Origin of the sequence: Marivirga atlantica (genome assembly GCF_016734805.1) — a bacterium.
Taxonomy (GTDB): Bacteria; Bacteroidota; Bacteroidia; order Cytophagales; family Cyclobacteriaceae; genus Marivirga; species Marivirga atlantica.
In genome coordinates, this window is record NZ_JAERQG010000005.1 from 1 (window position 1) to 115343 (window position 115343).

The following is a 115343-nucleotide window of genomic DNA, read 5'->3' on the forward strand; positions in this document are numbered from 1 at the left end:
GGGCACCTTTCAGCAAGGGCATATAAGCCCATTGAATACCATCAATGATTTTATCACTTACTCTTTCCAACCAGCGTTCAAATCGGCCAAACCGGTTCTTTTTGTTTTGGATGGGCTTCATGAATAATGCTGACATCATTGGAACATAAGTCAGGCAAAGGAAGATAGCACCAATCATCGCGAACCCAAAGGTGTAGGCCATAGGCTGGAACATTTTACCTTCTACACCTGTAAGGAATAGAATCGGGGCAAATACAATAAGAATGATAATCTGTCCAAAAAATGCTGAACTCATCATCGTACTGCCGGCATCATAAGCCACCTCATCCATCACGCCCTGGTTGAACTTAATTTTTCCTGATCGGATGCGCTTCTGTATTTCGTACACTGTGCCTTCAATAATGATTACCGCACCATCTATAATAATTCCAAAGTCAATAGCCCCTAAGCTCATAAGGTTGGCCCAGACACCAAATTGCTTCATCAGAATGAAGGCAAAAAGAAGGGAAAGCGGAATAGTTGTGGCGGTGATAATACCACCGCGGATGCTACCCAATAGTATTACCAAGGCAAATATCACAATGAGGGCACCCTCTAGAAGGTTCGTTTTCACTGTACTGGTAGTTCTTTCGATCAGGGAACTACGGTCAAGAAATGGTTTTATTTCCAAGCCTTCTGGCAAAGACTTCTGCACTTTTTCCATTCGTTCCTGTACATTCTGAATGACAGAATTAGGATTGGCACCCTTGAGCATAAGCACCATACCCCCAACGGCTTCTTTACCATCCTGCGTAAAGGCTCCATAGCGTACTTGATTTCCGAAATGCACTGTCTCTGCCACATCACCAATCGTGACAGGAATGTTGTTTTCATTCCGTACCACTATATCCCGGATGTCGTCAAGCGAACGCACAAGACCTTCTCCACGAATGAAATTGGCCATGTTGTTCTTCTCTATATATGCACCTCCTGTATTTACATTATTGCGCTGAAGGGCTTCAAAAACTTCTGAGATGGATACATTCAGTGCGTTAAGTTTTTCAGGATTGATAGCTATTTCATATTGCTTTATTTTACCCCCGAAGGCATTGACATCTACCACACCATCTACCAGTGTCATCTGGCGTTTTACAATCCAGTCTTGAATGGTCCGCAGTTCTGTAGGGGTATAAACAGTATCATACCCAGGCTTTGGTTTTATGGTATATTGGTATATTTCTCCCAGACCTGTTGTAATGGGGCCCATAGAAGGGCTGCCGAACTTTTCAGGGATTTTGTCACGTACTTCGTTGAGTTTTTCCTGTACCAGTTGCCGGGGTTTGTATATCCCCATTTCGTCTTCAAATACGATAGTAACTACGGATAACCCAAAACGGGATACTGAACGGATTTCTGTAACGCCCGGCAGATTCCCCATGGCTAATTCCACCGGATAGGTGACGAACTGTTCTATATCTTCTGTGGCCAGATTTTGAGACACAGTCATCACCTGGACTTGGTTATTGGTAATGTCGGGTACAGAGCCCAGATTGACCGTGTACATGGAGTATATACCCACTCCAATGAGTGCCAGCGTAAGCAGGCCCACGATGAATTTATTCTTTATTGAAAAAGAAATGATTTTATTGATCATACGACTTTAAATTATTTGACATGGAAAATGAAAAAGTGAAGGAGCCTTACGATCATGGCTACCAATAGAATTGCGCTAATAAGCACAATGAAAAACCACTTCAGCACCAGTTTAAGCGTGATTTTCTTCCTTCTTCTTTTCCTTTTTTTCGTTTTGTTTTTATTCAATTTTTTCAACTTTCTGAATAAGATTGAACACAATGAGTTTTTGCCTTTGAGTACTAAAGGCTCATTAAAAGAAAATGCCTGACAGGGTAAGTAAAATGCTTACTGAGTCCTGATAAAAAGGACTTATCAACGGTGCATACTTATCCTGTAAGGCAAGAAGAATTATGATTTGGGGGGCTTGAGAAATCCAGAGATTTCAATGCTGTTGAAATCCTGAAAATAAGCAGTATAAATGGTAGGTAATTTTTCGGGATGGGTAAAGGCTATTCCCGAAGTAGATAAAAAATGCACGTGGCAGCAATGGCAAACGCAAAGCGGTGAGCAACCATCCCACCCCTGATTGTGGTCATGGTCATGATTATTATCCGCAGCGTTGACTACTGTAATACTTTCCTCGCTATCCTTAAGGGGAACGGTATCCACACAGGCCATTCCGGCAAGGATTATTAAGTAAAAGCTCAATATGTAGCACGCGATTTTCATTTTTGCAAATATACGTAATTACACAATGCAAAGGTATTGCAAAGTTAGATTGGACTACCAGGAAAAGTAGGACTTCTGAAACCCAATGGATATCCAGAAATCCTTACACTACACTGCCTCAGCATTAAAACCCGCTTTCTGTACCGTTTTCTTTACTTCTTCTTCAGTCAGATCAGAAGTTTCTACAGTAAGTATGCGGTCATCACTTTCAAGGTTGACATCCCATTTTTTTATGTTCTTTTCCTCGTTCAAGAAGGGAGTCACTTTTGAAAGGCATCCGCTACAATTGATATTGGTTTTGAATTTTAAAGTGTTCATTATTTAGTCTATTTAAAGTTTATAATTTGATTCTTAAATTTTAGCTGCTTTCAACCGCAGACTATTGGCTACTACCGATACCGAACTGAAGGCCATCGCCATGCCCGCAATCATCGGATCAAGTAAAAAGCCGTTTACCGGGTATAAAAGCCCGGCTGCTATCGGGATACCGATAATGTTGTAAATGAATGCCCAAAAGAGGTTCTGACGAATACCCAATACGGTTTTCTTAGATAGCTTAAGTGCTTTGGGTATGGACTGCAGGTCTGAAGTTATCAACGTCATCTTCGCCACATCCATTGCTATGTCAGAACCTTTGCCCATCGCAATACTCACATCGGCTTGTGCCAGAGCGTGTGAGTCGTTGATGCCATCTCCAACCATCGCCACAATTTTTCCTTTGACTTGTAGCCCTTTTACAAAATCTGCTTTGTCGGAAGGCAATACTTCTGCTTTAAACTCCTTAAGGCCTACCTGTTCGGCAACTGCATGGGCTGTTTGCTGATTATCACCGGTGAGCATGTACACGTTAATGTTTCTTTCCTGAAGGGTTTCAATAGCTTTTTTAGATGTTTCCTTAATCTTATCGGCAATTGCCAGCACAGCTAAAGCCTGATCTTGATTGGCAAAAAAGATGACTGTTTTAGCTTCCTCCCGAAGTGTTTTGGCTTTTTTGTCAAGTTGATTACTCACACTGATATTATGTTCGGCAAGCAATCTTTGGTTACCGATATAGAAGCTCGTGCCATTTTTATACTTTGCTTCAACCCCCCGCCCCGTAATGCTGTTAAACTGTGAAATGGTTGCAGATTTAATGCCTTCCTCTTTTAGCTTTTGAACCACCGCTTCTGCCAAAGGATGTTCCGATTGCGACTCCATGGCCAGTACCATGGGCTTGAGCTTTTCGGATTGCTCCTCATCTTCCCAAAAGATATCCGTAACGACCGGCTTCCCTTCGGTGATGGTGCCCGTTTTGTCTAAAACAACAGCATTTACCTGATATCCTAATTCCAGGCTTTCAGCGTCTTTGATCAGAATATTGTTTTCAGCGCCCTTTCCGACACCAACCATAATAGCCGTTGGGGTAGCTAGCCCCAAAGCACAGGGGCAGGCGATCACCAATACAGCTACCGAGGTAAGCAATGCATGCGTGAAGGCATCATCTCCACCTACCAACATCCAGGTAATAAAAGTCACGATGGAAATAACCATTACTATCGGCACGAATATTCCGGCTATCTTATCCACCAGCTTTTGAACCGGGGCTTTACTCCCCTGGGCTTCTTGCACCATTTTGATTATTTGGGCAAGTAAGGTATCCCCGGCTACTTTCTCAGCCGTAAAGCGAAAGCTACCTTTCTGGTTGACCGTCCCTGCAAACACTTTTTCACCTTTGCTTTTCTCCACCGGTATGGGTTCTCCTGTAATCATGCTTTCATCCACAAAAGAATTTCCCTCGGCCACTTCACCATCTACAGGTATCTTCTCCCCCGGACGAACCAAAATGGTATAACCCACCTCAACCGAGGCAATGGGCATTTCCACTTCCTCTCCATCCACAATCACTCTCAATGTTTTGGGCTGTAAACCCATTAGTTTTTTGATGGCAGAAGAGGTATTGGATTTCGCTTTTTCCTCCAATACTTTTCCCAGTGAGATGAAAGTGATGATTACGGTAGCCGCTTCATAATACACATGTGGATGTATGCCCCTATTGTGCCAAAACTCAGGAAATAAGGTATTGAACAAGCTGAAAATGAATGCAATCCCCGTACTCAGGGCCACCAACGTATCCATGTTGGCCTTCCCGTGCCTGGCTTGTTTATAGGCATTAATGAAAAAACTTCTGCCAAACCAGAATAAAACCGGAATGGTAAATGCCAGAGAAATCCATCTGCCCGGCACCCAGTCCATGTAGAACATGCCCTGAATGAATACCGGTAGCGTTAAGATAGCAGACCAAATGGTTCGTCTTTTTACTTCCTGATAATGCTTTTCCTGAAGCTCCTGCTGCGCTTCTGATGGGTTTTCAGCGTCAATAATCAAATCATAACCAACTGACTGTAGCGCCTTACGCAAATCCTCTGAGGTGAGTGAATCGTTATATTCTACTAATACCGAACTATTAGCGAAATTGACACTTGCCTTGGCCACACCTTCAGTATGGGTAAGGATGGACTCCACGCTGGAGGCACATGAGGCGCAAGTCATCCCCGTTACAGGAAAGGATTTTTTTAGTGTCTTGTCCATCTTTTGAGATGGTCTTCTTTTTGGTTCAATAATATCTATGGCTTCCATATATCATTTTTAATCTATATGTTCTGAGATGAACAATACAAAATTCGGAAGTGCAGAAGGAATAAGTACTATAGGATTTGCTTAAGGTTTTACAAAATTGTCAGTATGCCGAAGCATCTGGATTTGAATATTGAATAATTATATGTTATCCAATGTGTTTCTTTTTCTATCAACAGTACTTTTAAACTGAGAAGGTGTCATACCAGTGACTTTTTTAAATTGACTACTTAAATGTGCCGCACTGCTGTATCCTAACTGAAAGGCTATTTGGCTCAGTGTAAGTTCATCATAGATCAGCAATTCCTTAATGCGCTCAATTTTCTGGCGGATGATATATTGCTCAAGGGTGATGCTTTCTACCGAAGAAAAAAGCATGCCGAGATATTTATAGTCATAGTTGAGTTGGTCAGCGATCAAATCAGCCCATTTCACATCTAAAACATCCTGTGAATGATGAATCTTTTGAACAATCAAATTTTTCATCTGCTCTATCAGACGGCTTTTGCGATCATCTATAAGAGAAAATCCCACGGCTTCCAGTGCTTGATTTAACCTGCTTTTACCCTCATCCCCTAATCCTTCTTTGAGTTCAATCTTACCCAGCTCCACATTTTGAAAGGGTATCTCTAATTCTTCCATGAGTTGCTTAACCGCTGTTATACAGCGCGGGCAAACCATATTTTTAATATGAAATATTTGATTCATGTTATTAAAAACTTCAATTGCTTATTATTTGAATTTTAGTCTCAATAATTGCGCATTAGCCGCACATACAATCGTACTCAGGCTCATAAGTCCTGCACCTACAGCCGGATTGATCATGATACCTTGATAAAACAAAACACCGGCTGCTAATGGAATAGCCACCACGTTATAGCCAGTCGCCCAAATAAGATTCTGAACCATCTTCTTGTAGGTTGCTCTTCCGAATAAGATCAGGTTAGCAATATCAGATGGGCTGCTCTCGGTAAGAATGATGTCAGCAGTTTCTGCAGCTACATCTGTACCTGAGCCTACGGCAATGCCGATATCTGCTTTTGCCAATGCTGGAGCATCATTTACACCGTCTCCCGTCATGGCAACAAACTCATCCTCACTTTGAAGTTTCTCGATCAATTCTGACTTCTCATGAGGCAACACCTGGCTGTAGTAACCATCGAGCTTTAATTCGTCAGCTACTGCCTTGGCTGTTTGTTCATTATCTCCAGTGGCCATCAATACTTTGATGCCTTTTTCTTTCAGCGTTTCAATTGCGGATTTGCTCTCCTTTCTGATTTGATCTGCTAATGCAATGAAACCTATCAATTGACTTTCTTTAAGAATGAATACGACTGTCTCTGCTTTGTTTGAATTGGCTTCCTCAGGTAAGTCTATTTCTTCTTCTTCCAGATATCCGGGACTCACTATTTGATAAGTTGAGCCGTCAATTTTTGCACTCACCCCTTTGCCTTTGGTGGAGCCAAAATCAGAAATAGAAGGAAATTTGAGTTCACGCGATTTAGCCTCTTTTACAATCCCTTTGGCAATTGGATGTTCAGAACTTTGCTCAATGGCAGCCGCTTTGGAAAGCAAATCACCTTCCGGTTCATCCTCCAATGAGACAACTCTGTTCACTCCGAAATTTCCCTCTGTTAGTGTTCCTGTTTTATCAAAAACGATGACTGATATTTTTCGGCTGTTTTCAAAAGCGGTTCTATTTCTGATAAGTAAGCCATTCTTGGCAGATAGAGCAGTAGAAATCGCTACTACCAACGGGACGGCTAATCCTAATGCGTGAGGACAAGTAATAATCATCACCGTAACCATACGTTCAAGTGCAAAGTCCATGCCCTGCGAGCTAAAGAAAGCCCAGGCAATGAAGGTGACTACTCCAACTCCAATGGCGATGTAAGCTAACCATCCTGCAGCTGTGTTGGCGAGGTTTTGCGTTTTGGACTTGGTTTGTTGTGCTTCTTCTACCAGCTTAATAACCTTCTGTAAGTAACTATCCTCACCGGAAGATTTCACTTCCACTTTTATGGTACCATCACCGTTAATTGCACCACCAATAACTTCATCACCTTTTGATTTTTCAACAGGCTTGCTTTCTCCCGTTAAGGCACTTTCGTTTAAATCACTGCTCCCTTCAACAATTTTTCCGTCAGCTGGTACTTTTTCTCCAGATTTGATAAGGATGATATCACCCTTCTTGAGTTCACTGATTTTGACATCATGAATATTATCACCATCTACTTTATGTGCCTCTGATGGCATCAGCTCTGCAAGCTTCTCTAGTGCTTTAGAGGCTCCCATGATAGAACGCATCTCTAGCCAATGCCCTAAGAGCATAATGTCAATCAGAGTGACCAACTCCCAATAAAATACTTTACCCTCCAGACCGAAAACAACTGCGGTGCTGTAAGCCCATGCGACTGTAATTGCAATGGCAATCAATGTCATCATACCCGGACCACCTTCAGAGAGTTCCTTTTTTAGACCTTTAAGAAATGGCCAGCCTCCATAGATAAATATGAAGGTAGCCAACCCAGCAGCTACATTGCCCATTCCAGGAAAGCTGAATGAAAAGCCCAGGAATCCCTGGATCATTTCAGAAAAAGCCAGCACAGGAATAGATAGCACAGTATTGATATAAAACCGCTTCTTAAAATCCTCGATCATCTGGGCATGGTGGTCGTGGTGACCGCTTGAGTGATCAGCATGATCTTGATGATGTTCTTTGTGTTCGTGATGTTCCATTTATAGTAAGTAGATTAATGCTCCAATAACCAATATCAGCACAAATAAGTATACAACGACTCTCTTGAAAGAAATACCGCCACCTCCGTGATCATGATCATGGCCTCCATCGGTTTCCATCTTCTTTGTCCTGAAATTGAAGTATAGCATGAGTGCAGTAAATGCAGCGAATACGATGTTAAAATAGAAAGTGTAATCAATCTTGAATTGCGTCACTTCTTTTACTTTCCGGCTGCCCTCGGGTAATACGCCTAATAGATCAAAGCTATAATTGAGGATCAATGCCGTAATGACGATGCTTACATACATCACACCGGCAATGTAAAGGGCTATGCGGGTGCCATAATATTTTCTATTCATATTGACCAATGGTGGCACCATCAGGTCGGAATAAATAAAGCCCATTAATCCGGCAAACAAAATTCCATTTTCATTGAGCACCGTAGCAAGGGGTATATTTCCCATGGACCCTATGAACGTAGCTGCCGCCACAAATGGAGCGACCAATGCGTTTTCTAAACGAATAACAAATTCCGGCAATTGCCCTTGCATTCCGTTTAAAAAGATCGCCTCCCAGAAAGACTGAGGGACTAATACGGAAACGAATCCTGCTATGGTAAAGCCTATAAGAATATCCTCCCATGCCATTTTCCATTCCATCACAAATTTCTTCCCGACTAAAAACCAGCCTTCTTTAGACTTAATTCTTTTTCTCCAATCAAAATCCTCTTCCTCGGTAGAATCTTCCTCCACTTTCTCCCTGGCAGCTTTAATCCATTTTTTAGGATAAGTAAGCTTGATAATAAGTCCACTAATAGTTATCAAAATCAAACCACCTATTACTTCAGCTACTATAAATTGCCAACCCAGGAATATAAAAATCAAAATTCCTAATTCTATGACCAGATTAGTGGAAGCAAACATAAACGCCACTGTACTTATGAAGTGTGCCCCTTTCTGAAATAGTGCCCTTGCCGCTGACAAAGCAGCAAAAGAGCAGGATGAGGAAATAGAACCGAAGAATGTGGATAATGAAACGCTCTTCACACTACTTTCGCCCATATACCTGCTGAGTTTCTTTTTGGGAACAAATGCTTGAATTATCCCACTGACCAAATAACCGAGCACAAAGGCCCAGCCTGATTTCCAGAAAAACCCCAAGGCGGTTTTAGAGGATTCTCCCCATAGATCTAATATATCATTCATATTTGCAATGATTTAATTGTTTTTTTGAGGTTATACAAAATAGCCTTTAGCTAGGCAGTTTTTCTCTTCGTGGTAAACCAGTTGTAATAATTTAAGCAGCTCAAAACCTTTCATTACGAGTATTTTTCTAGGTTTCCTCATATTTTCATAGGGTTAAATACATAGTATAATAAAAATTGTTTTGCAATAAAAATTTTCATGTTATCCTTCATTTTTATAGCGCTTGTAAAACTGAAATCCTTTGTAGATTTTAAAACACCCTGCCGCAATTAGAATTAGCGCAACAATATGATATATAAGCATTTCAATTTCACCCAAATACAGCAGTACTTCAATTAAACCAGCTAAAAAATACCACATCACGGCATAGCCGAATGCTCCTTTTATTTTGTTCAGTTTTGCTTGTTTTTCGTGCTTCATAATTGTGTCTACAAAATAATAAAATTGCTACCCATTTCTTATTTTCTTTCTGCTTATGGCAAATATGATCAACGGTAAAACAGAAAATTGCAAGACCGGTGAAACACCTACTTCAATGAGAGGGAGCATTGGCATCGCATCGGCATATGACCAGTCTCCTCGCCATGTATGCCACAACTCCGCCAAAATAGCACCTAGAAAACCAACAAGGATTAATAGTAAAGCTCTGGTTAATTTTAAACGGCTAATCCAATAAACGTTTCTATATATAAGGCCAAATAAGAAGAGCAGTACGAGCACCATGAGCATATCTGCTATGGAGGCCAATGCACAAAAAGAAACATGCTCAAAATCGTATTGAAAATTCTTATATAAAGGTCCCTGCGCTACCTCCCAAACAAAATTTAGTATAAAGGCTACAATAGCTGTGTAAACGATGAAATACCGATATTTACCCTTATCTGCTACCTTCCTAAAAAAATGGATATATAACGTAATAATCACCAATAGGGTAATAACCGGCACAACGAAAATACCAAAGCTTAGATCATCCATTGCTTATACGATTTTAAAATTCCGCATCATGCCCATATCCTCATGCTCAAGGTTGTGGCAGTGGTATACAAACAAGCCCTTAAAGTCTTTGAACTGCATGATGATTTTGGCTTTCATCCCGGGCATCAGTAAAACGGTATCGTGCCAGCCTTCATCTACAAAACCATCTTTTATAGCATCCCATAATTCGGGATCCACATTAGCGACATCTCTTTCTATAATATTGAACTGTACCTGGTGAATATGGATCGGATGAGGCATCTGCATCATATTGCCCATCATTCCCTGGTTGTTCATCATATCATTTTCACCGCCCATCATGCCGCCATCGCCCATCATTCCGTGACCATCCATCATGCCTCCACCATTATCATCATTACCCATCATACCTCCGCCATTGATCAGTTCCCAAACTTCGGTGCTTCCGAGCTTTACGGTCTCTTCATCAGCTACTTCGGTGGTTTCCCAGGTACGTCCGTTGATCGTCCACTCCATGTGTCCCATAGCGAAGGTAAATTGTCGCGGGGCGTTTAGATTTCTAGCTGTTGAGGGATCAATGTAATCCGGCTTGGCTAATTGCCGTTGTAAGGTATGATCATTAGACCCTGAACTCTTGGCAAGTACGGTAAACACAGGATATTCATTACCCTGTGGCAGATCGCTTTCAGCACCTTGCATCATACCTCCATCACCCATCATGCCACCAGACATTATCTCCAGTGGGAAGGACGCGTTTTTCATGGTCAATTCGGTGCCTTCAGGTTTGTCGGTTAGATCCAGCCAAACATCCACTCTTTTTGCCGGGCCGAGCATGAGATAGGGTAATTCTTTGGGGGTACTTAGCAAGCTTCCGTCAATGCCAAAAACAGTCACTGGGCTACCGTCTTCCCAGGCCAGTTTGTAGATCCGTGAGTTTGAGCCGTTCAGTAACCTCAACCTGTATTTGCAGCCCGCTTTCAGGTTTAACCTTTGTTCAGGACTGCCATTGATCAATATCCGGTTTCCTAAAAAACCTGTCATGCGGTCCATCTGGCCATTGTTCAAATAAACGAGTTGATTGTTTTCATCAAAAGTGCGATCCTGAATTACGACCGGCAGATCATACTCCCCTTGCGGTAAGTTAAGTTGTTGTTCTTCCTCATCGGTAACCAGTAAAAGGCCTGCCAGTCCATTATACACCTGCGGTCCGGTGCGGCCATGCGGATGGGGATGGAACCAATAGGTACCAGCCCGGTTCATTACTTCATATTCGTAGATGTAGGTTTCTCCGCTATTAATTACGTCCTGTGGGTGACCATCGTACCGTTCCGGCACATGCATACCATGCCAGTGAACAATACTCTCTTCCGGCAAGTCATTTTGGAAGCGAATACGGACCTTCTGTCCTTTACTTACTTTGATGACCGGCCCCAGATAAGTCCCTTCTAGGGTTTGAAGCGCCTCCTTGTTGCCCTTAATTAATTTCCCCTCATACGCCCACACCTTTGTTTTTGAACCGGATAAAATGGATAAGTCACGCTGTACCGCTTTCAGTTCCAAATCAATATCGGGCTGAAAATCCTTGCCGAGTTCAGGCTTTGCTGTAGTGGAAGATTGACTGTCGCAGGAAGAAAAGAAAGGCCATATCATGGTTACCGCAGCACTTGCTCCAGCCTTTGCCAAAAATTTTCTTCTGTTTATTCTGAAAGGTTCTTTCATATCTCTTTAGGTTTAAATTATTTCCGTATCTGCTTTACCAACCAGACAATTAAAAGTACTAATACTACCAGCAACAGCCCCCAAAAGAGCCACATCCAGACACCACCGTGCATACCAAAATTTGTTCCGTGATCCATCATAATTTTTCATGTTATTTCGTTTTGTGTGAGGTTCCAACCGTCACTTTTCAATAAGTTGTGAAGTTGCTCTTTGCGCAATTCGCCTGAGTTCACTCCTTCAGTTTCGTTATCTCTTTGAACCCTGGGAATAAAAGCCTCACTCATTGTGTTCAAATAGCTATCAATAGCCTGAATGAGTGGTTTTAATTTATGTGGCCGATGAGCATGGTTATTTTGAATTAAGACAATCACTTCATTTAACTCCCATAAGCCAAAAGAAAAGGAAGCTTTTTTATCCATACTGAAAAAGTAATGCACCACAGGATATGCCAAATGATTCTGATTATGGCGGTTGATCATACTTCTAAGATCCGCTTCATTTTCATATAAGCAGTTCATTCTATCTTCGTCTTCATCAAGCACTGTCATATCGGTAATAAAAAGGGCGAGTGATCTCTTATGAATAACGGCTGACGACACAGAGATAAGATAGGTCATGGCAGTAGTAATGAAGATAAACCCTGAAAATGAAAAAATGGCTATTACTATTTGCCAGCGAGAAGATCCCGGTACAAAATCACCATTTCCCATAGTAGAAAGTATATAACCGCTGTAGTAAAATTTATCTGACATATCAGCGGCAGTTCCAGTAGAAGCTGTAACAACAGAGAGCTCATCGGACAGTATCAATAGATAAAACCCTAACCATAAGCCCCCAATCCACCAAATAATAAGTGATAGTATAATGGACACTCCGGAATATTTAAGAACTCTTCTTGTTTTTAACGCATAATTCATTTTTAAAAATACCGTTGAAATCAAGGCAGATAATCTGGAGGAAATCGAACCTGCTCCATTGATGGATATGACCGTAAAGAAAAAGTCATATCCTATCGTAAATAGCAATAAAACAGAAACTAGAAATAACGGCCAGTGCATTTATCTATTAATTTAAGACTTAGAAGGATAGCTCAGTTACTTATCGGTTTATCTTTTTGTATTGTGTAATTCCAATATAAAATTTATACACAGCCGCTATACCTGCTGGTACAGCCACGATATGGTAAAATATACCTTCAAAACCCTTGGCGTAAGATATGCCTTCGATCAACGCCACCACAAAAAGCCACATAATACCATATCCGATCTCCCCCTGGACTTTATTTTTTTTCGCATTTAATTCGTAATTCATTTCTATTGTCTTAATGGTGTTAAAATTCTTTAAGGATCACTATTCATCTTCCCCTGATTCACGTCTTGTTTTCAAAAACCAATGTTCAGCAATGAAGATGAGCGCCATCAATACCACCGATACAATCACCACTAACACATCACTTGTTCCTTTCACCCAGAGAAACGCTCCCAACACTATTACATCAAGAATGATAGCGGTGATTACGATACCGGCTTTGGCTTTTACTTCCTTGCGCAGATGTCTGAGCACACCCCAATGTATACCAATATCCATCACCAGGTAAAATATAGCTCCCAGGGAAGCTATTCTGCTGAGGTCGAAGAATACCGTTAAGATGATGGCAATAACTACTGTATAAACCAGCATGTGCTTTTGAATGCCCCCAGGCATACCAAAATGGCTGTGCGGTATCAGTTTCATGTCTGTAAGCATGGCAGTCATCCGGGAAACGGCAAAGATGCTGGCGATAATCCCAGATACTGTTGCTATTATGGCAATACCTACCGTAAACCATAACCCATATTTACCGAAAGCAGGGCGTGAAGCTTCGGCCAGGGCATAATCTTTTGCCTCTATGATTTTAGGTATTGACAAGTTCACTGACACTGCTAATGATACCAGCAGGTAAATTACCAGGCAAATAGCTAACGAGATAATAATTGCCCGACCTACATTTTTATGCGGATTGGTGATCTCGCCTCCGCTGTTAGTTATTGTCGTGAACCCCTTGAAGGCCAGAATGGATAGTGCAAAAGCACCTAAATAGCTGGCGATGGAATAGTTTTCAGCTTGTGGCTGAGGTAGAGCTTGTTCAAGTGAGAAGCCTGTGGCCCACAGTCCTCCAATTGCAAAAATGGTGATGCCTCCAATCTTAATAATCGCCAAGATCAGCGAAGACTTGCCTATAAAATTATTCCCGGAGATGTTGACAAGAAAGGCTATGATAAGCAAAACTACCCCAAGCAAAGGAACAAGGTAGCTGTTATCAGCCACGTCAAACAACTGTAAGGTATAGGTGCCGAATGTCCTGGCTACCAGGCTTTCGTTGATGATCATGGAAAAAGCCATGAGCAGTGAGGCAGCAGCAGTCATGGTTCCCTTGCCGTAAGCTTTCTTCAGGATCATGGCTATGCCTCCAGCTGAAGGATATTTATTCGAGACTTTAATATAGGAATAGGCGCTGAAACCCGATATGACGGCTCCTACTAAAAATGCTACCGGGAACAAGGCTCCTGATAGTTCTGCTACCTGGCCTAGCAGGGCAAATATTCCGGCACCTATCATAACGCCTGTACCTAATGCTACCGCACCAGTTAGGCTAAGGCTGTTTTCTTTATATTGTGTCATTGTAAAATTTAAACTCTTTTAATGAAGATTATTTTTCTTGAAGGTTTCCTTGTACAGGCAACCCCAAGGTTATCCAGTCATGCATACCTCCTCGGTAGTATAATAATCTGTCAGCCGGATAGCCCGCGTCTAAAAGATTTTTAATAGCTGTTTGCGATTGTGGACATTGCGGGCCGTTACAAAAAAATATGCTGGGATGATCTTTATCTAATTCATCTATTCTTTCCGCCACCTCATCATAAGGAATATTCTTTGAACCGGGGATGCTAATACTATCGGTAGTGTCCGGTTTTCTTGCATCAATAATTGGCAATTTCATTTTTTGATGGTAGTGTACTTTTAGTTCGCCTACGGTAATTACGCCATCTGAGACCTGCATAGGCTGGATGCTCCCCACGTGGTATCGACCTCCACTGTACCGGATTCAGATTTTACTTTGTAAGGGATCATGTGATTATTTTCCTGTTTAGCGATTCTTATTTCTGATATATCCATATTCAATTATTCATTTGTTTATTTTCCAATTTCAGCTTTTCTTTCCTCAAACTCTTCTTTATCTATGTCCCCTTTGGCATAGCGGTTTTTAAGGATTTCCATCGCTGAATTATTAGTATTACTGTCCCCAGTCCCGTTAGTTCTTTTGTTAAAGGTGTTGCCTCTTCCCAATGCGACAATTAAAACCACAATTAGTATCGCCCCGATAATCCATCCATACATCATAATTTGAGTGGTTTTAAGTCTAGATAATTATTTCTCAAAATCTTTCAACTACTGATTTAAGCTTTGATCGGATTTCTTCTGCTATTTTGACTAAGTCTTTATTCCCTACGGCCTGCATGGAAGCCATCGGATCCACTGCCGCTATTTCTATTATGCCATCATCCAATTGCTGAACAATAACATTGCAGGGTAGCATGGCACCAATTTTATCTTCGGCTAATAGCGCCTTGTGTGCAAAAGGAGGATTGCATGCACCTAAAATCTTGTAAGGACGAAAATCTTCGTCCAGTTTTTTCTTCAGCGTTTCCTTTACATCAATTTCAGTAAGGATACCAAACCCTTCTTCTTTAAGTGCTTCCGTAACTTTTTCGATAGCTGCCTCGAAGCTTATGTTCTTCAATGCTTTTTCGTGATAGTATTTCATAGTCTTTCTTTTTTTGTTGACTTATATCTTAATAAGATATAAGATAAAATGCTGTAACAATTGTTACATACCTATTTAGGTACTCCCTTAGAAAAACGATTAAGTAAGTCAGCCTGCTATTCAGTCAGGTTTCGTGTTTCTTCTTCAAGTGAACCCTCGAACTTAGGTAAAGGCCGATTTTCTTTTTCCTCTTCTGTCTCCACTACACCATTTTCTTTGATGTCGTTGATCAGCCATTGCATTTCCATAATTTCCCTGCGTTGAGCTTTAATAATTTCGTCAGCGAGTTTCCTCACCCTTACATCTTTTATTTGAGCACGCTCACTTGTCAGAATAGCAATTGAATGATGTGGAATCATGCCTTCCATGTAGTCAACACCCGTGACGGTTACCTGACTTCTCACCAATCCTATACCACCGGTAATCAATACGATACCCAAGCCGATGATTGCTATGTTTGCCCCTCGCTTTTTATACATATTCAGCATATACAGAAGCATTATGATGATCATGGAACCGGCCATGATCAGTGTCATAAAAAACCTGGTTTCGCTAAACCAGAAATGATCAATGATTTGATAAGAATGGGTGTACATTAGAAAGAACATGGCCACCATTGATGTGGCTATCATTGCGAAAAATTTAAGGTAATTGCTATCGTTTTTTTGTTTGTTTTCCATCTTTTTGGTTTTATAGTTTAATTGTTATAACCTTAATTTTTTAATCAAAATCTTATCGAGAGTCCTCCACCAGCACCGAAGCGATTGTCAAAACTACCCATTAGAGAAAAGTTTTTAGATAGGAGAAACTCCGCACCTGCGTTCCACACAATTTCCTGAGTATAGCCCACATTGCTCTCAAGATCATTTACCCAACCGGCATCTAGCTGATATTCATAATAGCCAAAAACAATAAATCTTGGGAAAAGCATTACAGATCGACCTATACCTACTCTTGGTCTCAATTCGTTATCAATTCGCAAGTCCACATTAAACATATAAGGGGTGAACAATCGAATACCGGCCACTGCCGTGGTTTTTATATCATTCAGACTATTTCGTGTGGTATTTTCAACATTTACACCCCCAAAGACACGCACATAATCGTAAAGATAATATTCATAAGAAAATTCAGTTTCTACATTTTCATTCCAGCCATATTCCAGCGAAAAATTGAACTGGTTTCGGATGTTGGATGAAACCACATTTAGTGCGCCAGTGTGGGAGGCAATATCAGCCATTCCCCAGGTATAAAACTGATTGGTTTCATGCACAAGTTTGGACACGGGATATGGCTCCATTCGTGGATCTCTTGGCGTATCATAGCTTACTACACGTGCCATACCACCCATCATATGATAAAGGATATGACAGTGGAAGAACCAGTCACCGTATTCATTTCCATAAAACTCAATCGTTACCTTTTGCATCGGTGGCACATTCACGGTATGCTTTAATGGTGAATAATCTCCATTCTCATTGATTACCCTGAAAAAATGACCATGTAAGTGCATTGGGTGGTGCATCATGGTAAGGTTATTGAAAGTAATCCTTGTTACTTCTCCTTCATTGATCTTAATCTTATCGGTTTCAGAAAGTGGTATGCCATTCATACTCCAGATATAGCGGCTCATATTACCTGTCAGATTTAAGAGAATTTCTTTTACGGGAACATCCTCCGAGTAGGTTGTATTTTCTGTAGACTTGAGGTAATCATAGTTATATTCAGAAAACATATTCATTCCGCCCATTTCTGCAGATTCCATATTGGTTGATGGTGGTGAGGTTTGCATCATTTTATCATCACCCATTCCGCTCATTTTAGTTTCTTCAGGATCGTCCTTTTTCATATCCATCCCCTGATGCATTGATATGTCACTTTTCGTGTTGTCCATGTTCATGCCGCTCATTCCATCCTTCATCTGCATTCCCCAGTTTCGCATCATTTTTTCAGGGTCAACTTTTTTTGGACGGAATTTCAGGGCTGGGGCTCCCATACGCATATCCATTTTGGACATTTGCTTCATCATTGCAATTTTATCTGGCCGGGGCACCGCAGGTGCTGGTAGCATTTCACCTTGCCCCAGAAATGCGGATGCGGTACCGGATCCATCTTGCGCAGTGATTTTAAATTCCATTTTGCCTTCTTCTGGAATAGTCACAATGAAATCATACGTTTCGGCTATGGCGATGAAGGTCTTGTTGTGGGCAACAGGCTCCACATTAAGACCATCGGCAGAAACAATAGTGGGATTTCCACCACCAAAGGTCATCCAAAACTGCGTTGAAGCTGCGCCATTGATAATCCGTAACCTTACTTTTTCACCTGGTTTGAAGTCAGGGTATTCTTGCTTTTGCTCGCCATTCACCAAAAAAGCCGGGTAATAAATATCTGCTATGTCGGCACTTTCCATTCTCTGCCTCCAAAAATTAAGCTGTGCACCCAGTGCTCCACGAGCGATTACCTGGTTCAGTGGCGTGGCCGTTCCTTTTCGCCAGTTATACCACTCCGTTCCTCTTTTTAGAAAACGAAGAACGCTCATTGGATTTTCATTTGTCCAGTCTGAAAGCACCATCACCAACTCTTTATCATATTCAAGGGGCTCTTCCTTTGGTTGAATGACAATAGAGCCGTAAACCCCACTTTGTTCCTGAAGCATGGTATGCGAATGGTACCAGTATGTACCGGATTGCTTTAAAGGGAATTCATATTTTTGGGTATGGCCCGGCTCGATGGGTGGAGTGGTCAAGTAGGGTACCCCATCATAAAAATTAGGTAAAAGCAGTCCATGCCAATGAACTGAGGTTTCCACGTCCATTTCGTTTTTTACGTAGATGACCGCATACTCTCCTTCAGTGAACCGGAGGGTGGGCCCTGGGATGCTGCCATTAACAGTCATTCCTTTAACATCTTTGCCGGCTTTATTAACCATCTCTTGTCTTAGAGTGAGATTGTAGACGGTGGTGTCCTTTTGAGCCAGCACAGTGAGGTTTCCAAGTAATAGTATAAGTGCGATAATAGGTATACTGATTTGCATAATTATTCTTATTTTTTAATCGTATTGATTACTGCTTTAGATCTACCATAGATTAACAGTTAATTTACCAAGCTCAAATGTCTTTTGGTTATAATTCTTCACTTTAGATTTATGATATTTTGACTTTCAGAAATTATTTAGGGATTTTAAGGTATTTAACTCGATTCAGCAAGGGAAACACTAAATATCTTACCTATAATAAGGTAATCGACTTAATCAATTGACGGACTATTTGTAAGGATTTTTAAACTGAGAAAGTTTGAAAAGTGGATCAGTTTCACGCAACAAAATGACACTCTAGCTAAAAATGATGATCTTTTTCATTTCCTTACAAAAATAATTTTCATTGCGTTGTACAATAAAATAGGCTCCATATATAGTCTAATGAAGATGTATAAAATGATTTCTTTTTTATATAAAATCCTGTCATAGATCATCGAGAAATCCCCTATCAATCCGTATTCTTTTTTTATAATCGGATATGGACAATCCGGTAATTCGTCTGAATTGATTTGATAAATAGTGTACACTGCTGTAGCCTAACTGAAGTGCTATTTCACTCACATTAAGCTGATCATAATCGAGCAATTCCTTCACCTTTTCAACACGCAAGAGTATGTAGTATTTTTCCAGTGTATGGCCTGTTTGTTTGGAAAAGATTTTGCTTATGTAATTGTAGTTCTTGCCTATTTTTGAAGAAATGAAATCCGAAAGTTTTTTGGCCTCTTTCCCTTCCTGTTCTATATGTTTCAAATATGCCAACACGGCCGTTTTTACTTCTTCAGCCAGTATACTGTCTGCTTCAAATATCAATTCAAAGCCAAATTCTTTCAGTTTATCATCTACTATTGGAAGGGTGATCCCTTTGGGTAAAACAACCTGGGCATAGCCTAGTTTCACATCCTTTATATCCACACTCAGCGCTTTGAGTTCATTTTCAACAACCAGTATACATCTGGGGCAAACCATATTTTTTATATGTAGCGTAGTGGTCATTTTGCTGAGGCTTTAGGTTTATTACTAGGAATTTTTTTGATCTTTCGCACGGTAGGCGAAGAAATGTAAAAAGCACTAATTCTGGAAGAACGGCTAATAATTTGGTAGGAATGGTTATACGTCAGAAAGAACATCGCTACCATTGCCGTAGCAATCATTGCGGAAAATTTAATGTAGTTGTTTTTATGTTTCTGTTCGTACTGCATCCTTCTTAAATTTTAAAATTTGAAAGGTTTGTCAAAATTTTATTGAGAGCCCACCTCCGGCACCAAAGCGATTGTCATAACTATCCATTAGAGAAAAGTTTTTGGATAGAAGAAACTCCGCACCTGCATTCCGCTCGATCTCCGCTTATCAATAGTGTAAATAATAGAAATACGATTTTATCATTTTTCATAATATTTGATTTTATCACTAATTATTTCACTGCTCTTGATGAACTATGGGTTTTGATAATTTTCCATTCATCATCCATCTTTTTCAAAATTGATGTGGCCGTTGCTTTACGCTCCACCTTGCGGCCATCTTCCGTCAAAACAATGTTATAGATATAGGACTCAGTCGTGAATGCATACGGCATATTCACAGCTACTTCTATTTTATATTCGCTAAAAGTGAATGACTCAAAATGACCAAGTTCGGGCCCAATGTGATTGGCGATATAGTCTCGGTAGGTTCCTTCTATTTTTCCTTGTTCCAGGACCTCCGAATCCTCGGTGAACAATCCGTAGGAATCTGTCACATTCAGGCTTTCCAGGGTTTCTTTGTAAGTCTTCATTACTTTTTTAACTGCCTGCACTTCTGTAGCTAAATCAATTACTTCTTCCTGTTTCATCTCAGTTTTCTGATTTTCATCCGAGGTGGGCGAATTACAAGAGGAAGCCAGTATTAACGCTGTGAGTAGATATAAAAAATTCTTCATGGTGTTGCTTCTTTAAGTTATTAGGGATTTAGTGTTTCCAAATATTTAATTAATTGTTCCTTTTCATCATTGGTCAGTTCTGCCTCCGGATGCATCCAGAGGTATTCTTTTAGGGGCATTTCACCATCGCTGATTTGTGAAATCATTGAGCGAATTTTTTCACGCTGCATGCGCCCGGAATATTCCTGAAAGGTGGAGAAGTTAAGTTCGTCCTTGCCCTCATCAATGTGCTGCTGCAGCAACCATGCAAATGGCCGAACCCTGCCGTACCACGGATAGTTAGTATTGTTGCTATGGCAATCATAGCAAGAGGCTTTTATCATCTGCTGAATGTTAAAAGGTGCCTCAACCGTTTGTAAAAAGTCCGTTTTAGATACTTCATCGCTCTGATTTTTAGGCACAGGAATAAACTGTATTCCTATGCCCAAAATCAAAATAATTATTGCTGCCTTTTTCATGACCGCTCTTACAAGCTAATGACTTCCTGTACTTTGCCACACTTCATCATCTTATCACCGAATAGTGGATTTTTAATTTCCTCACTGGCACTTAGCCACATACCGCCTTTGTTATCGTTGTACATTGGGCAATACTGGTGGTATAGGGTTCTATCTGTACCGATAATAGCAGTCAGGTCTTTTATATCCTTGCTTAAGGCCTCAAAATGCTCTCTTTGATGTCCAATTTCGCTCTCCGAGATATGCTCACCATGGTTTTTAGCTACTTCCACAATCTCCTGCAGCTCAGTTTGCTTATCGGCATCAAATTGAGATATATCTAAACTTGCCAGAGCTGTAGCCAGTGTACCTCCTGATTTGGCAGCTTCCTCTTGATTGTCATTCACAAGGCCGTTTTTCACTGCCAGATAAGCGTCAATAATCGGTGTAATAGCTTTTTCACCTTCTTGATCACTGGCAGCCGTATTCTCTGCTTTGGCTGTCGTTTCATTCGTGGTTTCAGCTGCTCTTTTTTCTGTTTTTGAGTTGTTGCATGAGATAATTGTCAATGCTAATCCGATTGTTAATAGAGTCGTTTTCATTTTTCTGATTGTTTAGTGTCCAAGGACAAAACGCAAACTTTTATTTTTTCAAAAATTTACGTCACGTCTTAAGATCTTATTTATTATTATTTAATAGTTACTTGATTGTTTCTTTTACACTTCCACACTTCAGCATTTTGTCCCCGAAGTATGGGTTTTTGATTTCTTTCTGATTTGAAAGCCAGTAGGCTCCTGTATTGTTATTTGCCATGGGGCAATACTCAAGGTATACTTCTCCCATTGAGAGTTCACCATCTTTCACTAAAGTGGTCATTTCATTACTCAACGAAGCGAAGGCTTTTCGCTGGTCATCCAAAGCAGTAGCCGAAACCACTTTTGTTACCTCTGCTTTAGCTGCCTGACCCTTGTCTACTTCGCCTAAAGACGCTTCCAGTTTAATTGCAGCCTTTTTGGCCTCATCAGTCTGTGATGCTACCAGGGCTTCTTTCAGATGGATGTAATGACCGTAGGCTGTGCCAAGATTTTTGTCTTTGAACGTAGGCTCCATTTTCTGACCCATTTCCTTTTTGTCGCCTTGACTACCGTGATCGTGCTGAGCAAATGCTCCAAAGCTTACTAAAGCCAGGGCCATTGCTAAAATTGTTTTTGTTCTCATTTTATTGTTATTTAAAGTTAAACATTTGAATAAGGGCTATCCCAGTCACCAGGAGAATTACTACACCCCAGATGATACGTCCAGCCCATTTTTTTTAATTTTGAAGGGGCTTTTTCATCCCCTGTTTTGCAACATTCTTTCATACGATGATACCTATAAAGCCTTTTTCTTAATTCTCTTTTTATTGGTCATAAAGAATAGAGTAAAGCCAGAGAGTACGGTTAGCAAACCAAAAACAGAAAATATTCTCAACAGCCAATTATTGAAGTCATCTCTGCCTTCGTAGTCCATGGTATGGCTCATCCATAAAAAATCAAACCATCTCCAGGCGCGATGCCTTACTCTTTGAAAACTTCCGTCTCTTTGAGACACATAGGCAGTCAGGTTTTCAGGGCTGTCAAACTCTATCTCCCATACAGGCAAAGGCCTGCCCCTATACTCGTGGTGTGACCCCACTTCGGTAAGCATCTCACTCGATTTGATCTCATATTGTTTAATAACGTGCTTTCTTGCTATCGACTCTGCCTCCTTCTTTGTGACACCATTCTTCTTCAAGCCAGTTTGACTGTGAATAAGCAGTGAGTCATTTATAAAGAAGTATGACTGCTCACCTATGAACCTCAAGGAGATATCATTGATCTGAACGGTGCTATCCAGTATGGGTAGTATGCCGATAGCTGCGGTATGATTTCGATGTTCTTCAATAAAATGATCACCGTGGATCTCATCTATATCGGTCCAACTAAAGTAAAGGCCGCTAATAGTCCAAAAAAGAAATTGCACTCCAATGATTACGCCTAACCACCGGTGCGTTTTTCTTACATAATATTGATTGTTCTTTCTCATTGAGCGTTATTAACTTCAAAAGAGATTTGCCTGTCAGCCCAACTTAAGGATATTCTGGCTGTGTTTTCTTCTAATACTTCCAGGTTATAGGTTAAAGTCTCAACGGGTTCTTCCAGCTGTTGGGAAATAGTGGCAAATCGTAAAATGTCTTTTTGCTGGTTATAATCATCAGCCAAATGCATGTCCCAGACTTCATTTAATATGATCGTCCATTTCTCTTGTCCCGGTATAGTATAAAACCCATATTTGCCTGCCGGAATAAGCTTTTCATTAATAATTACATCTTCCTGAAAAGTAATGTTAGTTGCCTTGTGTGCACCCGCTACCCATACTTCATCATAAGCCACCAGCCCTCCAAATATCTGACGGTTTCTTACGCTCGGAGCACTATATTCAATGTGAATGTGGTTATCGCCTATATTTACCATAGCCGTTTGCTTAGGGCTTTTAGGTTTATTTTTATTGTCTTGCGATACATCTTCAGTATGATCGGAATGATTATTTTCATTAGAATTACGGTCTGATGTACCACAGCTCCAGAAAATTGTTACAAGTGTTATTAATATGAATTGTTTCATTTGAATATAGGGTTATAGATTATTTTAATATGTTTTCAACCTCTCCGCAAGTGAGCATAGATTCCCCGAAGTAGGGATTGCGGATTTCCTCTTCGGCACTCAACCAATTTGCTCCCTTATTATCATCTGCCATAGGGCAAAACTGAACGTAAAGTGTCTGATCCAACGGGTTAAAGGCTTTGGTCAGTGCAATCATACCTTCAGATACCTGCTGAAATGTAGTGCGGAGTTCGGCTATCGTTTTAAGGTGCTGAACATGTTGCAGTGCATTTTTAAGATCGCTACTATAGCTCATCCATGCATTATGTGACTCACCGGTAAAAGCAGACATATTCACCTTATCAAGTTTTGTTTTGAGATCGAAAGCGGTATTTTGAGCCTGATCAAATTCATCGGCCGTTAAGGCATCCTTAAATTTGAGGTATTCAGTATAAAGGGGCTGCAATGCCTCTTTCGCCTTCTGACTAATTGCGACTGGATTGGTCTCCTTTTCCTTAACCTGACCGGAGGAAGCGGGCATCTCCCTACCCCCATGGTTATGCCCTGTCATGGCCGGGCCGCCTTCAGGGCTCATCATGCTTGGTTTACCTGCGAGTTGTGCAGCGGCATCAATACTAAAGGTGCCATTCACGGCTATTTCTTCACCTTCTTCCAGTCCACTCTCCACGATAAAGCTGTCACCTAAACCCGGCCCAAGCATCACATCACGCATCATGAAACTTACTCCACTACCAGTAGTATTTTTCACATAAACTACCGAACGCTTGCCTGTCCACATCACGGCTGTTTTCGGAACTACAACGTTATTTGACTTTTTCGGCAATGTAGCTTCTACCGTACCGGAGACAAACATTTCGGGTTTTAGCTGATTATCTTTATTGGGCACTTCTACCCGGGCTTTGGCTACCCTGGTTTTTGGATCAATAACCGGGTCTAAAAAACTAATCTTGCTTTCAAACGTTTTTCCCGGCAGTGATTGAACTGTGAACTGCACCTGGTCTCCTTTACTTATCCAGGGCATATCCGACTCATACACATCAAACAATACCCATACACGAGACAAATTGGCAATCTCATAGATGGGTTCGCCCCGTTTTACATAATCGCCAACGTTTACATTTTTGCTTAACACATAGCCTGAAATGTCTGCCGTGATTGGAAATTCATCGGAAGGGGTGCCACTTTCTAATATTTTATCTATCTGGCTGTCTGAAAGCTTCCAGTTTTTGAGTTTGGCCCGGGCTGATTTAAACAATTGTGGCTGTGTCTCTTTTATTTTTTGCGCTTCAAACAATTCCTCCTGGGCGGTAACTAATTCAGGGGAATAGATATAGGCTATTACCTGGCCCCTGCGTACATATTCACCTGTGAAATTCACGTTAAGCCGTTCAATCCTGCCGGGAATATGGCTGGATTGAGAGGAAACTAGCCGTTCATCTTCCTGCACCTTCCCGTTCAACCTAACTGTCTTCACCGGATCCATAGTACCCACAGTGGCTGTTCTAATATCAGCCAGTTGCATTGCCGTTGGAGACATACTAACAGCCATCGGGTCTAGCTCCTCACCATCATCATTATCCAATGGGATCAAATCCATACCACAAATAGGGCAGTCTCCGGGTTCACCCTGACGGATCTGAGGATGCATGGAGCACGTCCACACCGTTTCACCCGCCATTTCTGTAGTGTACTGGTGCTCATCATCCATTTTGGTTTCGGACGAACCGCCAAAAATCAACCAACCCAGCAATAAACCTATTGCCAGTGTTGACAGTGCTATGATTATTATTTTTTTATTCGCGTTCATCTTAATATGTTTTTGCGGTTAAGTAATTGAGTTTGGCCAGGGCAATTTGATATTGCGTTTCTGCGGTTGCCTTCATCTTTTCATATTTTAGCAACTGTTGCTGCATACGCAGTACCTCTTCAAATTCATTTCCTGAATTACCGTAAGCCGTAAATAATAGATTTAAAGCCTGATTGGTTTCCTGAATTTGTTGATCATATAGCTTGAGCAATTCCTGCTGTTGTTGAATTTCAAACCAGGCCATTTCGTAGCTTGACGTAAGGGTATTGGCAAAATCTTCTTTTTGGAGTGCATAGCTTTCCTGCATGAGCTGTGCTTCTTTAACAGCGGCTTTGTATTTACTCCTGAAAATGGGGATACTGACAGAAACCATAGGCATCAAAGCATTTTTGCCATTATCTTGAGGGGCAGCCATATCGGAGGCCAAGTCTGTGCGGTCTCCAACCAACACATAGTCCAGGCCCAAGCCAAACTTTGGAAGTCCTTGTTTGTAAGCTACCTCCTCACTTACCTCACTGGAGGCTATTTTTAAGTCCAGTTCTTCCAATACCGGGTTTTTCGCCAGCAAAGAGTCCTTTCTGAAATTATCAGGCAAGGCTTGAACAACGAGAGAATCCTCTACGATTACCAATGCGTTTTCCTCTCTGTTGAGCAGTTTATTAAACCGGGTCAGCAGAGGCGCTTCCTTATCGTTCAGAATGGAAAGGTTGGTTGTGGCATCCTTCAACATAATATCTACGCGCAAGACGTCCACCATAGTACCCGCTCCATTTTCAAACTTCTTATTGGCAATGGTTTTATAAGATTCCAGTATTTCAATATTCTCGCGCTCAATCTCTTTCCATTGATTAAGTTCATAAAGCGGATAATAGGCCGCTGCCACCTGGTAGTATAACCTATTCCGAGCGTCTAAGAAGGCTTGATATTTTGCCTCTGCCATTAAAGCTGCGGCATTTCCCTGTGCCCGTAGCGTCCCAAACCAGGGAAACATCTGGGTCAGGGAAAACCTTGCCTTTTGTGGCCCTACCCTCGTTTCCACCGGTGAAATGAAATAACCAAAAGAGAAATTAGGGTCCGGTAAAGTATTTACCTGCTCCACTTTCTGTATGGCCGCTTCAAATTCCCGATATTTCGCCTGTAATCCCGGATTGTTTTCTGCTGCTATTTTAAAATAGTCATCCAGAGTCTGCGCCTGACTCAGGCTAGTTCCGAGAAAAACGAGTATTACAATATTTATAATGATCTTCATAATAGTGTCTTTTTAAGTTTTCTTTCCTCTCTCATAGCATATAAAACCGGTACTATAAAGTAGGTGACTGCAGCGAAGAGCATACCTCCAAAGGCTGGAATTGCCATAGGGATCATAATGTCTGCCCCACGACCCGTTGAGGTAAGAATCGGTAGCAAGGCAATGATAGTGGTGGCAGAGGTCATTACGGCAGGTTTTATTCTTCGTTGACCAGCTTCCACTGTCGCTGCTCTTATTCCTTTCAGATTGTCTGTTTTATTACGATTAAAACTTTGGTCTAAATAAGTAGCCATTAATACTCCATCATCCGTGGCTATACCAAACAAGGCAATAAACCCGACCCACACAGCCACACTTAGATTAATCGTTTGTATTTGGAAAAGATCTCGGAAATTAGTACCGAAAAGGGAGAAGTCAGCAAACCAGGTTTGTCCATACAACCATAGCATGATAAAACCTCCACTAAAGGCCATGGCAATACCAGTAAATACCATCAATGAAGTGGCTACTGATTTAAACTGGAAGTAGAGTATCAAAAAGACAATCCCCAGAACCAATGGAACGATAATAGCAAGCCTTTTTTCAGCCCTTACCTGATTCTCATAACTGCCGGAGAACTTGTAGCTGATACCGGCAGGAACAATTAAATCCCCAGCATCTATCCTGGCCTCGATAGCCGCCTGTGCGTCATTGACCACTCCCACTTCTGAGTATCCGTCCCTTTTGTCAAATAATACATAACCTACCAAAAAAGTCTCCTCACTTTTGATCGCCTGTGGGCCACGTATATACTCAAAGTCCACCACCTGGCTGATCGGTATCTGTGCACCCGTTGGGGTGGGCAATAATATTTTGCCCAATGCTTCGGGATCGTCCCTAAGTTCACGAGGGTAACGTACCCTCACCGGAAAACGCTCCCGACCTTCTACGGTAGAAGTAATTTTCATTCCTCCAATGGCTGTTTCAATGGTCTGCTGTACATCTTCCACATTGAGCCCGTAGCGTGAAATTTCATCACGGTTGATATTCAAATGAAGATAGGGCTTACCCACAATCCTGTCGGCAAACACGGCTTCCGCTTTTACCGAAGGCACTACTTTCAATACTTCCTCAAGCTGCAGTCCGAAGTTTTCTATCGTTTTTAGGTCTGGACCGTACACTTTAATCCCCATAGGGGCACGCATACCTGTTTGGAGCATGACCAAGCGGGTTTCAATAGGCTGCAGCTTTGGCGCTGAAGTAACTCCAGGGATTTTAGTGACCTTTACAATTTCATTCCAAATATCATCCGGAGATTCAATTTGCGGCCGCCAGTTGCGGAAATAATTCCCGTTATCATCAGGGATGAGCTCCTCCAAAACAACACCTCGGTTAATGGCTTCTTCGTTAGAAAGGCTATCTCCGCTGTGAAGTATGAAGCGATCTTCCTTGTCAACCTTAAACCTTACCCGGTGCCCTTTTTCATTGAGCATGTACTCCGTTTTATAGTTGATGATATTTTCGTACATGGAAATAGGTGCCGGATCAAGGGCAGATTCTACCCGTCCAAGTTTGCCTACCGTTAATTCTACTTCCGGAATGTTGGTCAGAAGCATATCCAACTGACCAACTACTTTACGGTTGAACTCAATACCGGAATGAGGCATGGAGGTGGGCATGAGCAGGAAACTTCCTTCGTCCAGAGAAGGCATAAATTCTTTTCCTACACCCGGGAAGGTATGGGTCAGGCCTGACCAAACTGTAGTTGTCCGGATATCCCAGCCGAGATTGTCCAATGCTTTAGGAATAAACCCGAAAATGGTATTAAACCCTAACCAAACATTTACGCCAAGCAAAATCAGGAAAGTAGGTATCAATAAAAAGGTTACTTTATTGTCCAGGCACCATTTTAATATAGATTTGTAGTAATATTCTAAAAGCGTAAATGAGCCAAGGATAAAACCTACCAATAAGGTCACGAAAATAAAGTTGAGTAACAGAGACTTTGAGGCTCCCAGTGGTAGCCAATATTTAGCTAAAAGCCAGGTTACTCCAATAAGTACAATGATCAGCTCGGCATAATTGAAGAGAAATAATACAGGCCTGGAAAAGCCTTCCTTTTTAGTGTCAAAAATATTCTTCACAATTCCAATTGCACCAAACAGTACCAGCAAAACACCACCCCATATTTGACCAATAAAGAGCCCTACAATTCCAAATAGTACTAATGCATAGCCGCCATATTTCTTAAGAAATTTATTATTGATTTTGAACCCAAAGAACCAATGTGCCAAGGTAGGCATGATCAATAGACTCACTAACAGCGCAGCTACCAGGGCAAAGGTCTTTGTGAATGCCAAAGGTCCAAAGAGCTTTCCTTCAGCTGCTTGCATGGTAAATACCGGAATGAAGCTGACAATGGTGGTGGAAACAGCGGTGAGAATAGCAGTACCCACTTCCGAAGCTCCATTGTAAATGGTATCTATCAGTTTTTGACCAGGAGGAGCCTCATCTATATGTTTAATAATGTTTTCGGAAAGTATTACTCCCAAATCCACCATTGTACCAATGGCAATGGCAATACCGGAAAGTGCAACTATATTGGCATCTACACCAAAATAGCGCATGGCGATAAACACCATCAATACTGCAATGGGCAGGATACTTGAAATGAGAAATGAAGCCCTGAGATTATACACCATCACGATCACTACCAAAATGGTAATGAGCACTTGAAGCGAAATGGCTTCTTCCAGGGTTCCCAATGTTTCATAAATAAGCTCGGAGCGGTCATAAAACGGAACGATGGTTAACTGGCTTTCCCTTCCATCTGCCAACGTTTTTTTCGGCAGTCCCGGGGCTATTTCTTTGATCTTATCCTTGACGTTGTTAATGACCTGCAAGGGATTGGCACCATAGCGGGCCACCACTACGCCACCTACCACTTCAGCACCGTCTTTATCCAGCAGACCTCTACGGGTGGATGGCCCCAAGGTGACTACACCAATGTCTTTAATACGGACGGGAACATTTTCCTGAACGGCCACCACGGCCTTTTCAATGTCTTCTACTTTTTTGATGTATCCCAAACCACGCACCAGGTATTCTGCCTGGTTGATCTCGATGGTTTTAGCCCCTACGTCTTTGTTTGATTTCTGTACCGCCTGCATTACTTTATGCAAAGGGATATCATAGGCTTTAAGGGCATCGGGGTTAACATCAATCTGATACTCCTGTACAAAACCACCAATGGAAGCGACCTCTGAAACGCCTTCTGTTGCGTTTAATCCATATTTGACGTAGAAGTCTTGTACAGTACGGATTTCGTGGAGATCCCATCCTCCGGTAGGGTTTCCATCCTTATCTCTACCCTCAATGGTATACCAGTACACCTGACCCAAAGCGGTTGCATCCGGCCCCAGTGCGGGCTGAACTCCTTCCGGTAATAAGCCGGAAGGCAAGGAACTTAGCTTCTCAAGGATACGGGAACGTGACCAGTAAAACTCAATATCTTCACTGAAAATGATGAAGATACTGGAGAAGCCAAATATGGACGAGCTCCGAATAGATTTTACACCCGGAATACCTAATAAATAGGTTGTCAGCGGATAGGAAATTTGGTCTTCTATGTCTTGTGGTGATCGGCCCTGCCACTGGGTGAAGACGATCTGTTGGTTTTCCCCGATATCAGGGATAGCATCTACGGGTACAGGATCGGAAGGCAACGCACCTATCTGCCAGCCGAAAGGGGCGGTCACAATGCCCCATGCAATGAAGCCAATTAAGATGAGAACGGTAACTAACTTGTTTTCAAGAAAGTATTTAATGATTTTATTAAGCATAATATGAGTTTGTATGGAACTATGAAGTACAGCTCGGATTGAACCCTCCGGTAAAGAGGAATTCAGGTCATGAGTGTAATTATCTCATGACTAATCATATTATGCAGTTTAAATAAGGAATGACTGAAACAGCACTGGAAAGTCCTGCCTCAGTTTGGGAGGGGAATAGCTTAAGTAATGTATGTCTGCGTCAACAGCAAAAGGATCTATACTCAAATAGGTATAAGCAAATGCAACAAGAAAATCCAGTTGGATGGACTTTAGCACAATTTTAGTTGTAGTGGCATCATCAGACTCTATAGATGCATATTGATTTTCGCAACAGCCTTTTTTTTGAAATTGATGTCCGGTATGGTTGTTTTCATTGATACAGCCCATTTCCATTTGGTCCATGCCACAATCCAAATCAGTTTGACCGAAAGTAATTGCCATTTTGGCTACATGCTCACCGCAAAGGTGTGTAGCCATAGTTACTCCACTGCTACTGGCTAGCATTATGAATAGGAGAAATATGGAAATGACTTTTTTCATTTGATACTGCTTAACGCAATTCTCTTTTAAATAGTTTAAAAATAACTCTTTTACGTTAGTGGAGCAAATATACAATCAATTAATTAACCTACTGTTATAGAATTTTCTGAAAAAGTTATAAAATTTTAGATGCCATTAATCATAATCCAAGATAGTTCAAAACAAACATAGAAAGTACAAGCAGCGTAGTAATCCACAAAAAAACCTTGCTCGGCATATTTTTATTTCTTCCATTTTTACAATTCTCACAGCTTTGAGTTTTCCTTTTCGGAGGGTAGGTCTTATAGAATGTAAAACCCAGTGACAAGAAAGCAACTGCATACAAATAAGGCCGTAGAGGATGTAGCCATGAAAACCACGAGAATGCGCCAGATACACCTGCCATGGTAGTGAGTATGGCAGGTCCCCAGCAACAAAAGAATGGGGCAATGGCAGTAACCAGACTTAGACTTAACAAAGTATTTTTCTTCATATAATCCGTTAAGATTTTAAGACTTCAATAATCCTGATACCCCATTGACTACTTAACCGATCATCCTCTTCGTCTTTTACCAATCCTTTTAACTGGATATTGCCGGGATTAAGCTTAGATAGTATGTCACTAGGAGTATCATCGCTGACAATGAATGTTTCTCCATTGACCTTAATTCTCCACTCATTGCCCTCACTAAGCAGTTCTCCTTTTAACGTAATTTCAGCATTTCTGGCTGAAAATCCATTATTCTTCACTTCTTCCTGGATTTTTTGCAAGGTCAGTTCATTGGTGGCAGCAAGCGTAAGATAGGCTTTGCCATCATTGAGGCTTACTCTTACACTTTCCAGTCCATCCATTTTCTTGAGTCCACGCTCCAGGCCATAGGCACAAGGGGCACAGTCCATCCCAAATACTTCCTGATCTACTTTGATCAACTGAGCCATTGCACCGCTCATACTAAAAATTATCAAAAATGCTATTATTCCTAATCTTTTCATTTTCTTCTGTTTTTTTAAATTTTATAACCAATAACTAATGTTCATTGAAAGCCTGTATTTCTCTTTTGGGCCTTGTACCACATCCTGATAGACCGGAAATAATGCACCAAAGGATATGCCCCAGGCTCCATAAAGCCCCAGGAATGAAGGGCCGAGCATAACTTTTTTCCCTCTTTGATCAACGAGGGTAAGCTGACCTTCACTGGTATTAGTTCCGGGAAACTCCGCCAGCGATTCTACAAATACCCTCCAGTCTGGCTTTGGATAGTCTCCCATAAATATATTTGGCCGATAACCGACTACAAGACTTGCGTAAAGCAGGTCGCCTAATTGATCATTGCCTTCCTCAAAATAATATTGATAACCACCGCCTACCCAGGCATACCAGGTACGTGAAGCATAACCGGTAGAGATTGCTCCATGAATAGAGTTGCTTACATTAATACCTCCCCTGGATTCTTCGGTAGGTGTCGAAACACTTAAAATAGCCGTGGATTCAAAGCGTTTGCCAACACCAAATGCATTGGAAAAGAAACGGTACCATACCGATGCTTCTATATCTCCATTTGCCGGCATGTTGTTGTTACCTCTTGTTCTGGGTGCTTCAGACAATCTGTTGACCATGGTGGGTGTCGTGATATTAATTTGCAGATCTTCCGTCACGCCATACGACCAGATGTACCTAAGCATAAAGGATTGATCATCTTCGGTAGCCAGGCTCATAGCTGCTGCATTAAAGTCAAATCCTCCTTTTGCCAATGTGGGGGTTTGTAAGCCATAAAGGGGTCCGTGTCCCTGAGCGCTGACCTTAGAAATGGCTGTAACAGTTAGTAATATTAAAAAGACTGTACTTTTCATCGTATTATTTTAAAGTCCTAAAAATTGTTGAATTGGTAGTAGCAGGTAAGCTGAGAATAGTCCGAGAAGGTATAAACCAAAGGATATCCATAGAATAATTTTACTCCAGCGGGCGGCTGTATCGCATGGTGTCTCATTGCCATATTCGTCTATTTCACAGGCCTGATCTATTTTGCGGCCATAAAACAGCCAAAAGTTAAACCCGATCAAAATACCTGCTGCCAGAAAAGTCCATTCCTTATACTTGCTCAGCCAGATCAATGCCGGAAAGTCCGAAACCATTCCGGCCACTACTGCGCCCATCCCTACTGCCACGAGTAGTGACGGAAGGGCACAGCACAGCAAGGTAAATACTGAGGTAAACAAGGACGCTATGCTGACGAAATCCTGCTTTAGTGATTTTAAGACTTCCATAAGATTATGCCGCCATTTTAGCGCAACTTTCTGCGCAGGCCGCACATTTTTCCGCACACTGCTTGCACACCTCACTGTCAAATTTTCCGCACTCTTCTGCACAGGCTTTGCATAGGTCAGCGCAAATGGCACAAACCCTGCTCGCGTAATCGGACTGGGAAGCCAGCATCTGTGTACATGCCGTACACAGCGCGATACAGTCCAGGCAAAGCTGGTGGCACTTTTTCATGTCGGACTCGCCTAAGTGCTGATCCAGACAGATGCGTGCTGCAGTTATACAGGCGTTACAATTGTCAATACATTGCTGTAAGTCATTATTTAAAGGTTTCTTCGTAATTGTGGTTTATATTAATTCCCCCCACTAGCACGGCAGCAAGGGAAAATAAATAAAGTAAGCCGTGCCTTGCTTACTTTTATCCTTGTCCTATGCCCGCTTTGATCAGCTCTTCTTTAGAAATCCCCTGATTTTCACAGCAGGATAAAAGCGAGCCATTCACCGCGATGGCAGGTACTTTTTTGATCCCATATTCTTCCAGCTTGCTCAGACAAGTCTTGTCCTCACACTGCTTCACCAAATCATAAATGGTGATCTCGCATTGCTCACAAGCCAGACCTTTCACCATTTGAACTACCGGGTCGCAAACAGGGCAGTTTGCTGTAAATATTTCTACTTGTCTTTTCATCTTTTCCTCCTTTTAAAATGTTCAGTTTTATATGTTTCAGGCTCTCACCAGATAAGAACAATTCAAAGGTAAGTTCAGGGAGGGGGTGGTAGCCAAGGATAAACAGCTAGAAAAGTTGATTTATTTTTTTGGTTATAAAAAAAGTAAGGATTGGTAGCAAAACAATGGCTAGAAATGGGGAAAGACCAATATTTAAAAAAGGGACTAACGGCATTTGATCTGAATACTGCCACCAATCCATGATCAATGCTATTTTTTCAGCCATGACCGATACCACGGCACTTATGACCAGGGTTGTAGCAACTTTGGTTGCTGTAAAATGATATATCCAGCTTGTATTTCTGAAAATGACGGCTACTAAAAAATATACCAGAAAAATGAGCATCACGTCTCCAAGAGCACAGAGCAGAAAATATATCTGCTCCATCCATTCAGCCTAATTCGAGTACAATGAAAAGTGCAGGTTCTCCCAGAAAATACTCAGCAGGAAGCCAATAGAAGCCATCGGTAAATAGACAGCCTTACTCATTTTGCCTACTACTACCCATACGCTGTTTCAATTCAGCAATCTCCTTCATTATAGTGGTGAGATTATCTAGTTGAAGATTTGGAAACTGCTGCCGGATAAACTCTATACGGTCTTCATTGCCACAATTGCCGGGGCAGGCTTCAACGGTTTCCGAAACCTTAATGGCGAGAGCTTTCCGGTAGGCTTCATCCAATAATAAATAATGAGCCTTATCAAGTCCTTTTTGCGCAGCTTTGAACTGTAACAAAATTTTTTCCGGATCTTTTCCCTCATCCAGCATTTTTATCAAACCATCCATTTGGCCTTTGATGCTTTGAAGCCGTGTTTTTATATCCTTTGTCAGGTCTTTGGGTATCATAATACTTCGTGTTTTGCTAAATATACGTTTCCAACTAGAGAGGTCAACAACATATTTTGTGGTTTTTTAATTTAGATTAAACCATTGACCCAATATCCGATCCCATCGATGGATAGGCATAAACCATGTTCCTAATGTCTGCAACTTTTAGTTTTGCCCTAATAGCCATTGCAAAAAGATTAATCATTTCTTCTGCATGGGGCCCGATGATGTGTGCTCCTAAAATGTGACCTTCTTTGTCGGAAATTACTTTATACGCGTAAGTTGATTCATTGATCCGTTTGGCATTGTACCAGTTTGATGCAGAGCCATCCTTTACTTGATATTCTAAGCCTGTTTCTTTTGCCTGCTTTTCTGTCATCCCAACAGATGCCAAAGTTGGTAAGGTGAATACCGCGCTCGGCATTTCTGTGTAGTCGGGTGTTTTCGAATTGCCACGAATAATATTGGCTGCCACAGCATGCCCTTCCATAACAGCAACGGGTGTGAGGTTTAGTCCATGGCTGTCCGCTGCATCTCCCGCAGCGTATACTGATGGATTGGTTTTGCTTTGAAGGAATTCATTTACCTGTATTCCTTTTCTGTTGTAAGAAATATTGGCCTTTTCAAGGTTCATGCCATCCAATTCAGGCACTCTGCCGGCAGCATTAACTACTAAGTCCGTTCGAATAGTTTTTTCACCATTTTTTGATGCTGCCTTTAAAGTAAGCCCGTTATCCGTTTTTTCAACTGCAACCACATCCGACTCAAGGTGAAGCTCGATACCCAATTCTTCAGTAGCTTTGACCAAGTACTTCACGATATCAAACTCAAAGTTTTCTAAAGGCATTTTGCCCCTGTGGAATATGGTCACTTTACTTCCCGCTCTGGCAGCTAGATGTGCAAATTCCATAGCAATGTAACCACCTCCTATAAAAGTGATTTCCTTAGGAAGCTCTTCCAGGTTTAGAAAATCTGTGCTATCAATGGGTAACTCACCACCTGGTATGTCAAGGATTACAGGCCGTGCACCTGTTGCAATTACGATTTTATCTGCTTCCAATAGATTGTCTCCAATGCGGAGGGTGTTTTCCGATTCAAAGCTGGCTGCTCCGTGATACATGTCTACACCTGCTTTTTCATAACCTTTCTCCACACCTTTCGGCATTTTGGCAACAAAGTCGTTTTTGTAAGCCATCAAGTCTTGCCAGTTAATAGAGATATCTCCTTCAATGCCGATACCTTTCATTTTATTGGCCCTGTCAATGATCTCGGCAGCTCCAACCAATATTTTCTTAGGATCACAACCACGCAATGCACACGTACCACCGTAAGGTCTGGAGTCTGTTACAGCCGTCTTCAATCCTTTTTTAGCACATTTATTGGCAATGGTCATTCCCGCCATGCCTGATCCGATTACTATTACATTATATTTCTTCATCAGCAGCAATTGTTTTTACCACCTTCCTGAATGGGAGGACATGCCACAGTTCCATACGAGCAATACACACAGCAATCCCCGTCTTTTGCCTTTAAGATTTGTTTGCAGCTTTCACACTCATAGAAATACTGACACGCATCCGTAGGCATGGTTTCTTCTTTTTGATGCCCGCAATTCGGACAGGTAATAGTCGATTGTAATAAGAATTCTTTTTCCATTATTGATCATTTTGTTGATTTCAGTAGTTCAGCTTTATAGCTGGTCTTTTTTTCAATGGCTGCAATAAGCTGCTCAGGCTGGGTCTTTTTAGGATCATAGTCAATCACTGCAATATCACCGGGATATTCCACCGAATTGTCGACAATCCCTTTTGTTTCTTTCAAGACTTTATACAGATGACTGGCACAGCCGGCACAGGTAAGCCCCGTTACTTTGAGTTTAACTGTCTCACTTTTCTGAGTGGTTTCCTCTGTTTTTTGAGATTCAGCAGTTTGTGCTATTCCATTTCCTGCAAGCAGGAAGACGAATGTTAGACTTAGAATACTTAAAATTATAGGTTTCATTATTTTATTGATTTGAAGTTTTATTTTGTATAATTTTCTTTTCAGTGACTTTATAGCCTGTGGCTTCCTCAACATTGGTTGCCAATTGATCTACAGATACTTTTGTTTGATCAAACTTGACCGTTGCAATACCACTTTTGTAGGAGGATGAAGCTTCGAGAACGCCTTCACTATTATTAAGCGCAGCATTCACGCTATGCTCACATCCGGTGCAGGTCATGCCTTTGATATTCAGTTCTGCATTCAGAATATCACTTTCTTTCACCACGATAACTTTATCCCCTTTGCTGTTGTCAGGGAAAAAAATGCCGGAATAGGATGGGAAAGCAAGCATCAATACCGCAAAGACGGTAACGATTCCCAGAAACTTCTTAGACTGCCAAAATGAGGGACGCTCATCCTCGTCACAGGCACAGTCGATTTCTTCCTGGGTCCTGGGTCTTCCATGCCTGCCGGCAGGCAGGAATTTTTGATACCAGGCAAACCCCAATACCAAAACGGTAAGGCCTATTAAATAAGGTCTAAAAGGCTCCATCCATGAAAAGGTTGCCGCAATGCCTCCAATCCCTGCCAGCGTGGCGAAAACAGGTGTGATACAACAAAGAGATGCAGTAATGGCCACCAACAAACCGGTACCAACACTTTTGGGGGTTGTATTTGCTTGATTTGAATTGCTCATGATACTGGTTCTTTTTTATTGTTATCAAATAAGCTTTTTAAGACGGGTTTAATCACCTGTATATTATCTTCTACCAAAGAATAGAACACTGTTTGTCCCACCTTCTCACTGGTTACAAGGCCTCCTTCTCTCAATTTCTTCAGATGTTGTGAAATGGCAGGCACGGTCATTTCCAAAATGTCACTCAGGTCGCAGGGACAAAGTTTGGTTTCTTTGCTAAGTAGGTAGAGAATTTTTAAGCGGACTTCATTGCCCGACAGGCTCAATGCCTTAGCCACGATAGCTATTGATGGTGCTACTTTGTTAATTTCTTCTTTGCACTGTTGGATCTGCTTAACATCTGCAAAAACCCGGATACACGATTTACTCATACTTCTTTTTATTTAAGCAATTACTTAAACAACAAAGGTAAGAAAAAAAATGTTTAAGCAAATGCTTAAATAATCGGTTATAAAAAAATAGATTTAATGGACCCTCATATGTCCGTTCAACGCTTTTACAGAAAGAAATCCCTTCCCACATTCTCTACACTCAAAATCTTGTTTACTCTGGCCGTTTGCTTGATGGTGTACAGGCTTGTAAACAGCTTTTTTCCTTATAAAATGCTTGTTTTCTGCCATTTTCCCGACAAATAGCTCCGCGTAGCTGTAGCCGGTAAACGCTAATACCCCGGCCAGGAATACTTTTGTGAAAGCAGCTATCAGTGATGGATCAAGAAATGAGAATGGATTGTAATACAGCAAGTTCATGATAAATACGAAAATGGCATAAAGTGCTGGCTTGCGTCTGATCACATGGATTGTAAAAACCAGAATGGTCAGGTCAAAGCTGATGGCATAGAAAAGTGCGTAAACGTTTTTCCACAGCCTATTGCCGTCAAAGGGAGATACATTGTAAAACAATTGATGGGAATGCATAATCATAGGGATAGTTCCGGCAATTACTACGATGAAAATGAATTTGCGTGAATAGAGAAAAGCCTCAAATCGCTCAAATACATCTGTTTTTCTGTTTTCTTCCATTATTTTCAAGGTTTCTCACATCACATCAACAGTCGGTCCAGTAATGCTATTTTTCTCTAAACTCTTGCACCTTTTTTAAATTTTGCCAGCTCATTGCCATTGGGTTTGTTCTCATAAATGATTGAGGTTTCCCATTGGCCTTTAAAGGTTTCCATCAGCATTTTTTCTAGCCTTCGGATGCCAAGACCCTGGTTAGGCAAGGCTCTTTTGTGCGTCTTGTCCAGGGAATAGAAGGTTCGGACATTGCCATCGTAAAACCAGACAATGCATTTAGACAAAGCCTCCCGTTGCATTTGTTCACTGAGCATAAGCTTCTTGTTTAGGTTTAAGGCTTTGCAGATGTAAACAGCGTTGTAAACACTGCTGATAGGCTTGATTCAGGGATTCATCCCGGTATCCGGCCAGCCTTTTCTGCTGAATCCGGAAGAGCTGTAAACGGGTCTTTTCCCGGAAGCGACCCTTATTCTGTTCATGCTGTTGCCATTCACTCTTTACCTGTTGAAGCAGCAACTGGTTCCTTATTTCAATTTTGAGGGTTTCCTGCTTCACATACCATTGCCAGGTCTTTTTGAAGCCGTTCCGCTCGTTGTTGGGATGGAAGTAGATATGGGGTTTAGGAATCCAGTGGCCCGGACTTCTGGTTAGCCACCTGGCCACCATATTGACCCGGTTGAAAGCTGTATCCTGGTACTTGAGCCAGTCTTTTTCAGTTGCATTCGATTGAAGCTTGCCGTAAACCGACTCCCAAATCAGGTTAAGGATTTCCCTTACTTCAGGCTCGGAAAGAATCAAGTCGGGATACAGCACTTTTCGGGCATAATCCCAGAACTGCCGGATGAGTGAAAGTAAGAAAATGCGCCCCGCCCCTGCAACTCGTTCCTGTTTTTCGGCTTTATAATACCTTTCAGGAGCTTTTAATTGCTGTTTTGAGGAAGGGTTAGCATTTTCCTCCGTGTTCTTGTCTTGTTCATGTCCTGTTCCTGTGGCTTTGCCACTCTCGTGACCGTAGGGAACTCCGCTTTTTTGAGTTCCTGATTTATCCACCTTGCTATTATTATTTAATCGTTCTTGATGTTCATGAACTAAAGGGTGAAAATTTTTCGCTTTTTCATAAAAAATAGAGGTTACATCCCCGATTTTCAGCACATTATCCCCAAGTGGGGTGGATAACTTTGCCATACCCAAAACCTCAGGATTGAGCCAGATTTCCACGCCTCCTTTGCCTCTATGTTCTTCTTGTGTTATGAAACCGGATTGTTTCAGGCGTTCTTTATGATTGATAATCGTGCGTTTGGTGCAGCCTTTGCATTTGGCCAGGCTCTCATTATAGGTGTTGAAGCCAGGAAGGTTTTCAAGATCAAGATTATCCAACTGAGCTGCTTTGTTAAGTTGTTTGAGATAGAGCCGGGTGATCAGCTCGGCTGTAGCCCGATGGTTGGCATTGAGCTTTTGGGTAAGTTTTATTTGCCGGTTGTTATACCGGTCAATGAATGACTTGGTATTCTGGAAAACCTCTCCAAAACTGAAATGTGCATTTTGACTATTTTGCTCTTCCATACGCTGACATTTTAAAAGTTTGGAGTTCTTTTAAAGAAAAAATGATTTCCTGGGTGAAATGGATTTTCTCTGAAACTTCTTCGTCCAGTAATGAGGTGTTCTTCTCGCCAAATTCTTTCAGTAGAAAATTGTAAACCAGTTTACACCGGTCATGCTCTTTCTGTATAAAATCAATCTGTTCTTGTAATGAAGCCATGTTTACATTGTTTACAGGATGTTTAAGGATCAATAGCTTGGTACATTCCTGTCAAGGTATTCCAGAATGCTTTTCTTGGAGTAGCGGATAATCCTGCCATGCTTTGTAAAGCGTATTGCTTCAATGTCCCTCAGCTCCTGTAACTTGGTTTTGCTGCGGATGCCCAACAGCTTTTTAGCCTCTTCGGTGGAAAGCCAATCATTGGCCGGGTCGGCATTAGCCAGGGCTTCTTCTTTCGCTTCCCTAATGGCTTGCTTGACCAGATTGATCAGGTCTTTATGCATTTTCTGATAAGCCTCTTTTTCAAATACGATTATTTCCATCACTTTTCAGTTAAATATTTCTCAATTACAGAGAGTAGCTCTCTCCGTGAAAAGTATCGATGGCCATCCTGGACAAAACCAAAGAGCTTTGAATGATCTACCAGCTTCGGCAAACATTTGATCACATTTTCGGCTAACACCCATCGTGGGGTAAGTTGAGTATCTTGTGGATTTTGACCTATGTGATTTCTTACAGCCATCAGTTGCTTTTCTGACTGTAAAGAGACGGTTTATTTCAATGCGAAAACAGTCCTTCACTGGTCTGAGGTACCCCTGGCGGCCAGATAAATAATCTGTTAATCAGTTAGTTACTTCAATGGATTAATACAAAGTTTTTTCTTGAAACTTCAAAGATGAGGTGCTATATTCGTTTTAAGCTTATAAAGACCGATTTGTACCATGAAAAAGTCACCCCCTGGGGACCCCCTAATTTTGTATATTCCGGTATATGAGCTACCAATAATTGAGGAATTATCAGCTTTTATGCGGCAAATGGAGTTTAAAAACCTCAAGGAGCTCCTAGAATTCAGTGGTCCGGATCTTTTAAAAACAAAAGGGTTTGGGTACAGGTGTTTACAGAGTTTACTAAGTCTGCTGGATGATCATGGGTGTATTGAGCTACTTAGTGAAAGGGATAAGTTTTAATAGTTCTTTCCTGCTCCTTCAATATGTGCCAGCATCTTTTTCATCATTCGACCTACAGATCGCTTGGTCCCAGTATCGATCTTATAATATTTCCCCTTTAGGCTACCGACAGATATATTCTCCTGTTGATCCGTTCTGTAATGCCGGCAAACAAAATCCAATAATTCCTGGCGGTTACCATCCACCAGACCAGTTTCAAAAAATGCCCTGACAAATAAAGAAAGCTGAGGCACCGACATCTTTAAACAGTGTTTTATCATTTGTAGATCGAATACCCGAAAATGTAGTAGCATACTTTAATTTTCTTTTCTGGAAATTTATTTCTTCCTGCAGCCAGATCGACATTTGGTCTTTTAGAGGAAGTAAATTCGGGTTATAGCTGAGGTGGGTTTTTACAGGTAATTGGTTGCAGAGTTTATGATAGTAATACAGCAGTTCCAATTTATCTTTTGGGGTTTCTCTTTCTTTTAATTCTTTGTGAATTTGGATGGTGAGGTAATTGAAGAATTTCAAAGCATTAAAGTTAAGCCTCCAGAGGATCAAGAAAACCTCTTTTCCATTCAATGGTACTTGCTGTTGCGAATATCTGTGAAAAGTCAGTAAGTAATGCTCGTGGTAAAAGTGGCTTTGATAAGTAAAAGTTAGGGGTTCTAAGATACTCAAGCGATCGAAGGGAATAGTAACTATCCCGTATAATTCGGGATCCAATTGCGCTCTTTCCACTTGGTCGAGCACTTCGCCAAGCTTTTCAGCATGCTTTATGGCCAACAATAACCTACTTTGATACGGAACAGGTAGATTTGTATCCAAATAATGGCCAAAGGATTTTTCAATGTAAACTAATATATCCTCGAGGGAGTGATAAGTGAGCTTAAAAATATCGGTAGTTGTATGATCCTCAGAAATCTGAAATAGTGAATTCCATTCTTTTTTTGGGATATAGTCATTGAGGATGGACTTCATATACCCGATCATAAGGGTCTGGTTTTTTCTGATATATAACCGGATTTGCTCTTCATCTTTAAGTTTGAATATTTTTTCATTCAGCTGCTTTGTAATGACTGCATAAGCATCAAAAAGTGTTTCCTGATAATAATAGAATTTAATTTTTTGACCCGATAAAGCTTGATAATCATCTTTTATCAGTAACTCTATTATGCTGTATTGACCTTCCAAAATTAATATCTGATTTATCACCTTTTGATTATCTATTTTAAGTTCTTTAGTCAAAAAATCAAGTATATCAGGAAAGTTTGCATCATCCGTATGCTCCACTGAAGATGATTCAATATTACTAAATCGGGACTCTTTCCATTCATGAATGATATAACCTTTGATTGTACTGCTCAACTTTATTTTAAGTTGATATTTGGCTTCTGGAAATTTCTCCTTTAAATAATCAACATATAGTTGTGTATTCGAAGGACGGATTAGCGGTGAAAGGTCTTCATTCAGAATCCGGTAAAAAACAGAGATATTTTCCATAGACTACAAATGTTAAGTTGAATAACATACTAGAAAGAGCTTTTGGTGACTTAGAAAGCAATAATTTAATGGTTTATTTATAATACTTTTACGGATAGGATTGGTAAACAGCGATTTTTTGACATATATCAAAAAAATCAAAGGATTCTTATTTCTGAACGAACCCTACTAAGCGTTTCACCAGAAATACTAAGATAGGAAGAGACATGGTTGAGAGGAATTCTTTGGATGATCCTTGGCTCACTTTGAAGGAGCATGATGTAACGTTGCTTGGCTGTAAGTGTCTGTAGAGCTGTTAGTCTATCAAGCATCTGACGACTAAAATCTTCCATTATCAATCTTCCCAAGCGCTCCCATTGTTGATATTTTGCATATAGACTGTTAAGCTCATCATACTTCAAACTCAAAACAGTGCAATTTTCAATAGCCTGAATGTATTCAACAGATGGAGTTTGAGTTGTAAAGCTACGCAAGGAGGTTACGAAAGAGTTCTCAAAAGAAAACCAATGAGTCACTGCCTTTTCATTCTTCACATGATAAAAACGACAGCAACCTTTAATCAAGAAATGCGCCTCTTTTGTTACTTCACCTTCTACAGCCAGAAAACTACCTTTACGAAAATTTCTCTTGACAAATTTTCTTTCAATCTCAAGAGCAGCATCTTCGTCTAATTTTACAAAACTGTTAAGATAGCCCTGAAGTTGCTCATACATAATTTTAGTTTTATACCAATTTGGATTAAGATAAGATATAAATCGTAATATTTTTGAGCGGTACAGTTGAAAATCGAAGTGATGTAAGAATTTAACCATTTTTTTTCGGAAGCTTAATGTAAAAAGTCGTTCCGCTAGTGGTACTCTCAATCTCGATCTTCCCATCCAGCTCGTCTACCAAGCTTTGGACTATATACAGACCTAACCCATATCCTTGAACGCTAACGTTAACTCTGAATCGCTCTTTGAAAATTTTCCGTTGTAATTCAATAGGGATACCCAAACCATTGTCTGAAACCGCGATTATTAATCCATCATTTGTTTGGTCGAACCGCACATGCACGAAGCATTTCTTTTTTTCAGAATCTCTATATTTTATCGCATTGTCGACCAGATTCTGAAGAATTGAAAAAAGCTTATTGTAATTGCCTTGGTAAGAGTTTGGACCATGACTGTAAACTTCAATTGTAACATCATCTGGAGGGTTAAGTTGATTTAAAACATTTTGAGAGGTTTCTATTAAGTCAATGTCTGTTACAGAGTGGTCAGGTTCAAAATATTCCCTGATAAGCTCCTCCACTCGGGTGGTTAAATCTGTCGAAGTTTGTAAAAGTATACTGGCATACTCATTTTTTCTCGATAAGTCCGATTCTTCCTTAGTCAGTTGCGCAATTCCCTTCATGGTATGAATGGGACTCAAAATATCATGTGTAATCCTTGCTATGAGGGATTTTAATTTTTCTTCTTTCTTTAAAACCATAGTTATGTTGTTGATGTGACTATCATCTAAGATAAACAAACACATTCAATACACCTAATTAGGTGTACTTATTTAAGAGTAACTTTTAAGCAAAAATATTCATTTTTTTACGGATGGATAAAAAAGAAGAGCAGGTAAAAAATATAGATATAGATAGGTTGGCCAAGAGAATAAAACAACTCAGGCTGGAGAAGGGACATGTGAATTATGAAACCTTTGCCATTGAAAATGGTATTTCAAGATCACAGTACTGGCGGTACGAGAAGGGAGAAGATTTACGTTTTAGCAGCCTCATGCGGGTCATTCGCGCCTTAAAAGTCAGCCCTGAAGAATTTTTTAGTGAAGGGTTTGATTGATTATGCCTACTTAATTTCAATCACGGCAGTCAATTTTTCTCTAAAAAAGATAAACGAGTGTGATCTGAGAAAATAGGCAAGACTGATATGTTATAAAAAAACCCTTGCAAATCATTGATTTACAAGGGTTTAAAAGAGCCTCCTATCGGGATCGAACCAATGACCTACTGATTACAAGTCAGTTGCTCTACCAGCTGAGCTAAGGAGGCTTAAAGAGAACGCAATTTTAAAAAAAAAATTCAAAAAGTGTTCAAAATCTTAATATTTCAATAATCAAAAACTCTTATGCCTTTGATTTTCAGTTGCTTACAACTCCAAAGCCCGCTTATTACAAGTCAGTTGCTCTACCAGCTGAGCTAAAGAGGCTTTTTTGCGTTTGAGAGCTTGTTTTTTCCCTCATTGCGGTTGCAAATATAGGGGGTGTTTTTATTAATACAAACCCATTTTCAAAAAAAATTCAATTAAATTTTAACTAAACAGAACGCACTATTCGTAACTGCTTCTTTAACAGGGATATCTCCTTTTCTGCCTCTTCAATTTTTTTATCAAATTCTTTTTTCAAATTATCAGCAGTTTTTGATGCAGCAAAAAATTCAAGGTTTGTTTTCCACGTAACAATATCATTATTCAAGTCTGATATTTTTTTACGGATTGCATGTTCTTTCTGATTAAGCTTTTTATCAGCATTAGGTCCAGCCATGATCTTAGTAAGCTGTGCCATAAGTTTTACCTTATTCAGTTGTTCCTCGCTTAGCTTATCTTCAGACTTCTCAATAAAGCCACTAACAGCATCTGAAAACTTTTCTTTAATTGTTTGAATATTAGCTCTAGGAACAAAGCCTATTTTACTAAAAGCCTCTTCGTATGCTTCTAATTGCTCAATATCTCCAGCTTCTAACTTCGTGATCTGTTCAACTATGTCCTGCTTGGCCTCCAAATTGGCTTTGTATTCTTTTTCCGCCTCCTTATTACCTGCACGCTTATTAGTAAAGAAGGTATCACAAGCACTTTTAAATTCTTTGTAGATACTCTCCCTGAACTTTTCAGGAACAGGTCCTATCTCTCTCCACTGGTTTTGTAGCTTCTTAAGCCTGTCGGCAGTTTTATTCCACTCCGTACTGTCCTGTAGTGCCTTAGCTTCTTCAACTAGTACTTTTTTCTTATTAAGGTTCTCCTCTCTTAATGAATCTAATCTTTTAAAGAATTCATGCTTATTTGCAAAGAATTGTTTGAAGTTAGACCAAAATGCCTTGTTAATGGATTTGGCATTTTCTTTTGGTACCTGACCTGTTGACTCCCATTCTTTTTGAATAGCAAGAAGCTCCTTTGTTTTGGCATTCCATTCTTTGATTTTATCGGAATCAAAACTTAGATAATCAGTCATTTTATCAATAATGGCTTCTTTCTTTTCCAGGTTTTCCTTTTGAACATCTTTCAATTTATCTAGATAACCCTTTCTACGTTCGTAAACAGCATCTGAAGCTGCTTTGAAACGCTGCCATAACGGCTCTTGGTCATCTTTAGGAACAGGACCAATATGTTTAAACTCTTCATGAAGATCATTTAACTGCTTAACTGCAGCAGGAACATCATTCATTTGAGCTAACTCTTCAGCTTTCACACAAAGCTCTAATTTAGCTTCGAGGTTTTTCTTTCTATCAAGCTCTTTTAGCTCATATAAAATACTTCTCTGATCGTAATATCTATCTAAAAGGGCATTATAATTAGCCCATAAAGTTTTGGCTTGCGGGCCAGGAACCTGACCAATAGTTTTCCACTCCTTTTGCAGGTCCTTTATAACGTTTAATCCAGTGATAGTCTCTTCTTCATCTACCAACTCTCTAAGCTTGTCCAGAATTTCTTCTTTTCTTTTGAGGTTTTCATCTCTTTGCTTTTCAAGCTCTTTATAATGCTTTCTTCTTCTATCCTTAAATAGCTGATAGTTGGCATCGAACCTATCATTAAGTTCGTCATGCTTCATTGCAAAATCAGCTTCTTCACCCCCATCTGCCAAGAATTTATCTAATGCTTCCTTCTTTTCAGCATCATAAATCTCATCAAAAAGTGGCTTTATTTCATTAAGAATACGATCTCCTCTTTTGAAATTATCACTATGCGATACTTCCTTTATAACTTCAACTAATTGAGCTTTATCATAATTACTATAGTCGGGAAGTTCCTCTTCATGATGTTCATCATCATCTTCATCCTGATTTTCAGCATCAGAACTTTCCTCTTTATCCTCTACCTTTTCAGCTTCTACTTGCTGCTCTTCTTTGGTGGCGGATTCATCACTTTGTTCAGCTACTTCTGCCTTCTCATCAGATAAGCTCTCTTGCACTATGGCTTCATCTGCCTCATTAACAGCATTATCAGTAGCTTCAGCCTTTACCTCCTGAGTAGCATCATTAGTTGTGTTGTTCTCCTTCTGAACATTTTCTTGTTCCTGATTTTCCTCAGGCTTGTTAGAAGTACCGTTTTCTTCAGTCATCGTAATTAGATTCTATTGTTGGAAATAGATACAATATTAATTAAAAATACTTAATTGATGAATTAATTAAGCTTAGGATCAGTAGGATAATTGGCATAAACTTTAAATCTCCCTCCCATTTTCTCAAGGGTATCTTTCCAAAGTTTATCAGGATCCGTATTAAAAATGTATGATGGATGCACGCCTCTTGCAACAATCCATGTATTTTCGTCAATTTCTTGCTGTAATTGAAATTCAGACCAACCACTATAGCCTACAAAAAATCTTATCTTATTCTGATCAATTGCATTAGCCTTTAATAGGGAAATTAGAAGATCGAAATCACCACCCCAGCATAATCCTTCTTGTATCAGTTGGCCACTTTGATATAGAGGCTCAATGTCATGAATAAAATGTAATGTATTCTGTTGAACTGGTCCGCCAACATAAAGATTTGTTTTAAAGCTCTCCACTTCGTCAAGCACTTCATCCACATTTAGCATGGATAACTTATTCAATACAAAGCCAAATGAACCTTCTTCATTGTGCTCGCAAAGTAAAATTACGGTTCTATCAAAGTTATTATCAGGCAATAGTGGTTCAGAGATTAGCAAATCTCCTTTAGCAGGTGTGTCAATATTTTTATATTGAAAAAATTCCATTAGTGCAATGCCGCCTTCAGTGGAAGAGCCTGAAGAATTTTTGCTTCTTCAATACTCATTTGCTCTAATCTATTATATACTTCTTCTTTTTCAAAATATTGAAGCGCCATATCAACAAATATTTCACCATGTCGGGCTTCAGATGCCCACAGCCTATGATAAAATTTCTTTAAATCTCCTTCTGGCAATGCCTCATAGATAAGTCTAAAGCGTTCAGCACCTCGAGTTTCTACGAGAGAAGCCAATAGTAACCTATCCATAAATCTATCTTCCTTTCCTGATCGGCACAGGTTTATTAAATCGGCAACATAATGATCTTTTCCTATTTCATGAGGAAGCTCCACTCCTCTTTCCTCCATAATTTTGTAAACATCCCTAAAATGTTCGAGTTCTTCCACACCAGTATTTATCAATTCAGGGATTATCTCTAATCTATCAGGAAATTTTGCTACGAAACTCATAGCCATACTGCTTGCCTTACGCTCACAATTAGCATGATCTTGTAGAAATGCATTAAAATCGCTCATCACTGTATCAACCCATTCCTTACTACTTTCACACTTTAAATCAATTCGCTGCTTCATATGTTAATTTGATTTTGCTCAAATATTGTAATGATTAGAAAACAATAATACTTTTGGACAATTGTAGAAACAAATGAATCCTGCTAAACTTTATGGACAAATCAATAGCTGATATCCGAAAAGACTATACAAAAGCTTCACTATCAGAAAGCGATGTGGCTAAAAACCCTTTAATACAATTCAGGAAATGGTTTGACGAGGCTATTTCATCTCAGGTGCTGGAACCAAATGCAATGAATTTAGCAACCATCAAGAAGGATCGTGTAAGTTCCAGAATAGTGCTTCTTAAAGATTTAGATGCACAAGGATTTGTTTTCTACACCAATTACGAAAGCCAAAAAGGACAACAGATGGCCAATAATCAAAACGTGGCATTAACTTTCTTTTGGCCTGAATTGGAAAGACAAGTGAGAATTGAGGGAGTTGTGGAAAAGGTTTCTGTTAAAGAGAGTACTGCTTACTTCCACAGCCGCCCCAGAGGAAGCCAAATTGGTGCCTGGGTCTCTCACCAAAGTAATACCATAAACAGTCGCGAATTTCTTGAGCAGCGTCAGGAGGAGTACCAGAGTCAATTTGAAGGTAAGGAAGTGCCTAAACCAGAATATTGGGGAGGTTACAGAGTTATCCCTAATCTTTTAGAGTTTTGGCAAGGCCGCAGCAGCAGGTTACATGATAGAATTCAATTTGAGAAAGTTAACAATGATTGGAAAATAGAGCGCCTGTCCCCTTGAGTAATATCTATTTTGAAAGATACGCCTATCCTAAAAGGTTTATAAAACACCCAATTAAGAGCGACTGCTTTTTAAGCGTTGTTATACCTGCTTATAAAGAACCTGACATAGTTGCTAGTTTGCAATCACTTTATGATTGTCAGCAAACTCGGTTTCCTGTAGAAATCATCATCGTATTAAATTATTCTGAAAAAGATAGTGATGCAGTAAACATACAAACTGAGCAATCAGCTGCATGTTTACATGATTACATAGAGGCTAATCAAGCTGAGTGGATTAATACATATATTATTAAGGCTTATGATTTACCAAAGAAGCAAGCTGGAGTTGGCCTAGCTAGAAAAATCGGGATGGATGAAGCTGCCTATCGCTTTAACAAAATTGATCAAGATGGTATAATCGTTTGTTTTGATGCTGATAGCAAGTGTACTACCAATTACCTTATTGAAATTGAAAGCCAGTTCCTAAAAGCAGCGAATATTCTGGGAGCTTCCATACATTATGAGCATCCGTTACAGAATGAACATGGTGAGTTGAATTTACCTATAATCCAATACGAACTGCACCTGCGATATTATATTCAGGCCTTGGCTTATACTAATTATCCGTTTGCCTTTCATACCATTGGTTCAAGCATGGCAGTCCGTTCGTCTACCTATCAAAAGCAAGGAGGAATGAATACCCGAAAAGCCGGGGAAGATTTCTACTTTTTACACAAAATCATTCCTTTAGGAGGCTTCATTAACATAACAAATGCAACAGTTATACCTTCACCCCGTGAATCAAACAGAGTGCCTTTCGGAACAGGAAAAGCTATATCAGCTCATAATAGTAAAGAAAAATTACTTGGGTATACTTATGACTTCATGATTTTCAAAATCATAAAATCCTTTTTTGAACAGGCAGATAGTGAAAATTTCCTTGACGATATCCCAAATCAAATAAAGGCTTTTCTCAAAGAGAATAATTTAGCAGAAGAGCTTGAAAAAATAAAGAAACAGTCGAAAAATCAGGCACATTTTATTGATAGGTTTTACCAGTGGTTCAATGGTTTTAAGGTACTAAAATGCGTTCATTTCCTACGTGACAACTTCTATCCTGACCAACCTATTCAAGAAAGCTGTTATCAATTGTTTCAACAGCATCAGGCATTAAAAGCTATTGAAACGCCAACAGAAAGTCTGGGTCAGTTAATTGTATTAAGAAATTATGAGCGTAGTTTATAATACGCTGTTCAAATCTTTAATCCCTAAATATCTGTCTATAGTAAAACCTTCAGCATGCTCCACTCCTATTATTTGACCTAACTCCAAAGATCTGGCTTCAATCATTTTCATGAATTTAGGATCAGATATATAAGTTTCAGGTTCATCACTCTTTGGATCATGAAATTGGGAAGCAAAAGCTTGAATAGCTTTCATTTTGGTTTCCCAAAAGCCTGATATGTCCACTACAAAATCCGGTGTAATTGGAATACTTTGAATGTAATGAAGCAAAGTTTTTGGACGCCATGGTTCCTGGGCCTTTCCGTCTTGATCAGTAGTTTCAACCTTTGCTAATCCACTTAAAAACACAGCTGTTTTTACAATCTCAGAAGCTCTACCATGATCTGGGTGCCTATCACGAATAGCATTCGCTATTACAATATCAGGCTTATATTGCCTTATTTTCTCAACTATTTTAAGCTGATGTTCGTGATCATTCTCAAAAAAACCGTCAGCGAAACTCAAATTATCTCTCACAGATAAGCCTAATATCTCAGCACTTTTTGAAGCTTCCTTCATCCTGATTTCTGGTGTTCCTCTTGTACCAAGCTCCCCTTTGGTAAAATCGATCACCCCTACTTTGTCTCCTAAATCTATATGCTTAGCCAAAGTACCAGCGCACGAAAGTTCTGTATCATCAGGATGAGCGGCAAAAGCCAAAATATTAAGCTTCATATTCAAAATTATAGGTTAAACTATCCAATACGTATTAAAATAAATATGTTTGTATAAACATACATTTATCCATAAAAAAACTGCCTCAACAATATTGAGGCAGTCTAATTAAGAACAACTATTTCATTATTTTTCTGAAGAAGCTAGTGCTTCATCTTCCTCTAATTCACTTTCCCTTTCTGCCAAAAACCTTTCAGCGTCTAATGCAGCCATGCAACCTGTACCAGCTGCGGTCACTGCCTGACGATATGTAAAATCCTGGGCATCACCAGATGCAAAAACACCTTCAATATTCGTTTTTGATGTACCTGGCTTGGTCATAATATAACCAGCATCATTCATGTCTATAAAATCCTTAAAAATATCAGTATTTGGCTTATGACCAATAGCAACAAAGAATCCGGTAGCCTTTACTTCAGACTTCTCACCAGTTTGGTTATTCACAACTCTTACACCTTCTACCTCATTTTCTCCTAGAACCTCTTCTGCTTCCGTATTCCACAAAACTTCTATATTAGAAGCATTCAACACACGTTTCTGCATAATTTTAGAAGCACGCATTTCATCTCTTCTTACCAACATTGTCACTTTCTTACAAAGCTTAGACAAATAGGTTGCTTCTTCAGCTGCAGTATCACCAGCGCCAACTACCACAACATCCTGGCCTCTGTAAAAGAAACCATCACAAACAGCACAAGCTGAAACGCCCATACCATTTAAACGTTGCTCTGATTCTAACCCTAGCCATTTAGCTGAAGCTCCGGTAGAAATGATTACCGCATTGGCAGTAATCTCATGCTTGTCGTCAATTACAACTTTATGAGGATAGCCGCTAAAGTCTACGGAGGTTGCTAAACCATATCTTATATCTGTTCCAAAACGTTCTGCTTGCTTTTGGAAATCGACCATCATCTGTGGCCCATTGATTCCATCCGGATAACCTGGATAGTTTTCTACATCATTGGTGATGGTTAGCTGTCCTCCCGGTTGTCCTCCTTGATATAATACTGGCTTAAGACCTGCTCTGGATGCATAGATAGCTGCAGTATAGCCTGCTGGTCCTGAGCCTATTATTAGTACATTTACTTTTTCCTCAGTCATATTTAAAATCTTTATGATTAAGTACGGTTAATAGCGTTTACTGATACAAAACTAACTATAAAAAATAAAAAAGGTCTTCGAAAAGACCTTTTTAAAATTAGATTAAGGTGTAAAATTACCCCAAGTAAGGCTTAAGTGCTTTACTTCTAGAGGTATGTCTTAACCTTCTTATAGCTTTCTCTTTTATTTGTCTTACTCTCTCTCTTGTAAGTGAGAACTTTTCTCCAATCTCTTCAAGTGTCATTGAATGCTCACCATTTAAGCCAAAGTATAGTGTAATAACATCGGCCTCTCTTTGAGTAAGTGTAGAAAGTGCTCTTTGAACCTCTCTTCTTAATGAATCGTTCATCAATTCATCATCAGGAGACTCATCACCGTCATTTTCTAATACATCCAATAAACTGTTTTCTTCACCTTGCACAAATGGAGCATCCATTGACACGTGACGACCAGAAATTTTCATTGTATCAACCACTTCATTAGTTGTTACCTCTAGAACTTCTGCTAATTCATCCGGTGAAGGTTCTCTCTCAAACTTTTGCTCCAATGCAGAGAAGGTTTTTGAAATCTTATTTAAAGACCCAACCCTGTTCAATGGAAGACGAACGATACGAGATTGTTCGGCCAATGCTTGCAATATGGACTGTCTGATCCACCATACTGCATAAGAAATGAATTTAAAGCCTCTTGTTTCGTCAAATCGTTGTGCAGCTTTTATTAGGCCTAAATTACCTTCATTAATCAAGTCTCCTAACGATAAACCTTGATTCTGATATTGCTTAGCCACAGAAACTACGAAACGTAAGTTTGCTTTAGTTAATTTTTCAAGCGCAAGTTGATCACCTTGTTTAATTCGAACTGCTAAATCCACTTCTTCATCGGGAGTTAACAAATCTACTTTACCTATTTCTTGTAAGTACTTATCGAGTGATTGACTCTCTCGATTGGTGATTTGCTTGCTAATCTTGAGCTGTCTCATTAATTATATTTAGTTTTACGTATAATTTGAAGTTAAACAACAGCACCAAGAAAGCTTAAAGTTCCTTGGCGCCATTCTTAAGCTAGATAATATACAAAAAAATTACTTATCCTCTGCTTTTTCAGGCTTTGGCAATAAAACTTTTCTTGATAATCTAAGCTTTCCGGTCTTCTTATCGATATCGATGAGCTTTACTTGAATCTCTTCTCCTATCTCAAGAATACCCTCCATACTTTCAACTTTTTCATGCTTGATTTCAGAGATATGAAGTAAACCGTCTTTACCTGGCATAATCTCCACAAAAGCACCATATGGCTGTATAGCTTTCACTTTACCTTCGTATATTTCACCTACTTCTGGTTTAGCCACAATACCTTTGATCCACTTAACCGCTGCATCTAAAGAATCTTTGTTAACGGCAAACACATTGATTTTACCGCCCTTTTCAGTTTCTTCTATTACAACTGTTGCACCAGTAGTTTTCTGTATTTCCTGAACAACTTTTCCGCCAGGGCCAATTACCGCACCGATCATTTCTCTGTCGATCTCTATATTAACAACTCTAGGAGCAGTTGGTTTGAAATCTTCTCTAGGAGCAGCCAATGTCTTAAGCATTTCTCCTAAAATGTGCATTCTACCTTCTTTCGCTTGGTTCAATGCTTCCATTAAAAGTTCAGATGATAAACCATCTACTTTAATATCCATCTGACATGCAGTGATTCCTTTTTCAGATCCTGTCACTTTAAAGTCCATATCTCCGATATGATCTTCATCACCAAGGATATCAGATAAGATAGCATACTTACCAGTTTCCGCATCTGAAATCAATCCCATAGCAATACCTGAGACTGGTGCTTTAATTGGTATACCAGCGTCCATTAGTCCTAAAATACCCGCACAAACAGTAGCCATTGAAGAAGAGCCATTTGATTCTAAGATATCAGAAACCACTCTTATAGTGTAAGGAAGATCCTCCTGATTAGGAAGCACCTGCTTGATGGCTCTCATGGCAAGGTTACCATGGCCTACTTCTCTTCTACCCGGACCTCGGTTAGGTCTAACCTCTCCAGTAGAAAAACCAGGGAAGTTATAATGCAGGATAAACTTATTATAACCTGAGTGCATAGCACCATCGATCATTTGTTCATCAAGCTTAGTCCCTAAAGTAACAGTGGTTAAAGATTGAGTTTCACCTCTGGTAAATACTGCAGAACCGTGGGCTGAAGGAAGATAATCAACTTCACTCCAGATCGGTCTAATCTCATTTAAAGCTCTACCATCTAATCTTTTTCTTGACTCTAGCGTAGCATTTCTAATTGCTTTTTTCTGAGCCGCTTTTAAATATTTTTTTGCTAAGCTAAGGCTGATCTCATGCTCTTCAGGTAGGCTATCAAAATAGCTATCTGTGATCTCACCAAATAATTCAGCTCTTTTAGCCTTATCAGCTAAACCTTGTTTAGCCACTTCTAAATACTTAGGGTAATAAGTATCTACTAATTCTTTTTCTAAAGCTTCATCATCAGCTTCTTCATGCTGATAAGTTCTCTTTTCTTTTACGCCAAAGGCTTCAGCTAATGCGAGCTGTGCTGCGCATTGTTCTTTAATAGAAGCGTGAGCAAAATTAATTGCTTCTACCATTTCCTCTTCTGAAATTTCTTCCATTTCACCTTCCACCATCATGATGTTATCAGCTGTAGCTGCAATGATCATGTCAATATCAGACTTCTCCATTTGTTCTGGAGATGGATTAACAATCATATTTCCTTCAACTCTACCTACTCTAACTTCAGAGATAGGTCCTGCAAAAGGAATGTCAGATAAAGTGATCGCTGTTGAAGCAGCTAAGGCTGCAAGGGCATCTGGTAGGGCATTTTCATCAGCAGAGATTAGTTGAATAAATACCTGTGTATCTGCATGATAATCACTTGGGAATAAAGGTCTTAATGCTCTATCTACTAATCTACTTACTAAGATCTCATGATCAGACAAACGACCTTCTCTTTTAAGGAATCCTCCAGGGATCTTACCTGCAGATGCGAATTTCTCTTGATAATCTACTGAAAGTGGTAAAAAATCCACTCCTTCTTTAGCATCCTGGGAAGATACTACCGTAGCCAATAACATGGTGTTACCCATACGTACTACAACAGATCCGTCAGCTTGTTTTGCTAATTTCCCTGTTTCTAATGTGATCTCTCTACCGTCTGGTAATTTAATGGTTTGATTAAAAGCTTTTGGTATAGCCATAAAATTTTTCTTTACTGTTTTCTCGATTTATTTATTTGCCGCATTTGCTATACACTTCGTTGTTGTGAAGGGTAGTATGTAATGGGTACTGTATTAATAATAGAAAAAGGGAACCTTCAGATTCCCTTTTTAATGATCTATTCAAAAATTATTTTCTTAATCCTAATTCAGCAATGATCGCTCTATATCTTTCAATATCTCTTTTGTGTAGATAATCTAGCAATCTTCTTCTTTTACCAACTAACTTCAAAAGACCTGCTCTTGATGAGTGATCCTTTTTGTTAACCTTTAAATGCTGTGTTAAATGATTGATTCGGTAGGTGAAAAGCGCAATTTGTGATTCTGCCGAACCAGTGTCATTCTCTGCTTTTGACCGACCATGATTTTTGAACAGCTCTTGTTTCTTGTCTGTGCTTAAATACATAGTTAGCTTTTTAATTTTATTAAAACAGCTGCAAATATAGAAATTAATTTTCTCTATTGAAAAGTGCTATCAGCTTTTCTTTGAAAAGATTTTCTTTACTTTCTCAAAGAATACCAAATAGTTATCTTGTTCCAATAGTCGTGAATCGTTTTGAGCCTGTTTCAGAAAGTAAATACCAAACGGTAAGAGAACAACATTAGAAGCCCAAACAGCCCAAAAAGTGCTTATTTCTCCAGCCCTCCCCAGCTTTATGCCAGAAGTATTCATAATATAGGAAAAGATAAAAAAGATTATAGATACTAATACCGGAAAGCCCAAGCCACCTTTCTTAATTATAGCCCCCAATGGCGCTCCTATTAAAAACATTACAATACAAGCTACTGCCTGAGATAATTTTGATTTAGCTTCAATAGAGTAGACTCTACTTTCAAATTCTCGAGCACTTATTCTACGAGTTTCTCCTTGCAATCTGTTTTTAGTAAACCTTGCTTTATCAATAATATTAAATTTGGCACCTTTATTTTTAGCATCGAAGCTACTATCTATCTTAGCTATTAATAGCGAATCAAATGAATGAATATCTGATGGGTTGGTTGGCTTCCGCAATACTGATTTTTTAGACTTCGCATTTTCACTTTTCAATTCTATTTTGTCTGAAGGGACTTCAAGCCTTTCAAGCTTTGTTTCTTGAAGCCTATCCTGCCGAGCCTGTAAAAGTTGAGGTGAAACCTCTTTAACTACTTTTGTGCCGTCCTTATCTTTCCTCTTTTGGTTTTTAGCCACCGTGCTATCCGCTAATTCATCCTTTACAATGGAATCAGCTTTAATTTGAGCTGTACTATCAGCTATGGCAGCCAAACTATCTTCAACGGCTTTAATCCTTTCATATTCATAAACTGATGAAGGTTTTACAGCTTCTGTCTCAGCTAAATGAAGATTAAAAAATCTTGGCACGTATCTATAAACATTTCTTTTTGATTCTAATACATCCGTTAGCATAGAATCTACATCATGCCTTAACTGCGTTTCGTTCTTCATCAATCTGTTGGAAGAGAACAATTCTTTGTCAGTACGCTCCATCTCAAATGATGCCAGCGAGAAAACAACTTTATTATGGTCAAATTCATTTCTAACAAAGGTGGCCGCCTTATCTTTACTTGAAGAGTTTTCCTCTTCACTGTAACTCTTTCCTTTAAAGAGTTCCATCACTAAATACTTATCACCAAGAATCGTATACATTAAGGCTGAATCAGCCAGAATTATTTCTTTATTGCCTTTTCCTTTTGAGTGGTTATAAATAATCAGATCACCCAAGGATTTCTCATCATCAAATTTCTTATTAGCTTTTATACTATAGCCAGGAATACCCCCGTAAAAGGCTCCTTCTTTAATATCTATTGAGGGCTTTGTCTGCTTGATATCGTACAATAAGCTAAATGCATTCAGATTTGCCTTCGGCACTATGTAATTATTAGAAAAATAAACCCCGATCGTAAGTAGTAATACAAACACAAAAAGAGATCTCATAGCCCTTAATAGCGAGATGCCGGAACTTTTTATGGCCGTTAACTCAAAATGTTCACCCAAATTACCGAAAGTCATTAAAGAGGATAGCAATACCGCTAGAGGAAAGGCAATTGGCGTCATGTTGATACTAAAGTACATGATGAGCTCGGCAAATACTTCAAAACCTAAATCCTTCCCGATGAAGTCATCAAAATACTTAAGCATATACTGCGTAAGTAGAATGAATACTACTACGAAAAAAGTAATTAAGAACGGCCCTATAAATGACCTGAGTACAAGTTTATCTAGTTTCTTCATGAAGTGCCTTCAATACCTAATGACCAAAACTGGTCATATTTGAAATTGCAATGCAAATAAACAAGAATTATGCTAAAGATTAAATGTTTCGTTCAGATGACGAAATTAATTTCAAAATGATGAAAATAAAAAAGCAGTCCGAAGACTGCTTTGTATAGTAGCGAGGAGCAGATTTGAACTGCCGACCTCAGGGTTATGAATCCTGCGCTCTAACCAACTGAGCTACCTCGCCATGAGTTTTATCCAGCTTGTTTTGAACCACCTCGCTGAATTGGAGTGCAAACATAATACATTCTCCATTCAAATTGCAAGTAAAAAACTGAAAGAATTTAATTGTGATATATCAATTTAAATGATAACTTAATCGCATTATTATTTAGTACAGCACTTACTGAAAAGCTATTATTCATACATTGTTTAGTAGAAAAACCTGTAATTGCTTTAGCGCGAATCACTTAGCTGTTTTCGGCTTTTTAAATTGAGTGTCTATGAAGAAATTTGAAGGAGATTTTGAAATTAAAGCATCGAAAAAAATGCTTTATCCTTATATAAGTACCGCAAGTGGGTTGGCACAATGGTTTGCCGATGATGTAAATATAAATGAAGATAAAGAATTCAATTTTATTTATGATGGTGAAGACCACCCTGCAAGAATGGCATCGCATCGATTAAACCAATATGTGAAGTTTGAATTTTTTGAGGATGAAGATGAAGATGGTGATGTATCATACGTAGAACTTCACCTCGATGAAAATGAAATTACCCAATCTGTTTATTTGAAGGTTGTTGATTTTTCAGATTATGAGGATGATCAAGAACAGTATGAGTTATGGGAAGATCTTGTTCATAGCTTAAAAGATATTGTGGGCGGCTAATCTCTATTATTTATTCCGGTAATATGTTCAGCTGCAACAGTAGCAGTGCTCCAGGCAGCCTGAAAATTAAAGCCTCCTGTTATACCATCAATATCCAGAACTTCTCCTGTAAAGTATAAATTTTCAATCAGTTTACTTTGCATGCTTTTATTGTCAACTTCATTCAAGTGAATTCCACCGCTGGTAACAAACTCTTCTTTAAAGGTAGTTTTTCCTAACACTTTTAATGGAAGTCTAAAAATAACCTCTAGCATTCGGTTGATTGACTTGTCACCAATATCAGCATAATTAAGCTTTTCATCGATTTGCGCCCTTATCATCAGTTCACCCCATAATCTTTGAGGTATTTCAAACAATGAATTTGAGGTTACGCTTCTTTTGGGATGCTTCTCTTTATATGATTTGATTTGCTCAATAATTTCCTGTTCACTTAATTCACCTATCCAATTTACCAGAATTTCAAATTGATAATCCCTTGCATTAAGCATGCGAGCTCCCCAAGCCGATAGTTTTAATACAGCCGGACCACTCAATCCCCAATGAGTTATTAATAAAGGCCCTGAATAATTCAACTTCTCTCCTACAATTTGAACTTTGGCATTTGGCACAGAAAGTCCCATCAAATGTTTTAGACCTTCTACAGGTATGTTAAAAGTGAATAAGCTAGGTACAGGCAAATTGATAGAATGACCTAAATCAACTAACCAATCAAATTGATTTGGTTTTGGATAGCCCCCGGTAGCTATAATTAATTTACTAGTCATCAACACATCTTCTTTTCTGGAAGTCACATGAAAAAGTCCATTGTCTTTATTTATATGCTTTACATCAAAAGATGTTCTCAAATCAACTCCTAGTCCAACACTGTTTTTAATCAAAGTATCTATAACAGATTGCGAGTTATCAGAAACAGGAAACATTCGACCATCTTCTTCTACTTTTGTTTTCACACCTCTTTCCTCGAACCACTGGATGGTATCCTTCACTGTAAATTTTTGAAACACTTTTTTGAGAAAATTTTTACCATTAGGATAATGCTTGACAAGCTCACTATTGTAATTAATAGCATGTGTTAAATTGCAGCGTCCACCACCTGATATTTTTACTTTTGACAGTACCTTATTTGATTTTTCAAGGATACAAACTTTTAAATTTGGGTTATACTCTTTTATCTTGCAGGCAGAAAAGAATCCTGAAGCTCCGCCACCAATTATGGCTACATCAAAAGTTGACTGATTCATACGCTTTAGGCAAAAATTACGTTAAGGGGTTCTTGATTGAATTATTTTTGGCACTTACTCGTTGAAGAGTTTTCTAAAAAAATATATGCACATCAAATTATTTTACAAAACAGCATTTTTTATACTATTCTTTCTTACAGCAAATGTACCATTATTCTCACAGAATAATAATCGAGGCAGCATGTCTGAATATTATCAGCAAGCTCAGGAATTTATGAAGAATGATGATTATGAAGCTGCCAATATTGCCTTTCGTAAGATTCTTAAATTGGGTACCAAGCTGCCAGCTGAAATGCCTTATCTCTTTGCAGAAACACTTTATCAAATTGAGCAATATCAAAACAGTAAAAGTTTTTTAGACAAGTATTTTGAAATAATGGGTAAGGCAGGAACCTATTATGAAAATGCTGTAGAACTAGAAGATAAACTTGAGAAGAAGCTTAATAGAGCTTTTAGCTGCTCTTACTGTGACTATAGCGGTTACCGATTAAAAACCTGTGAAGTGTGTAACGGTGAAAAACAGCTCTTAGAAGAATGCCATTATTGTGCAGGCGTTGGAAAGGTAGGGTGTGAAATATGCGCAGGAGAAGGTGTGCTTGTACAATTAGGGCCTTTAGGCAATAAATCTTACAAAACCTGTCACAGATGTAAAGGAGAAGGAATTCACACTTGTAGTATCTGCGAAGGTGAAAAGGAGTTTTACAATTATTGCAGTAATTGCCTTGGTGTTGGAAAAGTTGCTACCAGCGTTATATGTAACCATAAGCCACTTTCAAATTAAGACAAAGATAATCCTTTTGCTACTTCCCCTTTGTGAAACTCTTTTTTCTGGTCATTACTTTGATGTGATCAACACTTCGAAATCTTAAAGCGCTCCAATCATCATCAACGGCTACTTGTCGCACTGGCTCGTAATTAAAATCTCCAAATACTGCCCAACCGGTATCTCTAGTTATATCTGAACTATATTTCTTTGAACTCTTTTTTGGATAGCAACACCATAAAACAGCATCATCTTTAAGATGTGGAATTAGCTTAGGTATTATTTCATCGAGTTCTGATTTCTCTTGAAAAAAGAATAGAGCAAAATCAAGAGACTTTTCATCAGCTATAGCTGAAAAACCGATAACTTCAGTTTGATCAAGTTCATCAAAAGCATTTTTTAGATGTGATTGCTCATCAGGAATATTATGAAGGCACAGCTTGTTATGTGTACCTTCTTTAAAGTTAAGCTTTTTAAGTAGCCGTTCCACTATTTACAATATTCTTTGTATAGAGCTTCAGCAGGCTCATAACCTAAATTCTTAGCTCTTTTAAGATCTGAACATCCACTTGTCATCTTATTTAAGAAAATGTTCAAGGCACCTCTATACATATATGCCTCTCCATAGTTATTTTTTAAGCTTACGGCTTTGTTATAAAATTCCATTGCTTTTTCTACTTCACCTGCTTTATGGTTTGCACGAGCTAAAAGTAGAGCGGCTTGGGCATTTTGAGAATTTGCTTCAAAAGCTTTTTCAAACTGGAAGGCAGCGTTCGCATAGTCTTCCTGACGGTAGTAATTTTTACCAATACTCAATAAAGCCTGCTCACTTTTAGGATTCATCTCAAGCACCTTTTTAAAATCTGCCAAGGCTTTATCATATTCTCCCAACTCTTCATAGGCTCTACCCCTATTGTAAATAGCTATTTCATTAGCAGGTTTCATTGATAGAAACTCAGTATAAGCTGCAACTGCTTTTTTATATTCCCCTTTTTTGAAATGTGCATCACCTATTTCAGCTGCATCTTTTTCTGAGCAAGCTGCAAATAAAACCCCTAGTAATATGATGAATGAAAACTTCTTCATTATGATTTAATTTATTTGTAATACAGTTACCTAAAACAGAACCGATATTGGTCCTTTGAATTTTAAGAATGGCAAAATTAATTCAATCCTTTCAGAAATGATAGCATTGACTCCCAATAATCCTCACTATCCACAAATTGTGGCCATAAGGCCTTAGCTCCATGTTGACCTGAAGTTGAAGGCTTAAACTGCCTTAATTTTACAGAATCAGACACATTAGTAAGTAGCTTTTCTAACCTTTCCACTTCATCCTGCGAAGAGGTAGCCCAAATAGGTACTTCAATTTTCTGTAAGAAATCGGCTATGTAGTCATCCTCTCCATTTAAATTACCAAAGTATTCTCCTGGTGAGAAAATAAACAACGCATCTATAAATGCTGACTGAGTTTCTGCCGCTAACCTGCAACTTAGTGAAGCTGAGTAAGAACTACCTATAACAAATATTGGTAATTCTTTTCCTTGATTTATACCTTTTAATAAACCATCATAAAAAGTAAGACTTGCTAACATATCTGGGTAAGCATCAAGATAGCTCGTTCCTTTCATTTTGGCTTTAGCATCTTGATAAGTTTCATTTTCTATGCCGCTCATTGATTTACCGCTTCTTAAATCAACGGCCAGGCAAACATAACCTAATCTGTTTAATCTTTGCGCTGTCTCCTTATATTCACCTCTACTTGAGCCTGCCTGATGAAATAATAAAAATCCTCCTTTTGCTGTTCCTAAAGGCTTATACAAATCAGCTGTAATACTTACTACTCTATTATCTGAAGGCGGAATGACCACCTTTTCCATAGTATTATACTTTTGTCCTTTAACGGAAGAATAAAATACAGTTAGTAGTAATATAGCTAGTCTTAACCTCATTGCTTTGACATATCAAAATTTATCGGATACTTAACTTTTCGGAAAGATGTAATTTCTAATCCTCCGGAACCAATATATAATTCAGCATCTACTTTTAACGGAATCTTATTTTTATCATCAGAAAACCATGCAAGTATAGAATCTTCACCTTCAAAAATTTTATTATCAGGCATAACTGGTGAAACCTTATGAGCTCTGATGTAACCGACTTCTGTTTCTATGGTTTCTTTTCCAAGATACCTGATCTTCATATCATAAAACGTATCCTCAAAAAAAGCAGGTATGGTAACGACTTCTCTTAATTCAAGTGTATCAAAATCAACCATTCGAAAATAGGCAAATCCACTGATCATATCCTTCAACTGCTGGGGAAATTCATAATACATTGGCTCACGGAAACTATCATCATTGCGCTTCATCTGTTTCACCTCTAGCATTTGAGATTTATGATCATAGTTTACAACCTCATTCAGCCTATATTTACCTTCCTTGATAATTCGATAAGCTCTATGTGGATTTAAAGAAGCAGTATCTATGTAGCCACCCCAATGATCATCAACTTTAGCCAGCCAGTCAATAACTCCAGTTGTTTTAGCACGAACGTCTACTTTATAACTAGGACGACCATTAATTTTGTAGCTATTTTCTTGTACTTTGAATTTCCCTCTACCTACAGTGAAAATTCCAAAGTAAAGTTTGTATTCAATTTCTTCCCCAAAATCGAAAGGCTTTTCTCCTAAATTAGGAAAATCGTCTCCTTGTTCTTCCTTGTAAAGTTCTTTCACCTCTTGGGAAAAAGATTCACCAGAAAGCAAAACGATCAGCGTAAAAAGAATAGTGATTTTTTTCATATTAAGAAGAGGAAACAATTGTAATGCCAAAACAGTGCAGCAACGATTAGACCGCCACATTATTTTCTCTTAAAGCATTATTTAAGGAAGTTTTCTTATCTGTACTTTCTTTTCTTTGTCCTATGATTAATGCACAAGGCACCTGATATTCTCCTGCTGGAAATTTCTTGGTGAAAGATCCAGGAATAACAACTGAACGTGGAGGCACATAGCCTATATATTCTTTAGCTTCATTTCCCGTAACATCAATTATTTTAGAACTAGCTGTAAGCGTTACATTAGCTCCAAGAACAGCTTCTTTTCCAATTCGCACACCTTCAACTATAATACATCTTGATCCTATAAAGGCATTATCTTCCACTATAACAGGTGCGGCTTGTACAGGTTCTAAAACACCACCAATTCCAACACCACCACTTAGGTGAACATTCTTACCAATTTGGGCACAACTTCCAACTGTAGCCCATGTGTCCACCATAGTACCACTATCTACGTAAGCACCAATATTTACATAAGAAGGCATCATTACTACACCTTGATTTACGAAAGAACCATAACGTGCAATAGCATGAGGCACCACTCTTACACCCAGTTTTTCATAACCTTGCTTAAGTTTTATTTTATCATGAAACTCAAAAGGACCAACTGAAATAGACTGCATTTTCTGGAGAGGAAAATATAAAATCACAGCTTTCTTAATCCACTCGTTCACTTTCCACTCCCCATCATCTGTCGGCTCTGCCACTCTAACCTTACCATGGTCTAGCTCCTCAACAACTGTCTTTACCGCAATCTGCGTATTCTTATCTTTAAGCAGTTCTCTATTCTCCCAAGCTCTCTCTATAATTTCTTTAAATTCCATTATCTATTTATAACTTTAATCGGTGGATGTAAAACCAAAAATACTTATCGCCTCAGTTTTGAAGCCAGTTAACGATGTGAGGGCCTATCATAAAATTGGCTGTTCACTTGCGCAAACAAATAAATATGATGTTAATATCATAGGCTTTAATTCAAAAAAGGTATTGTTAAATGAAAAAATCACTACTTACCCTATTTACAGCTTCAACCGATTGTCTCTGAAAAGACTGTTAGCTCCATATAAGTTTTTGATAAAAGCTTTTAAAGTAAAACCTAAACTACTAATAGTTACCACACCTGAATTACTGCAAGTTAGCTACCTTTACAAAATATTATTTGGCGCTAAATTGATATATGATATACAGGAGAATTACTATTTAAATGTAAAACATTCTACAGCTTATTCCTACGTTATAAAAAGATTGGTTTTACTAAAAATTCGTTTTACAGAATGGTTGTCAAAATGGTTTGTCGATCATTATTTTCTTGCCGAAAGGATATATGCTAATCAACTAAATTTTATTCAAAATCGTCCTTACACGTTAATTGAAAATAAGGTTAAAACACCAATAGCTTATACACCTAAATTCAACATTAAATTAACAGATAACAATTACCTGAGATTTATCATCAGTGGTACTTTAGGCGAGTCCTATGGGACAATAGAAGGGGTCCTTTTTTATAAATCTTTCCGTGAGTTGTACCCTAGTAGCAGTCTAACTATTATCGGCTACTCTGCTAGTCACGCTTATTTTAAAGAACTCTTAAAATATGTTCAAAATGATGATAACATACAATTGATTTCGGATGGCAGACCAGTAGAACATAACCGTATAATTGAAGAAATTAAAAAGGCAGATATCGCCCTTTTACCTTATAAAATTGACGCAAATTTAAAAGGACGAATACCTACAAAAATTTATGAGTATATAGCTTATAGCCTACCTATGATAACTCCTCAAAACTCAGGATGGGGTGAACTTATTGAACCAATAAATGCTGGCATTACTGCCAATTTTAACAAAAGAAAAGCAAAATCCATACTTGATAATTTGCAAAAAATGACTTTCTATTCAAAATCTTTAAGCAATGATATTTTTTGGGAATGTGAAGAGGATAATTTATTAAAAGCAATAAACAAATTTATCTAAATATTATTTTAGACTATTCTAAACCTACCATTAAAACACCTTAATGACCATTTTAGTCAAATTTAGATTTTATATAATTTAATTTTTAGTTTAATCTAAATTTAGTTTTATTTGTAACTATAAAGTAAAATAAATGAAATTAAGTTTAGCAGAAGAAAACTACCTTAAGGCTGTTTATCATTTATCAGCAGAGGGAGAAACAGAAGTAAGCACTAACGCCATTGCAGAAGAGATGCAGACAAAGGCAGCCTCAGTATCCGATATGATGAGAAGGCTCTCAGAAAAAGAGCTTGTTCATTACAAAAAATACCAAGGAGTCCGAATCTCCAATGATGGCGCAAGAGCCGCTTTGCAAGTCGTTCGTAAGCATAGGTTATGGGAGGTATTTTTAGTTGAAAAACTGAAGTTCAGCTGGGATCAGGTGCATGAAATTGCAGAGCAGTTAGAGCACATCAAATCTCCCCTATTAATTAAAAGACTTGATGAATTTCTGGGCCATCCAAAGTATGACCCTCATGGCGATCCTATACCGGATGAAAATGGTGAATTTAAGGAAAAACCTCAGATACCATTATCATCTACTAATCTTAATGATGACGGAATTGTAGTAGCCGTGAAAGACACCAGCCCTGTATTTCTTCAGCATTTAGACCGCATTGGAATATACCTCGGTGCCAAGATAAAGACAATTGAGAAAACAGAATTCGATGGGTCGATGGAAATCCTCATCGATCAGAAAAATAAATTATTTATCAGTAAAGAAGTTGCTCAAAATGTATTGGTTACTAACTAGTTATAAAAGATTATCTATAGCACTACTTGCAGTTGCTTTGCTTAGTGCTTGCAGTACTAAAAAGAAAGAAAATAATAGCAAACCACTTATAGTTTGTACCACTGGAATGATTGGTGATGCAGTTAAAAATATAGTGGGTGATTATGCGGAAGTGCATACATTGATGGGACCAGGAGTTGACCCGCATTTGTATAAAGCTACTCATGGCGATTTAGTGAAGTTCCAGGAAGCAGACATTGTGGTTTATAATGGCTTACATCTTGAAGGTAAAATGGGAGAAGTGCTTGAAAAGGTAGGAAAGAAAAAGCCTGTAATTGCAGTGGCTGAAAAGTTGGACAAAGAACGCCTAATTAATAACACCTCATTTCAGGGTGCCTATGATCCTCATATTTGGTTTGATGTTGCCTTGTGGAATGATGCCCTACTGGGTTTGGCTGAAGGCTTATCTTCCGAAGTTGAGGCGCCAGTTGGTGTAATCATGAATAACTACAATGTTTATACTGCCAAGTTAGATAGCCTACATCTTGCAGTCGAGGAATCCATTAATACCATCCCAAGAAAACAAAGAAAATTAGTTACTGCTCACGATGCCTTTGCATATTTCGGAAAAGCCTATGGCATCCAAGTGAAAGGTTTGCAGGGCATCTCTACCCTATCAGAATTTGGACTAAGAGATGTTAGTGAATTGGTAGACTATATAGTTGAAAACAAAATTCCTAGCATCTATACTGAAACCTCCGTTTCAAAGAAATCTATAGAAGCTGTGGTAGTAGGTGTTAAAGCGAAGGGGTTTGAAGTGCAACTAGGAGGTAGTTTATACTCTGATGCCATGGGTGAAAATGGAACTCCTGAAGGAACTTATATAGGTATGGTAAATGCAAACGTACGGAAAATAGTAAGTGGGTTGAGTAGGAAATAGGCTTTGGGGTTTGGGTGATAGGAATTGGGAATTAGAAGTTGGGGTTGGAAATTAATGAAGAAGAAACACATGAAAGATTATGAGAGATTTTAGGGAACTTGATATATGGAAAAATTCTCATGCCTTAGTTTTAAAGGTTTACAAATTATCAGATCAATTTCCCGATAGTGAAAAGTTTGGACTAACCGCTCAAATCAGAAGAAGTTCTCAATCTATTCCAACCAATATTGCAGAAGGATGCGGAAGAATCACTGATAATCAACTTATTCATTTTTGCCAAATTTCACTCGGTTCAACTTATGAACTAGATTATCAGTTGCTATTAGCTAAAGATTTGAAATATATTGAAAACGATTTATATGAAAATCTCTTTAAAGAAATTACAGTCCTCAAAAAGCAAATAGCTGCTTATATAAAATACCTCAATACCAAAAACCCAATACCTAATTCCTAACACCCATATATGATCACACAAATAGATAATCCAGTAATAGAAATACATGACCTTTCTGTTTCTTACGAGAAAAAGCCGGTGCTTTGGGATGTTGACATGTCATTACCTGAAGGGAAACTAATTGGTATAATTGGCCCCAATGGAGCAGGAAAGTCCACTCTCTTGAAATCTATAATGGGACTTATTCCTTTAAGCAGTGGCTATATTAATATTGAAGGCAAGCCATTAAAGGAAGTTAGAAGTAAAATCAGTTATGTACCTCAAAGAGAGTCTGTTGATTGGGACTTCCCTACTTCTGTTTTTGAGGTGGTTATGATGGGAAGGTACGGACAGCTTGGACTACTCAAAAGACCAAGAAAATCTGACAGAGAGATTGTGATGGATAGCCTTCACAAAGTTGGTATGGAAGCATTTAAGGACAGACAAATTTCAGAGCTATCTGGTGGACAACAACAAAGGGTTTTCTTAGCACGAGCCTTAGCACAACAGGCTGACATTTACTTTATGGACGAACCCTTTGCTGGTGTTGATGCTGCCACTGAGAAAGCCATAGTCGAATTACTCAGAAGCATGTCAGCACAAAACAAAACGGTTATTGTTGTACACCACGATTTGCAGTCCGTAGCGCGCTATTTCGACTGGATTATTCTGCTTAATATGAGGTTGGTAGCCAGTGGTCCTATCGAAGAAACTTTTACTCCTGAACTGCTTCAAGAAACTTATGGTGGTAAGCTCACCTTACTTACTGAGATTAGTGATTTAATTCAAAAAAACAGATTCCCAAACAGAGAATAATATGTGGGAGAACGCAATAGACTTTTTCTCTTTTACAGATGCCAATGTTATCTATGTAGTGCTTGGCACTATCATATTAGGGGCCAGTGCTGCTGTAGTAGGTTCTTTTACCTTCCTTAGAAAGCGAGCGCTTATTGGTGACGCTATAGCCCACTCCATTCTACCGGGAATATGCATTGCTTTTATTTTAGGAGGAACGAAAAATTACGCCTTCTTAATTATCGGTGCTTTTATTAGCGGCTGGATTTCAATTCTGCTAGTTGACTACATTACAAAAAAATCCAAACTGAAAGAAGATACGGCAATTGGACTTATTCTTTCAGTATTCTTTGGAGTAGGAATTCTTCTGATGACCTATATACAGCAAAGCGGTAATGCAGAACAAACAGGTTTGAACTACTTCTTATTTGGTAAGGCAGCCTCTATGGTTGGCCAGGACGTTATCGTTTTTTCTGTAATAAGTGTCATTCTTATTATAACAGTATTTCTGTTTTATAAGGAATTACAATTGATCAGTTTCGATGAAGCCTTTGCCCAAAGTATAGGCATAAGAGTTAAGCTTATCTCCTTTATTCTAAGCTCTTTAACGGTATTGGCTGTTGTCACAGGTATACAAGCGGTTGGTGTGGTATTAATGGCTGCCTTATTAATAACTCCATTTGCAGCGGCTAGGTATTGGTCAGGATACCTACCTCGAATCTTAATACTGGCTGCTATTATTGGAGGCTTTTCAGGCTTCTCAGGAACCTATATTAGCTATATCGCCCCAAACATGCCAACAGGCCCATGGGTGGTAATGGTACTATCTGTCATAGCATTAATTTCTATCGTATTTGCTCCGAAAAAAGGAATCGTATCTCGGTGGTTCAAGCAACGGAAGTATAGAAGACTTATACAGGATGAAAACATCTTAAAGGCATTCTTTCAGATTGCAGAGTCAAACGAATCCTTTGGCGAACCAAAATCAGTAGCCATGATCAGAAAAAAGCGCTATTATTCCGATAGACTAATCAATAGGATATTCAAGCGACTCAAGAGACAAGGCTTCTTAAAACAAAGTGCATCAGGATATTATCTTTCAAAATTTGGCCAGCGTAAAGCCGCTCGCTTAGTCAAGTTACATCGACTGTGGGAATTATATTTAACTGAATACTTAAGGATTGCTCCTGACCATGTCCATGAAGATGCTGATACTATTGAACATTTAATTACACCTGAATTGGAGAAAAAGCTTGAAGAAAAACTTAACTACCCGAAAGCCGATCCGCATAATTCACAAATTCCATATGATAATTGAATTAACAATGATGAGTGAACAATTATCAATTGGATGAATAACAATGACTGATAAAAAGGAAAATATTGTTGAAACTAAATCTTTTGACTTTGCTTTGCGGATTGTCAATTTGTATAAGTATTTGAAATCTGATCATTCGGAATACGTGTTGAGCAAACAGATATTGAGAAGTGGTACCTCTATTGGAGCAAATATATCAGAGTCGATTTCAGGTATTTCAAAGGCCGATTTTGTCCATAAGCTTTCTATCTCGTTAAAGGAAGCTAGGGAAACACTTTATTGGCTAAAATTGCTCAATAAATCAGAATATATTGATGATAAGTTAGCCAATAGTTTAATAAATGATTGCGATGAAATAATAAGGTTATTATTTGCAATAATTCGTTCATCAAAATCAAATTCATAATTGTTCATTGATCATTCACAATTGAAAAAATGTCTTCATTTTACATCATATTAACAGGATCTTTAGTAGCAGTAAGCTGTGCTATATTGGGTTGTTTTCTTATTCTTAGAAAAATGGCCATGGTTGGTGATGCTATTTCACATGCAGTGCTTCCTGGTATTGTCATAGCTTTCTTATGGTCAGGAAGTCGCGATTCAGTAACCATGCTTTTAGGAGCAGGTGCATTAGGTATCATATCAACTTTTTTAATAGAATTCCTCACTAATAAAGGTAATCTGCAGTCAGATGCTTCTATTGGTGTAACCTTTACCTGGCTCTTTGCCCTAGGTGTTATTTTAATTTCTGCGTTTACAGGTCAAGTGGATTTAGATCAGGAGTGTGTGCTTTATGGGGAAATTGCCTATGTACCTCTTGATACTATCGTGCTAAATTCAGGTGTTGATATTGGCCCGCAAGCTATTTACTTATTAGGGGCCGTTTTACTAATGGTAATAGCATTTGTCTGGCTGGGGTTCAATCAGTTAAGAATCACCAGCTTTGATCCGCAATACGCTATATCGCTCGGTATCTCGGCCACATTATGGAATTATCTACTAATGGCTTTTGTATCATTTACAACGGTAGCTTCCTTTGAATCAGTTGGAGCTATATTAGTTGTTGCTTTCCTAATTGCTCCGGCTGCTACAGCTTACCTATTAACAAAAAGGCTTAAAACGATGATATTCATAGCTTCTATTACAGGTATACTTTCTGCCATAGGAGGTCATTTTCTGGCTATATCAATAAACGGTTCTATCGCAGGGGCTATGGCCACGGTAGCAGGAATAATTTTTGGTATCGCTTTTGTTTATGTCCGCTCAAAGACCAAAGGTGATGCAAAAATTACATCGAGGGAATCAATAGTTGCTTGATTTCGTTTATATTAGGATTTGAAAATTTTGGATTATGAGAATTAGAGTTTTTGCGCTTTCAGCAGTCATATTTTTAGCTACTTCAGCTTTCATCATCAATGATGATAAAAAAGAAATAAAATGGCTTTCCATTGAGGAAGCTTACAAGCTAAACCAAAAAGAACCTCGTAAAATCTTTATTGATGTATATACAGACTGGTGTGGCTGGTGTAAAAAAATGGATAGAGATACCTTCTCTGATCCTGAAGTGGCAAAATTTGTGAATGAAAATTTCTACGCAGTAAAAATGGATGCTGAAGATCAGGATAAAATCATTTTAGCGCAAGATACTACCACTCAGCAAATGCTTGCCCGTTCCATGGGTGTTAGTGGTTATCCTACTATTGTTTATATGAAAGAGGATTTTAAAACCATTCATGTAGTACCAGGCTATCAAAAAGCAGATGCTTTTCTTAAGAATTTGGAAAGCGTACTAGAGTGGGAATGAGTATACTAATGAATAAGTAATTAACAACTAATTTTCCAATCACTTTCGTGTAGACCTGTATTCATATGTAGTCTCTACACTCAATAAAGTTTTCATAATAACATGAGCAACATTTATTATGAAACTGGGTTTAAATTAAAATTTCTCAGAATAAAATATCTTTATTATTAAGATAGAATCCCCAAGAGAAGTCACTCTTTATTTCCTTTTACCTAATAGTTAATATTGATTTAACGATATAGGGTAGAATTTTCATTTGTCCCAGCAAACAATACCATTTTGGTATCCTCCATTCCTACTTTTAGTTTTGATACGAAATCAAAAAAATATTCAATATGTTTAAAAATTTAAAGTACGGATTAATCGCATTGGTATTCATTTTTTCAGCTTGCGATAATGAAAAGGAAGGCTCCGAACCATTAGAAGCAAACTTTACTGTTGAGGTTGAGGGAGAAGCCCCAAATGCTACACTTAATTTCGTTAATGAATCAACAGGAGCTACTTCTTACGAATGGTCTTTTGGCGAAGGCAGTAACGAATCAACATCAACTGCTGAATCACCCTCTAATATAAGTGTTGACAAAGCAGGTGATTTGACTATTACGCTTTCTGCAATAGCAGGAAATGATGAAAGCACAAGCGAAAAAACTGTTAACATCGCAGGCAATAGTGCTATCACTGAAATAAAAGATATTGAGTTCTCTCAGGTCGAAGGAAGCAATGAACTAGGTAGGTTTTACTCCATTTCACAAAACAGAATGTATTTAGATTCTGAAATTGATGAAAGCAATGGTCAATTTATTGACCTGTTCTACAAAGGTGATAACTCGTCATTTATATTCTTTGAAGGACCAAAAGATAATTTTGATGGAATTAATGTTCCAAATGCCAAAGAAACTAAAGTTCACAACTCTCAAAGTGGATTTGAAGTAAGCACTTTTGACGACATGGATAATGATGCTCCATTAGAAGATTTAACAGTTGTTAATGACGATAATGTAATAGGATCTTTAGACTTTCCTTTAATTGTAACCTTTGAAACAGAGGGTGGTAAAAAAGGAGCTATAAAATTAAAGCAAATTAATTCAACCCGCCTGTTAGTTGATATCAAGGTTCAAAAGTATTAAGCTATTATCTAATTGATATTATTATTAAAAAGCAGTTTCAATTGAGAAACTGCTTTTTCTATTTATAAATCCATTGCCAATCTGGTAGCTTGGTTAATTGCTGCTTTAGCATCTAATTCTGCTGCTACAGCGGAACCTCCTATTAAATGAACCTTTTTACCCATGTCAGTCAGTGGCTGAAATAAACTCTTCTCGGAAACCTGACCTGCACAAAGAATGATTGTATCTACTTCCAACACATGCTGCTTTTCATCTTTGGTATAATGGAGACCTTTATCGTCTATTTTATCATAGCTAACTCCGGTAACCATATTTACTTTTCTAAGCTTTAAAGAAGCTCTGTGTATCCAGCCAGTAGTTTTCCCTAGGCGCTTACCCATTTTACCTTCTGTTCGCTGGAACATGGTAATTTCTCTAGGGGATTTCTCTGGATTAGCTTTAACATTTTCAACACCACCTCTGTGGTCAATATCCATATCAACACCCCATTCATGAAAGAATGCTTTTACATCCAAAGTGGTACTTTCACCGGGCTGGCTAATAAATTCAGCAACGTCAAAACCTATTCCTCCTGCACCAATAATAGCCACCTTTTCACCTACTGGTTTATTGTGTTTCAGCACATCAATGTAAGAGAGTACTTTGGCATTCTCTTGTCCTGGTATTTTAGGATCACGTGGATTTACACCACATGCTACCACAACTTCATCAAAATCATTTAAGTCATTGGCATCCACCCGGGTATTGAGTTTCACATCAACTCCCGTAAGCTCTAATTGCTTGTTAAAATACCTGATAGTTTCGTAGAATTCCTCTTTTCCCGGAATAGTTTTGGCCATATTGAATTGCCCTCCTATTTCAGAACCTGCTTCAAACAAGGTAACTTTGTGTCCTTTCTTGGCAGCTTCAGTAGAAAAGGCTAAACCAGCAGGTCCCGCACCTACTACGGCTATTTGCTTAGCAGATGAAGCTTTTGTATCAACTAATTCAGTTTCATGGCAAGCCCTAGGATTAACCAAGCAGCTGGTCAGCTTATTCTTAAATACATGATCGAGACAGGCCTGATTACATCCGATGCAGGTATTAATTTCATCTTCTCTACCCTGCTCCGCTTTATTTACTATTTCAGGATCGGCAAGGAACGGTCGCGCCATCGACACCATATCAGCTTTACCTTCAGACAGCACATTTTCAGCAATCTGAGGCATGTTAATTCTGTTGGTTGTAATAAGCGGGATATTTACTTCACTCTTTAATTTTTGTGTTACAAAAGAGTAAGCTGCTCTTGGCACCATAGTGGCAATGGTTGGTATTCTGGCCTCGTGCCAACCTATACCTGTATTGATAATAGTTACTCCTTCTTTTTCTAACAATTTAGCAAGCTGTACCACTTCTTCCCAGGTACTTCCTCCAGGGATTAAGTCCAGCATCGATAATCTGAAAACTATTATAAAATCATCCCCAACAGCTTTTTTTACAGACCTGACGATTTCCAGTGGGAAACGCATACGGTTTTCATAGCTTCCACCCCACTCATCAGTTCTTTTATTAACATGCTTAGCAATGAACTGATTAATCAGATAACCTTCAGACCCCATGATTTCCACACCGTCATAGCCTGCTTCTTTGGCAAGAGCGGCACTTTTGGCGAAATCTTTAATGGTAGCTTTTATCTTTCTGCTACTCATTTTAAAAGGCTTAAAAGGAGTAATGGGAGATTTAACTGCTGATGGCGCTACACTAAACGGATGGTAGCCATAACGCCCGGCATGGAGAATTTGCATACATATTTTACCACCAGCCTTATGCACCGCATCTGTTATAACTCTATGCTGTCTAGCATGCTTCTTTTTGGTCATGCGAATAGAGAATGGCTTAAGCCATCCTTGCCAATTGGGTGATACACCACCAGTGACAATTAGGCCTGCACCACCTTTGGCACGTTCTGCATAGAAGGTTGCCATTTTATCAAAACCACCTTTAAGCTCTTCCAGCCCTGTATGCATGGAGCCCATTAACACCCTGTTTTTCAACTGTGTAAAGCCTAAGTCTAAAGGTTCAAATAAGTGTGGATATTTTGAATGTGCCATAGTTTATAATTTAGTATGCATGCAGCGTAATAAAATATGAATCTAGGTATTTAGAATTTATGAAACAGTAATATGAGAAAAAGTTTTCAAGAAAATTCAACCGTTGACATAACTATTGAAATAGATTGATTTTATTTACCAAATTTTTAACTATCAACTATGAAAAAACAATTTATCCTCTATTTGGCATTAATAACTTCACTGACTAATTGTACCACATTAACTACTACGAGAACTGTAGATATTGACCCAATTGTGAAATATGGCGTTATTTCGGAGCCTATTATTGCAGAAGTAAAAATTGGTGAAGAAAAAGTAGTTGGAGAATATTCAATCAAAAACAGATTATTCAATTCTAATAAAGAGTACGCTGAAAATATGGCCATTTCTGATGCAATTCAAAAAGTCGATGCTGACTATATGGTTCAGCCAACTTTTGACATTCAAAGAAAGCAGAAATTAACAACAGTTAAAGTAGAAGGATTTCCTGGTTATTATGAGAAATTTAGACCAATGGAAGCTGCTGATACAGCCATTTTTAAATATGGTAATCAATATCCACAAGCCAACATTATTGAACCTTCCACAGTTCAAGAGGATGTAGAAAGCAGAAGACAAAGAAGAAAATTAGGAATTATAACAGGATCAGTTGTTCTAGCAACACTTCTTCTGTTGATTACTGGAGCATTTTAATAATTATGAAAGAACACCTAGCTATAAACAGAACAATAAGAAATAACTTTTTTAAAGTAATCAGTGCCTTAAGTAACGAGCAGCTTGTTAAAATACCGGAAGGATTCAATAACAATATCCTATGGAATTTCGGACATATTATTGCCACCCAGAATATTCTGTGCTATAAGTTGTCGGGCCTACCTTTCAGTATTGATGAAGATATCATTGAAAGATATAGAAAGGGCACAAAACCAGGGAGCATTGATAATGTCACCACAGAAAAAGAATTATTAATTGATTTGGCGCAAGCTAGCTCCGATCAGTTGGAAAAAGATTTAGGTATGGGAATTTTTAAGACTTTTACACCTTATGAAACCAGCTTTGGAAGAAAATTGAATTCAATTGAAGATGCAGTAGTTTTCAACAATGTTCATGAAGGTATGCATTTAGGAGTAATTATGTCTTTAAGGAAGTTAGGTTAAGTCATCTAGACTTCCCCAGGATTTTTGAAGGTCATAGTAAATATGACCTTTTTTTATGGTTAGAGGTGAATCAATATTGTTATGATAAAGCTGACCGGTTCCTAACCCCTGATGGATTTCAACCTGAAGATAATCAGCCAATTGACAAATGGCATTTAAACCAATATTTGATTCCAGCATACTGGTCATCCACCAACCAATGTTGAGTGATTCAGCTATTTGTACCCATTCCAACGTACTTTTAATACCTCCAATCAAACTAGGCTTCAAAATGATATATTGAGGTTGAATTGCTGCTAGCAGCGCTTTTTTTTCTACTTTATTGTTTACACCTATTAATTCTTCATCGAGTGCAATAGGTAGTGATGATTCTTTACATAGTGCCTTCATCTTGTTAATCTGACCTGCCTTTATAGGCTGCTCAATGGAGTGAATTCCTAAAGCTGATAACTGATCAAGTTTATCGAGTGCATTGGCTGGATCAAAAGCGCCATTAGCATCTACTCGTAAAATCATTTGATCTTCATTGGCCTGGTCTCTTATAGATTTCAATAGCTCAAGCTCTGTTTCAAAATCGATAGCACCAATTTTCATCTTAATACAATTGAAGCCTGCCTTAATCTTTTCTTCTATTTGTTGCCGCATAAATCCCTTCTCACCCATCCAGATAAGCCCATTAATTGGGATTCTCTTTTCATTCCTGACAAAATCGGAAGGAAAGATGGTTTTATCTTTATAAAGAGCATTTAACAAGGCCGTTTCCACTGCAAAACGAATAGATGGAAAAGCATCATTGGTCAATTTCTCCGCTAACTCTAGCACTGCTTCCATACTATCAGGAATCTGCTGACCTTCCAGTTTTGATTTTAAAAGTTCAAGCTGAGCAGGCATTTCATCAATATTTTCTATGCTTAATCCTTTCAGTGGACCAGCCTCTCCTATCCCTATTAAATTACCCTCATTGTAAAGCTTTAAATACCAGGTTTTCTTCTCTTTAAGCGTTCCTCTTGAAGTACCTGCTTCAAATCTAAATCGTAAAGTATGTTCCTGAATTTCAACGGAAGTAATCTGCATAAATGATGGTTTATTTAGGCTACAGCCCTTCAATCATTATCTTTGCATTTTGATTTTGAAACACATGAGTAAGATTGAAGAAATAGCTAATAATATTAAGTTAGATGCTTACAGGTATGAACTACCTGATTCAAAAATAGCCAAATATCCTTTAGCAAACCGCAGTGCCTCGAAATTGTTGGTTTATAATAAAGGTGAAATAGCGAACAGGCATTTTTACAATATTGGTGAGCATTTACCAAGCGACAGCACACTTGTTTTCAACAATACCAAAGTAATTCCTGCCCGTCTTCAATTTCAGAAAGATACTGGTGCTTCAATAGAAATATTTCTTTTGTCTCCAGTGAAACCTTATAAAGAAGTAACTCAGGCTATGTCTGTCACTGGCTCAACTAGCTGGCAGTGCATGATAGGTAATAGAAAAAGATGGAAAGACGGTACTTCATTATCAAGATTTTTTGAAACAGAAAAGGGAAAAGTAAAAGTAACAGCTTCTTATGATGATTACGATCAAAATCTGATTGCTTTCAATTGGGATTTACCTGAATTGGCTTTTGTGGAAATAGTTGAGTTGATGGGAACTACTCCACTTCCACCCTATTTGAATAGAAAGGCAGAGGAAAGTGATAAGCCCAGGTATCAAACAGTATATTCAGAGAAAGATGGAGCAGTGGCCGCACCTACAGCAGGCCTACACTTTACAGATGAAATATTGAGCGAACTGAAGAGTGCTGGTCACGCCATGAAGTATCTCACCTTGCACGTTGGTGCCGGAACATTTCAACCCATTAAGGAAGATAATGTATTGAAGCATCCCATGCATAATGAGCAAATACAGATTGAACTTGAAACTATTGAGTTTTTGGCTGAAAGCACTAAGCAAATTGTGGCTGTTGGCACTACTAGCGTTCGTAGTTTGGAAAGCGCCTATTGGTTTGGCGTACAGCTATTGAATGGCATAAATAGTGAATTTAGAATCGGAAAGCTTGTCCCTTACGAAATAGGTTTTGATAACCTTCCGAATCGAAATGAATCTTTTAAGGCCATTCTCAATTATATGAGGAAAAATGATTTAACCACTTTATATGGCGATACTGAGATTTTTATTTTCCCGGGTTACAAATTTCAAGTAGTTGATGGATTAATTACGAATTTCCATCAACCTGAGTCTACTTTGATACTACTTATTGCTTCATTTTTGGGAGATGACTGGAAAAAGGTTTATCAGGAAGCACTAAACAATGAATATCGTTTTCTTTCATACGGTGATTCTTCGCTTTTAATACCATAATACATATCTTAGAATTATGGATACTGTAAGCAATACATTTTGGGAGATACTCGGCAAGCTTAATGACATTCTGCATGTTACTATCTTTGAAGTAAAAGGGACAGATTTTACTATCCTCACCCTATTTTACATAATGATTGCTACTGTACTTCTTATTTTTGCATCTAAAAGATTAAGCAATTTACTGGTAAGTAGAATATTAAGCAGATACATCAAAGACCCAGGCATTGAGGCTTCCATAGGCACCATTTTTAGGTACTCACTCATTGTAATTGGGTTTATCACCATTTTTCAAACAGTTGGCTTTGACCTTAGCACCTTAAGTCTGCTAGCAGGTGCGTTAGGTGTTGGTATCGGTTTTGGACTTCAAAATATTACTAACAACTTCATTTCGGGTATCATCATTCTTTTCGAAAGGCCTATTAAAGTTGGTGATAGAATTGAAGTGGGTGATATTAATGGTGATGTGCAATCCATTTCTATGAGAAGCACAACGGTAGTCACCAACGACAATATTTCGGTAATTGTACCTAATTCAGAATTCATCAACAGTAGGGTAATTAACTGGAGTCATAATGATTCCATTGTCAGGTTTAAAATCCCAATAGGCGTTTCCTATAATGAGGACCCTCAAAAAGTGAGGCAAGTAGTTATTGACGCGGCTGATAGCATATCAGGTATTTTAAAAGAGCCTAAACCTGATTTATGGTTCGATGCTTATGGCGATAGCTCGCTAAATTTTAACCTAATTATCTGGACATCGGAATACACGCAGAGACCAAACAACTTGAAAAGCCAGGTTTATTACGAGGTGTTTAAAAGATTCTCTGAAAATAATATTGAAATACCATTTCCTCAACGAGATTTGCATGTACGTTCAGGATTAGAATTTATGCAGCCTAAAAAGAATTAATTTCACCTTCAAAATTTAAATCCTTTTATGGATAAATATTTCATCATCGATTTCGACAGCACCTTAACACGTGTTGAAGCAATGGATTTACTAGCTTCCATTTCACTACAAGGAAGCCCAAAAAAAGCAGCCGTTGAAGCAAAAATTAAAGAACTTACCGATAAAGGAATGAATGGTGAAATGTCATTTAGGTCTTCGCTCAAAGATAGGCTTTTGCTATTGGAGGCCAACAAATCACACCTTGTCCCATTAATTGATGCTTTAAAAGGTCAGGTTTCTGCTTCCTTCAAAAGAAATAAGGACTTCTTTAGAAGTTATGCCAATCAAATTTATGTGATATCAAATGGCTTTAAGGAATATATTGAACCCATCGTTACAGATTTAGGGGTTTTACCCGATCATATTTTTGCCAATCAATTGGTATTTAATGAGGATGGTGATGTGATAGGTTTTGACGAAGACAACCCACTCTCAAAGGATGGTGGCAAAGCAGAGGTTATTAAATCATTAGATTTAGATGGCGACATTTATGTAATTGGTGACGGCCATAACGATTATGAAATTAAAGCAGCCGGATTGGCAAATAAATTCTATGCTTTCACTGAAAATGTGAAGAGAGAACAAGTAGTTGAAAAAGCTGATCACGAAGCCCCTTCTTTAGATGAAGTTTTGTTTGAGCAGAAAATTGCCTCTGCATTTTCGTACCCAAAGAATAGAATAAAGGTTTTATTGCTGGAAAATGTGCATCCTAAGGCTTTTGAATTACTTAAAAATGAAGGTTTCTCTGTTGAAGTATATCCGGCAGGATTGGATGAAGACGAGCTTTGTGAAAAGATTAAAGGTGTTTCAATATTAGGTATCAGGTCTAAAACACAGGTTACCAAGAAAGTGATTGAATCCGCTGACAGGTTAATGGCCGTTGGCGCTTTTTGCATTGGCACTAATCAGATTGATTTGGAAGCCTGCCAGGAAAAAGGCATTGCAGTTTTCAATGCACCTTTTAGTAATACACGTTCTGTGGTGGAATTAGCTATTGGCTCTATCATCATGCTTATCAGAAACATTTTCGATAAGTCAGTAGCTATGCATCAGGGAAAGTGGGATAAATCTGCCAAAGGAAGCAAAGAAATAAGAGGTAAAAAGCTTGGCATAATTGGTTATGGCAATATTGGTGCTCAACTTTCAGTACTTGCCGAAAGCATGGGTTTAGATGTTTACTATTATGATTTAGAAGAAAAACTTGCTTTAGGCAATGCCACCAAACTTGATTCTCTCGATGAATTATTGAGTACAAGTGACATTATCACCCTGCATGTTGATGGTAGACCTGAAAATAAGGAGCTAATAACAGCCGAAGCTTTTAGTAAAATGAAAGATCAGGTCATATTCATTAATTTGAGTAGAGGTCACGTGGTGAATATTGGTGATTTAAAGAATGCCATTGAAAGTAAAAAGGTAGCAGGTTGTGCAGTTGATGTATTTCCAAAAGAGCCAAAAAGTAATGATGAACCATTTGAAAGTGAATTAATTGGTTTGCCTAATGTAATCCTAACTCCACATATTGGTGGAAGCACAGAAGAAGCACAAGAAAATATTGGGGAATTTGTTCCCAATAGAATTATGGAATATATCAATACAGGTACTACCACGAACTCTGTTAATTTCCCTAACCTTCAGTTACCGAAACTTCAGAATGCGCACAGGCTGATTCATATCCATCATAATGTACCAGGTATAATTGCTAAAATGAATCAGCTTTTTGCTGAACATGAAATCAATATTGTTGGTCAGTACTTAAAGACAAATGAAAAAATTGGCTATGTGATTACGGATATCAACAAAGCTTATCCTCAAGAATTGATACAATCCCTAAAGAATATTCAGCACACCATTAAGTTTAGAGTGCTTTATTAATCTTTTTTTGATGGAAAGGAAACTACAAAATGAGTGTATTCTTCATCTGTATCATCGAAGAATACCTCACCTCCTATTTTTTCGGCAAGTAAATTAGCGTCATACAAACCTAAGCCAGGATTTTGAGCCTCACTGCTGCCCTTGCTAAACATATTAAATAAATCTGGCACTAATTGAGGGTCTACTCCTACTCCATTATCTAAAACGTGGATTTGATAAAATCCGCTTGGAGAACTTGCTGTTTTAAAGATTATCTCATGCTGCTCCTTATGAGGATCTAAGTATTGTATACTGTTATTCACCAGGTAGCGCAATATTATTTGTAATACAGATGCATCGGTATAAATTTTATGTTCAGCATCAAGCTTGTAGCTTATTCCAATTCTGTTATTAAAATCATTAAGTTTAATAATCTCGGAAACTTGCTTCAAAAGATCTTCGATCAGAAACTCCGTTTTCTTAACAATGGTCTGATTTAGCTGACTACTTTGGATGATCCTTTTTAGTAGATTCTCCATCTTTAACGAAGTCTTATTCACCAATTCTACATACTGTAATGCCTGTTGATTTTCAGAATTATCCAATTCAACTTTCAACAAATTGGTTAAACCTAAAATGCTTGCGATAGGACCTTTCAAATCATGAGCACTTCTATAGGTAAAATGATCTAAGCGTTGATTTGAAATCAAAAGGTTCTGATATGATTCATTAAGCTCCTGTGTTCTGCTAATTACCTTATCTTCGAGGCTTTCATTAATAGAGATAAGCTCCTGATTACGTTCTTCAATCATTTGCTTGGCTTCTTCCAATTCTTTTGACTTCTTTTCAAGCTCATCATATAGCCTCGTTTTGGTTCTATACCTCAACCAAATACCTACAGCAATAATAGCCACTGTTATTAAAATGAGTATCAGAAATAAATTCTGCCAGTATTTCTTATCTATCTCCGATCGGTTTATCTCACTCTTACTTTTTAGTAGATCAATCTCATTTTGCTTTAAATCATTATCAAATTTGAGCTGCATATCAGCCATTCGATTTTTAATATTTTTATTCATGAGTGAATCATCAACCTCATTAAATAATTGTAAATATTCGAATGCTTTTTTGTAGTCATTCATATCAGCATAAAGCCCGTAGAGTCTTTGGTAGGCTTGCCTTTTTCTTGGCAGCGATTTTAATTCTTCAGCTGTTGCTAAAAGTGCCTCATAATAGTAGATGGCGGAATCCGTATTATTTAATTTAGCATGAACATTACCTAAATTAGAATAAGCGAAGGTAGTACCATATAAGCTATTTAAGGCTTTATCAATTTTCAATGATTGATGATAAAGCTCAACTGCTTTTTCTCTGCTGCCAGCATTATTTTCAATATTACCTAAATTAGAATAGGTAATAGAGAGTCCATTAGAATCATTTAAAGCTATAAACAACTCAAGCGCTTTGTTATAGTAATATCTGGCTGAGTCTTTATCGTGTAATACGGAATTCGCTGAATTACCCAAATTGCCTAGTACTTTGGCCATACCCAATGAATCCTGAGCCTCTTTCCGAATAGCATATGACTGTTTATAATAGTCGTAAGCCTTTTTTCTATCATTAGTTCTCCAGTATAAGTTACCTATATTATTGAGTACCCTGGCCTCAAGCAGTAGATCAGGGTTTTCATCTAATTTTTTTAAACCTTCATAAAATTTCTGTAAAGACTTATCGTATTCGCCTTTGTATTGGTAGATCAACCCCGAGTTGGATAGTGCACTGACAAGGCCATAATGGTAGTTGTTGTTTTTGCTGATATCATAAGCCTCAGTGGCATATACAATCGCTTTGTCAAAGTCTTTAGACCTTAACTCATAAGCAAGTTCATTGAGCAGATCAACCCTATCAACTGCCACTTCTGTATTTTCCAACTGATTTTCAAGCGCTTCAACTGTGTGAGTTTGAGCCTTTACCTGTACAGTAAAAAGTGTGCCGAAAATAAGCGATAATATAATGGAACAGGTTTTCACAAATAAAATGTACAAAAAATGAATCTAACTTATATACCGTTCATCGAATTTGAAGAAATAAATAACAACATACCCAAAAAGAAATACATGGGTAAAACACCTAAATATTGGAACATAAAAAAGCCTTCCGATTACAATCGGAAGGCTTTGAAGTAATTACTCTTGTTCTTCGTATTTCTCTTTGAACTTTTTATAAAGTCTTTGTTGATGTGCATCAAGTGTTACTTTTCTACCTTCGATAAACACATGTGATAATTTATTAGATTTCATATCCAACAAATCACCTTCTGAGATCACAATACTTGCCAGTTTTCCTGATTCTAGTGTTCCTATCTGATCTTGCACGCCAAGTATTTCAGCGGCATTTAAAGTAATCATCTTTAGTGCCTCTTCTTTTCCTAAATTATAAGCTGCAGCTGTACCTACTCCAAAAGGAAGGTTTCTCACTTTCATAAGTTCATCCCATTGTCCAATTACAACCTTGATACCCGCTTCTTTTAACAAACCTGGTAATTTATAAGGCATATCAACAGGACTATCAGCGGATTGTGGTAACCTATGAGTATCTGCAAGAATTACTGGAATATTATGCTCTTTTAGGAAATCCTTTACATAATAAGCCTGAGCAGCACCCACTACAACCACTTTTTCAACTCCCTGATTTTTAGCAAACTGAACTGACTCTATTATTTCTTTTGCTCTGTCAACATGAATGTATAGAGTTTTTGAGCCATCATAAAGGCCTTGCATTGCTGCCAACTTTAGGTTAGGCGCTTCCAGATTACTTAATTTCCCATATGACATAGCATCCTGAAAGAAAGTTTTAACCTCATCATACTGCTCGTCATATTGTTTGTTCTCTCTCCAGTCGGTTTCACCTAACCACCAGCGTGGGTAAAGCATTTGGGACGGCCAGTTTAAATGGATTCCTTCATCTTCTTTTAACAAAGCATCTTCCCAATTCCAGGCGTCTAAATCAACAACTGATGATGAACCCGATATTCTTCCACCTCTAGGGGTAACTTGACCATAAAGTACGCCATTGAATCTAGTAGTAGGGATTATCTCTGAATCAGTATTATAAGCAATAATTGCCCTCACATTAGGATTGAATTGTCCTACTTCGTCCTGATCTCTTGTAGATCTTACAGCTGCTATCTCTTCAAGCCCTAAAATAGTATTTAAAGCTATCAATCCTGGATAGGCGTGCATACCTTCAGCCTGAACTACTTCAAAGGATGATAAGTCCATTCTTACATTTGCTGCATTAGCTACATTGGTAATCTTACCATTTTCAAATGTGATTACTGCATTATCAATAACTTCTCCATTACCAATATGTGCTGTTACATTCATGATAGCAATGGGCTTTTCCTGCTTATCACCAGGGGCCGGAACCTGAGCTTTTGCCACTGTACATATGAGTACAAAAGCCATTATATATGAAATATTTTTTATCAACTTTTGCATAATATTATTTTAAGGATGAGAAGAAATCGATTTCTGTTTCACAATGATAGATGATATTTGATTTAGGCGTAGGCTTTTGAGTTGCTTTACCCTTCTTCTTATCACCCTGCATTTTAGCTATTAAACGAGCTCTTTCTTTTTGGATAGCTTCCTGCATTTCTTCCTGCTTGTCAGCATCAAAGAATACCGCACCCTCTATAATCGTTTTTTCTGCCTTGGCATAAATAGATAACGGATGATCACTCCATAGCACCACATCTCCATCTTTACCTTCTTTAATACTACCAATGCGGTCATCAAGGTGTAATAGTTTAGCAGGATTTAGTGTTACCATTTTTAGCGCTTCCTGCTCAGCTACGCCACCGTATTTAACCGTTTTAGCAGCTTCCTGATTAAGTCTTCTACCCATTTCAGCATCATCCGAATTAATAGCAGTAACTACACCTTCTCCATTCATTAGTGCTGCATTATAAGGGATAGCATCATTTACCTCGAACTTATAAGCCCACCAATCTGAGAATGTTGATCCACCAACACCATGACTCTTCATTTTATCCGCTACTTTATAACCCTCTAATATGTGCGTGAAAGTATTGATTCTGAAATCAAAATCTTCGGCAACATTCATTAACATATTAATTTCAGATTGTACGTATGAGTGGCAAGTGATAAATCTTTTACTATTTAAGATTTCAACTAATGTTTCAAGTTCTAAATCTCTTCTTGGAGCAGTAGCATTAGCTTTATCTCGTTTCGATAAGCCATTATACTTTTTCCATTCAGCCTCATACTCTCTAGCTCTGGTGAAAGCATCAACATATACTTGCTCCACTCCCATTCTTGTTTGAGGGAAACGTTCGTCATAGTCACTACCCCAGTTAGACTGCTTCACATTTTCACCAAGTGCAAACTTGATAAACTTATCTGCTCCTTTGATTTTCATTTCTTCAGGACCATAACCCCACTTAAGCTTTACAATAGCAGATCGACCTCCAATTGGGTTAGCTGAACCATGTAATAGTTGAGAAGTTGTAGTACCACCTGAGAGCTGTCTGTAAATATTGATGTCTTCCGAATTAACAACATCTTCTATATTCACTTCAGCAGTTATTGCTTCTGAACCTTCGTTAACACCATAGCTAATTGCAATGTGAGAATGTTCATCAACAATACCTGCAGTTAAATGCTTACCAGTACCATCTATAACTCTTGCCGAACCAGCTGAAAGGTCTTTACCTATTTTACTGATTTTACCACCATCAAGTAATACATCAGTATTTTCTAGTACACCTGCATCTTCATTGGTCCATACAGTTGCATTTTTTATGAGTATCGTTTCAGCCTTAGGTTTCTCAGGTTGACCAAAAGCAGTAAATGGATAGATAAGATCACCTATCTCATCCTTTTCATCCTCTTCCTCTTCTTTTTTTTCTTCATCTTTCTTTTCGTCTTCCTTGGTTTCTAAATCGCCAGTTCGCTCTGCAGTCCAATTCACCCATTCACCACTAGCAAGTTGGGTATTACCGGAAAATCCGTTTTCTGTTTTCCAGCCTGACAATCTCAGTTTTCCTTCAAAATTATCGTCTTCAGGCATAAACGAAAGTGTAATCAACTCTTTCTTCATAGATGACTTCACATCCCATTTAGTGGAATCGTTTATTATAATTTTGAAAGATTGTTTACCTGGTTCACCACTGACTTCCAGATCATAACTATTTCCGTCAATTGATAAATTGTATTTACCAGCCAAATCCTCTGTATCCAAAGTTGTGTACTCATGCTTTTTACCTTGTACCCAGTTTTGATAAATCTTTGTATCCTTTTTAAAAGGCGAACCATCAGTAACTATGAAATTGGCTATCTTTCCATTAGAGAGGCTACCCAAGTCATTTTGTACATTAAGCAATTGAGCAGGCGTATAGGTTAAAGCTTTTAAGGCAACATCTTCCGAGAGACCTGCTTCAACTGCTTTTTCAAGCATAGCAGATAATTTAGATGCATCTTTCAAATCATCAGATGTGATGGCAAATGTAATACCCTTATCATTCAACATTTTTAGGTTATGTGCTGCAAACTCCCAATGCTTCATATCGTCATAACCGACATTAATAGCATTAAAAGGATCTTCCACATCGTACGCATCAGGAAAATTAACAGGAACAACTAATGTTGCATTTGTTGCTTTAATTTCATCAAGCCGTTGGTATTCATCACCAGCACCTTTAATGATATACTGGACTCCCATCTCATCTCCTAACTGATCAGCTCTCAATACAAACAACTTATCTCTACCCGCTTCAAAAAACTGCGGTAAACTTCTATTCTCATTGAAAGCAGCTAAAGATAAATCAACTAGTTCATCCTGATTTTTGTACCAATTAGCATTTAAGTATGTCTGCTTAATTAGAGCTATTGATCCCATCAATGAACTAGGGTTATCCATTCTGGATGAGCCTTTATCAAAAGAAAAATGCGAAGAAGCCTTCTCTTTTAAGATTACTTCATTCTCTTTAGCATCTCTTAGGGCCACTAATGCACCAGTACCTCTAACCAAACCATCTTTGCTATGAGTTAAGGCAACACCGAAACCTGCCTTTCTCAATTTATCAGCTTCAGAATCATTCATCTTGAATTCGGATACTGCATCAAAATATGACTTGATAGCATCATTAGCATTAAAAGCACCTTTTATTTCAGGATTGTAAACAGGATTTCTAGAACGTGAAGAACTAGCATCAGGTAATCCGATTTTCGAAGATAATTCGATAAAAGATGGATAGATATGCTTTCCCTTCAGGTCTATTTGAGTAGCTCCTTGAGGAATGCTTACGCTAGTTCCCGAGGCTACTACCCTATCTTCCTTTATAAGCAAGGTTGCATTTTCAATTACCGTTTGATAATCAACATGCAATGTTGCATTAGTGAAGGCATAAATGTCAGGTCGTTCATCCTTAACCCCATTGGTAGGGAAGGTCACCTGAGCCTTAACAGATATAAAGCTCAGTAAAAAACCAAGCAGTAAAAGTTTTCTCATAATGGTATTTAGGTTTTGTGAAAAATGAAAATACACAAATTAGATGAGTTAACTTTCGTTTAAATACAGAATTTTATGGTCGGCAAATTGAATCTGTAAATGGGATTGAACATTTCTAATAAGAATATTTAAAAATGGTGAAAGCCCAAAAGAATTATTACTTTAGATGATATAGAAACTGAAACCATGAGAAAATTCTTCAAAAATCATTTAGTCACTATTGCTATTTACTTAGTTAGTATACTCATTGTGTGTAGCGTTACACTTTCTTTTTACAACAATAGTGTGATGGAAAATGCTCTTGAGGTAAAAGAGCAAACTGATTTGGTTTTGCGAACAGTTGATGAAGCCTTTTTAAATATCCGACAAATGGATATAAGCGGAAGAGGTTATGCACTTATGGATGAGGAGCGTTTTATGTTTTGGTCAGTAGAGATGGCTGAAGAAGCTAATCTCAAAAACTTCAAAACACTTGATAGTTTACTTCAAATTCAGGGCTATCGAGATCCACAAAACTACAGAGCTGTTAAAGATGGCTTTGATAGATACATTCAGCTCTATGAAGATATGATCACAAAATTGAAGAATGACGATCTGGAAGGTTATAAATCCATTCTTGCTGAAGATTATGGCAAACAGTTTTTCGAAATCAATGATAGATTTATCAGCAAACTTAGACCATACGAAGAGCAGTTAGTTAAAAAAGCCGAAAAAAGGTATGAAGAAGCTGTTTTAAGCAACACAATTGTACAGCTTTTGCTATTAATTATAGGGCTACCTACACTCATTTTTGTAATTACTAAATTGCGAAGAGAAGAAAAGGCCCGAACTAAGTTGTTAATGGAGCTTAGGGAAAACAATAAAGAATATGTATTTAATGATGGGGACAAACGTTTTCGCGGAGCCAAGCAAATTCTTCAAACATCAATAAGTAACTTTAAGAAAGCAGCAGAATATGTTGATAAAGTATCGAGTGGAGATTACGAGGTTCAATGGGAAGGTTTAACTGCCGAAAATGAAGAACTCAATAAACACAATCTTGTGGGACAATTAAGGCAGATGAAAGAACGGATGAAAAACGTTGATGTTGAAAATAAAAAACGCATCTGGTTAAATGAGGGCATTTCAAAGCTATCTGAGATTATAAGAAATAGTGAGCAGGATATGAATAAGCTGACCTATGAAGCCACCAAATATTTATGTGAGACAATGGGGGCACAACAAGCCGGTTTATTTGTTTATAATAAAGATGAAGATACTACAGAAGAATACCTTGATTTAAGAGGAGTTTATGCTTTTGATCGCAAAAAATACGTAAACAAGAAAGTTGAAATAGGTCAGGGACTGGTAGGTCAGGCGTATAAAGAAAAAGACACCATTCATTTAACTGAAATACCGCAGAATTACCACCATATTAAATCAGGGTTAGGTGATGCTACTCCTACAAGTATCATTGTAGTTCCAATGATTTACAACGAACAAATTCGGGCAATCATTGAAATGGCCTCATTTAAAGCTTATGAAAAGCATGAAATCGAATTCCTTGAGAAGGCTGGAGAATACATTGCTTCAGCCATTGCAACTGCCAAAAATAACGAGCGTACAAAGCTTATGGTTGAGCAATTACAATCTCAAGCTGAGGAGATGAGAGCCCAAGAGGAAGAGCTTAGACAAAACATGGAGGAGCTTGAAGCTACTCAAGAAGAAATGCGCAGAAAAGAACGCATTATGGAAGAAAAATACGGTAATCTCGAGGAAAGTTGAGTTAGCCTGCTAAAACCTTCTTATTTGTTTTCTCATTTAGTTTGGCAAAACTTAATATAATTATTCCTATTAAAAAGAAGAAACCTAGAGCAATTGTGCTATTTCTCATGCTTCCCGTCAACTCTTCAATTAACCCATAAGATAATGTACCTATTACTACAGCTATCTTTTCGGTAACATCATAAAAACTAAAGAATGAAGCATGGTCATGAGTTTCTCGTGGTATCAGTTTGGAATAAGTGCTTCTTGATAAAGATTGTATCCCTCCCATCACCAAGCCTACAACAAATGCAAGGATATAAAACTGATAATCGGTATATACAAAATAGGCGTATATACATATCCCTACCCAAATTATAAGCATGAAAAGTAAAGAAGCTTTATTGCTATACTTTTTAGAATACCAAGCAAAGAAATAAGCACCAGCAATAGCGACAGCATTTATAATTAATACAGTCATAATCAGCTTAGGGCCTGGTAGATTTAATTCCTTACTTCCAAAACTAGCGGCCATATACATTACAGTTTGTACTCCCATGCTATAAAAAAAGAATGAAACTAAGTAAGTTTTAAGAATTGGCATTTGTCTCACTAAATTCACGACATTTAGCAATTCCTTATAACCCTTTAACAACCAATGCTCATTCTGTAGAGGATGTCCTTTTTCAGCTTTTAAACCTCGAAACGTAATTTGTGCAAAGCCCAACCACCACAAGCCAACAGTTAGAAACGAAATTCTTGCTATTATACCGGTTTGCTCAAGCCCAAACCATGAAGGGTTGGATATACACACCAAATTGATAATGAGTAAAATGAGGCTTCCTACATAACCTAAAGAAAAACCCTTTGCGCTTACCCTATCAAATTGATCTGGGGTTGTAATTACCGGAAGAAAAGAGTTGTAAAATACTAAGCTACCAGTATAGCCAATGCTGGCAAATATAGAACAGATTATAGCCCATTCAATATTCTTACCAGTAAAGAAAAACAGTCCCATACAGGATAAAGCCCCCATATATGTGAAAAACTTCATGAATGATTTTTTACTATCCGTATAATCTGCAATTCCAGAGAGAAAAGGAGAAAGGATAGCAATAACCAAGAAACTAAAAGCAATAGCAAAGGAATACAGCGCTGTATTGATGAATTCGAAACCAAAGAAATTTACAATTTCGCCATCAAATGCTTTTAGTGTAGCTGTGTTATAGAAAACAGGAAATATGGAAGATTTAATAACTAATGAATAGACGGAGTTGGCCCAATCATACATGCACCATGCATTGATGCTTTTCTTATTTTGCAAAAGTCCTATTGTTAATATGACATAAAAAACCCCGACTAATTAAATTAGTCAGGGTTAGTAAATTTTAACTGCAATTACAGTAAATCTTTATCTGTACGCTTTAAAACGTTATACATCAATTTACGTGCATTTGCTTTACGTAACTTCTGCTGAACATCAGACACAATACCCATTTTGGCATCACTATCAACCTTCAATGCGATGGTAATCTTATCTCTCTCAGCTTCAGATAATTTATCTTTCTCTTTTGATACCCAAAGCAATAAATCTTGAGGCTCAATAAATACATCGTTCGCTTGTAGTTTAGCCTCAGTACCAAATTTCTCTGGGTTCTTAGGCTCTCCTATATATAAATAGCTCACTAGTGACTTACGCTCAAGTTTCTTTAACTGCTCAGCTTTAGGAATATTTTGCTCTACCAATATATCTGTTTCACGGAGTACAGTCGTTACCATGAAAAAGAATAAAAGCATAAAGATAATATCAGGCAAAGCCGAAGTAGGAATATCCTGACTTGTATTGGTTTTTTTCTTAAACTTTGACATATCTTATCCTCCTACGTTAGTTGGTTCTGCAATTGAAATAGCCATTGGAAGCTCATTTTCACCCTCACCTTTACCCTTGTTATAAAGGGCTTTTTCTCTTGGATTACCAAGATCAAGAGTTCTATATTCTTCAACAGATATTCCAGCTCTTTCAGCATATATTTCATAATATGCGCCTTGCAACTGATCTAAAACATTGATGTACATTTCATAACTTGTACCTCTATCCGTTTTAAACGATACAATTGCCTCTTTAGGGGCTTCAGCGAATTTTTCAGATTTAGTAGGATTCAAAATATGCTCAACAAGCATCTCTTTAATCTCCATAAAATCATCTAATCTCTCACCTTCTACCAAAAGATCATCATTAGAGTTAATGGCAACCTTAAAAAGATTTCTCTCTTTAATTACAACATCAACTTTTTCAGCATCATCCGGCTCTGGTGGCAGCGTAATAGTAAGTCCTTTATCAGAAGCAATGGTAGTAGTCACAAGAAAGAAGATTAGAAGCAAGAAGGCGATATCCGCCATTGAACCTGCATTAACCTCCGCTGATTGTCTTGATTTACCTCTAGCCATTATCTTAAAAGTTTAGCTACTTCAGAATAAATAATTGAAATTATAGCAATCCCCATCAATGCATAAGTTGTAATTAATACACCACCAATAACTTGTGATGATGCACTATTTATATCAAACTTAGTGTATAATGGAGTAACCTCATTGCCTGCAACGGCCCATGAAATTAAAAATACAACTCCTAACGCTACGATACCAGCAACTGACTTTAATAGCGATTTAGGATTACTCAATGCATTAACTAATGGTAATATTATAGCACCAAGAGCTGCTAAGAAAACCAAAAGATAAGCACCGTATAGCAGAATATTTACAAATGATTCTTGCATAAAGTAGATTTTAAAAGTTTAAAATTACTTAGAAAGATTATGCTTAACTAGAATATCTACTAAAGCAATTGAAGCATCTTCCATTTGGTTAACTAAAGAATCTACTTTAGAAACGCAATAGTTGTAGAATAATTGTAGAATTACTGCAACAATTAGACCACCTACTGTTGTTAAAAGGGCTACTTTAATACCACCTGCAACCAATGAAGGAGAAATATCACCAGCAGCTTCAATAGCATCAAAGGCACCAATCATACCAATTACCGTACCCATGAAACCAAGCATTGGAGCAAGAGCAATGAATAATGAAATCCATACTAATCCTCGCTCTAAACGTCCCATTTCAACAGATCCGTAAGAAATAACTGACTTTTCAACCATTTCAATACCTTCTGACATTCTCATAAGACCTTGAGTAAAGATAGAAGCAACAGGACCTCTTGTATTTTTAGTATACTCTTTAGCAGCTTCAACACCACCCTGGTTTAATGCATCTTCTACATTGGCCAATAATTTAGTAGTGTTAGTAGTAGCAAGGTTAAGTGTGATGATTCTTTCAATAGCAATTGCTAATCCTAAGATAAGACAAATCAATACTACAGACATGAACTCCCAACCACCTTCGATAAATTTTTCTTTAACAATTTGGTGGAAACCTTTTTCTTCAACCACATCTTCTTCCTCTACAACTGCTGTAGCTAATGTATCTTCTTCCGCAGCATCCATAGCTGTTGAATCATTATTTTCCATCATTGCTGAATCACCATCCATTGAAGTTGTATCTTCCATAGAAGCCTCCTCAGCTTGAGCAACAGCGTTGCCTGCGAAACCGAATGTCAATGCACCGGCCATCATCATTAAGACAAATAGCTTTTTCATAGTTACGTTTTTAGAAATTCTCTTTTTTTGTTTGTTGTTCAAAATTTAAATTAATCAGAATCCAATTTTACACAAATATACCCAAACAGAAAATTTTTTAAGCACTTCTTTGGGTATTCAGTATATTATTTAAGTAAAAATAGTAATAAACCGTGTAAAATATAAATTTTGCGGAGAGGGAGGGATTCGAACCCTCGGTACCCGTGAAGGCACACTCACTTTCCAGGCGAGCCCGATCGACCACTCTGGCACCTCTCCTGTTATTTTACCAACTGCAAATAAATCAATTAAAAAGTGTTCATACAAGCATTTCGTCACTATACTCAAAGAATAATTATATTGAACACCATTTACAAAACACAACTTATTGTATCTTAAACACTTAGCACCCCACCTATTCCATTTCACCTCTTAGCGGCTTGACTAAGTACATTCGTTGCTCATCTACTTTATCAAGATAACTAAGTATATACATAAGCTTTGTAATAGCAGCCTCAGTCGTAATATCACTACCACTTATAACTCCTATGCCGGCCAAGTCCTTACTTGTCTGATACCTGCCCTGTATCACTTTACCCCCCATACACTGAGAGACGTTGACTACTAATAATCCTCTATCAATAGCTTCTTTCAATAAATCGATAAACCATTGATTAGATGGAGCATTACCGGCACCAAATGTTTCAATAACCAAACCTTTAAGACCAGGACTATTCAAAATGGATTCTAGAAATGTTTTTGACATACCAGGGAAAATCTTAAGAATCGCTACTTCCTGTTTTAGATTTTTTCTAACATTTAGTGTGGCATCTGGCTCATACGGCTTCAGTGCAGAAAAATTATATTCAATTATAACACCCGCTTCTGCAAGCACTGGATAGTTTTCACTTTGGAAGGCATCAAACTGGACACTTTCAACTTTTTTAGCTCTATTTCCTCTTAAAAGTAAATTATTGAAATATATACAGACTTCTGAGACAATAGGCCTCTCTCCTATGCGCTGTGAGGCTATTTCAATTGCTGTTATTAAGTTTTCACGGGCATCGGATCTGGCAGCACCTATTGGTAGTTGAGATCCTGTAAAAATTACCGGCTTATTTAGGCCCTCTAACATAAAACTTATTGCAGAAGCAGTAAAAGCCATCGTATCGGTTCCGTGTATTACAATAAAGCCATCTATATAATGATAATTATCTTCTATTAAAGTAGCAATTTGTTCCCAATGAGTTGGACTTACATTTGAAGAATCAATCAGCTCATTAAAAGATGCTACTGTAAGCTTTAAATTATAATTTCGAAGCGAAGGAATAGCTTCTAATATATTCTCAAAATTGAATGGTGCCAACGCTCCATTTTGATTATATACCATGCCCAGTGTTCCACCCGTATAAATAATCAACAAGGATTGATCAGGAGCTTTTGGAGTAGCGGTATCAATATGTGTTAATTCATAAAATGGCCTCATTATGAAAATAGTGCTTGAGCGTTGGAAGATGTTTTTGCAATTAAATCACTTTTAGGCATTTGCTTTAAGTCTGCGATCTTCTGAGCTATGATATCTAAATATACGGGCTCATTTCTTTTACCTCTATGAGGAGTTGGTGTTAGATAAGGACAATCTGTTTCAAGAACCACATTATCTAAATCTATTTCAGGAATATGCTCAGCCAAACCTCCATTCTTAAAGGTGACGATACCTCCTATGCCAATGTAAAAATTAAGATCAGCAATATCTTTTGCCTCTTGAGCAGTTCCGGAAAAACAATGAAACACTCCTCTTAAATCTTCATTATAATTTGTCTTAACCAATTCCAAAGTCTCATCAAAAGAGTCTCTACAATGAATAATAATAGGTATCTTATACTTTTTAGCCCATTCAATCTGAATTTTAAAGGCTTCAATTTGCTGTTCTTTATAGGTAGTATCCCAATAAAAATCAAGCCCTATTTCACCAATAGCCACAAACTTACGCTTAGCCAACCAATCCTCCACTTGATATAATTCTTTCTGAAAGTCCTTCTTAATAGAACATGGATGTAAGCCCATGGTAGCGATTGCTGTCGGATATTTATCTTCTACCTCCAGCATACCATCAATCGACTCACTATCGATATTTGGCATATAAAATTTTTCTACTCCTGCCTCAATGGCACGATCCATCATTTCTGATCTGTCTTTATCAAAAGCATCAGCATAGAGGTGGGCATGTGTTTCTATCATACTATTAAATTTTTCTTCCTTTCCACGAAAGAGGCAAAGGTAATAGATAATAGAAGCATAATACAATTGATAGGACTGCACTATACAATTCAAAAATAAATAAATGGCCCAGCGGCATGTATTCACCAAGTCGCTCGTGTATTTTATTAATAAAAAGACTTTGCAATGTTGTTTTAAGGCCAAATAAAGGAATTCCGATTAAGGGGTGGGCAACTAATAAAAAAATGATAGCAGGATAATATAGTGCCTGAAGCACCAATAATGTAATCATAAAAAAAGGTAATTGCATGGCCCCTTTCATCCATCTTTTTCTTTGAAGGAGCAGTTCTCCAAAGCTATTTTCTGCTTTTGATTTAGCAAGGCTTTCACGATTAGCGAGTTGCTGAAAGCCATATCCTTTTTTGGTTATAGCATCAAACAAGGCAAAATCTTCCGTAGCGGAGAATGGAAGAGTACTGTAACCACCTACTGCATCATAGGCCTTACGAGAAACAATCATATTATTCCCTACCCCTGTAACAGGAATTTTCCAACCACTTACAATTTTTACCATACCCAAAGCCAACGACCAATCGATCATTTGCATGCTAGAAAAGAATCCTGTGGGTTGAATGATCGTAAAGCCACTTTGAATGCCCATATCATCTTTTAGACATGCCAGATGCTTTTTAACCCAAGACTTAGGAACAGATATATCAGCATCAGTAAACAGCAAATATTCTCCATTAGCATATTTTTCAAGTTGTGCCAAAACATTAGCTTTGGCTGTCATTTCTCCTTCTCCTTCCTTTATGACAACATATTGAAAGTGTGGATTCTCTTCTGACCATCTTTTCAATATCTCTGTGCTGCCATCAGATGATTGGTCATCTCCCATTAAAACCTCAAACTTATCAACTGGATAGTCCAATTCTTCGAGGCTCTCTAATGTCTGACTAACATTATGAACCTCGTTACGGACAGCCAGTAATATAGAAACAAAAGGTAAGTCACCTGATAATTCAGCAGTTTGCTGTCCTTTTGGTTTCCAAGCACCCCAAAGAATAAGATCGATTAAAATTACCAACAAGATTAAACCAATAGATGTGGCTAACACTACGCTCATAAACTTTCAAATTTGAAGCCCTTCTTTTTGAAATGATTTATATACAATGGTAGTAAAGTTAGTACATTATTTTGAGCTTTAATATTATCATGAAAAACAATTATACTACCTGAACGTGTGGCATTAATAATTGCATTCAGAGCTTTTTCATGATTTAAATTGGTTTCATAGTCTTTAGAAAGAACATCCCACATAATAATTTTAAAACCACTTCTTTTAAGTTTATTGGCTTGAGAAGGTTTAATTTGTCCGTAGGGCGGTCGGAAAATCTTCTTATTAGGATTAGATAATTCGTCAATCTTTGCTTGACACAGATCAATATTTTCAAGGTAATCCTGACTATTTAATTTCCACCCTTTCACATGATTATAGGTATGATTGCCAACGGTATGACCAGCACTTACCACTTGCTTAAAAATTTCAGGATGTTTACTGATATTATCTCCCACGCAAAAAAAAGTGGCCACTGCATTGTGTGTTGATAGAATCTGAAGAATTTTCGGGGTTAACTCCGGAATGGGTCCATCATCAAAAGTGAGATAGATTGTTTTCTTCTCAGGATTTTCTCTCCACCTCAAAGAAGGTAATAATTTCTGAATTAGTAAGGGTGTTTTATGCCAGGCTAAATCAAGCATTAAATGTACAAGCTAGCAAAGTGATGTCATCTGAAAAAGGCCTATCCCCTACAAAATCATCTACACTATCTAAGACCCTTTCTACCAAATCTTTCGGGTTTGATTCTGCCTGGTGGGTTAAAAACAACCTTAGTCTTTCAGGCCCAAACTCTTCTTCATTAACATTAAAAGCCTCTGTTAAACCATCTGTATACAAAAATAGCGTCTGCTCACTTTCTAAAGCAACTTCTCCAATTTTAAGAAAGGGTAATTCAGGAAAAGCACCTAATACCAAAGTACCATCATTAAGGTCGTGAGTAATTTTATTCTGAATTAAATAAGGTGGATTATGACCGGCATTAACATATTTTAGACGTTTCTTTTCTAAATCGATTATGGCTATAAAGAAGGTTATGAAGTTTTCACCACTAGCACTTTGGAAAACCTGATAGTTAAGGTCATTCACAATTTCACTAAGATCAGTTGTTTTACGCAATAGTGTACGAAGTGAGGCTTGAAAATTTGACATGAGTAATGCGGCCGGTACTCCTTTACCAGATACATCAGCTATACAAACCATTTTTTCAGTATCAGATATCTCATGCCAATCATAGTAATCTCCACCTACTGTGCTATGCGGAGAGTAATGCGCAGCGATATTAAAATTATCTTGTTCAGGTAGAAATTTAGGAAAAAGTAATTGCTGTACCTTCTGTGCAATTTCCATTTCTTTCTCATAAACTTCTTTTTCTAAACGCTCACGAGCCATTTTTTTATTTTCAATAGCCACCATTGTAATGTTAGTCAGCGCTTGAATGAAGTTTAAATGATTCTCTATATGCTTAGGATGATCTTGTTCAGCTATCCCTCCTAAATAAACCACCGCAAGTAAGTTTTCCTTATGAAACACAGGTATAGCAGTCTCAAATTCGTCAAATGGCGTATCTGCTAAATCTGTTTTATGTAAAATGGTATTTTTCTGCGCAATTGATTGGTCAGGTATTACTTCATTATATTCATTGGCAACGCCAAATTGCACTTTACAAACCCAATGCCCCTCCTCCCTTACTATTAAGAGAAGCTTGTTTAAGCTTAGATTGGCTCTTAGGGTAAAATTGTAGATTTTGTATAAAGAGGCTTCAGGCACATTCTCATTTATGGCTTGCGTAATTTCAAGCAAAGAGTTTAATTCCAACTCCTTTAATTCAAACCTATTTGCTATTTCGACTGCATTCTCCATTTAAGAGGTGAAGATAATACATAGAGAATTGAAAGTAGAATTAGAATGAGGCTTTTTGATGATTGGTTTTATTTTGACCCTAAAAACCGTTGTGCACCATCAACCCTTTTTTTGTAGCTAAAAAATACAGTGAATTCCAGGGGATTTCCTGATTAGACTCCGTAAGTATATATTCTGTATCATGATCTGAAAGAAGTTTAACATAGCCTTTAGCCGACAAATCCTTCAAAAGGGATTGTATATCTTGATCTTGCCATTTTAAAGCTTCTTTTAGTTCAGAATAGTTCTGAACAAAATAAAGCTCATCCAATAAATCAAACTCTTTATCTGTTAGCTCTTCCATAAACTCTTCCTTTCCACTTGTATGGAACAAAATTAGCCGTTATTCCAAAGAAAAGCACGTAAAGGCTGTAAAAAAGCGCTAACACAATAAAAGCCAAAAGTGGAAAGTCACGTTTTTGGCTGCTGTATACACTTTTGATAAATATAAACTCAGATAAAGCCTTACTAAAAAAAGCTAGTAGAGCCAGTTGATAATTCCCTAAAAGTAATGACAAGACAAACCCTGTAACGAACATCAAGTGAAACAACCATACACCTATTGCTGGTAGTTGATCCTTTGTTTTGTTAGCAGATTTCCATTTGGATGCCCATCTCCAGCGTTGGTTGATAAACTCGTTTAGCGTTTTCGGTGGTTCTGTTTCTACCAAACAATTCTTCACAAAACCTATAGATGATGCACCATATTCAGCTTTGATAGCCCCTAGTAAGAATACATCATCTCCCGTTGAAATATGCTCATTACGCTCATAAGGATTAGATTCAATAAAGACTTGTCTTCTGAAACACATATTTGCGGCATTAGCCATCCCGGCAGCTTCTAAATGAATGCTAGTGCCAGTTATACCTATAATTGCTGCTAACTCTACCTCAACTAATTTACCGAAAAAGCCTGAGCGTTTGTACGCTAAATTCCCAGTGGTCATTTGAATTAATGGATCATCGAAATAAGTAATAGTTTGATTTACCCATTGGGGAGTAACCATACAGTCTGCATCGGTTGTTAAGATAAGATCAGCAGTGCTATGTTCAACAGCTTTCTGGAGACCAGCTTTTTTACCTGATTCTTGAGATCCCAAGCTTATAATCTCGAAAGGATAAAGGAAATTATTTAAAGAATCCTCCAAAACCATAATGGAATTATCCTCAGAATGATCGTTTATAAAAATGAAATTAATTGATAGTTTTTCAATTAGTAAATCTTTGAAAGAACCCACGAGTTTGGGAAGACTCTCCTCCTCATTTCTGAAAACTACTACAATAGCAACTGATAAGCTATTATTCCATTTAATAGCTTCTGGTTTTGGTATTTTGACCCAAACATTTGATAAATACACTAATACCAATGCGTAAAATAGAACAATGGTTAACCAAACCACTATCATGGCCTATCAAGTTTTAAATCTCCAATAAAGAATAAGCCTATTAATGCCGGTAACGCTATGTTGATTAACCACAGTATTAAACTGGCTGCAATTATAGGAGACGTAACCAAACCGAATAATTCAAAATAGATAATTCCGCCAAACTCTCGTACGCCTAAATCACTAAAAAAATTGAATGTAGGTAAAACTGATTTCATCAGAAAAATGAAGGCTACACCCATGAATTGATGCCAAATACTAAGATCTACCTCAAAAACTGAAAGTAGCATCAAAAACTGTAGCGAAAACACAGCATATCTCAAAAAAGATAAACCTAAAAGCTGGGTATATTGTGTTTTTGATATAGATAGAAGCAACTCAAAATAAGACTTGAAGTGTTTTATTTTGTTACCATATTTATAAAAAACAAAGCCCATTAAAAGTAATAATCCTACCCCTCCTAAAGTTAACCCAAGTGGTATTTCACTTAAGTAAGCAAGCCAATCAAAATCAATTGAATATTGTATACTGCCTAATGCTATTAAGCCAAAAAGAAGAGTGGGAAGCATTTGAAAACTACGAGCAGCCAATATTGGCCCCAAGACTTTTTTTCTGTCCTTGTGATCTATGGACCAAATTCTAGCAAAATAGTCTCCCACCGCGTGAGGAGTTACAAAACCTAATGATACTCCCGATAAAACTCCAGGAATGGCAGCTTTTATGGTTAATTGTTTTAAGGGACTAACAACAACTTTCCATTTCAGCACTTCCATTAACCAATTAATTGGCATAAACAGTGTCACCAATACGATTATATAATAATTACTCTGATAGGTGCCAAAACTTGTAATTAATTGCTCTCTTTCCTCATAAATTCTTTCAAAAAGAAAGAAAATAATAAAAAGTGTGATGAGTATTTTTATAGATATGAGGAAATACTTCTTCAAATGAGCTTACTATATAATTGCTGAGTGCTGATTGTATGTTAACTTTACAATAATGGTGGTTAGCAAGCAGACTTCAAAGACAGAAAAAATAATTTTAGGCCTCGATCCTGGTACATCGGTAATGGGTTATGGAATTATTCAAATCATCGGCAGTAAAATGGAGTTGCTTCAATATGGAGTAATTCATTTATCGAAATATGCGAATCATGAAATCAAGCTTAGGAAAATATTTGAACGAGTAAGCTCACTCATAACGGATTACTCACCTGATGAGGTTGCTTTAGAAGCTCCGTTTTTTGGTAAGAATATACAGTCAATGTTAAAGTTAGGAAGGGCACAAGGAGTTGCAATGGCTGCTGCTTTAAATAAAGATTTACCTATTACTGAATATGCACCTAAAAAGGTGAAAATGGCTGTAACCGGTAATGGAAATGCCAGCAAGGAACAAGTAGCGGCTATGTTACAAACGCTACTTGGTATAAAGCAAATCCCTAAGCTTTTAGATGCCACAGATGCATTAGGTGTAGCTGTTTGTCATCATTTTCAAGGTAAAGCTGCCAAAGCAGGACCTAAAAGCTGGAAAGCTTTTATCAACGAAAACCCTGGCAGAGTTAAATGATTGAAGAGTAAAGACTAATAGGTTAAATCTCCACTCGAAATCGGTAAACCTTCAATCTTAAACGCTACTTAAACCAGCCTTTAATTTCCTCGAATAGTTTTAGCTTTCCCCCACCAGAATTTTCTTCCTCATTATTGATGAGCATAGCCACAGGTTTTAACTGATCAAACTGTTCACAAAAAACCTTTAGCATGGCTGCAAAAGGAAGAAACAACACCATTCCAGCCACACCCCATACTGCAGCACCTACAATTAAGCTAATAATGGCAGCCAAAGGATTCACATTAATGCTACTCCCAACAATTTTAGGATTCAGAAAATTACTCTCTACTAATTGAATAGCCCAAAACATAATGGCTATGGCTATCGGCATCCATAAGGCATCATGAGAAACAAAAGCATACAAAACCGGAATAGTGGCACCTAGCGTAGTACCTACATAAGGGATTATCGATAATGTGGCTGCTAAAAAGCCGAATAGAAAAGGACTATCTATACCTATAATCCAAAGCCCAATGCTATTGGCAAACCCTAAAATTATTATCAGAAGAAACATACCTGATAGGTACTTCTGCCCTACTCTTTGGATATTCTTCAACATGTTAAAAATTTGATCTTTATTATTTTGACTACCAAACCTTACAAAAGCTTTGGTCAAGCTTTGCCTGTAAATAAGGATAAGAAATGTGTAAATTAAGATGGTAATTAAGCTAGTTAGGAAATTTGTAGTACTATTAACAGTTTTCCCTAACAGCGAACCTGCCGAATTTTTCAACCAACCAGTAGCCTCATTCATCAATTCTTCTCTGCTCAGGTTATCAACGAAGCTCACATTTTTATTGATGAAATATAGTATATCCGTGAACAAACCAGTTATTTTATCCTTAAACTCAGTTAATTCTCCAGACATTTTGATAAGCTGTGTACTAAACAGAACCACAAAACCAGCAATTAAAAGAACAGCAATAAGTATTGCTAAAAATGCGGCTAACATATTATTCGCTCCCCACTTTTCAATTCTCCTTGTAAGTGGAAATAGAATAAATGCCAACATTAATGCGAGACTAATCGGGAAGAGTATTGTTTTTGCATAAATGAGTGCCGCAAACAATAAAAAAATAGTTGCTAGTACAAAAAATGACTTCTGAAATGATAGCTGCATAAAAAATTACTGTTAAAAAGTATATAATCGATTCATTATTGAGAATTAAAATAAGACTCAATTGTTTTCATAGCTGGCTTATGCTGAGGTGTATAAGTTTTAATTGTACCTCTTTGATCTCCTCTGCTATCCAAATGCCATTTCCAGGCAAATCCACCTGCCCACCAATCCTGCTCATTAAAAACCTCAAATAATGCCTGATAGGCATTTGCCTGATTTTGGAAGTTAATGTCTAAAGTATCTTTATTTACATTCCAATGACCTATAGTGGGATAATCAATACTTTCATAACCATATTCTGTAAATAAAATTTTCTTTTTGTACGTAGTACTTATAAGTTCAAGAGCTTCTTTGGAGCTTCTCCAACCTTCTTTTAGCTCGTCAACTCCAGGACTTTTTGCAGCATGTATAGGGAAATAAGCATCAACGCCTATATAATCTAACTCTTTCCAGAACTTAATGGAGGTATATTCATCCCAGTTAGCTGCATAAGTCAATTTCCCTTTGTATTTGTTTTTAACATCCTTGATTAAATCTAACCAATATACCGATCTATTCTTGGTGGATTGTCTTATTTCTGTACCAATACAGAACATTTCGACATCATTTTTTTCAGCAATCTCAGCAAAGGTATTTATATAAACTAAATACTGTTGTTCCCAATGTCTCCATTCAGCCTCACTGTTGAAATCTAAATCACCAGCCCAGCCCTGTCCTCTCACCCAGAGGTGAGGTTTAATCATGACCTTAAGACCGATCTTGTGTGCCATTTGGATAGTAGCTTCAATCCCATCAGGTGTTTCACCCCACCATTGCTTTCCATTTCCAAATTGAATATTGGCTGTTTCCGTATCACAAAAGGCATAAGGTACCACAGCAATCCATTCCGCTCCTGTTTTCTTAATACTTAGTAATGAATCGATCGGAAATTGATTTCTGGGAGCGACAAGATTAAATCCTTGTATTTTATTCTCCTTTGAGGGTCTGTCTATGTATTCAATTCCTGAAATACTAATAGAGGCTATGAATATGACGGCTAAGAATAAAAGTGATTGTCTTCCAGAGAATTTCATGCCTAAATCAGCGTAAGCGCTAGTATTTGTAATTCGAACACTATGACATTAAGGTAGCTAATTTTCTAGTACTCTCATATTGAAGCAACACTATTTTAAGTAGTACGGTAAGTGGAATAGCTAAGATTAAACCTGCAATTCCCCATAAATACCCCCAGAACATAAGCATTACCAGAACTACTATAATGTTAATTGAAAAGGTTTTCCCCATAAAAATCGGTTCTAATACGGCCCCAAACAATACCTGGGCACCAGAAAAAAGAAAAGCAGCTAAAACAAGTGTACCAGGATTATCAATTTCTATATAGGCAAATAACATAACCAACACAGTAGAAATAACCGACCCCACCATTTGAATAAAGTTAATAACAAAGGCCAACACGCCCCACAAAATAGGAAAGCTTATACCCAGTGCCCATGCAATTATGCCAAACGCAATTCCTGTTAATAAACTGATAACAATTTTTACTTTCAAGAATTTAGAAATACTACTCTCAACCTCAATAAAGGTCTTTATAGCACGTGTATTACCATAAAAAAGTGTGGTTTGTATAATTTGTTTGAGGTTCATGGAGCCTGCCAGAAAGAGGACTAAAAAGAAAAGCGTCATCAATGTATTGACGATGGTAAGCCTTAAAAAGGTAAATGTCACACTTACATTGCTCAACATTAAATCACTAATGTAGGTACTGTTTATAATTTCCTCGAGTACTCCTTCGCTTTCCGATTTTTCAATACCTAAAGTATTTGAGAAGGGGTTCACTAGCTTTTCTACCTTTTCCTCAAACTTCACTGATAATGCTCCCCTATCGCGACTCATCTGTTGCCCTGATAATTGAATAACCTTAAAGCATGAGAAAAACACTAACACTATTATCGCTATAACCAATGCTAGGGAAAAAGTTTTCGGTATGCGGTTCTTTGTAAACCACCTCATTAGTGGAGAAAAAAGCAAAGCCAAAAAGAAGGCAAAAAATAGAGGTACAAAAATAAACGACAACAACTGAAGTGAATAGAAAAGAACCGGTAAGGCCAATATAAATAGTAAGCGGTTAGTGGTTCTGAGAGCTCTGATTTCCATAAAAAGAAAGTATTATCTACTGTTGCCGCAAAGAACGAAAATTCAGACTGAATGATTGCTTATTCCTAACTAAAATTGAGAAATAGTTTTATGAAGCCGAATGAGATTCACATTTAACTAAACAAGCAGTTGTGTCAGCAGTTATTTGGTTATTAAAACGACACTCATTGAACGAGTATCAATAATCAAAACGTCAAAAATAATATTATGAAAATAACAAGAAAAGCTACAGCAGAATGGAAAGGTTCCGGTAAAGAAGGAAAAGGAACCGTAACAACAGATAGTAAAGTGCTCGATGGTACTCAATATGGGTTTACCTCTCGTTTTGAAGATGGTAAAGGAACAAACCCTGAAGAGTTGATTGGAGCTGCACATGCTGGCTGTTTTTCAATGAAGTTAGCATTCAACTTACAAGAAGAAGGAATTACGGCTGATAGTATCAATACTGAGTCAAAAGTTATTTTGGAAGATGATGGAATTAATACAATTAAATTGTCGACAAGAGTTAAGGCATCAGGCTTAGATCAATCTAAGTTCGATGAATTGGCAAAGGATGCTAAAGAAAACTGCCCAATATCAGCATTATTTAAAGCTAATATTGAGTTTGAAGCAACACTGGAAAACTAGTAACAAACTAGCATGATCAAATAAACAGAAGCCGCTATTAACGCGGCTTTTTTTATGCGATTTATTTAAAGTATCCTGTAAATAAGAAACTGTCATTTCACGGATTTTTACAATTTTATAAAAAGAGGAACAAGTGCTCAATCAACAACAAACGATTGTGCAATCGATTGCATAAATTAATCTTCTAAAGCCTTGAGAATCAATTCATTTTATTAGTAGGTTTGATTAAACCAAAAATCTTAAATGATGAAAAATTCAATTTTAAATTTATGCAAAGTAGCTATACTTGCTGTATTCGTAAGTTGCTCTTCTGAGACAGAAGAAATCCCTGAAGTTAGGAAAGCAGCAACTGATCCGTTCAACGGGACAACTTCTGACAAAACAGGAACATCAGAGAGAAATCCCGGGCCCGGTGGTGGTGTAATGATGCAGGCCTTTTATTGGGATGTACCTGCAGGAGGAACTTGGTATAATACAATAAAGAGTAAAATAGCTGATTGGGATGCTGCAGGCATTTCAGCTATATGGTTGCCACCTGTTTCTAAGGCACAGAATGGTCCTTTTTCTATGGGCTACGATCCTGCAGATTATTTCGATTTAGGTGAATATAATCAGCATGGATCTGTTGAAACAAGATTTGGCTCAAAGGCAGAACTTCTAAGCTTAATCAACACAGCACACAACAACAATATCCAGGTATATGCCGATATTGTTTTAAACCATAACAGTGGTGGTGATTTAGAAGCCAACCCTTATACAGGTACTAATACCTATACAGACTTCGATCCGGCTTCAGGCAAATTCTATAGAAGTGCTTCTGACTTTCACCCTAATGCAAACGTTTACAATGATGAAGGTATTTTTGGAGGATTTCCAGATTTGAGTCATTCACAGCCTTATGTTCAAGATTGGCTTTGGAATAGAAGTGATGGTGTTGGTAAATACTATAAAAACACTATTGGTTTTGACGGCTGGCGCTTCGATTATGTAAAAGGCTTTGGCGGCTGGGTAGTACGCGAATGGAATTACAACGTAGGAGGTTTCTCTGTAGGTGAATATTGGGATGGCAATGCTCAAAAGCTGCAAGACTGGGTAAATAGTACAAACAGAACATCTTCAGCATTTGATTTTGCTTGTTACTACAGAATGGACGAAGCCTTTGATGGCAATAACCTTAACATACTTGCCAGTGGGGATATGCTATGGAAAAGAGATGCCGCCAAGGCAGTTACGTTTGTAACTAATCATGATACTGATGTGATATGGGATAAAATGCACGCCTATGCTTACATCATGACACATGAAGGTTATCCAACTGTGTTTTATAGTGATTATGAAGAGTGGTTAGACAAGGACAAATTAAACAACCTTATCTGGATCCACAGAAATAAAGCAGTAGGAAGTACTTCTATACTTTACGCTGATAATGATGAATATGTGGCCAAAAGAAATGGCTCTCCAGGCCTTGTAGTTTATCTTAATGATTCCAATAATTGGGTTGAAAGATGGGTTGAAACCAACTGGAGTAACACAGTAATAAAAGATTATACTGGTAACTCAAATTGGGAACCTACCACTCAATCCGGAAAATGGGTGAAGATTCAGTGTCCTCCAAATAGCTATACCATTTGGTCACCAAAATAATATAACTCAAAGCCACCTAAATAGGTGGCTTTTTTAAAATCTTATTATTTCAGGTCTGGAAATGGAAAGATCTCTAAAACTGCTATTATAATTATTGCTAATGCGGAACTGGTAACTATCAGTAAAACCAATAGGACTATTATAAAAAGTGAAGCTAAAATCGATTGTAGGAAATACTAAGCTCTCATTGAGTACTCTTAAACCTATACTTGCTGAAGCATAGTAATTTCTTTTGCTCAATAACTCATCATAGCTAAGCCAGTTAAAGGTGTTTCTATTATAAAGGCTAAACTTACAGCCATAGAAATACCATGGCGTGAATAAAACAGACTCAAAAGCTATGTTGAGCTTCTTATCTCCTAGTGGCCTAATCTCTTCGCCATTATCATATTGACTCGCAACAGTGAGAAAATTCTCGGATAGTTTATTAATCCCTTTTGTATATTCAACGTCAAAGAATTGCCTGAATGAATACTTACTACTAAAAAGCAAAGGGCTGAAATATCTATAGCTGTTTCTAAAAGCACCATCTTCCCATTTGTTATCCATTACATTATCAAATACACCCAATGCGGAAGTAAAAGACATATAGCCTACATTTTTAAAATAATTTGCAAAGCCTACATCAAGTTCCCAATAGTTTCTATTATAAAATTCGTTTTGCTGATAGGCATAAGTAGCAGATATAAAGCTTCCTTTAGTAATATCTTCCGTTCTACCGAAGCCCCTAATCAATTTACTTTTAGCGTAAGTTCTATTAATTAAACCCATGCTGAGAAAGTAAGTATCGGCATTTGTGAAATATCTATTTTCCTTTTCAGAAATATATGGTCTTCTGATAAAATCAATTTTACTCACCCTAGCCTGCGTTATTAGGTTTGTCCTTTTTAGTAATTGAAATGATCTTCCTATCCAAATTGTAGCTTCATTTCGCGAAAAATCATAATCCGCTTTGGGGCTATCGAGCGGTGAATATTGAGCAGTTAATTGAGAAAGAATAATTCCACCTCCATATTTTATTTCAGGCGTAAAGAAATCTCGTTTTAAGTTTGCCGATAGCAGCTCTCGCATTGAGTTATTTTCATAAAGAAAATCTCCCTGAATAAAACTTCCCCAAAAGTTAGGCACCCTGTAGCCTACACCATACCCATGTTTCATTTCAGGCTTTTCAAATTCATTAAAAAAGTAGCTTAATTGTAAGTCGCGAGCATAACCCAACATATTTCTTTGATATAGGTCAACACTGAAATCACTTGGATTGGTATAATCAAGATTAGCTCCTATTGACACTACATCCTGCACAACAACTGTTACATCAACTATTTCCGGATTATCTTTACTGGGAGATAAATAAATTTTAGCATCTCTAATGGTTCTAAATTGTCTTAATATCCGCTCATTATCTGCTAATTCATAAGGATCAACCTGCTTTCCTGAACGTATAAAAATATTTTCTTCGATAATTTTCTTTCGAGTATTAACATGGATTTTATTCATAGTTTTCGCATACCAAGAGTTGGCAGTTTTGGTTGTATCACGAACTGACCCTTCCAGAATAGGTACTCTTTTTATACGAATTTCACCGTAAGTTTTTCCTTTATAGGGCTCATAGAATGATTCTGCATCAGTCACCGGTTTTTTGTTTGTAATTTCTGATGAAGAGCTTTTAAATAATAAGCTAAAAAGCTTTCTGGTTAGTTGTGTTCTACTAGCTTTGCTTTTGAGTGAGTCATAAAACCTATCAGACTTAAAATATGGACTCTTTCTTATGTTGTAGGTTTTTCCTGCTTCAATTATAATTAATGTATCATTCTCAGGAGTGTAAAAAGTATCTTTTAAGATAAGTACATAACCTTCGGCAACACTTACGGTATCTTGAACAGGTGTTTTCTTTACTTTTTGGGCACATAAATACCCGGCATTTAAAGTAAAAATCAGACTCAATAAATATATGATGTTTACACTCTTCAATTCTGATAGAATATATTGATCTGGTGGTTTAGAAAAACTAAATAGCGAATCTATTAACTTTTTCAGCTTAAATGCATTTAATAGTAAATAAGATATACATATGAAAAGAGCACGACTGATAACAATTTTCTTTCTTTTATCTATTTCAGGCATTGCACAACACATGAAAGAGGTAGATAAAGTAAACGTTAAAAACGGTATTTATATTAACAAATCGGAACAGCCTTACACTATTCACTATATTGATATTAGCGAACAAGATAAAGGTGTAGAAAATTCTTTTACTATCAGTAAAGAGAAACTATTTGAGTTGCACAAAACCCTTTTATCAGGTTTTAAACAAATGCCGGAAAAACCTATAAGCTTCAACCTCCAAAATGATGAATTAAGATTGTACTTCCGAAAAAAGCTAGGTGAAGCTCAGGTAGAAATTGTACACGAAAATATAGAAAGTGAGAAGACTGGTACCTTGTCCTGGCTTTCTGCAAAAGAGGTGGAAAAGTTACTTCTACAGTAAGTCTTTAAGAAGTTTGGTTTCATTCTTGTTGGATTGTAACTAAATTTATTACCATGAAAAAGCTATTATTCATTTCTCTAGTATTCGTCTCCATTAGTTCATGCGAACTTCTGGAGGACGCCACTGAAAACACTCAAAACATCGATATCGCGGAAGGCCTGAAAGAAGCTTTGCGGGTGGGTACTGACACAGCTACTTCTAAACTAGCCGTAGTTGATGGTTATTTGAAAGATCAGGCAGTTAAAATTTTATTGCCCGATGAGCTTGAGCAGCAAATTCAAGAATTTAAGAGTTTCCAAATTAATATTTTCGGATTTGGTTCAGTGAGTGGAGAACAAATCTATAACACTGGTTTTCCGGCCTTTGGTATTAATAGTTTGGCTAGCAAGGAAGATGAACTAATCACAGGGATCAATCGTGCGGCAGAAGAAGCTGCAAAAGAAGCTGGCCCAATCTTTTTCGATGCCATAAGAGGTATCACCATTACGGATGCCGAGAATATACTGTATGGTTCTGATTCCGCAGCAACAACTTTCCTCGTTGATAGAACTTATTCATCCTTGTTTGATACTTTCGAGCCAAAAGTGGATGTTGCTGTTAATTCCGTCCAAATTAATGGCCAGTCTATTGAAGCACTTTATGCCAGTTATGTTGCCGATTACAATGAAATTTTAAATGTAAGCGTACCAACTGGCTTAACTAATTTTTCATCTATAGGTGAGTTAGCTGGCTTAAATACCATTAGCCAACCTGATATTTCTGCCTTTGCTACTGAAAAAGGTTTAGATGGTTTATTCCTTAAAGTGCAAGAAGAAGAGAAAAACATTAGGGAAGATCCGTTTGCCAGAGTAACTCAAATTCTGGAAGATGTTTTCAGCTTACTGGATCAATAAATACCAAAGTAATAATTATATAAAATAGCGCTGTTTCGGTGCTATTTATTTTTTAGTTTGCATCAGATATGCTAAGCAGAGGTATTAAATCAATTTTATTAGCCCCCCTACTTTTATTACTGACATTTCAATTAAATGCTCAACCAAAGCAGGTAACAGCTGATTGGCTTGATGATTTATTAAATGAAATTGAAAAAGAAGACACGGAAAAACTCATTGAAGCCACAAAAATAAATCTTCAAGAGTCCAGGGATATCAAAAGATATGATCTGGAAAGTCAGTACCTCAAGAAACTAGGTTACATCCATTTGCTTAAAACAAAAAATCTTGAGTTAGCCATGGAATATGCCGTTGAATCTTTGAGCATAGATGAGCGGCATGATTATAACGCTCAGTTATTGTTTAGCAACATGCTATTAGCTTCTATATTTAAAGAGGTTGATGACTACTACAATGCAGCTGAATTTACTGAGAAGGCCTTAAGAATTAACAGAGACTTAAACTTTGAAGCACTTCAGATTAGTCTTAAACAGCAGCTTGGAGATATTTTTGTTGAAATGGCTGCTTATGAAAAGGCACAAGAGCAATATGAAAACATATTGGCCTATGCAAAGTCATCAAGGTACCCTAAACTTGAAGCTACTAATTGGTACCAAATAGGTTTGTTAGAGCAGATGCAAAACAATCATCAATTGGCTATCAATGCTCTTCTAAACGCACTAAAAATTCATAGGAGAATTAATGACCTTGATAAGGAGGCAACAACTCTACTAGCCATCGGAAAATCATACGACCAGATGGATAGCTATGAGAAAGCCTTAGAAAATTATAAAGTGGCGCTAAACATCTGGAGATCGCTAGATTCACCCTTGGGCTTGGCGAAAGTGTATAATGCTTTAGGAGCTCTCTTTAATAAGAACAAGGAGTTTCAAAGAGCTACTGCTAATCTAAGATATGCGCTTACTAATTCTCAAAAGTCACAAAATCAAATGCTCATTATGGAAAGCTATAGACTAATGAGCTTAGCTAATAAAGGATTAGGTAAATTTAAAGAAGCTTTTGAGTATCAGGAATTGCAAAGTGCGCTGGAAGACTTTATAGAAAACGAAAAGAACGACAGGGCAATTCTAAAGATGCAGAATCGCTATACACTTGGAAAACAACAGAATACCATTGATCAGCTTGAATTCAATAAGGTTCAGCGAGAAAATGAGTTAACGGAAAGAACAAGACAAAACAATTTTTTAACCATACTTATAGGTCTTTCAATTGTTATTTTAATGCTCATTCTCATTCTATTTATTACCCAGAGGAAAAGCAATACCAAGCTTAAAGCGGCCAACGAAGAAATTCAAGATAAAAACAAAGAGCTTGAAGAAGTTAATGCTACAAAAGATAAATTTTTCAGTATCATCAGTCATGACTTAAAGGGGCCCTTAAACTCTTTAACATCCTTTTCCGGCCTACTCATGAATCACACAGATAGTTTAAGCAAAGAGGAAATTCAAATGCTTGCAAAGGATCTGGACAAATCATTAAAGAATCTCTTCGCCCTACTGGAAAACCTATTACAATGGTCAAGATCACAAACGGGCAATATTGAATTTAAAAAGGAGCCATTTAATCTCACTGAGGTTTTAAAGAAGAATAAAGATTTACTCACTAAACAAGCAGGCAACAAACAAATTGAGATTGAGCTAAAACAAGAAGACCCTATTGAGGTAAAAGCTCATGAGCAGTCAATTGACACAGTAGTGAGAAACTTGGTTTCAAATGCCATCAAATTTACAAATGAAAGGGGCAAAATAAAGATGGGAGTTTCCGAGGATGACACTTACTATTATGTAAAAGTGGCCGATAATGGTGTGGGTATGTCTCCGAAAATTGTAGATCAAATTTTCAAAATTGATTCGAAACACAGTACACAAGGTACTGCTAAGGAGAAAGGTACTGGCCTTGGCCTCATTCTTTGTAAAGAGTTTGTAGAAAAGAATGGAGGAACAATTGGCGTTAAAAGTAAAGAAGATAAAGGCTCCATGTTCTATTTTAGCATTCCTAAAAACTAAGATTTTGTAGGTTGCTGTTTAGGGAAAATGGCAACAATCTTAGTTCCTTCATCTTTAGCACTAATAAGCTTTAAGTCGCCACCCAACTTATTCATTACTTTCTTAGCCATATAAAGCCCCATTCCAATATTGATATCGCTTCTCTTACCTTTAAAGAAAACCTCGAAAACCTTGGTATGAATTTCTTTAGGAATGCCAATTCCGTCATCTACAAAAGTGAAATGATAGTTATTCTCTTTAAGTTCTAGTTGAACAATAAAGTTAGTTTCATAATAGGTATTATGCTCAAACGCATTCTCCGTTACCTGGTAAATGAAACGTTTTAATAACGTTCTGTCAGTAGTTATTAACTTAACTTCATTATTAATCATGAGCTGTATTTTTGCCCGATGAAGGTCCTTATTTCTTTTTCTGAACACACTTTCAAATACCTCTGTACAAAGTTCTTTTACATCAAAACAGGAATAATTAAGATTTCCATGAAGTATAAAGCTAACTTCTTTAAAGTCATCAAAAATATGTTCCAGCTTTCTGGTACTTTGCTCTACAAGCTCAAAGTAATTGGTGAGCTCTTCATCTTTCGAGACCATTTTACCTAAACCCGTTAATCCTAAAATGTTAGCAATTGGTCCACGTACATCATGACTCGTTTTATACATGAAATTTGCTAATTCAGCATTTAACTCCACTAAACTGGTATTCGCTTTTTTCAATGGAGTTACATCTCGCATAAACTGCACATAGCCAATTAACTGATCACGGTCATCTAAAAGCAGAGATGTACTACTTTTAATCCATAGTATTTCGTTGGTTAATGTTTTAAGACCAATTTCAGAATCAATAAATTTAAAAGAACCACTTTTTAATTGCTCTTTAATGTGCAAATCATGATCCACATCTTCCTTACTCATTAACTGATGGATGGATAAACCTAAAAGTTCTTCACTATCTTCAAAAGACAACAGTTTTGACAAGGCCTTTGGTGCAAGTGTAATTTGATGGTTCAGGTTTTGCTGAATAAGCATGACGGATGAAAACTCCTCAGTCTTTTTTCTGAGCAACTCACTTTCCTGAAGATCAGCCTCTACCTCTATCCTATTCTTCAGCTCTTGCTTTATTTTTTCAGATTTTCTGCTGACCTGCTTTCTCAATAGATAAATCCAGATTGCCACTAAAACTATAATGGACAGCAAAATAATAAACCCTATGAATACCCACCGTGAATTGCGCTCCCACCAACTTTTTTTAGGTGTCAGCCATTTTTGATAGAGTTTATCATACTCACCAGAAGCTTTTACAAGTCTAAGCCCCCAATTCAGAGAATCTAAAAACTGTTTTCTATTATTTGTAACTACATAACAGTATTCTGTAATAAAAATGGGATCACTAGAAGATTTAAGAGACTCGAAGTTACCTGCCTGCATTTCATAATTTGTAGTGAAATAAGAAGTTATGGCACAATCAGTTTCACCATTGATTACAGCTTCTAAGGCTTCCACTTCCGAGTCGTATGTATAAATTAAATCATCATCTATAAAGCCGAACTGATTGAAGTACTCCTCAACTATCGAATTTTGCTGAATGGCTACTCTTTTATCACTTATTCCAATTAAATCTTCAACAGCTTCTGAATCTTTCTTTGAAAAGATGGAGTAATAAACAACACTTATTGGTTTGGAATAAAGTACTTGCCTGAGCCGCTCATCTGATTTGAAATAAGCTGCCACATTTACTTTGTCATCAACCTCCAATTGTTTTCTAACGTCACGCCAAACTCCACCCTTTAGCTCAACTTCCATATCCAACTCCTCCGCAATAGCTCTTATAAGTTCTACATTAAAGCCTGTAGAAGTGCCGTCTTCATCAATAAATTCGTAAGGTTCATATCGCTGGTCAAAGCCATAAATAATTTTATCAACCCTATTTTTTACTGATAGTGAATCTTGAAATGCGTTAACTTCAATAGTGAATATTAAAAACAAAAATATGAAAGGCCACTGTTTTTTCACTATATAACGGGTTGTTTTGGTTGAAGATAAAATAAATACATCTACTAAAAAAATATATTTATATATTAGATTAATCCTATTAAAAGGAAAGGTTTCTAAAAAATTGCTAGTCCTTACAGGCTTGCGTATTTTTAGCACCTTACGCAATCTAAAAATTATTTAATGATATACAATGAAGTAAAATCTTCATTATTTAACCCAATATGTGATGAGTTTGGATTTTCAACCTAATAGAAATAGCCGCTGGCAAGAGAAAACATATCACATAATATTTGAGGCTGATACCTTTGGCGGTAAGCTTTTCGATGTGGTGTTACTCATTGCAATTTTTCTTAGTGTAATGGTTGTGATACTCGAAAGTGTTAAAGATTTAAGCACTTCATATGGCCAATTATTCAAGCAACTTGAGTGGGCCTTTACCATCTTATTTACAACTGAGTATTTGTTGAGAATAGTGATAGTGAATAAGCCCTTGAGGTACATTAAAAGCTTCTTTGGCATTATTGATTTAATATCTATTCTGCCATCAATTGTAGGTTTTTTCTTTGTAGGCGCTCAGTCCTTCATGATTATTAGAGCTTTTAGATTATTAAGGATTTTTAGAATATTCAAACTTACCAAATACCTTGGTGAGGCTTCACAGCTTTCAAAAGCATTAATAGCCAGTAGAAACAAAATCACTATATTCATTGGCACAGTGGTAATTATAGTTACCATTTTAGGGGCACTCATGTATATTATTGAGCCTGATGAAAGTGGTTTTAACAATATCCCGAAAGGCATCTATTGGGCTGTAGTAACCTTAACAACTGTTGGATATGGCGATATAGCTCCTATAACTCCTTTAGGGCAAATTATAGCTTCATTTATCATGATTTTAGGTTATGGTATAATAGCAGTTCCTACAGGTATAGTTACATCTGAAATGACCAAACAAAGTAGCAGCCAAAAAGAAGATACTGTTAAAGACAAATGCCCCAGTTGCAATTGCCCAAAGGCTGAAAATGAAGCTCACTACTGCTATAAATGTGGCTTTAATTTCAAGGAAAAAATGTAACATCTTACTTTTTTATTCTTTAGCCTAACAATGACTCTTTCAAAATCGTTGTAGCTACATGGAAAATAAAGCAATAAAAGATATAATTAAATTAGGTTTCCCATGGCAAACACAAGACCCATTTTTGTTTTGTGTGCACCATGAAGACTATTACCCAAAAGGTAATGCTGAAATGGGACCTTCAGAATCCGTAAGTGGAAGAATGATAGGTCAGGATTTTGACCCGAATCAGAAGTGGAGAATGTACCATGGTACTAAAGTACCTGGGTTCCCCGCTCACCCGCATAGAGGATTTGAAACAGTAACTATTGTAAGAAAGGGATTGATTGATCATTCCGATTCTCTCGGAGCAGCGGGTAGATTTGGAAACGGTGATGTACAATGGATGACCGCAGGTAAAGGAGTTCAGCATTCTGAAATGTTCCCTTTGCTAAAAGAAAATGAGGATAATCCACTTGAACTATTCCAAATTTGGTTGAATCTGCCTAAAAGCAAAAAGAATGTTGATCCACATTTTGCCATGTTATGGAACGAAGATATTCCTGTTTACAAACACAAAGATGAGAATGGAAAAATCACATCCA

117 protein-coding genes and 3 tRNA genes (1 of these 120 running past the window's edge) are annotated in these 115343 nt (G+C 37.8%); 29 read left to right on the top strand and 91 right to left on the bottom strand.

Annotated features, from left to right (window positions below):
* From JKP34_RS16685 to JKP34_RS16925, 50 genes are all read right to left on the bottom strand, one after another.
* Nucleotides 1-1633: efflux RND transporter permease subunit (locus tag JKP34_RS16685; protein ID WP_201923980.1), on the bottom strand; the 1633-nt coding region annotated here is incomplete at its 3' end.
* Nucleotides 1634-1962: 329 nt separating this feature from the next.
* Nucleotides 1963-2283, bottom strand: a complete 321-nt coding sequence (locus JKP34_RS16690; RefSeq protein ID WP_201923982.1) for a DUF6660 family protein — start codon at nt 2281-2283, stop codon at nt 1963-1965.
* Nucleotides 2284-2391: 108 nt separating this feature from the next.
* Nucleotides 2392-2601, bottom strand: coding sequence for a heavy-metal-associated domain-containing protein (locus tag JKP34_RS16695; protein ID WP_201923983.1), 210 nt, complete (start codon nt 2599-2601; stop codon nt 2392-2394).
* A gap of 33 nt (nt 2602-2634) precedes the next feature.
* Nucleotides 2635-4899 carry a heavy metal translocating P-type ATPase gene (locus JKP34_RS16700; protein WP_201923985.1) on the bottom strand — a complete coding sequence of 755 codons (2265 nt, stop codon included), beginning with the start codon at nt 4897-4899 and terminating at the stop codon, nt 2635-2637.
* Between the two features lie 138 nt (nt 4900-5037).
* Entirely contained in the window at nt 5038-5604 is a 567-nt protein-coding gene (locus JKP34_RS16705; protein WP_201923986.1) for a helix-turn-helix domain-containing protein, read from the bottom strand.
* A gap of 24 nt (nt 5605-5628) precedes the next feature.
* Complete coding sequence (locus JKP34_RS16710; protein WP_201923987.1) at nt 5629-7635, bottom strand: copper-translocating P-type ATPase; 2007 nt, start codon at nt 7633-7635, stop codon at nt 5629-5631.
* Nucleotides 7636-8841, bottom strand: a complete 1206-nt coding sequence (locus JKP34_RS16715; RefSeq protein WP_201923988.1) for a permease — start codon at nt 8839-8841, stop codon at nt 7636-7638.
* Between the two features lie 201 nt (nt 8842-9042).
* Entirely contained in the window at nt 9043-9261 is a 219-nt protein-coding gene (locus tag JKP34_RS16720; protein WP_201923989.1) for a hypothetical protein, read from the bottom strand.
* A 27-nt stretch (nt 9262-9288) separates the two neighbouring features.
* Entirely contained in the window at nt 9289-9816 is a 528-nt protein-coding gene (locus JKP34_RS16725) for a hypothetical protein (RefSeq protein ID WP_201923990.1), read from the bottom strand.
* 3 nt (nt 9817-9819) lie between these two features.
* Complete coding sequence (locus JKP34_RS16730) at nt 9820-11514, bottom strand: multicopper oxidase family protein (RefSeq protein ID WP_201923994.1); 1695 nt, start codon at nt 11512-11514, stop codon at nt 9820-9822.
* A gap of 146 nt (nt 11515-11660) precedes the next feature.
* Complete coding sequence (locus JKP34_RS16735) at nt 11661-12572, bottom strand: potassium channel family protein (RefSeq protein ID WP_201923996.1); 912 nt, start codon at nt 12570-12572, stop codon at nt 11661-11663.
* A gap of 40 nt (nt 12573-12612) precedes the next feature.
* Entirely contained in the window at nt 12613-12825 is a 213-nt protein-coding gene (locus JKP34_RS16740; RefSeq protein ID WP_201923998.1) for a hypothetical protein, read from the bottom strand.
* A gap of 39 nt (nt 12826-12864) precedes the next feature.
* A complete protein-coding gene (locus JKP34_RS16745) occupies nt 12865-14175 on the bottom strand; it encodes an APC family permease (RefSeq protein WP_201924000.1) in 1311 nt (436 codons plus the stop codon).
* A gap of 28 nt (nt 14176-14203) precedes the next feature.
* On the bottom strand, nt 14204-14554 hold the full coding sequence (locus JKP34_RS16750; RefSeq protein WP_236665046.1) for a rhodanese-like domain-containing protein: 351 nt from the start codon (nt 14552-14554) through the stop codon (nt 14204-14206).
* Nucleotides 14555-14688: 134 nt separating this feature from the next.
* Nucleotides 14689-14895 carry an SHOCT domain-containing protein gene (locus tag JKP34_RS16755; RefSeq protein ID WP_201924002.1) on the bottom strand — a complete coding sequence of 69 codons (207 nt, stop codon included), beginning with the start codon at nt 14893-14895 and terminating at the stop codon, nt 14689-14691.
* A 34-nt stretch (nt 14896-14929) separates the two neighbouring features.
* Nucleotides 14930-15319: a DUF302 domain-containing protein gene (locus JKP34_RS16760; protein ID WP_201924005.1), complete on the bottom strand. Its 390-nt coding sequence runs from the start codon at nt 15317-15319 to the stop codon at nt 14930-14932.
* Nucleotides 15320-15435: 116 nt separating this feature from the next.
* Nucleotides 15436-15999, bottom strand: coding sequence for a DUF305 domain-containing protein (locus JKP34_RS16765; RefSeq protein ID WP_201924007.1), 564 nt, complete (start codon nt 15997-15999; stop codon nt 15436-15438).
* A 44-nt stretch (nt 16000-16043) separates the two neighbouring features.
* Entirely contained in the window at nt 16044-18356 is a 2313-nt protein-coding gene (locus JKP34_RS16770) for a multicopper oxidase domain-containing protein (RefSeq protein ID WP_201924014.1), read from the bottom strand.
* Nucleotides 18357-18782: 426 nt separating this feature from the next.
* Nucleotides 18783-19352 carry a helix-turn-helix domain-containing protein gene (locus JKP34_RS16775; RefSeq protein ID WP_201924016.1) on the bottom strand — a complete coding sequence of 190 codons (570 nt, stop codon included), beginning with the start codon at nt 19350-19352 and terminating at the stop codon, nt 18783-18785.
* Between the two features lie 418 nt (nt 19353-19770).
* Entirely contained in the window at nt 19771-20274 is a 504-nt protein-coding gene (locus JKP34_RS16780; RefSeq protein ID WP_236665047.1) for a YybH family protein, read from the bottom strand.
* A 20-nt stretch (nt 20275-20294) separates the two neighbouring features.
* On the bottom strand, nt 20295-20732 hold the full coding sequence (locus JKP34_RS16785; protein ID WP_201924018.1) for a heme-binding domain-containing protein: 438 nt from the start codon (nt 20730-20732) through the stop codon (nt 20295-20297).
* A gap of 8 nt (nt 20733-20740) precedes the next feature.
* Entirely contained in the window at nt 20741-21313 is a 573-nt protein-coding gene (locus JKP34_RS16790; protein ID WP_201924021.1) for a DUF3347 domain-containing protein, read from the bottom strand.
* A gap of 97 nt (nt 21314-21410) precedes the next feature.
* Nucleotides 21411-21929 (bottom strand): DUF3347 domain-containing protein, encoded by a 519-nt coding sequence (locus tag JKP34_RS16795; protein ID WP_201924023.1) that lies wholly within the window; start codon nt 21927-21929, stop codon nt 21411-21413.
* 153 nt (nt 21930-22082) lie between these two features.
* The gene (locus tag JKP34_RS16800) at nt 22083-22775 is read right to left on the bottom strand and encodes a hypothetical protein (protein ID WP_188467851.1); all 693 of its coding nucleotides are present in this window, start codon (nt 22773-22775) and stop codon (nt 22083-22085) included.
* Nucleotides 22772-23353, bottom strand: a complete 582-nt coding sequence (locus JKP34_RS16805) for a DUF2911 domain-containing protein (RefSeq protein WP_201924024.1) — start codon at nt 23351-23353, stop codon at nt 22772-22774. Before JKP34_RS16805 ends, JKP34_RS16800 begins: the two co-directional genes overlap by 4 nt.
* Nucleotides 23354-23372: 19 nt before the next feature.
* Nucleotides 23373-25160, bottom strand: a complete 1788-nt coding sequence (locus JKP34_RS16810; RefSeq protein WP_201924026.1) for an efflux RND transporter periplasmic adaptor subunit — start codon at nt 25158-25160, stop codon at nt 23373-23375.
* A 1-nt stretch (nt 25161) separates the two neighbouring features.
* The gene (locus JKP34_RS16815) at nt 25162-26409 is read right to left on the bottom strand and encodes a TolC family protein (RefSeq protein WP_201924028.1); all 1248 of its coding nucleotides are present in this window, start codon (nt 26407-26409) and stop codon (nt 25162-25164) included.
* A complete protein-coding gene (locus JKP34_RS16820; RefSeq protein ID WP_201924031.1) occupies nt 26406-30230 on the bottom strand; it encodes an efflux RND transporter permease subunit in 3825 nt (1274 codons plus the stop codon). The genes JKP34_RS16815 and JKP34_RS16820 overlap by 4 nt, the downstream gene beginning before the upstream one ends.
* 108 nt (nt 30231-30338) lie before the next feature.
* On the bottom strand, nt 30339-30761 hold the full coding sequence (locus JKP34_RS16825; protein ID WP_201924033.1) for an HYC_CC_PP family protein: 423 nt from the start codon (nt 30759-30761) through the stop codon (nt 30339-30341).
* A 139-nt stretch (nt 30762-30900) separates the two neighbouring features.
* A complete protein-coding gene (locus JKP34_RS18450) occupies nt 30901-31233 on the bottom strand; it encodes a mercuric transporter MerT family protein (RefSeq protein ID WP_201924035.1) in 333 nt (110 codons plus the stop codon).
* Between the two features lie 8 nt (nt 31234-31241).
* Nucleotides 31242-31733 carry a heavy-metal-associated domain-containing protein gene (locus JKP34_RS16835; RefSeq protein WP_201924037.1) on the bottom strand — a complete coding sequence of 164 codons (492 nt, stop codon included), beginning with the start codon at nt 31731-31733 and terminating at the stop codon, nt 31242-31244.
* A 21-nt stretch (nt 31734-31754) separates the two neighbouring features.
* Nucleotides 31755-32591 (bottom strand): hypothetical protein, encoded by an 837-nt coding sequence (locus JKP34_RS16840; protein WP_201924039.1) that lies wholly within the window; start codon nt 32589-32591, stop codon nt 31755-31757.
* A gap of 9 nt (nt 32592-32600) precedes the next feature.
* Nucleotides 32601-32906, bottom strand: coding sequence for a hypothetical protein (locus tag JKP34_RS16845; protein WP_236665048.1), 306 nt, complete (start codon nt 32904-32906; stop codon nt 32601-32603).
* Nucleotides 32907-33418: 512 nt separating this feature from the next.
* Nucleotides 33419-33688: a thioredoxin family protein gene (locus JKP34_RS16850; protein ID WP_201924043.1), complete on the bottom strand. Its 270-nt coding sequence runs from the start codon at nt 33686-33688 to the stop codon at nt 33419-33421.
* 106 nt (nt 33689-33794) lie between these two features.
* Nucleotides 33795-34115, bottom strand: coding sequence for a hypothetical protein (locus JKP34_RS16855; protein ID WP_201924045.1), 321 nt, complete (start codon nt 34113-34115; stop codon nt 33795-33797).
* 94 nt (nt 34116-34209) lie between these two features.
* The gene (locus JKP34_RS16860; RefSeq protein WP_201924047.1) at nt 34210-34575 is read right to left on the bottom strand and encodes a metal-sensitive transcriptional regulator; all 366 of its coding nucleotides are present in this window, start codon (nt 34573-34575) and stop codon (nt 34210-34212) included.
* A 76-nt stretch (nt 34576-34651) separates the two neighbouring features.
* Nucleotides 34652-35995 (bottom strand): dihydrolipoyl dehydrogenase family protein, encoded by a 1344-nt coding sequence (locus JKP34_RS16865; protein WP_201924049.1) that lies wholly within the window; start codon nt 35993-35995, stop codon nt 34652-34654.
* Entirely contained in the window at nt 35995-36213 is a 219-nt protein-coding gene (locus JKP34_RS18245) for a GDCCVxC domain-containing (seleno)protein (protein ID WP_236665049.1), read from the bottom strand. The genes JKP34_RS16865 and JKP34_RS18245 overlap by 1 nt, the downstream gene beginning before the upstream one ends.
* Before the next feature lie 6 nt (nt 36214-36219).
* Nucleotides 36220-36558: a heavy-metal-associated domain-containing protein gene (locus JKP34_RS16870; RefSeq protein WP_201924066.1), complete on the bottom strand. Its 339-nt coding sequence runs from the start codon at nt 36556-36558 to the stop codon at nt 36220-36222.
* A 4-nt stretch (nt 36559-36562) separates the two neighbouring features.
* Nucleotides 36563-37237, bottom strand: a complete 675-nt coding sequence (gene merTP / locus JKP34_RS16875; RefSeq protein WP_201924068.1) for a mercuric transport protein MerTP — start codon at nt 37235-37237, stop codon at nt 36563-36565.
* A complete protein-coding gene (locus tag JKP34_RS16880; RefSeq protein WP_201924069.1) occupies nt 37234-37608 on the bottom strand; it encodes an ArsR/SmtB family transcription factor in 375 nt (124 codons plus the stop codon). The genes merTP and JKP34_RS16880 overlap by 4 nt, the downstream gene beginning before the upstream one ends.
* 93 nt (nt 37609-37701) lie before the next feature.
* A complete protein-coding gene (locus JKP34_RS16885) occupies nt 37702-38259 on the bottom strand; it encodes a C2H2-type zinc finger protein (protein ID WP_201924070.1) in 558 nt (185 codons plus the stop codon).
* A 56-nt stretch (nt 38260-38315) separates the two neighbouring features.
* Complete coding sequence (locus JKP34_RS16890) at nt 38316-38552, bottom strand: hypothetical protein (RefSeq protein WP_236665050.1); 237 nt, start codon at nt 38550-38552, stop codon at nt 38316-38318.
* A 4-nt stretch (nt 38553-38556) separates the two neighbouring features.
* A complete protein-coding gene (locus JKP34_RS16895) occupies nt 38557-39816 on the bottom strand; it encodes a hypothetical protein (protein ID WP_201924072.1) in 1260 nt (419 codons plus the stop codon).
* On the bottom strand, nt 39800-40012 hold the full coding sequence (locus JKP34_RS16900) for a hypothetical protein (RefSeq protein WP_201924073.1): 213 nt from the start codon (nt 40010-40012) through the stop codon (nt 39800-39802). The genes JKP34_RS16895 and JKP34_RS16900 overlap by 17 nt, the downstream gene beginning before the upstream one ends.
* Before the next feature lie 29 nt (nt 40013-40041).
* On the bottom strand, nt 40042-40335 hold the full coding sequence (locus JKP34_RS16905; RefSeq protein WP_201924074.1) for a helix-turn-helix domain-containing protein: 294 nt from the start codon (nt 40333-40335) through the stop codon (nt 40042-40044).
* A gap of 641 nt (nt 40336-40976) precedes the next feature.
* Entirely contained in the window at nt 40977-41219 is a 243-nt protein-coding gene (locus tag JKP34_RS16910) for a hypothetical protein (RefSeq protein WP_201924075.1), read from the bottom strand.
* Nucleotides 41176-42465 (bottom strand): hypothetical protein, encoded by a 1290-nt coding sequence (locus JKP34_RS16915; protein ID WP_201924077.1) that lies wholly within the window; start codon nt 42463-42465, stop codon nt 41176-41178. The genes JKP34_RS16910 and JKP34_RS16915 overlap by 44 nt, the downstream gene beginning before the upstream one ends.
* Nucleotides 42466-42602: 137 nt before the next feature.
* Nucleotides 42603-43178: a Crp/Fnr family transcriptional regulator gene (locus tag JKP34_RS16920; RefSeq protein WP_201924079.1), complete on the bottom strand. Its 576-nt coding sequence runs from the start codon at nt 43176-43178 to the stop codon at nt 42603-42605.
* Between the two features lie 91 nt (nt 43179-43269).
* On the bottom strand, nt 43270-43938 hold the full coding sequence (locus JKP34_RS16925; protein ID WP_201924081.1) for a sensor histidine kinase: 669 nt from the start codon (nt 43936-43938) through the stop codon (nt 43270-43272).
* Nucleotides 43939-44051: 113 nt separating this feature from the next.
* Here JKP34_RS16925 and JKP34_RS16930 point away from each other — a divergent pair, with 113 nt between their 5' ends.
* On the top strand, nt 44052-44294 hold the full coding sequence (locus JKP34_RS16930) for a helix-turn-helix domain-containing protein (RefSeq protein WP_201924083.1): 243 nt from the start codon (nt 44052-44054) through the stop codon (nt 44292-44294).
* Nucleotides 44295-44430: 136 nt separating this feature from the next.
* On the opposite strand, the gene JKP34_RS16935 is transcribed toward JKP34_RS16930, so the two are convergent.
* The 4 genes from JKP34_RS16935 to miaE all read right to left on the bottom strand — a co-directional run bounded on the left by JKP34_RS16935 (nt 44431) and on the right by miaE (nt 48010).
* A tRNA-Thr gene (locus JKP34_RS16935) sits at nt 44431-44503 on the bottom strand.
* Between the two features lie 263 nt (nt 44504-44766).
* Complete coding sequence (locus JKP34_RS16940) at nt 44767-46785, bottom strand: DUF349 domain-containing protein (RefSeq protein ID WP_201924090.1); 2019 nt, start codon at nt 46783-46785, stop codon at nt 44767-44769.
* A gap of 62 nt (nt 46786-46847) precedes the next feature.
* Nucleotides 46848-47426 carry a YqgE/AlgH family protein gene (locus JKP34_RS16945; protein ID WP_201924092.1) on the bottom strand — a complete coding sequence of 193 codons (579 nt, stop codon included), beginning with the start codon at nt 47424-47426 and terminating at the stop codon, nt 46848-46850.
* Nucleotides 47426-48010, bottom strand: coding sequence for a tRNA-(ms[2]io[6]A)-hydroxylase (miaE, locus tag JKP34_RS16950; RefSeq protein ID WP_201924094.1), 585 nt, complete (start codon nt 48008-48010; stop codon nt 47426-47428). The genes JKP34_RS16945 and miaE overlap by 1 nt, the downstream gene beginning before the upstream one ends.
* 92 nt (nt 48011-48102) lie before the next feature.
* Here miaE and pdxH point away from each other — a divergent pair, with 92 nt between their 5' ends.
* Together pdxH and JKP34_RS16960 are read left to right on the top strand one after the other, a co-directional pair.
* Entirely contained in the window at nt 48103-48741 is a 639-nt protein-coding gene (gene pdxH / locus JKP34_RS16955; protein ID WP_201924096.1) for a pyridoxamine 5'-phosphate oxidase, read from the top strand.
* Nucleotides 48714-49967 carry a glycosyltransferase gene (locus tag JKP34_RS16960; protein ID WP_201924098.1) on the top strand — a complete coding sequence of 418 codons (1254 nt, stop codon included), beginning with the start codon at nt 48714-48716 and terminating at the stop codon, nt 49965-49967. Before pdxH ends, JKP34_RS16960 begins: the two co-directional genes overlap by 28 nt.
* On the opposite strand, the gene bshB1 is transcribed toward JKP34_RS16960, so the two are convergent.
* From bshB1 to JKP34_RS16995, 7 genes are all read right to left on the bottom strand, one after another.
* Nucleotides 49962-50681, bottom strand: a complete 720-nt coding sequence (bshB1, locus tag JKP34_RS16965; RefSeq protein ID WP_201924100.1) for a bacillithiol biosynthesis deacetylase BshB1 — start codon at nt 50679-50681, stop codon at nt 49962-49964. The two genes, JKP34_RS16960 and bshB1, sit on opposite strands and share 6 nt — an antisense overlap.
* Nucleotides 50682-50807: 126 nt before the next feature.
* Nucleotides 50808-51782, bottom strand: a complete 975-nt coding sequence (gene trxB / locus JKP34_RS16970) for a thioredoxin-disulfide reductase (RefSeq protein ID WP_201924102.1) — start codon at nt 51780-51782, stop codon at nt 50808-50810.
* Nucleotides 51783-51897: 115 nt separating this feature from the next.
* Entirely contained in the window at nt 51898-52761 is an 864-nt protein-coding gene (locus JKP34_RS16975) for a sigma-70 family RNA polymerase sigma factor (RefSeq protein WP_201924104.1), read from the bottom strand.
* 102 nt (nt 52762-52863) lie between these two features.
* A complete protein-coding gene (pnp, locus tag JKP34_RS16980) occupies nt 52864-55008 on the bottom strand; it encodes a polyribonucleotide nucleotidyltransferase (RefSeq protein ID WP_201924106.1) in 2145 nt (714 codons plus the stop codon).
* Between the two features lie 148 nt (nt 55009-55156).
* A complete protein-coding gene (gene rpsO / locus JKP34_RS16985) occupies nt 55157-55432 on the bottom strand; it encodes a 30S ribosomal protein S15 (RefSeq protein ID WP_201924113.1) in 276 nt (91 codons plus the stop codon).
* 69 nt (nt 55433-55501) lie between these two features.
* The gene (locus JKP34_RS16990) at nt 55502-57256 is read right to left on the bottom strand and encodes an LptF/LptG family permease (RefSeq protein ID WP_201924115.1); all 1755 of its coding nucleotides are present in this window, start codon (nt 57254-57256) and stop codon (nt 55502-55504) included.
* A gap of 158 nt (nt 57257-57414) precedes the next feature.
* Nucleotides 57415-57488 (bottom strand) — tRNA-Met (locus tag JKP34_RS16995).
* A gap of 250 nt (nt 57489-57738) precedes the next feature.
* Here JKP34_RS16995 and JKP34_RS17000 point away from each other — a divergent pair.
* A complete protein-coding gene (locus JKP34_RS17000; RefSeq protein WP_201924117.1) occupies nt 57739-58131 on the top strand; it encodes an START-like domain-containing protein in 393 nt (130 codons plus the stop codon).
* Here JKP34_RS17000 and JKP34_RS17005 read toward each other — a convergent pair.
* On the bottom strand, nt 58128-59372 hold the full coding sequence (locus JKP34_RS17005; protein ID WP_201924119.1) for a BaiN/RdsA family NAD(P)/FAD-dependent oxidoreductase: 1245 nt from the start codon (nt 59370-59372) through the stop codon (nt 58128-58130). The two genes, JKP34_RS17000 and JKP34_RS17005, sit on opposite strands and share 4 nt — an antisense overlap.
* A gap of 181 nt (nt 59373-59553) precedes the next feature.
* Between JKP34_RS17005 and JKP34_RS17010 the strand changes: the two genes are divergently transcribed.
* On the top strand, nt 59554-60153 hold the full coding sequence (locus JKP34_RS17010) for a tol-pal system YbgF family protein (RefSeq protein ID WP_201924121.1): 600 nt from the start codon (nt 59554-59556) through the stop codon (nt 60151-60153).
* A 19-nt stretch (nt 60154-60172) separates the two neighbouring features.
* Here JKP34_RS17010 and JKP34_RS17015 read toward each other — a convergent pair whose 3' ends face one another.
* The 5 genes from JKP34_RS17015 to JKP34_RS17035 all read right to left on the bottom strand — a co-directional run bounded on the left by JKP34_RS17015 (nt 60173) and on the right by JKP34_RS17035 (nt 63800).
* On the bottom strand, nt 60173-60625 hold the full coding sequence (locus JKP34_RS17015; RefSeq protein WP_201924123.1) for a hypothetical protein: 453 nt from the start codon (nt 60623-60625) through the stop codon (nt 60173-60175).
* Entirely contained in the window at nt 60625-61221 is a 597-nt protein-coding gene (locus JKP34_RS17020; protein WP_201924124.1) for a tetratricopeptide repeat protein, read from the bottom strand. Before JKP34_RS17020 ends, JKP34_RS17015 begins: the two co-directional genes overlap by 1 nt.
* Nucleotides 61222-61298: 77 nt before the next feature.
* Nucleotides 61299-62087: an alpha/beta hydrolase gene (locus tag JKP34_RS17025; RefSeq protein WP_201924126.1), complete on the bottom strand. Its 789-nt coding sequence runs from the start codon at nt 62085-62087 to the stop codon at nt 61299-61301.
* Entirely contained in the window at nt 62084-62938 is an 855-nt protein-coding gene (locus JKP34_RS17030) for a DUF3108 domain-containing protein (RefSeq protein WP_201924130.1), read from the bottom strand. The genes JKP34_RS17025 and JKP34_RS17030 overlap by 4 nt, the downstream gene beginning before the upstream one ends.
* Before the next feature lie 46 nt (nt 62939-62984).
* Nucleotides 62985-63800, bottom strand: coding sequence for a 2,3,4,5-tetrahydropyridine-2,6-dicarboxylate N-succinyltransferase (locus tag JKP34_RS17035; protein WP_201924132.1), 816 nt, complete (start codon nt 63798-63800; stop codon nt 62985-62987).
* Between the two features lie 247 nt (nt 63801-64047).
* On the opposite strand from JKP34_RS17035, the gene JKP34_RS17040 reads away from it, so the two are divergent.
* From JKP34_RS17040 to JKP34_RS17085, 10 genes are all read left to right on the top strand, one after another.
* Nucleotides 64048-64950 (top strand): glycosyltransferase, encoded by a 903-nt coding sequence (locus tag JKP34_RS17040; protein WP_201924134.1) that lies wholly within the window; start codon nt 64048-64050, stop codon nt 64948-64950.
* A 133-nt stretch (nt 64951-65083) separates the two neighbouring features.
* Nucleotides 65084-65743 (top strand): metal-dependent transcriptional regulator, encoded by a 660-nt coding sequence (locus JKP34_RS17045; RefSeq protein ID WP_201924136.1) that lies wholly within the window; start codon nt 65084-65086, stop codon nt 65741-65743.
* Nucleotides 65724-66662 carry a metal ABC transporter solute-binding protein, Zn/Mn family gene (locus JKP34_RS17050; protein WP_201924150.1) on the top strand — a complete coding sequence of 313 codons (939 nt, stop codon included), beginning with the start codon at nt 65724-65726 and terminating at the stop codon, nt 66660-66662. Before JKP34_RS17045 ends, JKP34_RS17050 begins: the two co-directional genes overlap by 20 nt.
* Nucleotides 66663-66741: 79 nt before the next feature.
* Entirely contained in the window at nt 66742-67116 is a 375-nt protein-coding gene (locus tag JKP34_RS17055; RefSeq protein WP_201924151.1) for a four helix bundle protein, read from the top strand.
* Nucleotides 67117-67125: 9 nt separating this feature from the next.
* Nucleotides 67126-67911 (top strand): metal ABC transporter ATP-binding protein, encoded by a 786-nt coding sequence (locus JKP34_RS17060; RefSeq protein WP_201924152.1) that lies wholly within the window; start codon nt 67126-67128, stop codon nt 67909-67911.
* A 1-nt stretch (nt 67912) separates the two neighbouring features.
* Nucleotides 67913-69208, top strand: coding sequence for a metal ABC transporter permease (locus JKP34_RS17065; RefSeq protein ID WP_201924153.1), 1296 nt, complete (start codon nt 67913-67915; stop codon nt 69206-69208).
* Between the two features lie 43 nt (nt 69209-69251).
* On the top strand, nt 69252-69614 hold the full coding sequence (locus JKP34_RS17070) for a four helix bundle protein (protein ID WP_201924154.1): 363 nt from the start codon (nt 69252-69254) through the stop codon (nt 69612-69614).
* Between the two features lie 29 nt (nt 69615-69643).
* On the top strand, nt 69644-70525 hold the full coding sequence (locus tag JKP34_RS17075; RefSeq protein WP_201924155.1) for a metal ABC transporter permease: 882 nt from the start codon (nt 69644-69646) through the stop codon (nt 70523-70525).
* A 34-nt stretch (nt 70526-70559) separates the two neighbouring features.
* A complete protein-coding gene (locus tag JKP34_RS17080; protein WP_201924156.1) occupies nt 70560-71012 on the top strand; it encodes a thioredoxin family protein in 453 nt (150 codons plus the stop codon).
* Nucleotides 71013-71347: 335 nt separating this feature from the next.
* Nucleotides 71348-72139, top strand: a complete 792-nt coding sequence (locus JKP34_RS17085; RefSeq protein ID WP_201924158.1) for a PKD domain-containing protein — start codon at nt 71348-71350, stop codon at nt 72137-72139.
* Between the two features lie 62 nt (nt 72140-72201).
* On the opposite strand, the gene JKP34_RS17090 is transcribed toward JKP34_RS17085, so the two are convergent.
* Entirely contained in the window at nt 72202-74229 is a 2028-nt protein-coding gene (locus tag JKP34_RS17090) for an NADPH-dependent 2,4-dienoyl-CoA reductase (RefSeq protein ID WP_201924159.1), read from the bottom strand.
* 159 nt (nt 74230-74388) lie between these two features.
* Here JKP34_RS17090 and JKP34_RS17095 point away from each other — a divergent pair, with 159 nt between their 5' ends.
* Entirely contained in the window at nt 74389-74922 is a 534-nt protein-coding gene (locus tag JKP34_RS17095; protein ID WP_201924160.1) for a hypothetical protein, read from the top strand.
* A 5-nt stretch (nt 74923-74927) separates the two neighbouring features.
* Nucleotides 74928-75386 carry a DinB family protein gene (locus JKP34_RS17100; RefSeq protein WP_201924163.1) on the top strand — a complete coding sequence of 153 codons (459 nt, stop codon included), beginning with the start codon at nt 74928-74930 and terminating at the stop codon, nt 75384-75386.
* Here JKP34_RS17100 and JKP34_RS17105 read toward each other — a convergent pair.
* The gene (locus JKP34_RS17105) at nt 75378-76460 is read right to left on the bottom strand and encodes an o-succinylbenzoate synthase (RefSeq protein ID WP_201924165.1); all 1083 of its coding nucleotides are present in this window, start codon (nt 76458-76460) and stop codon (nt 75378-75380) included. The genes JKP34_RS17100 and JKP34_RS17105 overlap by 9 nt on opposite strands.
* A gap of 64 nt (nt 76461-76524) precedes the next feature.
* On the opposite strand from JKP34_RS17105, the gene JKP34_RS17110 reads away from it, so the two are divergent.
* The 3 genes from JKP34_RS17110 to serA are packed head-to-tail and all read left to right on the top strand — an operon-like array spanning nt 76525 to nt 80578.
* Nucleotides 76525-77751, top strand: coding sequence for an S-adenosylmethionine:tRNA ribosyltransferase-isomerase (locus JKP34_RS17110; protein ID WP_201924167.1), 1227 nt, complete (start codon nt 76525-76527; stop codon nt 77749-77751).
* A 16-nt stretch (nt 77752-77767) separates the two neighbouring features.
* A complete protein-coding gene (locus JKP34_RS17115) occupies nt 77768-78664 on the top strand; it encodes a mechanosensitive ion channel family protein (protein WP_201924169.1) in 897 nt (298 codons plus the stop codon).
* Between the two features lie 27 nt (nt 78665-78691).
* Complete coding sequence (gene serA / locus JKP34_RS17120; protein WP_201924171.1) at nt 78692-80578, top strand: phosphoglycerate dehydrogenase; 1887 nt, start codon at nt 78692-78694, stop codon at nt 80576-80578.
* Here the strand turns inward: serA and JKP34_RS17125 are convergent.
* The 3 genes from JKP34_RS17125 to JKP34_RS17135 all read right to left on the bottom strand — a co-directional run bounded on the left by JKP34_RS17125 (nt 80575) and on the right by JKP34_RS17135 (nt 87091).
* Entirely contained in the window at nt 80575-82602 is a 2028-nt protein-coding gene (locus tag JKP34_RS17125) for a tetratricopeptide repeat-containing sensor histidine kinase (RefSeq protein WP_201924173.1), read from the bottom strand. The two genes, serA and JKP34_RS17125, sit on opposite strands and share 4 nt — an antisense overlap.
* A gap of 141 nt (nt 82603-82743) precedes the next feature.
* Complete coding sequence (locus JKP34_RS17130) at nt 82744-84057, bottom strand: amidohydrolase family protein (RefSeq protein ID WP_236665052.1); 1314 nt, start codon at nt 84055-84057, stop codon at nt 82744-82746.
* Between the two features lie 4 nt (nt 84058-84061).
* Nucleotides 84062-87091, bottom strand: coding sequence for an amidohydrolase family protein (locus JKP34_RS17135; RefSeq protein ID WP_201924175.1), 3030 nt, complete (start codon nt 87089-87091; stop codon nt 84062-84064).
* Nucleotides 87092-87277: 186 nt separating this feature from the next.
* Between JKP34_RS17135 and JKP34_RS17140 the strand changes: the two genes are divergently transcribed.
* On the top strand, nt 87278-88855 hold the full coding sequence (locus tag JKP34_RS17140; RefSeq protein ID WP_201924177.1) for a GAF domain-containing protein: 1578 nt from the start codon (nt 87278-87280) through the stop codon (nt 88853-88855).
* 1 nt (nt 88856) lies between these two features.
* Here the strand turns inward: JKP34_RS17140 and JKP34_RS17145 are convergent, their stop codons facing one another.
* The 14 genes from JKP34_RS17145 to JKP34_RS17210 form a co-directional block, all read right to left on the bottom strand.
* The gene (locus JKP34_RS17145) at nt 88857-90158 is read right to left on the bottom strand and encodes an MFS transporter (protein WP_262895666.1); all 1302 of its coding nucleotides are present in this window, start codon (nt 90156-90158) and stop codon (nt 88857-88859) included.
* Nucleotides 90159-90232: 74 nt separating this feature from the next.
* Nucleotides 90233-90703, bottom strand: a complete 471-nt coding sequence (locus JKP34_RS17150; RefSeq protein ID WP_201924180.1) for an ExbD/TolR family protein — start codon at nt 90701-90703, stop codon at nt 90233-90235.
* 3 nt (nt 90704-90706) lie between these two features.
* Entirely contained in the window at nt 90707-91282 is a 576-nt protein-coding gene (locus JKP34_RS17155) for an ExbD/TolR family protein (RefSeq protein ID WP_201924186.1), read from the bottom strand.
* Nucleotides 91282-91611, bottom strand: coding sequence for a hypothetical protein (locus JKP34_RS17160; protein ID WP_201924188.1), 330 nt, complete (start codon nt 91609-91611; stop codon nt 91282-91284). The genes JKP34_RS17155 and JKP34_RS17160 overlap by 1 nt, the downstream gene beginning before the upstream one ends.
* A 24-nt stretch (nt 91612-91635) precedes the next feature.
* Nucleotides 91636-92490 carry a MotA/TolQ/ExbB proton channel family protein gene (locus tag JKP34_RS17165; RefSeq protein WP_201924190.1) on the bottom strand — a complete coding sequence of 285 codons (855 nt, stop codon included), beginning with the start codon at nt 92488-92490 and terminating at the stop codon, nt 91636-91638.
* Nucleotides 92491-92661: 171 nt separating this feature from the next.
* Nucleotides 92662-92748: transfer RNA gene (locus JKP34_RS17170), tRNA-Ser, on the bottom strand.
* A 136-nt stretch (nt 92749-92884) separates the two neighbouring features.
* On the bottom strand, nt 92885-93955 hold the full coding sequence (locus tag JKP34_RS17175; protein ID WP_201924192.1) for an asparaginase: 1071 nt from the start codon (nt 93953-93955) through the stop codon (nt 92885-92887).
* Nucleotides 93955-94710 carry a TatD family hydrolase gene (locus JKP34_RS17180; RefSeq protein WP_201924195.1) on the bottom strand — a complete coding sequence of 252 codons (756 nt, stop codon included), beginning with the start codon at nt 94708-94710 and terminating at the stop codon, nt 93955-93957. Before JKP34_RS17180 ends, JKP34_RS17175 begins: the two co-directional genes overlap by 1 nt.
* A 4-nt stretch (nt 94711-94714) precedes the next feature.
* Nucleotides 94715-95815, bottom strand: a complete 1101-nt coding sequence (locus tag JKP34_RS17185; protein WP_201924197.1) for a glycosyltransferase — start codon at nt 95813-95815, stop codon at nt 94715-94717.
* Nucleotides 95812-96450 carry a polysaccharide deacetylase family protein gene (locus tag JKP34_RS17190; protein ID WP_201924199.1) on the bottom strand — a complete coding sequence of 213 codons (639 nt, stop codon included), beginning with the start codon at nt 96448-96450 and terminating at the stop codon, nt 95812-95814. Before JKP34_RS17190 ends, JKP34_RS17185 begins: the two co-directional genes overlap by 4 nt.
* Nucleotides 96443-97669, bottom strand: coding sequence for a PP2C family protein-serine/threonine phosphatase (locus tag JKP34_RS17195; protein WP_201924201.1), 1227 nt, complete (start codon nt 97667-97669; stop codon nt 96443-96445). Before JKP34_RS17195 ends, JKP34_RS17190 begins: the two co-directional genes overlap by 8 nt.
* A 79-nt stretch (nt 97670-97748) precedes the next feature.
* A complete protein-coding gene (locus tag JKP34_RS17200; protein WP_201924203.1) occupies nt 97749-98012 on the bottom strand; it encodes a hypothetical protein in 264 nt (87 codons plus the stop codon).
* Nucleotides 97993-99114: a glycosyltransferase gene (locus tag JKP34_RS17205; protein ID WP_201924204.1), complete on the bottom strand. Its 1122-nt coding sequence runs from the start codon at nt 99112-99114 to the stop codon at nt 97993-97995. Before JKP34_RS17205 ends, JKP34_RS17200 begins: the two co-directional genes overlap by 20 nt.
* Complete coding sequence (locus JKP34_RS17210) at nt 99111-100040, bottom strand: lysylphosphatidylglycerol synthase transmembrane domain-containing protein (protein ID WP_201924207.1); 930 nt, start codon at nt 100038-100040, stop codon at nt 99111-99113. Before JKP34_RS17210 ends, JKP34_RS17205 begins: the two co-directional genes overlap by 4 nt.
* A 52-nt stretch (nt 100041-100092) precedes the next feature.
* Between JKP34_RS17210 and ruvC the strand changes: the two genes are divergently transcribed.
* Entirely contained in the window at nt 100093-100659 is a 567-nt protein-coding gene (gene ruvC / locus JKP34_RS17215) for a crossover junction endodeoxyribonuclease RuvC (protein ID WP_201924215.1), read from the top strand.
* A 64-nt stretch (nt 100660-100723) separates the two neighbouring features.
* Here the strand turns inward: ruvC and JKP34_RS17220 are convergent, their stop codons facing one another.
* Genes JKP34_RS17220 through JKP34_RS17230 form a run of 3 tightly spaced genes read right to left on the bottom strand, consistent with a single transcriptional unit; the run spans nt 100724 to nt 103975 of the window.
* On the bottom strand, nt 100724-101821 hold the full coding sequence (locus JKP34_RS17220; RefSeq protein ID WP_201924217.1) for an AI-2E family transporter: 1098 nt from the start codon (nt 101819-101821) through the stop codon (nt 100724-100726).
* A gap of 35 nt (nt 101822-101856) precedes the next feature.
* Complete coding sequence (locus tag JKP34_RS17225) at nt 101857-102894, bottom strand: glycoside hydrolase family 113 (RefSeq protein WP_201924219.1); 1038 nt, start codon at nt 102892-102894, stop codon at nt 101857-101859.
* 40 nt (nt 102895-102934) lie between these two features.
* On the bottom strand, nt 102935-103975 hold the full coding sequence (locus JKP34_RS17230) for an AI-2E family transporter (RefSeq protein WP_201924222.1): 1041 nt from the start codon (nt 103973-103975) through the stop codon (nt 102935-102937).
* 207 nt (nt 103976-104182) lie between these two features.
* Between JKP34_RS17230 and JKP34_RS17235 the strand changes: the two genes are divergently transcribed.
* Entirely contained in the window at nt 104183-104602 is a 420-nt protein-coding gene (locus JKP34_RS17235) for an OsmC family peroxiredoxin (RefSeq protein ID WP_201924224.1), read from the top strand.
* A gap of 246 nt (nt 104603-104848) precedes the next feature.
* Nucleotides 104849-106246: an alpha-amylase gene (locus JKP34_RS17240; RefSeq protein WP_236665053.1), complete on the top strand. Its 1398-nt coding sequence runs from the start codon at nt 104849-104851 to the stop codon at nt 106244-106246.
* A 33-nt stretch (nt 106247-106279) separates the two neighbouring features.
* On the opposite strand, the gene JKP34_RS17245 is transcribed toward JKP34_RS17240, so the two are convergent.
* The gene (locus JKP34_RS17245; RefSeq protein WP_201924228.1) at nt 106280-108190 is read right to left on the bottom strand and encodes a hypothetical protein; all 1911 of its coding nucleotides are present in this window, start codon (nt 108188-108190) and stop codon (nt 106280-106282) included.
* Between the two features lie 127 nt (nt 108191-108317).
* Between JKP34_RS17245 and JKP34_RS17250 the strand changes: the two genes are divergently transcribed.
* The 3 genes from JKP34_RS17250 (at nt 108318) to JKP34_RS17260 (ending at nt 111693) form a co-directional block, all read left to right on the top strand.
* Nucleotides 108318-108734, top strand: coding sequence for a hypothetical protein (locus JKP34_RS17250; RefSeq protein WP_201924236.1), 417 nt, complete (start codon nt 108318-108320; stop codon nt 108732-108734).
* A gap of 53 nt (nt 108735-108787) precedes the next feature.
* On the top strand, nt 108788-109627 hold the full coding sequence (locus JKP34_RS17255; protein ID WP_201924238.1) for a DUF4197 domain-containing protein: 840 nt from the start codon (nt 108788-108790) through the stop codon (nt 109625-109627).
* Between the two features lie 68 nt (nt 109628-109695).
* The gene (locus tag JKP34_RS17260) at nt 109696-111693 is read left to right on the top strand and encodes a sensor histidine kinase (RefSeq protein ID WP_201924240.1); all 1998 of its coding nucleotides are present in this window, start codon (nt 109696-109698) and stop codon (nt 111691-111693) included.
* Here the strand turns inward: JKP34_RS17260 and JKP34_RS17265 are convergent.
* Nucleotides 111690-113702 carry a transporter substrate-binding domain-containing protein gene (locus JKP34_RS17265; protein WP_201924242.1) on the bottom strand — a complete coding sequence of 671 codons (2013 nt, stop codon included), beginning with the start codon at nt 113700-113702 and terminating at the stop codon, nt 111690-111692. The two genes, JKP34_RS17260 and JKP34_RS17265, sit on opposite strands and share 4 nt — an antisense overlap.
* A gap of 208 nt (nt 113703-113910) precedes the next feature.
* Between JKP34_RS17265 and JKP34_RS17270 the strand changes: the two genes are divergently transcribed.
* Both JKP34_RS17270 and JKP34_RS17275 read left to right on the top strand, forming a co-directional pair.
* A complete protein-coding gene (locus JKP34_RS17270; RefSeq protein ID WP_201924244.1) occupies nt 113911-114759 on the top strand; it encodes an ion transporter in 849 nt (282 codons plus the stop codon).
* A gap of 58 nt (nt 114760-114817) precedes the next feature.
* Nucleotides 114818-115343, top strand: the 5' portion of a protein-coding gene (locus JKP34_RS17275; protein ID WP_201924246.1) for a pirin family protein. Its footprint extends 494 nt past the window's final position; only the first 526 of its 1020 coding nucleotides appear in the window; its start codon is at nt 114818-114820; its stop codon lies off the right edge, out of view.

What these genes read in the sequence shown, in the direction of transcription:
- JKP34_RS16690 (WP_201923982.1), bottom strand. Translation starts at nt 2,283, where the DNA reads ATGAAAATCGCGTGCTACATATTGAGCTTTTACTTAATAATCCTTGCC.
- JKP34_RS16695 (WP_201923983.1), bottom strand. Translation starts at nt 2,601, where the DNA reads ATGAACACTTTAAAATTCAAAACCAATATCAATTGTAGCGGATGCCTT.
- JKP34_RS16700 (WP_201923985.1), bottom strand. Translation starts at nt 4,899, where the DNA reads ATGGAAGCCATAGATATTATTGAACCAAAAAGAAGACCATCTCAAAAG.
- JKP34_RS16705 (WP_201923986.1), bottom strand. Translation starts at nt 5,604, where the DNA reads ATGAATCAAATATTTCATATTAAAAATATGGTTTGCCCGCGCTGTATA.
- JKP34_RS16710 (WP_201923987.1), bottom strand. Translation starts at nt 7,635, where the DNA reads ATGGAACATCACGAACACAAAGAACATCATCAAGATCATGCTGATCAC.
- JKP34_RS16715 (WP_201923988.1), bottom strand. Translation starts at nt 8,841, where the DNA reads ATGAATGATATATTAGATCTATGGGGAGAATCCTCTAAAACCGCCTTG.
- JKP34_RS16720 (WP_201923989.1), bottom strand. Translation starts at nt 9,261, where the DNA reads ATGAAGCACGAAAAACAAGCAAAACTGAACAAAATAAAAGGAGCATTC.
- JKP34_RS16725 (WP_201923990.1), bottom strand. Translation starts at nt 9,816, where the DNA reads ATGGATGATCTAAGCTTTGGTATTTTCGTTGTGCCGGTTATTACCCTA.
- JKP34_RS16730 (WP_201923994.1), bottom strand. Translation starts at nt 11,514, where the DNA reads ATGAAAGAACCTTTCAGAATAAACAGAAGAAAATTTTTGGCAAAGGCT.
- JKP34_RS16735 (WP_201923996.1), bottom strand. Translation starts at nt 12,572, where the DNA reads ATGCACTGGCCGTTATTTCTAGTTTCTGTTTTATTGCTATTTACGATA.
- JKP34_RS16740 (WP_201923998.1), bottom strand. Translation starts at nt 12,825, where the DNA reads ATGAATTACGAATTAAATGCGAAAAAAAATAAAGTCCAGGGGGAGATC.
- JKP34_RS16745 (WP_201924000.1), bottom strand. Translation starts at nt 14,175, where the DNA reads ATGACACAATATAAAGAAAACAGCCTTAGCCTAACTGGTGCGGTAGCA.
- JKP34_RS16750 (WP_236665046.1), bottom strand. Translation starts at nt 14,554, where the DNA reads ATGCAGGTCTCAGATGGCGTAATTACCGTAGGCGAACTAAAAGTACAC.
- JKP34_RS16755 (WP_201924002.1), bottom strand. Translation starts at nt 14,895, where the DNA reads ATGATGTATGGATGGATTATCGGGGCGATACTAATTGTGGTTTTAATT.
- JKP34_RS16760 (WP_201924005.1), bottom strand. Translation starts at nt 15,319, where the DNA reads ATGAAATACTATCACGAAAAAGCATTGAAGAACATAAGCTTCGAGGCA.
- JKP34_RS16765 (WP_201924007.1), bottom strand. Translation starts at nt 15,999, where the DNA reads ATGGAAAACAAACAAAAAAACGATAGCAATTACCTTAAATTTTTCGCA.
- JKP34_RS16770 (WP_201924014.1), bottom strand. Translation starts at nt 18,356, where the DNA reads ATGCAAATCAGTATACCTATTATCGCACTTATACTATTACTTGGAAAC.
- JKP34_RS16775 (WP_201924016.1), bottom strand. Translation starts at nt 19,352, where the DNA reads ATGACCACTACGCTACATATAAAAAATATGGTTTGCCCCAGATGTATA.
- JKP34_RS16780 (WP_236665047.1), bottom strand. Translation starts at nt 20,274, where the DNA reads ATGAAGAATTTTTTATATCTACTCACAGCGTTAATACTGGCTTCCTCT.
- JKP34_RS16785 (WP_201924018.1), bottom strand. Translation starts at nt 20,732, where the DNA reads ATGAAAAAGGCAGCAATAATTATTTTGATTTTGGGCATAGGAATACAG.
- JKP34_RS16790 (WP_201924021.1), bottom strand. Translation starts at nt 21,313, where the DNA reads ATGAAAACGACTCTATTAACAATCGGATTAGCATTGACAATTATCTCA.
- JKP34_RS16795 (WP_201924023.1), bottom strand. Translation starts at nt 21,929, where the DNA reads ATGAGAACAAAAACAATTTTAGCAATGGCCCTGGCTTTAGTAAGCTTT.
- JKP34_RS16800 (WP_188467851.1), bottom strand. Translation starts at nt 22,775, where the DNA reads ATGAGAAAGAACAATCAATATTATGTAAGAAAAACGCACCGGTGGTTA.
- JKP34_RS16805 (WP_201924024.1), bottom strand. Translation starts at nt 23,353, where the DNA reads ATGAAACAATTCATATTAATAACACTTGTAACAATTTTCTGGAGCTGT.
- JKP34_RS16810 (WP_201924026.1), bottom strand. Translation starts at nt 25,160, where the DNA reads ATGAACGCGAATAAAAAAATAATAATCATAGCACTGTCAACACTGGCA.
- JKP34_RS16815 (WP_201924028.1), bottom strand. Translation starts at nt 26,409, where the DNA reads ATGAAGATCATTATAAATATTGTAATACTCGTTTTTCTCGGAACTAGC.
- JKP34_RS16820 (WP_201924031.1), bottom strand. Translation starts at nt 30,230, where the DNA reads ATGCTTAATAAAATCATTAAATACTTTCTTGAAAACAAGTTAGTTACC.
- JKP34_RS16825 (WP_201924033.1), bottom strand. Translation starts at nt 30,761, where the DNA reads ATGAAAAAAGTCATTTCCATATTTCTCCTATTCATAATGCTAGCCAGT.
- JKP34_RS18450 (WP_201924035.1), bottom strand. Translation starts at nt 31,233, where the DNA reads ATGAAGAAAAATACTTTGTTAAGTCTAAGTCTGGTTACTGCCATTGCC.
- JKP34_RS16835 (WP_201924037.1), bottom strand. Translation starts at nt 31,733, where the DNA reads ATGAAAAGATTAGGAATAATAGCATTTTTGATAATTTTTAGTATGAGC.
- JKP34_RS16840 (WP_201924039.1), bottom strand. Translation starts at nt 32,591, where the DNA reads ATGAAAAGTACAGTCTTTTTAATATTACTAACTGTTACAGCCATTTCT.
- JKP34_RS16850 (WP_201924043.1), bottom strand. Translation starts at nt 33,688, where the DNA reads ATGAAAAGACAAGTAGAAATATTTACAGCAAACTGCCCTGTTTGCGAC.
- JKP34_RS16855 (WP_201924045.1), bottom strand. Translation starts at nt 34,115, where the DNA reads ATGGAGCAGATATATTTTCTGCTCTGTGCTCTTGGAGACGTGATGCTC.
- JKP34_RS16860 (WP_201924047.1), bottom strand. Translation starts at nt 34,575, where the DNA reads ATGATACCCAAAGACCTGACAAAGGATATAAAAACACGGCTTCAAAGC.
- JKP34_RS16865 (WP_201924049.1), bottom strand. Translation starts at nt 35,995, where the DNA reads ATGAAGAAATATAATGTAATAGTAATCGGATCAGGCATGGCGGGAATG.
- JKP34_RS18245 (WP_236665049.1), bottom strand. Translation starts at nt 36,213, where the DNA reads ATGGAAAAAGAATTCTTATTACAATCGACTATTACCTGTCCGAATTGC.
- JKP34_RS16870 (WP_201924066.1), bottom strand. Translation starts at nt 36,558, where the DNA reads ATGAAACCTATAATTTTAAGTATTCTAAGTCTAACATTCGTCTTCCTG.
- merTP (WP_201924068.1), bottom strand. Translation starts at nt 37,237, where the DNA reads ATGAGCAATTCAAATCAAGCAAATACAACCCCCAAAAGTGTTGGTACC.
- JKP34_RS16880 (WP_201924069.1), bottom strand. Translation starts at nt 37,608, where the DNA reads ATGAGTAAATCGTGTATCCGGGTTTTTGCAGATGTTAAGCAGATCCAA.
- JKP34_RS16885 (WP_201924070.1), bottom strand. Translation starts at nt 38,259, where the DNA reads ATGGAAGAAAACAGAAAAACAGATGTATTTGAGCGATTTGAGGCTTTT.
- JKP34_RS16890 (WP_236665050.1), bottom strand. Translation starts at nt 38,552, where the DNA reads ATGCAACGGGAGGCTTTGTCTAAATGCATTGTCTGGTTTTACGATGGC.
- JKP34_RS16895 (WP_201924072.1), bottom strand. Translation starts at nt 39,816, where the DNA reads ATGGAAGAGCAAAATAGTCAAAATGCACATTTCAGTTTTGGAGAGGTT.
- JKP34_RS16900 (WP_201924073.1), bottom strand. Translation starts at nt 40,012, where the DNA reads ATGGCTTCATTACAAGAACAGATTGATTTTATACAGAAAGAGCATGAC.
- JKP34_RS16905 (WP_201924074.1), bottom strand. Translation starts at nt 40,335, where the DNA reads ATGGAAATAATCGTATTTGAAAAAGAGGCTTATCAGAAAATGCATAAA.
- JKP34_RS16910 (WP_201924075.1), bottom strand. Translation starts at nt 41,219, where the DNA reads ATGTCGGTGCCTCAGCTTTCTTTATTTGTCAGGGCATTTTTTGAAACT.
- JKP34_RS16915 (WP_201924077.1), bottom strand. Translation starts at nt 42,465, where the DNA reads ATGGAAAATATCTCTGTTTTTTACCGGATTCTGAATGAAGACCTTTCA.
- JKP34_RS16920 (WP_201924079.1), bottom strand. Translation starts at nt 43,178, where the DNA reads ATGTATGAGCAACTTCAGGGCTATCTTAACAGTTTTGTAAAATTAGAC.
- JKP34_RS16925 (WP_201924081.1), bottom strand. Translation starts at nt 43,938, where the DNA reads ATGGTTTTAAAGAAAGAAGAAAAATTAAAATCCCTCATAGCAAGGATT.
- JKP34_RS16930 (WP_201924083.1), top strand. Translation starts at nt 44,052, where the DNA reads ATGGATAAAAAAGAAGAGCAGGTAAAAAATATAGATATAGATAGGTTG.
- JKP34_RS16940 (WP_201924090.1), bottom strand. Translation starts at nt 46,785, where the DNA reads ATGACTGAAGAAAACGGTACTTCTAACAAGCCTGAGGAAAATCAGGAA.
- JKP34_RS16945 (WP_201924092.1), bottom strand. Translation starts at nt 47,426, where the DNA reads ATGGAATTTTTTCAATATAAAAATATTGACACACCTGCTAAAGGAGAT.
- miaE (WP_201924094.1), bottom strand. Translation starts at nt 48,010, where the DNA reads ATGAAGCAGCGAATTGATTTAAAGTGTGAAAGTAGTAAGGAATGGGTT.
- pdxH (WP_201924096.1), top strand. Translation starts at nt 48,103, where the DNA reads ATGGACAAATCAATAGCTGATATCCGAAAAGACTATACAAAAGCTTCA.
- bshB1 (WP_201924100.1), bottom strand. Translation starts at nt 50,681, where the DNA reads ATGAAGCTTAATATTTTGGCTTTTGCCGCTCATCCTGATGATACAGAA.
- trxB (WP_201924102.1), bottom strand. Translation starts at nt 51,782, where the DNA reads ATGACTGAGGAAAAAGTAAATGTACTAATAATAGGCTCAGGACCAGCA.
- JKP34_RS16975 (WP_201924104.1), bottom strand. Translation starts at nt 52,761, where the DNA reads ATGAGACAGCTCAAGATTAGCAAGCAAATCACCAATCGAGAGAGTCAA.
- pnp (WP_201924106.1), bottom strand. Translation starts at nt 55,008, where the DNA reads ATGGCTATACCAAAAGCTTTTAATCAAACCATTAAATTACCAGACGGT.
- rpsO (WP_201924113.1), bottom strand. Translation starts at nt 55,432, where the DNA reads ATGTATTTAAGCACAGACAAGAAACAAGAGCTGTTCAAAAATCATGGT.
- JKP34_RS16990 (WP_201924115.1), bottom strand. Translation starts at nt 57,256, where the DNA reads ATGAAGAAACTAGATAAACTTGTACTCAGGTCATTTATAGGGCCGTTC.
- JKP34_RS17005 (WP_201924119.1), bottom strand. Translation starts at nt 59,372, where the DNA reads ATGAATCAGTCAACTTTTGATGTAGCCATAATTGGTGGCGGAGCTTCA.
- JKP34_RS17010 (WP_201924121.1), top strand. Translation starts at nt 59,554, where the DNA reads ATGTCTGAATATTATCAGCAAGCTCAGGAATTTATGAAGAATGATGAT.
- JKP34_RS17020 (WP_201924124.1), bottom strand. Translation starts at nt 61,221, where the DNA reads ATGAAGAAGTTTTCATTCATCATATTACTAGGGGTTTTATTTGCAGCT.
- JKP34_RS17025 (WP_201924126.1), bottom strand. Translation starts at nt 62,087, where the DNA reads ATGAGGTTAAGACTAGCTATATTACTACTAACTGTATTTTATTCTTCC.
- JKP34_RS17030 (WP_201924130.1), bottom strand. Translation starts at nt 62,938, where the DNA reads ATGAAAAAAATCACTATTCTTTTTACGCTGATCGTTTTGCTTTCTGGT.
- JKP34_RS17035 (WP_201924132.1), bottom strand. Translation starts at nt 63,800, where the DNA reads ATGGAATTTAAAGAAATTATAGAGAGAGCTTGGGAGAATAGAGAACTG.
- JKP34_RS17045 (WP_201924136.1), top strand. Translation starts at nt 65,084, where the DNA reads ATGAAATTAAGTTTAGCAGAAGAAAACTACCTTAAGGCTGTTTATCAT.
- JKP34_RS17050 (WP_201924150.1), top strand. Translation starts at nt 65,724, where the DNA reads ATGTATTGGTTACTAACTAGTTATAAAAGATTATCTATAGCACTACTT.
- JKP34_RS17055 (WP_201924151.1), top strand. Translation starts at nt 66,742, where the DNA reads ATGAGAGATTTTAGGGAACTTGATATATGGAAAAATTCTCATGCCTTA.
- JKP34_RS17060 (WP_201924152.1), top strand. Translation starts at nt 67,126, where the DNA reads ATGATCACACAAATAGATAATCCAGTAATAGAAATACATGACCTTTCT.
- JKP34_RS17065 (WP_201924153.1), top strand. Translation starts at nt 67,913, where the DNA reads ATGTGGGAGAACGCAATAGACTTTTTCTCTTTTACAGATGCCAATGTT.
- JKP34_RS17070 (WP_201924154.1), top strand. Translation starts at nt 69,252, where the DNA reads ATGACTGATAAAAAGGAAAATATTGTTGAAACTAAATCTTTTGACTTT.
- JKP34_RS17075 (WP_201924155.1), top strand. Translation starts at nt 69,644, where the DNA reads ATGTCTTCATTTTACATCATATTAACAGGATCTTTAGTAGCAGTAAGC.
- JKP34_RS17080 (WP_201924156.1), top strand. Translation starts at nt 70,560, where the DNA reads ATGAGAATTAGAGTTTTTGCGCTTTCAGCAGTCATATTTTTAGCTACT.
- JKP34_RS17085 (WP_201924158.1), top strand. Translation starts at nt 71,348, where the DNA reads ATGTTTAAAAATTTAAAGTACGGATTAATCGCATTGGTATTCATTTTT.
- JKP34_RS17090 (WP_201924159.1), bottom strand. Translation starts at nt 74,229, where the DNA reads ATGGCACATTCAAAATATCCACACTTATTTGAACCTTTAGACTTAGGC.
- JKP34_RS17095 (WP_201924160.1), top strand. Translation starts at nt 74,389, where the DNA reads ATGAAAAAACAATTTATCCTCTATTTGGCATTAATAACTTCACTGACT.
- JKP34_RS17100 (WP_201924163.1), top strand. Translation starts at nt 74,928, where the DNA reads ATGAAAGAACACCTAGCTATAAACAGAACAATAAGAAATAACTTTTTT.
- JKP34_RS17105 (WP_201924165.1), bottom strand. Translation starts at nt 76,460, where the DNA reads ATGCAGATTACTTCCGTTGAAATTCAGGAACATACTTTACGATTTAGA.
- JKP34_RS17110 (WP_201924167.1), top strand. Translation starts at nt 76,525, where the DNA reads ATGAGTAAGATTGAAGAAATAGCTAATAATATTAAGTTAGATGCTTAC.
- JKP34_RS17115 (WP_201924169.1), top strand. Translation starts at nt 77,768, where the DNA reads ATGGATACTGTAAGCAATACATTTTGGGAGATACTCGGCAAGCTTAAT.
- serA (WP_201924171.1), top strand. Translation starts at nt 78,692, where the DNA reads ATGGATAAATATTTCATCATCGATTTCGACAGCACCTTAACACGTGTT.
- JKP34_RS17130 (WP_236665052.1), bottom strand. Translation starts at nt 84,057, where the DNA reads ATGCAAAAGTTGATAAAAAATATTTCATATATAATGGCTTTTGTACTC.
- JKP34_RS17135 (WP_201924175.1), bottom strand. Translation starts at nt 87,091, where the DNA reads ATGAGAAAACTTTTACTGCTTGGTTTTTTACTGAGCTTTATATCTGTT.
- JKP34_RS17140 (WP_201924177.1), top strand. Translation starts at nt 87,278, where the DNA reads ATGAGAAAATTCTTCAAAAATCATTTAGTCACTATTGCTATTTACTTA.
- JKP34_RS17150 (WP_201924180.1), bottom strand. Translation starts at nt 90,703, where the DNA reads ATGTCAAAGTTTAAGAAAAAAACCAATACAAGTCAGGATATTCCTACT.
- JKP34_RS17155 (WP_201924186.1), bottom strand. Translation starts at nt 91,282, where the DNA reads ATGGCTAGAGGTAAATCAAGACAATCAGCGGAGGTTAATGCAGGTTCA.
- JKP34_RS17160 (WP_201924188.1), bottom strand. Translation starts at nt 91,611, where the DNA reads ATGCAAGAATCATTTGTAAATATTCTGCTATACGGTGCTTATCTTTTG.
- JKP34_RS17165 (WP_201924190.1), bottom strand. Translation starts at nt 92,490, where the DNA reads ATGAAAAAGCTATTTGTCTTAATGATGATGGCCGGTGCATTGACATTC.
- JKP34_RS17175 (WP_201924192.1), bottom strand. Translation starts at nt 93,955, where the DNA reads ATGAGGCCATTTTATGAATTAACACATATTGATACCGCTACTCCAAAA.
- JKP34_RS17180 (WP_201924195.1), bottom strand. Translation starts at nt 94,710, where the DNA reads ATGATAGAAACACATGCCCACCTCTATGCTGATGCTTTTGATAAAGAC.
- JKP34_RS17185 (WP_201924197.1), bottom strand. Translation starts at nt 95,815, where the DNA reads ATGAGCGTAGTGTTAGCCACATCTATTGGTTTAATCTTGTTGGTAATT.
- JKP34_RS17190 (WP_201924199.1), bottom strand. Translation starts at nt 96,450, where the DNA reads ATGCTTGATTTAGCCTGGCATAAAACACCCTTACTAATTCAGAAATTA.
- JKP34_RS17195 (WP_201924201.1), bottom strand. Translation starts at nt 97,669, where the DNA reads ATGGAGAATGCAGTCGAAATAGCAAATAGGTTTGAATTAAAGGAGTTG.
- JKP34_RS17200 (WP_201924203.1), bottom strand. Translation starts at nt 98,012, where the DNA reads ATGGAAGAGCTAACAGATAAAGAGTTTGATTTATTGGATGAGCTTTAT.
- JKP34_RS17205 (WP_201924204.1), bottom strand. Translation starts at nt 99,114, where the DNA reads ATGATAGTGGTTTGGTTAACCATTGTTCTATTTTACGCATTGGTATTA.
- ruvC (WP_201924215.1), top strand. Translation starts at nt 100,093, where the DNA reads ATGGTGGTTAGCAAGCAGACTTCAAAGACAGAAAAAATAATTTTAGGC.
- JKP34_RS17220 (WP_201924217.1), bottom strand. Translation starts at nt 101,821, where the DNA reads ATGCAGCTATCATTTCAGAAGTCATTTTTTGTACTAGCAACTATTTTT.
- JKP34_RS17225 (WP_201924219.1), bottom strand. Translation starts at nt 102,894, where the DNA reads ATGAAATTCTCTGGAAGACAATCACTTTTATTCTTAGCCGTCATATTC.
- JKP34_RS17230 (WP_201924222.1), bottom strand. Translation starts at nt 103,975, where the DNA reads ATGGAAATCAGAGCTCTCAGAACCACTAACCGCTTACTATTTATATTG.
- JKP34_RS17235 (WP_201924224.1), top strand. Translation starts at nt 104,183, where the DNA reads ATGAAAATAACAAGAAAAGCTACAGCAGAATGGAAAGGTTCCGGTAAA.
- JKP34_RS17240 (WP_236665053.1), top strand. Translation starts at nt 104,849, where the DNA reads ATGAAAAATTCAATTTTAAATTTATGCAAAGTAGCTATACTTGCTGTA.
- JKP34_RS17250 (WP_201924236.1), top strand. Translation starts at nt 108,318, where the DNA reads ATGAAAAGAGCACGACTGATAACAATTTTCTTTCTTTTATCTATTTCA.
- JKP34_RS17255 (WP_201924238.1), top strand. Translation starts at nt 108,788, where the DNA reads ATGAAAAAGCTATTATTCATTTCTCTAGTATTCGTCTCCATTAGTTCA.
- JKP34_RS17260 (WP_201924240.1), top strand. Translation starts at nt 109,696, where the DNA reads ATGCTAAGCAGAGGTATTAAATCAATTTTATTAGCCCCCCTACTTTTA.
- JKP34_RS17270 (WP_201924244.1), top strand. Translation starts at nt 113,911, where the DNA reads ATGAGTTTGGATTTTCAACCTAATAGAAATAGCCGCTGGCAAGAGAAA.